Annotated in this window: 82 protein-coding genes and 1 pseudogene; 41 read left to right on the top strand and 42 right to left on the bottom strand. The window is 38.2% G+C overall.

Features of this window, described 5'->3' with window-relative positions:
* Positions 1 to 78: 78 nt before the first annotated feature.
* Positions 79 to 309, top strand: a pseudogene (locus I6F53_RS06295) (IS4 family transposase); the annotation flags it as partial.
* A 50-nt stretch (positions 310 to 359) separates the two neighbouring features.
* Here the strand turns inward: I6F53_RS06295 and glnB are convergent.
* A complete protein-coding gene (gene glnB, locus I6F53_RS06290) occupies positions 360 to 698 on the bottom strand; it encodes a nitrogen regulatory protein P-II (RefSeq protein ID WP_197160066.1) in 339 nt (112 codons plus the stop codon).
* Between the two features lie 160 nt (positions 699 to 858).
* On the opposite strand from glnB, the gene I6F53_RS06285 reads away from it, so the two are divergent.
* Together I6F53_RS06285 and I6F53_RS06280 are read left to right on the top strand one after the other, a co-directional pair.
* Positions 859 to 1434 (top strand): GspH/FimT family pseudopilin, encoded by a 576-nt coding sequence (locus tag I6F53_RS06285; protein WP_197238921.1) that lies wholly within the window; start codon positions 859 to 861, stop codon positions 1432 to 1434.
* A gap of 79 nt (positions 1435 to 1513) precedes the next feature.
* A complete protein-coding gene (locus I6F53_RS06280; protein ID WP_197238919.1) occupies positions 1514 to 2044 on the top strand; it encodes a GspH/FimT family pseudopilin in 531 nt (176 codons plus the stop codon).
* 6 nt (positions 2045 to 2050) lie between these two features.
* On the opposite strand, the gene I6F53_RS06275 is transcribed toward I6F53_RS06280, so the two are convergent.
* The 13 genes from I6F53_RS06275 to murJ all read right to left on the bottom strand — a co-directional run bounded on the left by I6F53_RS06275 (position 2051) and on the right by murJ (position 17055).
* Positions 2051 to 2476 (bottom strand): type IV pilin protein, encoded by a 426-nt coding sequence (locus tag I6F53_RS06275; RefSeq protein WP_231616554.1) that lies wholly within the window; start codon positions 2474 to 2476, stop codon positions 2051 to 2053.
* A gap of 10 nt (positions 2477 to 2486) precedes the next feature.
* Positions 2487 to 5714 carry a PilC/PilY family type IV pilus protein gene (locus I6F53_RS06270; protein ID WP_197238918.1) on the bottom strand — a complete coding sequence of 1076 codons (3228 nt, stop codon included), beginning with the start codon at positions 5712 to 5714 and terminating at the stop codon, positions 2487 to 2489.
* Position 5715: 1 nt separating this feature from the next.
* Entirely contained in the window at positions 5716 to 6246 is a 531-nt protein-coding gene (locus tag I6F53_RS06265) for a pilus assembly PilX family protein (protein WP_039487071.1), read from the bottom strand.
* On the bottom strand, positions 6234 to 7244 hold the full coding sequence (locus I6F53_RS06260; RefSeq protein WP_166420003.1) for a PilW family protein: 1011 nt from the start codon (positions 7242 to 7244) through the stop codon (positions 6234 to 6236). The genes I6F53_RS06265 and I6F53_RS06260 overlap by 13 nt, the downstream gene beginning before the upstream one ends.
* A gap of 1 nt (position 7245) precedes the next feature.
* Complete coding sequence (pilV, locus tag I6F53_RS06255) at positions 7246 to 7809, bottom strand: type IV pilus modification protein PilV (protein WP_197238917.1); 564 nt, start codon at positions 7807 to 7809, stop codon at positions 7246 to 7248.
* 187 nt (positions 7810 to 7996) lie between these two features.
* The gene (locus I6F53_RS06250) at positions 7997 to 8698 is read right to left on the bottom strand and encodes a LytR/AlgR family response regulator transcription factor (RefSeq protein WP_197238916.1); all 702 of its coding nucleotides are present in this window, start codon (positions 8696 to 8698) and stop codon (positions 7997 to 7999) included.
* Positions 8695 to 9729, bottom strand: a complete 1035-nt coding sequence (locus I6F53_RS06245; protein ID WP_197238915.1) for a sensor histidine kinase — start codon at positions 9727 to 9729, stop codon at positions 8695 to 8697. Before I6F53_RS06245 ends, I6F53_RS06250 begins: the two co-directional genes overlap by 4 nt.
* Before the next feature lie 39 nt (positions 9730 to 9768).
* Positions 9769 to 10698 (bottom strand): 4-hydroxy-3-methylbut-2-enyl diphosphate reductase, encoded by a 930-nt coding sequence (ispH, locus tag I6F53_RS06240; RefSeq protein ID WP_197238914.1) that lies wholly within the window; start codon positions 10696 to 10698, stop codon positions 9769 to 9771.
* Entirely contained in the window at positions 10698 to 11138 is a 441-nt protein-coding gene (gene fkpB, locus I6F53_RS06235; protein WP_002958231.1) for an FKBP-type peptidyl-prolyl cis-trans isomerase, read from the bottom strand. Before fkpB ends, ispH begins: the two co-directional genes overlap by 1 nt.
* Positions 11135 to 11635, bottom strand: a complete 501-nt coding sequence (lspA, locus tag I6F53_RS06230) for a signal peptidase II (protein ID WP_149594270.1) — start codon at positions 11633 to 11635, stop codon at positions 11135 to 11137. The genes fkpB and lspA overlap by 4 nt, the downstream gene beginning before the upstream one ends.
* 12 nt (positions 11636 to 11647) lie before the next feature.
* Complete coding sequence (ileS, locus tag I6F53_RS06225) at positions 11648 to 14476, bottom strand: isoleucine--tRNA ligase (protein ID WP_197238912.1); 2829 nt, start codon at positions 14474 to 14476, stop codon at positions 11648 to 11650.
* Between the two features lie 5 nt (positions 14477 to 14481).
* Complete coding sequence (gene ribF, locus I6F53_RS06220; RefSeq protein WP_197238911.1) at positions 14482 to 15432, bottom strand: bifunctional riboflavin kinase/FAD synthetase; 951 nt, start codon at positions 15430 to 15432, stop codon at positions 14482 to 14484.
* 84 nt (positions 15433 to 15516) lie between these two features.
* A complete protein-coding gene (gene murJ, locus I6F53_RS06215; RefSeq protein WP_442960582.1) occupies positions 15517 to 17055 on the bottom strand; it encodes a murein biosynthesis integral membrane protein MurJ in 1539 nt (512 codons plus the stop codon).
* A 295-nt stretch (positions 17056 to 17350) separates the two neighbouring features.
* Between murJ and rpsT the strand changes: the two genes are divergently transcribed.
* Complete coding sequence (rpsT, locus tag I6F53_RS06210; RefSeq protein ID WP_002958225.1) at positions 17351 to 17611, top strand: 30S ribosomal protein S20; 261 nt, start codon at positions 17351 to 17353, stop codon at positions 17609 to 17611.
* An 80-nt stretch (positions 17612 to 17691) separates the two neighbouring features.
* Here the strand turns inward: rpsT and I6F53_RS06205 are convergent, their stop codons facing one another.
* Positions 17692 to 18075, bottom strand: a complete 384-nt coding sequence (locus I6F53_RS06205; RefSeq protein WP_166419995.1) for a response regulator — start codon at positions 18073 to 18075, stop codon at positions 17692 to 17694.
* 113 nt (positions 18076 to 18188) lie between these two features.
* Here I6F53_RS06205 and I6F53_RS06200 point away from each other — a divergent pair, with 113 nt between their 5' ends.
* Together I6F53_RS06200 and I6F53_RS06195 are read left to right on the top strand one after the other, a co-directional pair.
* Positions 18189 to 18632 carry a hypothetical protein gene (locus I6F53_RS06200; protein ID WP_197238910.1) on the top strand — a complete coding sequence of 148 codons (444 nt, stop codon included), beginning with the start codon at positions 18189 to 18191 and terminating at the stop codon, positions 18630 to 18632.
* 106 nt (positions 18633 to 18738) lie between these two features.
* Positions 18739 to 18984 carry a hypothetical protein gene (locus I6F53_RS06195; protein WP_007376914.1) on the top strand — a complete coding sequence of 82 codons (246 nt, stop codon included), beginning with the start codon at positions 18739 to 18741 and terminating at the stop codon, positions 18982 to 18984.
* Between the two features lie 203 nt (positions 18985 to 19187).
* Here the strand turns inward: I6F53_RS06195 and I6F53_RS06190 are convergent, their stop codons facing one another.
* Positions 19188 to 19334 (bottom strand): hypothetical protein, encoded by a 147-nt coding sequence (locus tag I6F53_RS06190; protein WP_166419993.1) that lies wholly within the window; start codon positions 19332 to 19334, stop codon positions 19188 to 19190.
* Between the two features lie 97 nt (positions 19335 to 19431).
* The gene (locus I6F53_RS06185; protein ID WP_197238909.1) at positions 19432 to 20352 is read right to left on the bottom strand and encodes a 2-hydroxyacid dehydrogenase; all 921 of its coding nucleotides are present in this window, start codon (positions 20350 to 20352) and stop codon (positions 19432 to 19434) included.
* A gap of 128 nt (positions 20353 to 20480) precedes the next feature.
* On the opposite strand from I6F53_RS06185, the gene I6F53_RS06180 reads away from it, so the two are divergent.
* Both I6F53_RS06180 and I6F53_RS06175 read left to right on the top strand, forming a co-directional pair.
* Positions 20481 to 22187 carry a lysophospholipid acyltransferase family protein gene (locus tag I6F53_RS06180; protein ID WP_197238908.1) on the top strand — a complete coding sequence of 569 codons (1707 nt, stop codon included), beginning with the start codon at positions 20481 to 20483 and terminating at the stop codon, positions 22185 to 22187.
* A gap of 508 nt (positions 22188 to 22695) precedes the next feature.
* The gene (locus I6F53_RS06175; RefSeq protein WP_166419990.1) at positions 22696 to 23349 is read left to right on the top strand and encodes an OmpW/AlkL family protein; all 654 of its coding nucleotides are present in this window, start codon (positions 22696 to 22698) and stop codon (positions 23347 to 23349) included.
* A gap of 90 nt (positions 23350 to 23439) precedes the next feature.
* Here the strand turns inward: I6F53_RS06175 and I6F53_RS06170 are convergent, their stop codons facing one another.
* The gene (locus tag I6F53_RS06170; RefSeq protein ID WP_165739465.1) at positions 23440 to 23976 is read right to left on the bottom strand and encodes a thioesterase family protein; all 537 of its coding nucleotides are present in this window, start codon (positions 23974 to 23976) and stop codon (positions 23440 to 23442) included.
* A 105-nt stretch (positions 23977 to 24081) separates the two neighbouring features.
* On the opposite strand from I6F53_RS06170, the gene I6F53_RS06165 reads away from it, so the two are divergent.
* Positions 24082 to 24576 carry a hypothetical protein gene (locus I6F53_RS06165; RefSeq protein ID WP_197238907.1) on the top strand — a complete coding sequence of 165 codons (495 nt, stop codon included), beginning with the start codon at positions 24082 to 24084 and terminating at the stop codon, positions 24574 to 24576.
* A 27-nt stretch (positions 24577 to 24603) separates the two neighbouring features.
* Here I6F53_RS06165 and tyrR read toward each other — a convergent pair whose 3' ends face one another.
* The 3 genes from tyrR to bcsE form a co-directional block, all read right to left on the bottom strand.
* Positions 24604 to 26160 carry a transcriptional regulator TyrR gene (gene tyrR, locus I6F53_RS06160; RefSeq protein ID WP_197238906.1) on the bottom strand — a complete coding sequence of 519 codons (1557 nt, stop codon included), beginning with the start codon at positions 26158 to 26160 and terminating at the stop codon, positions 24604 to 24606.
* Between the two features lie 193 nt (positions 26161 to 26353).
* Positions 26354 to 27934: a cellulose biosynthesis protein BcsG gene (gene bcsG / locus I6F53_RS06155; protein ID WP_197238905.1), complete on the bottom strand. Its 1581-nt coding sequence runs from the start codon at positions 27932 to 27934 to the stop codon at positions 26354 to 26356.
* A gap of 169 nt (positions 27935 to 28103) precedes the next feature.
* A complete protein-coding gene (gene bcsE, locus I6F53_RS06150; RefSeq protein WP_197119125.1) occupies positions 28104 to 29726 on the bottom strand; it encodes a cellulose biosynthesis protein BcsE in 1623 nt (540 codons plus the stop codon).
* A gap of 114 nt (positions 29727 to 29840) precedes the next feature.
* Between bcsE and bcsR the strand changes: the two genes are divergently transcribed.
* The 12 genes from bcsR (at position 29841) to I6F53_RS06090 (ending at position 49832) form a co-directional block, all read left to right on the top strand.
* Positions 29841 to 30020, top strand: coding sequence for a BcsR/BcsP family cellulose biosynthesis protein (gene bcsR / locus I6F53_RS06145; RefSeq protein ID WP_166419984.1), 180 nt, complete (start codon positions 29841 to 29843; stop codon positions 30018 to 30020).
* A gap of 32 nt (positions 30021 to 30052) precedes the next feature.
* Positions 30053 to 30769 carry a cellulose biosynthesis protein BcsQ gene (gene bcsQ / locus I6F53_RS06140; RefSeq protein WP_197141090.1) on the top strand — a complete coding sequence of 239 codons (717 nt, stop codon included), beginning with the start codon at positions 30053 to 30055 and terminating at the stop codon, positions 30767 to 30769.
* 1 nt (position 30770) lies between these two features.
* Positions 30771 to 33440 (top strand): UDP-forming cellulose synthase catalytic subunit, encoded by a 2670-nt coding sequence (gene bcsA / locus I6F53_RS06135; protein ID WP_197238904.1) that lies wholly within the window; start codon positions 30771 to 30773, stop codon positions 33438 to 33440.
* A complete protein-coding gene (gene bcsB / locus I6F53_RS06130; protein ID WP_197238902.1) occupies positions 33433 to 35679 on the top strand; it encodes a cellulose biosynthesis cyclic di-GMP-binding regulatory protein BcsB in 2247 nt (748 codons plus the stop codon). The genes bcsA and bcsB overlap by 8 nt, the downstream gene beginning before the upstream one ends.
* Positions 35679 to 36809, top strand: coding sequence for a cellulose synthase complex periplasmic endoglucanase BcsZ (gene bcsZ / locus I6F53_RS06125; protein ID WP_166419980.1), 1131 nt, complete (start codon positions 35679 to 35681; stop codon positions 36807 to 36809). The genes bcsB and bcsZ overlap by 1 nt, the downstream gene beginning before the upstream one ends.
* Positions 36800 to 40618 carry a cellulose synthase subunit BcsC-related outer membrane protein gene (locus I6F53_RS06120; RefSeq protein WP_197238901.1) on the top strand — a complete coding sequence of 1273 codons (3819 nt, stop codon included), beginning with the start codon at positions 36800 to 36802 and terminating at the stop codon, positions 40616 to 40618. The genes bcsZ and I6F53_RS06120 overlap by 10 nt, the downstream gene beginning before the upstream one ends.
* Before the next feature lie 246 nt (positions 40619 to 40864).
* Positions 40865 to 42358: a peptide MFS transporter gene (locus I6F53_RS06115; protein ID WP_165729042.1), complete on the top strand. Its 1494-nt coding sequence runs from the start codon at positions 40865 to 40867 to the stop codon at positions 42356 to 42358.
* Between the two features lie 146 nt (positions 42359 to 42504).
* Positions 42505 to 45252, top strand: coding sequence for a metallophosphoesterase (locus tag I6F53_RS06110; RefSeq protein ID WP_197238899.1), 2748 nt, complete (start codon positions 42505 to 42507; stop codon positions 45250 to 45252).
* Between the two features lie 304 nt (positions 45253 to 45556).
* On the top strand, positions 45557 to 46603 hold the full coding sequence (hppD, locus tag I6F53_RS06105) for a 4-hydroxyphenylpyruvate dioxygenase (RefSeq protein ID WP_024589439.1): 1047 nt from the start codon (positions 45557 to 45559) through the stop codon (positions 46601 to 46603).
* A gap of 136 nt (positions 46604 to 46739) precedes the next feature.
* Complete coding sequence (gene fahA, locus I6F53_RS06100) at positions 46740 to 48053, top strand: fumarylacetoacetase (protein ID WP_165742200.1); 1314 nt, start codon at positions 46740 to 46742, stop codon at positions 48051 to 48053.
* A gap of 143 nt (positions 48054 to 48196) precedes the next feature.
* Positions 48197 to 49360 (top strand): M23 family metallopeptidase, encoded by a 1164-nt coding sequence (locus I6F53_RS06095; protein ID WP_165740503.1) that lies wholly within the window; start codon positions 48197 to 48199, stop codon positions 49358 to 49360.
* Positions 49350 to 49832, top strand: a complete 483-nt coding sequence (locus I6F53_RS06090) for a bactofilin family protein (RefSeq protein WP_007581324.1) — start codon at positions 49350 to 49352, stop codon at positions 49830 to 49832. Before I6F53_RS06095 ends, I6F53_RS06090 begins: the two co-directional genes overlap by 11 nt.
* A gap of 21 nt (positions 49833 to 49853) precedes the next feature.
* Here the strand turns inward: I6F53_RS06090 and I6F53_RS06085 are convergent, their stop codons facing one another.
* Complete coding sequence (locus I6F53_RS06085) at positions 49854 to 50327, bottom strand: hotdog fold domain-containing protein (RefSeq protein ID WP_007581322.1); 474 nt, start codon at positions 50325 to 50327, stop codon at positions 49854 to 49856.
* Between the two features lie 183 nt (positions 50328 to 50510).
* Here I6F53_RS06085 and I6F53_RS06080 point away from each other — a divergent pair, with 183 nt between their 5' ends.
* From I6F53_RS06080 to I6F53_RS06070, 3 genes are read left to right on the top strand one after another with little or no spacing between them, the layout of a single operon-like run.
* On the top strand, positions 50511 to 51710 hold the full coding sequence (locus tag I6F53_RS06080) for a multidrug effflux MFS transporter (protein WP_165729038.1): 1200 nt from the start codon (positions 50511 to 50513) through the stop codon (positions 51708 to 51710).
* Entirely contained in the window at positions 51707 to 52351 is a 645-nt protein-coding gene (locus I6F53_RS06075) for a LysE family translocator (RefSeq protein WP_165729037.1), read from the top strand. The genes I6F53_RS06080 and I6F53_RS06075 overlap by 4 nt, the downstream gene beginning before the upstream one ends.
* A gap of 38 nt (positions 52352 to 52389) precedes the next feature.
* On the top strand, positions 52390 to 52854 hold the full coding sequence (locus tag I6F53_RS06070) for a methylglyoxal synthase (RefSeq protein ID WP_076925439.1): 465 nt from the start codon (positions 52390 to 52392) through the stop codon (positions 52852 to 52854).
* A gap of 19 nt (positions 52855 to 52873) precedes the next feature.
* On the opposite strand, the gene yegD is transcribed toward I6F53_RS06070, so the two are convergent.
* The 6 genes from yegD to I6F53_RS06040 all read right to left on the bottom strand — a co-directional run bounded on the left by yegD (position 52874) and on the right by I6F53_RS06040 (position 60016).
* Entirely contained in the window at positions 52874 to 54238 is a 1365-nt protein-coding gene (yegD, locus tag I6F53_RS06065; RefSeq protein ID WP_197238898.1) for a molecular chaperone, read from the bottom strand.
* Between the two features lie 62 nt (positions 54239 to 54300).
* Positions 54301 to 55143, bottom strand: a complete 843-nt coding sequence (locus I6F53_RS06060) for a DNA ligase (RefSeq protein WP_166419968.1) — start codon at positions 55141 to 55143, stop codon at positions 54301 to 54303.
* Between the two features lie 33 nt (positions 55144 to 55176).
* Positions 55177 to 55833, bottom strand: coding sequence for an HAD family hydrolase (locus I6F53_RS06055; RefSeq protein WP_166419967.1), 657 nt, complete (start codon positions 55831 to 55833; stop codon positions 55177 to 55179).
* Positions 55834 to 56066: 233 nt separating this feature from the next.
* Positions 56067 to 56366, bottom strand: a complete 300-nt coding sequence (locus I6F53_RS06050; protein ID WP_101217785.1) for a hypothetical protein — start codon at positions 56364 to 56366, stop codon at positions 56067 to 56069.
* A 104-nt stretch (positions 56367 to 56470) separates the two neighbouring features.
* Positions 56471 to 58735 carry a TonB-dependent receptor gene (locus I6F53_RS06045; protein WP_165740498.1) on the bottom strand — a complete coding sequence of 755 codons (2265 nt, stop codon included), beginning with the start codon at positions 58733 to 58735 and terminating at the stop codon, positions 56471 to 56473.
* 420 nt (positions 58736 to 59155) lie between these two features.
* On the bottom strand, positions 59156 to 60016 hold the full coding sequence (locus I6F53_RS06040; protein WP_197238896.1) for a mechanosensitive ion channel family protein: 861 nt from the start codon (positions 60014 to 60016) through the stop codon (positions 59156 to 59158).
* Between the two features lie 200 nt (positions 60017 to 60216).
* Between I6F53_RS06040 and I6F53_RS06035 the strand changes: the two genes are divergently transcribed.
* The 5 genes from I6F53_RS06035 (at position 60217) to I6F53_RS06015 (ending at position 65992) form a co-directional block, all read left to right on the top strand.
* Positions 60217 to 60426: a hypothetical protein gene (locus I6F53_RS06035; protein ID WP_197238895.1), complete on the top strand. Its 210-nt coding sequence runs from the start codon at positions 60217 to 60219 to the stop codon at positions 60424 to 60426.
* Positions 60427 to 60635: 209 nt separating this feature from the next.
* Positions 60636 to 62771, top strand: a complete 2136-nt coding sequence (locus I6F53_RS06030; protein ID WP_197119109.1) for a M3 family metallopeptidase — start codon at positions 60636 to 60638, stop codon at positions 62769 to 62771.
* Positions 62772 to 62909: 138 nt separating this feature from the next.
* On the top strand, positions 62910 to 63761 hold the full coding sequence (locus I6F53_RS06025) for a carboxylate/amino acid/amine transporter (protein ID WP_166419964.1): 852 nt from the start codon (positions 62910 to 62912) through the stop codon (positions 63759 to 63761).
* An 84-nt stretch (positions 63762 to 63845) separates the two neighbouring features.
* Complete coding sequence (locus tag I6F53_RS06020; RefSeq protein WP_197238894.1) at positions 63846 to 65177, top strand: glycerophosphodiester phosphodiesterase family protein; 1332 nt, start codon at positions 63846 to 63848, stop codon at positions 65175 to 65177.
* A gap of 80 nt (positions 65178 to 65257) precedes the next feature.
* On the top strand, positions 65258 to 65992 hold the full coding sequence (locus tag I6F53_RS06015) for a dienelactone hydrolase family protein (protein WP_197238893.1): 735 nt from the start codon (positions 65258 to 65260) through the stop codon (positions 65990 to 65992).
* A 13-nt stretch (positions 65993 to 66005) separates the two neighbouring features.
* On the opposite strand, the gene I6F53_RS06010 is transcribed toward I6F53_RS06015, so the two are convergent.
* Entirely contained in the window at positions 66006 to 66929 is a 924-nt protein-coding gene (locus I6F53_RS06010; protein ID WP_166419962.1) for a LysR family transcriptional regulator, read from the bottom strand.
* Positions 66930 to 67086: 157 nt separating this feature from the next.
* Here I6F53_RS06010 and I6F53_RS06005 point away from each other — a divergent pair, with 157 nt between their 5' ends.
* The 5 genes from I6F53_RS06005 to I6F53_RS05985 all read left to right on the top strand — a co-directional run bounded on the left by I6F53_RS06005 (position 67087) and on the right by I6F53_RS05985 (position 73222).
* Positions 67087 to 67770: a type 1 glutamine amidotransferase domain-containing protein gene (locus tag I6F53_RS06005; RefSeq protein ID WP_166419961.1), complete on the top strand. Its 684-nt coding sequence runs from the start codon at positions 67087 to 67089 to the stop codon at positions 67768 to 67770.
* Between the two features lie 115 nt (positions 67771 to 67885).
* Positions 67886 to 68467, top strand: coding sequence for a rhomboid family intramembrane serine protease (locus I6F53_RS06000; RefSeq protein ID WP_166419960.1), 582 nt, complete (start codon positions 67886 to 67888; stop codon positions 68465 to 68467).
* A gap of 81 nt (positions 68468 to 68548) precedes the next feature.
* Entirely contained in the window at positions 68549 to 69394 is an 846-nt protein-coding gene (gene yghU, locus I6F53_RS05995) for a glutathione-dependent disulfide-bond oxidoreductase (RefSeq protein ID WP_007581288.1), read from the top strand.
* Between the two features lie 235 nt (positions 69395 to 69629).
* The gene (locus I6F53_RS05990) at positions 69630 to 71570 is read left to right on the top strand and encodes a putative bifunctional diguanylate cyclase/phosphodiesterase (protein ID WP_166419958.1); all 1941 of its coding nucleotides are present in this window, start codon (positions 69630 to 69632) and stop codon (positions 71568 to 71570) included.
* A gap of 272 nt (positions 71571 to 71842) precedes the next feature.
* Positions 71843 to 73222: an FG-GAP repeat domain-containing protein gene (locus tag I6F53_RS05985; protein ID WP_197238891.1), complete on the top strand. Its 1380-nt coding sequence runs from the start codon at positions 71843 to 71845 to the stop codon at positions 73220 to 73222.
* Positions 73223 to 73310: 88 nt separating this feature from the next.
* Here I6F53_RS05985 and I6F53_RS05980 read toward each other — a convergent pair whose 3' ends face one another.
* Complete coding sequence (locus tag I6F53_RS05980) at positions 73311 to 73766, bottom strand: hypothetical protein (protein ID WP_101217777.1); 456 nt, start codon at positions 73764 to 73766, stop codon at positions 73311 to 73313.
* Positions 73767 to 73778: 12 nt separating this feature from the next.
* A complete protein-coding gene (locus I6F53_RS05975) occupies positions 73779 to 74054 on the bottom strand; it encodes an EF-hand domain-containing protein (protein WP_007581281.1) in 276 nt (91 codons plus the stop codon).
* Between the two features lie 311 nt (positions 74055 to 74365).
* On the opposite strand from I6F53_RS05975, the gene I6F53_RS05970 reads away from it, so the two are divergent.
* Positions 74366 to 75223, top strand: a complete 858-nt coding sequence (locus tag I6F53_RS05970) for a PA4780 family RIO1-like protein kinase (RefSeq protein ID WP_010555357.1) — start codon at positions 74366 to 74368, stop codon at positions 75221 to 75223.
* A gap of 27 nt (positions 75224 to 75250) precedes the next feature.
* Here the strand turns inward: I6F53_RS05970 and I6F53_RS05965 are convergent, their stop codons facing one another.
* The 5 genes from I6F53_RS05965 to I6F53_RS05945 all read right to left on the bottom strand — a co-directional run bounded on the left by I6F53_RS05965 (position 75251) and on the right by I6F53_RS05945 (position 80305).
* A complete protein-coding gene (locus I6F53_RS05965; protein ID WP_007581275.1) occupies positions 75251 to 75925 on the bottom strand; it encodes a response regulator in 675 nt (224 codons plus the stop codon).
* 92 nt (positions 75926 to 76017) lie between these two features.
* Positions 76018 to 77463, bottom strand: a complete 1446-nt coding sequence (locus I6F53_RS05960) for an ATP-binding protein (protein WP_197238890.1) — start codon at positions 77461 to 77463, stop codon at positions 76018 to 76020.
* The gene (locus tag I6F53_RS05955; protein ID WP_197238888.1) at positions 77463 to 77993 is read right to left on the bottom strand and encodes a hypothetical protein; all 531 of its coding nucleotides are present in this window, start codon (positions 77991 to 77993) and stop codon (positions 77463 to 77465) included. The genes I6F53_RS05960 and I6F53_RS05955 overlap by 1 nt, the downstream gene beginning before the upstream one ends.
* 9 nt (positions 77994 to 78002) lie before the next feature.
* Positions 78003 to 79664: a YHYH protein gene (locus tag I6F53_RS05950; RefSeq protein WP_197238887.1), complete on the bottom strand. Its 1662-nt coding sequence runs from the start codon at positions 79662 to 79664 to the stop codon at positions 78003 to 78005.
* Positions 79665 to 79696: 32 nt separating this feature from the next.
* The gene (locus I6F53_RS05945) at positions 79697 to 80305 is read right to left on the bottom strand and encodes a flavin reductase family protein (protein ID WP_165741098.1); all 609 of its coding nucleotides are present in this window, start codon (positions 80303 to 80305) and stop codon (positions 79697 to 79699) included.
* Positions 80306 to 80425: 120 nt separating this feature from the next.
* Between I6F53_RS05945 and I6F53_RS05940 the strand changes: the two genes are divergently transcribed.
* The 3 genes from I6F53_RS05940 to I6F53_RS05930 all read left to right on the top strand — a co-directional run bounded on the left by I6F53_RS05940 (position 80426) and on the right by I6F53_RS05930 (position 82654).
* Positions 80426 to 81949: a cryptochrome/deoxyribodipyrimidine photo-lyase family protein gene (locus tag I6F53_RS05940; protein ID WP_197238886.1), complete on the top strand. Its 1524-nt coding sequence runs from the start codon at positions 80426 to 80428 to the stop codon at positions 81947 to 81949.
* Positions 81950 to 81951: 2 nt separating this feature from the next.
* A complete protein-coding gene (locus tag I6F53_RS05935; RefSeq protein WP_076916399.1) occupies positions 81952 to 82086 on the top strand; it encodes a DUF2256 domain-containing protein in 135 nt (44 codons plus the stop codon).
* Positions 82087 to 82216: 130 nt separating this feature from the next.
* A complete protein-coding gene (locus tag I6F53_RS05930; RefSeq protein WP_166419952.1) occupies positions 82217 to 82654 on the top strand; it encodes an OsmC family protein in 438 nt (145 codons plus the stop codon).
* 70 nt (positions 82655 to 82724) lie between these two features.
* Here I6F53_RS05930 and I6F53_RS05925 read toward each other — a convergent pair whose 3' ends face one another.
* Positions 82725 to 82910, bottom strand: coding sequence for a 2TM domain-containing protein (locus tag I6F53_RS05925; protein ID WP_166419951.1), 186 nt, complete (start codon positions 82908 to 82910; stop codon positions 82725 to 82727).
* A 219-nt stretch (positions 82911 to 83129) separates the two neighbouring features.
* On the opposite strand from I6F53_RS05925, the gene I6F53_RS05920 reads away from it, so the two are divergent.
* Complete coding sequence (locus I6F53_RS05920) at positions 83130 to 83906, top strand: EAL domain-containing protein (RefSeq protein WP_166419950.1); 777 nt, start codon at positions 83130 to 83132, stop codon at positions 83904 to 83906.
* Between the two features lie 47 nt (positions 83907 to 83953).
* On the opposite strand, the gene I6F53_RS05915 is transcribed toward I6F53_RS05920, so the two are convergent.
* On the bottom strand, positions 83954 to 85441 hold the full coding sequence (locus I6F53_RS05915) for a dipeptidase (RefSeq protein WP_166419949.1): 1488 nt from the start codon (positions 85439 to 85441) through the stop codon (positions 83954 to 83956).
* A gap of 138 nt (positions 85442 to 85579) precedes the next feature.
* Between I6F53_RS05915 and I6F53_RS05910 the strand changes: the two genes are divergently transcribed.
* Positions 85580 to 85771 carry a DUF2986 domain-containing protein gene (locus I6F53_RS05910; RefSeq protein WP_197178405.1) on the top strand — a complete coding sequence of 64 codons (192 nt, stop codon included), beginning with the start codon at positions 85580 to 85582 and terminating at the stop codon, positions 85769 to 85771.
* A gap of 2 nt (positions 85772 to 85773) precedes the next feature.
* Here the strand turns inward: I6F53_RS05910 and I6F53_RS05905 are convergent, their stop codons facing one another.
* The 3 genes from I6F53_RS05905 to I6F53_RS05895 form a co-directional block, all read right to left on the bottom strand.
* Positions 85774 to 86736: a TDT family transporter gene (locus tag I6F53_RS05905; RefSeq protein WP_166419948.1), complete on the bottom strand. Its 963-nt coding sequence runs from the start codon at positions 86734 to 86736 to the stop codon at positions 85774 to 85776.
* A 189-nt stretch (positions 86737 to 86925) separates the two neighbouring features.
* The gene (locus tag I6F53_RS05900) at positions 86926 to 89091 is read right to left on the bottom strand and encodes a TonB-dependent receptor (protein WP_197238884.1); all 2166 of its coding nucleotides are present in this window, start codon (positions 89089 to 89091) and stop codon (positions 86926 to 86928) included.
* A gap of 158 nt (positions 89092 to 89249) precedes the next feature.
* Positions 89250 to 90548 carry a methyl-accepting chemotaxis protein gene (locus I6F53_RS05895; RefSeq protein WP_197238883.1) on the bottom strand — a complete coding sequence of 433 codons (1299 nt, stop codon included), beginning with the start codon at positions 90546 to 90548 and terminating at the stop codon, positions 89250 to 89252.
* Positions 90549 to 90921: 373 nt separating this feature from the next.
* Between I6F53_RS05895 and I6F53_RS05890 the strand changes: the two genes are divergently transcribed.
* Positions 90922 to 92127 carry an MFS transporter gene (locus I6F53_RS05890; RefSeq protein WP_197178413.1) on the top strand — a complete coding sequence of 402 codons (1206 nt, stop codon included), beginning with the start codon at positions 90922 to 90924 and terminating at the stop codon, positions 92125 to 92127.
* Positions 92128 to 92183: 56 nt separating this feature from the next.
* Here the strand turns inward: I6F53_RS05890 and I6F53_RS05885 are convergent.
* Positions 92184 to 92692, bottom strand: a 509-nt coding sequence (locus I6F53_RS05885) for a transposase (RefSeq protein WP_197238882.1), incomplete at its 5' end; no start/stop codon positions are given.

The following is a 92692-nucleotide window of genomic DNA, read 5'->3' as shown; positions in this document are numbered from 1 at the left end:
TTAAACCCTGAACAAGAAATCGTCAAAGCGGAGAGTGCATAACGTAGTGATCGCGACAACTAGTTTGACAAACACCGGTTATCTCCCAAAGCATGGAAGTTATTGTGGTTAAAGAGAATAAAAACACCATTGCCTGAAACTGCTCCAAATATGTCATGGGCGTATCAGGAACTGGCAAAGTTAGGAGGCTGGAAAGATACCAAGCGCACAGGGCGTGCATCTGTGAAAGTGTTATGGCAAGGATGGCTTAAGTTACAAGCCATCCTGGAAGGCTACGATTTAGCAAAATCTCTTGAGCCAGACTTGTGATCAAGAGACAGCTTAGTAAGCGCCTTTTTACTGCATGTTAAGAAGTTACATTAAATAGCTTCTTCATCTTCTTCAGCAGTACGAATACGTATAACGCGCTCAACATCAGTGACAAATATTTTACCATCACCGATTTTTCCTGTTTGCGCAGTTTTTACGATAACTTCAATCGCGCGATCAACATCTTCATCGCCTAGCACAATATCAAGCTTAACCTTCGGTAAAAAATCAACCATGTATTCTGCACCACGGTAAAGCTCTGTATGACCTTTTTGGCGTCCGAAGCCTTTAACTTCGCTTACCGTCATACCAGTAATACCCACATCCGACAACGCTTCACGCACATCGTCTAACTTAAAAGGTTTGATAATTGCTTCTATTTTTTTCATATTGATTACTTTTGAAAGCTCCAGTTGCCTCGATTTTAGACAATCATGATGTTCATAGCAAACAAAGCGATTGAATTACGGTGATAAAACAACCGATCATGGTATAATTTATTATATAAAAATAGCTATACTTAAATGACTAGCAGTAAATGAGATTAATATGAAAAACAAACAAAACGGATTCACTCTTTTAGAACTCATGGTAACCGTGGCTATTGTTGGCATTATCGCCTCAATTGCACTTTGGAATAGCAGTAACATGTTAGAAGAAAATAGAGCTGAGAACTTTTTGTTGGAATTAAAAAGAAACATTAGCTACGCCCGTGCTCAAGCAGCGAGTACAGATGAGGTTGTCATTCTATGCCCTGTTCAATTTAATGATTTTAATAATAATAATAAAGCACTGCAATGCAAAAAAGTATGGGATAAGAATAAAATAATTATTGTATTTATAGACAAATTAACAACAAAGAAAAATATAAAAAATAAAAATGCAACATATAAGTCTTCAGAAGATTCCTTACTTCGTGTTATGGAAAAAATAAGCTTAACAGATAAAGTTAAGTATACTGGCGATGAAAAAATACTACGGTTTGACACCAGTGGTAGAATAACAACAAACCCTGGTGATTTTGTGTTTTGTCCTAATAACGGCAGTGAAAATAATAAAGCGTTAACAGTATCTCAATCTGGTACGTCTTTTTATGCTGGTGATACAGATCAAACTTGCGGTTAAAAAACACACAAATCAATCTTGTCATATTTGTATCATTTACTAGACTGAGTTAATCATTTATTAACTCAGGTCTTCAGGGATGAGATTATCAATATTAAAATCTAAGGGGGTAACACTTCTCGAATTAATGGTATCGATGGCCGTTATCAGTATTATCAGTCAACTTTCAATGTGGTTTTATCCAGATTTTTTAGCTAAAAACCGCTTAGATAACCACGTAAACCTCCTACACCGAAATATAAATTACGGCCGACTTTACGCCATTGAAAATGGCACTTACGTCACGCTTTGTGCACTAAAAAACAGTCAATGTACAAAGAATGAGTGGGATGGCCAAATGTCACTGTTTATCGACAAAGATAAATCAACGACTCTAGATGATGACGAGTTACTCTTAAGTACTTTCGAGAATGTTCATGATGCCGATACTTTAGAATACCCTCGTAACGCTATTACTTTTCGCCCGGATGGGTCTTTAAATGGCTTTCAAAATGGGACTTTTATATATTGCCCCAATAGTGATAAAGCCAATCTCGAAGGATTGGCTTTATCTATAAGTCAAACGGGTAGAATTCGTATTAAATCAACTGATAAATGCCAAAAAAAGTAATTTAAATTATCTTCCCCAGCAGTAATCAATATCTGCTCCCTTGTTTGTTTTTGCCCCTAGCGCGCCTTTAGTACCTATATCAGTTATAGATAATGCAGTGCAATCACCATCTCCTTTTACCGGTCCTGCCACGGGTTTTGCAGTGATTGTAAAAGCATTCTTATTCGTCACTTTAATCGTTAATTCAAAATGTTTATTCTCGGTTTTACTTTGTAGACCTAAATCAGTAAATTTCTCTGTATATTCCCTATTATCAACAAAATACTGCTCTTCCTTGTTTGCTGCATCTAATAATGCTGCAACTGCCTCTGCACGTGAGGCACGCTTTACATATTCTGTATAATTAGGCAGCGCAATTGCTGCAAGTATGCCGACGATAGCAACAGCTATCATCAGCTCAATTAAGGTAAACCCACGTTGTTTTTTTATCATTCAAACCTCCTTAATCGTCTTCATTCTGTATGTTTTCATCATTTTCTTCACGCTTATATATATAAGTTTGCTGAGTTTTAAAACCAAACCCTAATGCTTTGTCATTAACAAGTTGTATCTTATCATCTACAACTTTTAATCCTGGGCCTGTAATTTCAAGTGGTTGCAGCGGGTTTTCAGCATTTTCACCTTTAATGCCTGGGCCAATTAAATAAAACTGACTTTTTACTTCCTCATCAGGATCATCATCGCACTTCCCGTTATCGTCGCTATCTGCACATGAAGAACCAAAATAAAGTTGAGGCGTATCTGGTACCTCTGTACTTGTAGCAAATTTCAGATCGTCATAAACTTTAGTACCGTAGTGCAAGTGAAATGCGTAAAGAGAGCCTCCTCCTCCACTTAATGAACATTGATTTTTAATTGATGAATCCAATGTAGGAGTAAAAGATGTATAGTAAGCAACCCCACCAACAACGGTTGCTGCAGCTAACGACTTTTCGCCAGTAGCGAGTTTATAACGCCACCCAACAAACTTATTAGCAAGTTCATCTTCTAATTTTACAAACTCAGTTACACTATCTAATGCACTACCAAATTTATCATCATTCATCCCCATTAACATACTGGGCGTTATAGCTTGAGGCGCAGATTCGAATAATTTAGTAACCGTATTTTCATCTCTAATCATAAATAATTCGTCAGCTGTGCCTCCTCCATTTGGATTTGAACGATTTCCACTACCAATCACAATAGCATCATAAGGTGTATCTAATCGAGTGACTACACCATCTTTAATGGTTACTTTACTAAACATAGTTCTCGCCACTACAGGCTTATAAAAAAAGCGTCTATCTGCATCACTACCAAGATCTGCTAACTGAAAATGACTAAATTCACCTTCATCAGATATATCTATACGCCAAATACCTCCACCAGTATCTGCTGCATATATCCGGTCTGTATAGCCATCATAATTAGAATCCAATAACGTTACATCAGCAGCAATACTATATTTCCCTTTAAATTCGGTATCCTTAGATGCATCTTCCTTAGGTGCTAAAATCCAAACTTTTTTACCTGTTTTTGCATCAACGATATAAATACCGCGGCCAACTTTGTCTTTAGTTTTTATATTAGCTTTATCGGCATCATTCGAATCTTTATTGTCATCATAGCCAGCCCCAAATATTAAAAGGGGAGTATTTCCTTTTGATTTTATATAAGCAACTTGAGGTTTAGACCACGTTTGGCCAAGGTTTTTAAATTCCCCTTCACCGCCTTTAATAGTCCACATTAAACTTGGAGAGTCTGGCTTTGTAATATCTAAACCATAATAATTACGACCGCCTCTGCGCATACCTACAGCAGCCCAGACTTGGTCGCCTTTATTTGCGTTAATAGTTCCATCATTTAAACCTTTATCATTTAGGCTCTTATTGTTGAAATAAACGCTAATAGGCCCATCTATACCGTATTTTTTACTACTCTCTTTTTCTCGAAGCGGCTTAATAATTTTGTATAGTTCCGATGGGATAAATGCCCAACTTTCACTAACTTTATTGTTCGTATCATCATCTTTAAACATATGCAAAAAACCAGCATTAGTACCAATTAGAATACGAATGTCACCGTTACCATAATCTATTGCAACTGGCTTTGAGTGCAGTGGATCACCAAATATATCACCGCGCACTGCTGAAGATGAAAATTCATTATCAACATCAACTCCACGCGCCCAATCTATAGTATTTTTTAAGTCAGATTCATTTACATCAAAAACAACAGCAGCTTTTTTATTAGTGTCATAGGCATTTTTAATCTTATCAAGATTAAAATCTATTAATGCATTAGTATTTGCATTTGTAAGTATATTACGAGTTTTGTCACTGCTTATTAATGCAGCATTGACTCCACCCTCTTTTACAGAACTACCATCGGAAGTTCCATCAGGACTCCAAAATGTATGCGCACTCGTTTTTATAAGGCCATCACTATCAAACGCTTCAATATCATTAGAATCAATAACTTTGTTACCTGATAATTTCAGTTTTTTTAGATTACCACGCCATCTAGTATGCTTTTCAGGGTAAAACATACCTAAGTATATGGCATCTCGACTACGCGTTTGATCTACATTATTACTTGCAACAGAAGGGGCTGTAAAAGTACTATTCTCCTGCCTAATCTCCGCTACGGCATTATTTAAAGCTTCAGAAAGCTTTTCTGGTGTAGTTGCAGGTAAATTTTTACCGCCACCTAATGTTGAGGCTTGTTTTAATAAGTTTTGACCATCTGCAGTCATGCCAGAACCAAAGCCAATAGTATATAGACGCCCTGTTTCATTTATATCAGGAGTAGATGGGTACAAATCGACAACAGTGTCGTCTGTTCCATGAATAATTTTAGCTAATAGATGCAAACGGTTGCTATATACATAATCATCGGTAGTTAAATAACGACCAAAATACTTATTATGCTCAACGCTAATGTCATAATCTCTCCCATTATCACTTCCCGAAGATGGGTCTCCATCTGTCATATAGATAATATTTACTGAATTATCACACCGCTTTGCTTCAGCCACACTATCAGCAAAAGGTGATATATAAGAATAGCTAGAAACAACATCTTCTAAAACAGATGTGCATTCCTCTTTAGTCCCCCAAACCCATTTTCTGTACCATCGACTCCAATATTCATAAGGAACATCTTTGCATTTTCTAACAATTTCTTGCGTAACTATTGGAGTTTCTATCGTTATATCTCTTTTGTTTCTGCTCACATCAAAGGCATAATCCAAATCTTTTCCTGTAATATATAAATAAGCCTCCCACAGTGTTTCAGCTAATGGAGTCCCCCCACTTGCAGGCAGATTATTAATAGATGCTTTTATGGAATCGGGCGAACTACCAATCCCATTTAAAACATAACCACCATCGGTCCCATTAAAGCGCATTAATCCGAAATCAATTGAATCCTTATTATCATCGACTACTTTACCCATAGCCTCTTGAGCAGCTTCAAGCCGACTAACACATGATCCGGAACAGCTGCTCTTTCCTGTACTTGAAGAGTAAGCCATACTCCCTGAGGTATCAAAAATTAATAGTACTCGCGGTTTTTCATCTGAATTAGCATCTTTATTTACGTAAAGCTCAATATCCTCAGCGTATGCATGCATAGTAATTGCTGATGTAAATAATAAAACGAGTGCTATATAAAGCTTAAATTTCATCTTAAATCCCCTTACCCGTACTGGCCATCTCTTGAGCTATACCTGTCACAATAGTTAACTGGTGCTTGCTTTTAGAGCCATATTCTATCGTAGTAGATACTTGAACCATGTTGCATGAAACACCCGCTGTAAAACTATAACTACGAGGGCAATTAAGCTCTAGCGAACCGCGGTTTAAATTCGTCATTATGCTTTTCATTTCGTGTCCAGGCTCTGTAATGTCTTTCTCTGGTATCATTATTTTATTACCATCACTATCAAGCTTACCCGAATCTGTAGCGATCTCATCTGGAGTAAGAAAAAAGTCACTATCAGCACCTTCTTTAGCTTCTGACGCAATCACTCTTTGCACTTCGCCAATCAATTGATTTTCTGCAACTTCTCGCTCTTGTGCTGCATTAGTAATTTTAATATCAATTGTACTACTACTCATAAGAGTAACTGCAATGCCGGTAACAGCTATCACCATAATTAATGCGGTTAAAAGCACCACACCTTGTTGCTTACTTGGTAACAACTTTAAATTTTCCATAGATTACCTCCAACATTACTTAAACGAATAGTTGTTGTAAAAACAGTTCTTCTATAATTATCATTAAAATTTAACTCTCGCTTTTCAGCTCCCTCACCTAAAATATATTTTTGGTTTTTAAGTTTAATCCCTGGATCTGGTTGAAGTGCACGGATTAATAGAAAAACTTGCACCGTTAACATACCTTTGCGATTTTCCCATTCAGCAGCAGTGATTGTGCTGGCGCTTTTATAAGTATCAACTCGACTGTCGCTATTCGTGTCTAATCCAAACAAAAAACGCATATTTTCGACACCTTCCATTATCGTTTCAGAGGTCATTTTTCCATTTACTAATCGTTTTCGTCTTAATGCGGGGACTTTTATATCTTTATTATTTACTAAATATTTTTCTTCTTTAATATAGTAAACATGATGACTATATGGCCAAATAGTTGCATTGATATTTGTTGGGGTATGTTTACCGGTTACAAAACTAGCTTGTTCTTGTTCTGCGATAAAATAATTTATTTTATCGCTAGTAGTATTGGTACCTGCAACAGCATCATATTGAGGATCACCTTGTAAAAACTTCAGCTGAAGAATATCAGTCTCTTTATTATTCGCAGGAATAATGCCATCGTTTATGCAATTTAGGTTGTCTTTACTGGTAGTCGTTTTTGCATAAATAGTACGAAAATTACTGCTACTGGTTAAATCTGGAAAGCTGCCGTTATTAGTCCCCTCTGAGCAATCTCCTGTAATCGTCGTTGCAGAAACGGTTGTATTTACTGCAGTGAACGAGTCATCGTAATAAGTTCCCCAAAAGCCAACTTGCTCTATATCGCGTTGCATAATATTTATAGCTAAACGTCCTGACTCTTGGAGTTCACCGATAGTCATCGTGTCTTTTGTGGTTACTTTCATACTAATAAAAGTAAACATAACGCCGCCAAGAATTAAACCACCAATAAATAATGAAATCATAACTTCTACAAGAGTAAACCCTTTTTGCTTCATGTTAGCTCCTCACATATATATAACTGGTTAAAACCACTAAACGGCGTTTATTGTTAGGTTCATCACCACAGGTAACTTTTCCTGTATCTGTATTTGCTTTAAATTCTTGTCGCCCTTGCCATGATATAATTACTTCAATGTTGAATCCTTTCCCTCCAGTGTCAGCCACTGAGGTTGGATTTATACATATTGTCGCATCATCTAAAGCCCCCGTATTTTCACTAGCTCGAATGGCACGTTTCCATTGTGTTATATCTAATTTTGCTATATCAGAAGGGCTACATATTGCACCAAAGCAACTTGAGTAAGTATTACTATTCGCTGAGCTTTTTATAACGCCTTTGTAATCTTTTATTATATCAATGGTATCGTTAGCGCGAATGCGCTGCAAAATATCATTACCAAGCGCAACGGCTGCTGCACGCTGCATAGAGTCAAAGCTCGCCTGCTTTGCTTTTGCTTGCAAGGCAACTGCACCTAACAAGCCAAAACTAAGAATAATAAATGCAATTAACACTTCAATCAGAGTGAAGCCTCTTTGCATTTTTGTTTGAGATGATTGCATAGTAAAACCAAATAAAAATTATCTGATTATAAGTTTATGCTATTTATTTGAGGAATCAATGAGGACTAAGATAAGCGGTTATATTTGTTGATAAACGGTTAATTAAATTTGTTCATTCAATAAAGCTGTTGATAATTAAGCCTTAAATATACTTAAGTCAGAGTCAACTTAATCACAGTGTAAGCGCCTAAAGCGTATTTTTAACTAATTTAAGCTCGCGGCGACTCACAGGTAATAACTCGCTACACCCTTGCAGCTCAATAATATGGTGCCCATTACCTTTTGAATGCAAGGCTATTACTTTTTGTTTATTCACTAACGTATTGCGGTGAATTCGTAAAACATATGCGGGATATTGCAGTTCTAATTGCTTTAAGCTTTGCTCAAGTAAAGCCTCTCCACCCGAGAATATCATTTTGGTGTATTTTTCTTCTGCACTAAAGTACAAAACATCATTTATATCAACACTACGAAGAGTGCCCGCTAATTGATAAGACACTTTTACATTTTGTTGTTTTTGAATATGTACTTTATTTAAACGTCCGACTTGCTTAAGTACCTTTTGCAATGATTGCTCTGTAATAGGTTTAACTAAATAGCCTGCAGCGCTTAACTGTAAAGCATCGAAGGCATGTTCTGGGTGCGCTGTTATAAACACAATTGCAGGCGGTAAAGTTAAACTATTGAGTTCATTAGCAACTTGTAAACCATTTATACCGGGCATATCAACATCTAAAAAAATCAAATCGGGCGTTTGCTTTTTAGCAAGTGCTAAGGCTTCATTACCATTACTTGCCTCACCTTGCACAACTATACTTTTATCATGTGCTAACAAACGGATTAAGCGAGATCTCGCAAGAGATTCATCATCAACAATGAGCACATTCATACACTGCCCTCAATTAGTTTAGGAATAACAACCTTGACTCTAAACACATCATTTTTAGTAGTAATTGTTAGTTGCGCTTTATTTTTATAGTAAATATTTAATCGCTGACGAATATTTTCAAGCGCCATTCCGTTATTAGGCCTAGTTTGAGTATTAGTAATTGTTATAGGGTTAGAAACAATCATAGTTATATAGCCGGTAGTGATATGTAGCTCTACTTTTATCTCCGCACCATGCTCACTTGTTTCAACGCCATGGCATACCGCATTTTCAATTAATGGCTGCAGGGTTAAGCAAGGAATACTTAGTGCTGGCAGCTCATTGGGGATTTGCCAATCAACTCTTAAGCGATTACCAAAACGCCACGTTTCAAGTGCGATATATTGCTTACTCAGCGTTATTTCATCCTCAAGTAATACGTTTTTTCCTGAGTGCATTGCAGCCTGCGATAAGGCGGCTAATGCTAAAATGGCTTGCTCTGCCGCATCAGCATCATGATGGGTAAGCTCTGCAGCAGTGTTTAAACTATTATATAAAAAATGAGGGCGTATTCTGGCTTGTAAGGCATCAAGTTCTGCACGAGAAAGTGCCTTAGTTTGTTGCTCTTTTTCAAAATGAATTAATAAAAACTGGACAAATAAAGCTGCCAGTAAAGCCACTATAATACAATTACGAAGTGTAAAATAAATTAGGTTATTAGTATCGTCTATATCAAAGGCAAAATGAGAAAATAGAATACTAAAAATGCATGTAGATAATAAAAAAGAGGCAAAAAATAGACTTAACTGAAAAGCTTGAGTACGGTTCTGTAAAAAAAAACGACAAAAATATAAAGAAGAAGTGCCGACTAAAACAATTAAATGTAAAAATAAACTAATGATCCCAAGTCGTAGCCAAATATCTCCTTCTACATTGGGTGCAAAAGCTAAAACAATAGCAATAACTTGAGAAACAATAAGCGTGGCTAATACGCCTCGTTCATTAAAAAGAGCCGAAAAAAGCAAACCATCATTTTTAAGTGACTTGCTCATAACGACTCTCCTTTAATCTAAATGTTTAATATATTTAAATTAACGTAGCTCTACAGGAACAGCAAATACTATATTTTCTGCTTCGCCTGGGTTCTCAACAACCTGTGTACCACCTAGCTCTTTTAATCGGCCTATTACTTGTTGTACAAGTACTTCTGGCGCAGATGCTCCCGCAGTTACACCCACTGATTTAGAGCCTGAAACCCACTGTTCTTGCACATCAGTTGCGTCATCAATTAAATAAGCTACAGTGCCCATTTTATCTGCAAGTTCACGTAAGCGATTAGAGTTAGAGCTGTTTTTAGCGCCTACAACTAATAGCACGTCCACTTTATCAGCTAGGTCACGAACAGCGTCCTGACGATTTTGCGTTGCATAACAAATATCATCTTTGCGAGGTCCGTCAATTGATGGAAACTTGTTGCGCAGTTCATCTATAACATCTGCAGTGTCGTCAACAGAGAGTGTTGTTTGGCTACAGTAAAAAAGATTTTCAGCATTTTTTACATTAAGCGCAACAACATCATCAACGGTTTCAACAAGGTAAATGCCACCGGCTGAGTTATCATATTGTCCCATTGTTCCCTCTACTTCAGGGTGACCATGATGACCAATTAAAATACACTCAATACCTTTACGACTCGCACGTGTAACTTCCATATGTACTTTGGTTACAAGCGGGCACGTTGCATCAAATACTTTTAAATCACGACGTTTAGCTTCACTGCGAACAGCTTGCGAAACACCATGTGCGCTAAAAATAACAATGCTGTCGTCAGGTACTTGATCGAGTTCTTCAACAAAAACCGCACCACGACTTTTTAATCCATCAACCACATAGCGGTTATGTACTACTTCGTGGCGAACATAAATTGGCTTTTCAAAAATATCTAAAGCGCGCTCAACAATACTAATAGCACGGTCAACACCAGCGCAAAAGCCTCGAGGGTTAGCTAGTAATATTTCCATTAACCTTCCACCTCAATAATATCCACTTCAAACGTTAGGCGCTGACCAGATAAAGGATGGTTAAAATCAATCGTTACCGACTCACCTTGCACTTCGCGAACTAAACCAGGAAGCTCAGTGCCGTCAGGTTGAGTAAACGCAATAATTGCACCTACTTTAGCTGGTGTTTCTGGGCCAAATTTACTACGGTCAACGTAGTAAATATTATCTGGATTTGGCTGACCAAACGCATCTTCAGGTTCTAATTCAAACGTTTTACTTTCGCCTGCAGTTAAACCTAATAAACACTTTTCGAAGTTTGCCGTTAAGCTACCATCGCCCATTGTTAATTTAGCAGGCTTATTATGCACCTTGGTAGAATCAGCGGCAGAGCCATCTTCTAATTTAATAGAAAAATGGAAGATAACTTGCGAGTTTTCACCAATTACAGCTTGGCTCATGCTTTATGCTCCTTCGGACTCTCGCCGGTAAAGGCGTCAAATAACAATAATGCTGCGCCAATACAAATAGCGCAATCGGCAATATTGAATACAGGAAAATGTGAGTCTTTATAAAATACGTGAATAAAGTCGATTACATAACCATACGCAATACGATCGTATAAATTACCAATAGCGCCTGCAAGTACCAGTGCATAAGCACCGCACAATACTTTATTTGTTGCAGGTAAGCGCTTTAGCCACCACACAAGTAAAGCACTAATAGCAATGGCTATAAAGCTTAAAAACCAGCGCTGCCAACCCCCCGCTTCGCTTAAAAAGCTATAAGCGGCGCCATAGTTATGCACATAAGTAATACTAAAAACAGGGAGTAAATTTATCGACTCTTGATAAGCCATAGTCCCTACAACAAGTGTTTTACTGGCAAAGTCTATTACTAAAAGTAATAGACTCAACCAAAGCCACACTAAACCACTTTTTTGGGCTAGTTTGCTCACTAAGAATAACTCCTAAGCAAATTGACGCTTTTCGCCTTCGCCGTCAACATTGCTAACACAACGACCACAAATTTCAGGATGAGCAGGGTTAACACCTACATCTTCACTGTAATGCCAACAACGCTCACATTTAGCAGCATCTGTTGCAGCAACACTAATGAACAAACCTTCAATTTCGGTAGCTTGTGTATCAGCAGGCTGACTATCAACTTCAGTAACATTTACAGCTGATGTTAATAATACAAAACGTAGCTCATCACCAAGCGCATTTAATTTAGCGGCAAGCTCTTTACCCGTAAATAAATTAACCGTAGCTTGAAGCGTTGCACCAATAACTTCTTCTTTACGTGCGGCTTCTAATAAACGGTTTACTTCGTCGCGCACTGTTAGAATTTCTAACCAGTCATCGTTGCTAAATTGGCTATTAGTTGGCGCTTGTAAGCCATCGTACCAAACTGATGTAAATACGTAGTCACTACGCTCGCCCGGTAACGCTTCCCAAATTTCTTGTGCGGTAAAGCTCATAATTGGAGCCATCCAGCGCGTCATTGCTTCAGCAATATGATAAAGCGCTGTTTGACAAGAACGACGTGCATGACTGTCGCTCTTAGCTGTGTACTGACGATCTTTAATTACATCTAAGTAGAATGAACCAAGCTCACCCGTACAGAAGTTCATTAGCTTTTGCGTTACTAATAGCATTTGGTAGCTATCGTAAGCGGCTAAAATCTCGTCTTGCAACTGAGCAGCACGACCCACAATCCACTTATCAAGCTCAACCATATCATCAACAGCAACTTGATCTGTTTTTGGATCAAAACCATTTAGGTTAGCTAGTAAGTAACGGCTAGTGTTACGAATTCGGCGGTAACGATCAGCAGAGCGTTTAAATATTTCATCCGATACAGTCATTTCTGCGGTGTAATCGGTAGAAGCAACCCATAAACGAAGAATGTCGGCGCCTAGTTTATTCATCACATTTTGTGGAGAAATAACATTGCCTAACGACTTAGACATTTTGCGACCGTTTTCATCAACAGTAAAACCATGCGTCAATACTTGACGGTATGGTGCATGACCATTAATAGCCACTGACGTCATCATTGATGACATAAACCAACCACGGTGTTGATCAGAACCTTCAAGGTATAAATCAGCTGGACCTACTAAGTCTTCACGTGCGTCTACAACACATGCGTGCGAAACACCTGAGTCAAACCATACATCAAGCGTATCTTGCACTTTCATGTATTGCTTGGCATCTTCTTCACCAAGTAATGTAGCAGGGTCTAAATCGTACCATGCCTGAATACCTGATTTTTCAACAAGCTGTGCAGCTTGCTCGATGAGTTCTTGGGTATTTGGGTGAAGTGCACCGGTATCTTTATCTGCAAACAATGCAATTGGCACACCCCAAGTACGTTGGCGGGATATACACCAATCTGGGCGGCTTTCAACCATGTTAGAAATACGGCTTTCGCCCCACTCTGGCAACCACTGCGTATTTTTAATCTCTTTTAAAGAGTCTTGACGCAAGTTAGCCTGATCCATACTTACAAACCATTGTGGTGTAGCACGGAAAATAATTGGAGTCTTATGGCGCCAACAATGTGGGTAACTATGAGTTATAGCATGATGATGCATTAATGCACCGTGCTCTTTTAATACTTCAATTACGCTCGCATTTGCTTTAAATACATGCTGACCTGCAAAAAGTTCAGTATCTGGTAAATAAACGCCATTAGCGCCAACAGGGTTAGCTACTTCAAGGTTATAGTTTAAACCAGCCACGAAATCTTCTTGACCATGCCCTGGCGCTGTATGTACAACACCGGTACCTGAGTCAGTTGTTACATGCTCTGCAACAATGACAGGTACGCTAAAGTCGTAAAAAGGATGGGCTACTTGTAAATTTTCAAGTGCAGCGCCTTTTACATAACCTAATACATGGAAATGATTAAAGCCAAAACGGTCCATTGCATCTTTAACAAGTTCAGAGCCTAAAATTAAACGTTGCTCTGCGCCTTCATCTTCAACTTGTACTAGTGCATATTCTAAATCAGCGTGTACTGCAACAGCACGGTTTGCTGGAAGCGTCCATGGTGTCGTTGTCCAAATAACAGTACCAACACTGCCTTTACCTTTATGGCCATCAGCCAAATCAAATGCACTCACAACAGCATCTTGATCATCAAAAATAAAACGTACGTCAATGGCTGGAGATTGCTTATCTTGGTATTCAACTTCAGCTTCTGCTAGTGCAGAGCCACAATCTGTACACCAATGCACAGGCTTAGCGCCTTTATGCAAGTGACCTTTTTCAATAATACGACCAAGTACACGAATTGCATTCGCTTCAAAGTCAAAGTTCATTGTTAAGTAAGGCTTATCCCAATCTGCAAATACACCTAAACGTTTAAAATCAACTTTTTGACCTTCAACTTGTTTTTTAGCGTATGCACGGCACTTTTCACGAAACTCGCTCGCAGTTACTTTTACACCCGGCTTGCCTACTTTCTTTTCAACCATTAACTCAATTGGTAAACCATGACAATCCCAACCTGGAACTAATGGTGAATCAAAGTCAGATAATGTTTTAGACTTAACAATAATGTCTTTTAATATTTTATTAACTGAGTGGCCTAAATGGATATCGCCATTTGCATACGGAGGGCCGTCATGCAAAATAAAGGTCTTTTTACCTTTCTTAGCGCTGCGAATTTGACCGTACAGGTCGTCCTCATACCATGCTTTAAGCATTTTTGGTTCACGTTGTGCCAAATTGCCACGCATTGGAAACGGTGTTTCCGGTAAGTTCAAAGTATGTTTATAGTCGCTCATTTATCCTACATTCCGTCTCTATCGGCTACCTGATTTAAACCAAAACACTGCTTAGCGGCAGCAACATCGGTTGCTATTTGCGCCGTTAATTGTGTTAATGTCTCGAATTTTTTCTCATTGCGAAGTTTTTTTATTAACTCCACATGCATAAATTGTCCGTAAATATCCTGTGCAAAATCAAAAAGATGAACTTCTAACAATGCACGAGTTCCATTAAATGTCGGCTTATTACCTACATTTGCAACTCCAAAAATCTGTTTTCCTGCAATCGTTGCTTGCACTGCAAACACTCCGTTAACAGGACACACTTGGCGTTTTAGGGCAATATTTGCCGTTCTAAAACCGAGTTCACGCCCTCTTTTCCAGCCATGTATAACACGCCCAGAAATAGCATAATCGTGACCAAGCATTATTTTAGCACTTGCTAAGTCACCAGATGCCAAAGCATCTCGTATTAAAGTGCTGCTTACTCTAGCATTTAATTGACGAAAACTCGCGGTGCTTTTTACGTCCATGCCCACTTGCTTGCCCATGCTAGCAAGTAAGTCAAAGTTACCTTGGCGCTGCTTTCCAAACTTAAAATCATCGCCAACGGTGAGTGCTTTAACACCTAACTTTTTAATCAAAATCTCATTAACGAATTGCTCAGCATGCATGTTTGCAAATTGCTGATTAAAGCTAATGCAAATAACTCGCTCAATACCTACATCACTTAATAAACGTAACTTATCTCGTAAGCGCGTTAATCGTGCAGGGGCATTATCCTTAGCAAAAAACTCTTGTGGCTGGGGTTCAAACAGCATTACAGTGCTAGGCAAACTATGTGCTTTAGCATCAATAAGTAAACCTTTTAATACTTCTGCGTGGCCTAAATGAACACCGTCAAAATTACCAATAGTTAACACACAACCAAAATGGTGTGGGCGAATATTGTGTATACCTCTAATTAACTCCATGCCACCTAATGCCTTGTTTAGCGAGCTATTAATTACGACTAAAATTTTATTAAAGCCGCAGAGTTGCCGATTATAATCTTTTTTTTAGTTTGATTCAGTAATTGCTACACTTTTTATCGTATTTAGTCTAACACCCATCAAAAATAGCATTGCAAAGTAACTAATACCTGCCAAAGCGACTAATGCTATTAGTAATATTACTTGCTGTGTAAAGGCCCATGTAGCCCAATAGTAGTAACTACTCACAAACCATGTAACAGCTCCCATCACAACACTTGCAACAACACATTTAAGTGTAAAGCGCATGCTCATTGATGAAAACTGGTATACATTTTCTTTTTTAAGCTGCCTGTATAATAAAAACGCATTACAACTAGCCGATAGTGAAGTAGCGAGTGCTAAGCCTAAATAACCTATAAAAGGCGCAAGCATAATGTTAAACACCATATTTAACACTAAGGTAATAATACCAATACGCACAGGCGTTTTTGTATCTTGGCGAGCATAAAAGCCAGGAGCAAGTACTTTAATCAGCATAAAGCTCACAAGGCCTACCGAATATGCAACTACACCTAAACTGACTGCTTTAACATGATCAACACTGTCTTCTTTAAACGCACCGTGGTCAAACAACACGGTAATAATAAGCGGACTGATGATCATTAAACCAATCATCGCCGGCAGACCTAAAAATATTACAAAACGCACCCCCCAATCGAGAGTATGCTGAAAATCGCTACTTTTTTTACTGCTATGTAACCTAGAGAGCGCCGGTAAAATAACTGTCGCAATACCAATACCAAATAAACCCAGCGGAAATTCTATTAAACGGTCTGAATAATAAAGCCATGCGATTGAGCCCGTCATCAATAATGATGCAATCATGGTATCAAGCAACAAATTAATTTGGCTAATAGATACGCCAAACAAAGCAGGAAGCATAAGTTTACGTACTTTTTTTACGTTTTCGTCTTGCCATGCCCAGCGTGGACGCGCCAACATTTTTGCACGGTATAAAAATGGAAGTTGAAACAATAACTGCACAACGCCACCAATAAATACGCCAATTGCGAGTGAATAAGCCCCAACACTAAATTTATCATGTAAAAAAATTGCACACGTAATAATAGAGACATTGAGTAAAACAGGTGTAAATGCAGCAACAGCAAAACGGTTATACACGTTCATTACCGCACCACTAAGTGCCACTAGGCTTACGAAAAACAAATAAGGGAATGTAAATTTAAGCAGTGAACTTGCCAATTCAAATTTTTCGGCATTAGGCCCGCCCTGCCACCAATCTATAAACCAACCTGTACCAAACAACGCTGCAATAACGGGGGAAGCAACAACACCTATTATAGTGACTATCAATAAAATAGTGCCTAATGTACCCGCAGCCTGTGCAACAAAAAGCCTGACTTTGTCGTCACCTTGCTGCTCTTTAATTTCACTCAGTACAGGGACAAATGCTTGCGCGAAGGCACCTTCTGCAAATAAACGACGTAAAAAATTAGGAATACGGTTAGCAAACAAAAAAACATCAGCCGCAGCACTTGCACCTAATAAATTAGCAACAACAGCATCTCGAACGAGCCCTAAAATACGCGATATCATAGTCATACAACTAACAATCATACCGGAGCGAAATAAACCTTTTGACACCTTAAACCTACTCAAAAATCCTCAAGATAAGCGATTATGCCACAGTCTTTTTTATAAATCGCTTTAAAGCACTAGGCTGAGGGTCTGTGCTTTGTTACAATGTCGGTATTAACTGCTAAAGCGGCAAATTGATGCTCGTTATATGGTGCAGTTTTTCTTGGATTGTTAAATTTAAATTGACATCCATGATAGAAACAGGCATATTCCACGGCCTTTAATTTAAGCTTTATTTTAAGATTGTTAGGAGCAAACCTTGGCTAACATCAAGTCTGCAAAAAAACGCGCTATCACAAGCGAAAAAAACCGTCAGCACAACGCAAGCCGTCGTTCAATGATGCGCACTTACTTCAAAAAAGTAATTGTTGCTATTGAAGCGGGCGATAAAGAAGCTGCACAGCAAGCTTTTTCTGTTGCTACACCTATCCTAGACCGTTACGCAACTAAGGGTCTAATTCACAAAAACAAAGCAGCTCGTCATAAGAGCCGTATAGCAGCTAAGATTAAAGCTCTATAATTTGTTTTTGATAGAATATAAAAAACCGGCTTTTGCCGGTTTTTTTTTACTCTAAATTTAATTATATATTTTAAACTCTATTAGACATTTTCTAGATTTGGATAAAATTTCTTAAGCATTGCCGCTATCTTTTTAGGTGTAAATGGCTTTACTACAAACCCCTTAGCGCCTTTATCAATTGCATCCTTAACATTTTCAATACCTGAGTGTGCAGATACCATCACCACGTTTGTTTCTGGACTTAATTCATTGATTTGTGCAATCAAATCTTTACCATCGCCGTCTGGCAATTCAATGTCTAAAAAAATAATATTATAATTTGCAGCTTGGCACTCACTAATACATTGCGAGGCAGTAGATGCTTCCTTTACGTTCTCTATCCCTAAGTGCATGAGCGTTTGACTCAAAAAGCTACGCACTGTGCTAACGTCATCTACAATTAAAATTGATAGCTGCGTATTCATCTTTATTCCTCGTAGGCTGTAAGCTAACTTTAAGTTATCATATTAATTAGCTTAGTATATAAATTTACTCATTTAATTATAGAGACCTACGGAAAAAAGGCCAGATTTGCTTTATGTCTAAAACACCAAATAAACAGTCGTTGCTAGGTAAAACACCCGCAAGAAAAAAAACAGCGCAAAAAAGAAAACCACAGCGCCCTACTCAGCGTCCTGTAGCTACAGAGCTAAATACCAAAACAAAGAATGATACAAACCAAAAATCAAAGTCAAAAAAGGGATTATTTATATCACTCGCTGTCGTTGCTGTAATAATTTTAGCCTTTCCAAAACCAACCTTGCTCACCTATAAAAAATTAGGGATGGTAAGTGAAAGTGTTTACTGGCCTGGACTCTTTGGTAAAGGGGCTACTTTAATTGATTCAAATTTACATCCAACCTATGACTCTAGCCGTAATTCCCTTTATTTATGCAGTGATTTACAAAAACCAGAGAGCTGTCAAAAGTATCAAGTAATTGCTGATAATGGTTTACTTTCAGCAATAGGTAGCTACTTTTAGCATTAAAAAAACTAATCTGAAAATTTAAAATTACTTGGTTGAAAGGTGTGCAAAAGATCAACATAATGGCGCTCCTTTTTTCAACAACTGAACTATTGAAACGACCATGCTAAACGAGCTAGATTGGCTTTTAAACACGATACTACTTGCACTAGGTTTAGGTGCATTCTTTATTAACCAGATAACACTGCTGCGCGTTGCCGCTATTAGTGCATGTGGTTTACTATTCCTATCATTTAGCTTAGATCTTATGTCGTCGAGTGTTATTTCAAATATGAGTTTGGTATTGATCAATACTTTTTACTTGTTTAAAGTTTATACATTTGGGCAATTTAACGTAACCCAAAGTTAACAACTTTTCCCTAGAATTTTTAATAGCCCAGCAATGCTGGGCTTTTTTGTTAATAATTTAAAAATTCTGGAAAGCACTTTGAGCTAGATAACAAGTAGAATTTAAAATAGCACTAAAGCACCACAGCTGGGTTGATGCTATTTATTGACTGTTAAAAATAATAAGAAGAAACAAAAACATCGAGAAATACATAATGAGCGAAGTTAATCCGTTATTGTTAACTCACTTTGGGTTTGTATTTTAGAAGGACTATCTTCAGCGTTAGCCTGATTAAACCAAGCAGAAACACCTAGTACAATAATTGAAATAATAACTAGACTTAATTTAGCGCCACTTTGACTCGATTTCATAACACACTCTTTATATTTTTTATTAGTGAGAATACCATTCACACTAATAAAAATTACAAATGTTAACAAGCTGTTTTTTAAACCAATTAGCTATCAGCTAATAACCTTTAGTTCTATCTACTCGATTATTAAGTACTAAGCCCTTATTTAAGCGTTCAATATTATCGGCTATTTGATCTATAACGCTATTTAAATCAGAAAGTGCCGCGCAATGTGGTGTAAGCGTTATTTTTGGGTTCGTCCAGTAAGAGTGGGTCTGTGGCAATGGTTCCTCATCAAATACATCGAGTGTTGCAGCGCGTAAGCTCTCGTTATTTAATGCATTTAGTAAATCTTGCTCAACAACATGAGCACCGCGTGCCACATTAATAACAACAGCATGTTTAGGTAACTTTGCGAGCATTGAATGATTAATAATGCCTATAGTCGCTTTTGTAAGCGGTAATAGACATACAAGGTAGTCAACCTCAGGAAGCATGCAATTAAGTCCTTCATCACCATAAAAAATATCGACATTAGTGGTATTTTTATTACTTTGCGCCCAGGCACTTACCTTAAAGCCATTATTTATAAGCTTTTGTGCGCATGCCTTACCTAGTTCTCCAAACCCAAGTATTCCAACATGTTTATTACTGTATGCTCGTTTTGGCTTCCATGTTTGCTGCGTTTGTTTAATGTAATACTCTTTTAAACGTAACTTTTGAGCTAACACATGTGTAAGTACATATTCCGCCATATCTTCAGCTAGTTGGTCGTCAACAATACGTACTACTTCAACACTTTCGTCGAGTAATGTTAAATCGATACTATCTACACCAGCACCAAATGACGACACAGCTTTTAAGGTAGGTAGCTGCGGCCACATAGACTCTGGCGCTTTCCATGCAAGTACAAAATCCACATTATTTGCGTTTTTACAATCAGGCCACTGCTCTATCAGTGTATTTGGTAATCGCTCTTGTAACTTCGTTATTAGTTTTGTGTTGTCACGCCCCGTTATAGCCACCAATACCGACATAAATTCTCCTAGCAATAAACAGCTTATAAGTTAGTACTTTAAAAAGTCACACTACTGCAAAGTAACTGTCACACCCTTTTTTTAATCTACATGTATGGCGAATAGGCCAAACGGAATATGAGGTTAATATGATAAGTGTTGATAAAGTAATTGCTGCAAACTTACCACAACTAGATAACTCTCCAAAAGTAAAAGGTTTAGTAAAAAAAGGCCTAGGCTACTTATTGCACGAACGAGAATTTGTTGCCTTTGGTGATGCCTACCCCCATCTACAAGGATTAGAATTTGTTGAACAAGTACTTGATGAACTCAATTTTGATACACGCTATAAACCTAAACAAATAGAACATATTCCTAACGAAGGTAAACTTGTTATCGTTGCTAATCACCCTATTGGATCATTAGATGCTTTAGCACTCATTAAAGTAATTTCAACGGTAAGGCAAGATTTAAAAGTAGTGGCAAACCGCATGTTAATGTCGGTTACCGCAATGCACTCACTTTTACTCCCTGTAGATAACTTATCAGGCATGAGTAAAAAACAAGAGCTTAGTAATATACAAAACCATTTAAAAAATGATGGGGTATTACTTATATTTCCAGCAGGAGAAGTGTCACGATTAGGGCCAATGGGCATTAAAGACTGCAAATGGAATAGTGGCTTTTTACGTATGGCAAAAAAAGCCAATTGCTCTATTTTACCTATTTATATTAAAGCCAAAAACAGTCCGCTTTTTTATGGCACATCAATGATTTATAAGCCGCTAGCAAGTTTACTATTAGTGGCTGAAATGTTTAAGCAGCGCCAAAAATCTTTAGAGTTTGAAATTGGTGCTTCTATCCCTCCTGAGTCTTACTTAATAGAAAACCTTAAAGATAAAGAAGTTGTAAACCTTATACGCAAACAGCTTTATAGGCTTACAACAAAAAAAGCACTGCCGCTAAAAACACAAACACCTATCGCTGTTCCCGAGTGCAGAAAAGAGCTAAAAAGAGCAATTGAGCAATGCCAACTACTTGGTAAAACGCAAGACGGTATGCATATTCATCTATATCAATATACAGGAAGCTCCCCTATTTTTAGAGAGCTTGGCCGCCTTAGAGAAATTGCATTTAGAGCGGTAGGCGAAGGTAGCGGTAAACGCCGTGACATAGATAAGTACGATATGGATTATCAGCATCTTGTATTGTGGGATCCTATGCAACTAGAACTAGTTGGTGCTTACCGATTAGCCTGTGCACAAGACATTATAAAAAAACATGGCCGCGAAGGCTTATATACCGACAGCTTATTTACTTACACCAATGCTATGACGCCCTATCTAAAACAAGGAATTGAGCTTGGTAGAAGCTTTGTACAGCCTAAATACTGGGGGCGTAAGAGCCTAGACTATTTATGGTATGGTATTGGGGCTTTTATAAAAAGCTATCCACAGTACAGATACTTGTTTGGCGCTGTAAGTGTATCAAATGCTTTGCCCGAGCAAGCAAAAGCCATGCTCGTTTATTACTATCAGCATTACTATAAAAGTGGTATTGAATTAGCAACACCTAATAATGAGTTTAAGTTAACTGAGCAACAGCTAACCCAGTGCCATACTCTTTTTAACGGAGATGACGTTAAAGAGGATTTTGTAGAGTTAAAACATGTGTTAGCGAATATGAGTGCTCAAGTGCCTACTTTATTTAAGCAATACACTGAACTTTGTAAACCAGGTGGAGTGCAATTTTTAAGTTTTAGTATTGATCCCGATTTTAATAACTGTATTGATGGATTGGTATTAGTCGATCTTGAAAATATAAAAGAAAACAAAGCTAAACGTTATTTAGAATAACTATTAATAAGTAATGGCCAATTCACCGAGTACTTTCATAACTGATAAAGTACTCGGTTTATATTTAGGGTCTGTTGATATTTGCGGATTAAAATTCGTTCAAATTAGGGGCTATTTAATTCCTAAAATTGATTAGATATTATTGCAGATTGGTATAAACACCTGCTTAATAGCATTTTTAATCTTCTAAAGCTTTTTAAGTATCCATCGCTTTTAGTACTTTTAGTGCTTTTAAAATTCTGATAAAAAATACTTTGTTGTTTATTCAAGAGCCTTTGTTAAAACGCGAGTTTATGATTAAGCAATGCCTGCCTTAATTTATTCGTGAGACTGTTAATCAAATAAATATGTCAATCTTTACAAAAGCAGAACGACACTAAAATTAATCTAAATCAATAAAACACTTCACAAGGTTCAAACATTTTTGAAACTTTGATCTAGAACAGGTTTTCATTTTTATTGCTCGGTAATAATAGCGCCAATCAAACAGTAGTTCTTGGAGAACAACATGAAAACTCAAATTAGCATCGCATTATTAACCTCTTTATTAGCACTCTCTCCAGCTGCACACGCTAACTTTAGCGTAAATGTTGGCGCCATTAACGTAAACCCTGATAACAGTAGCTCAGCTATTAATGAAGCACCTACGCTGGGCCTTAAAGGTGATTCTGATACTCAACTGGGTATCACCGTAGATTATGCATTTAACGATCAATGGGTGCTAGAGTTGATAGCAGCAACACCGTTTTCACACGATGTGAATGGCACAGGCGGTTTAGCCGGCAACAAAATTGCTGATATAAAACAACTTCCTCCTTCATTAGTTGCGCAATACCACTTTTTAGATACAAGTTATGCGCTAAGACCTTTTATAGGCGTAGGCATAAACTACACCGCATTTTTTGATGAGCAACCTTCTCAAGCACTTAAAGCGACGCTAGGTACAGACGATGTAGAAGTAAAATTAGATGATTCGTTTGGCTTTATGGCTCAGGTAGGTGCTAACTATAAGATTGATAAAAATTGGGGCCTACACGCCATGGTATCAATTATGGATATTGATACCGATGCCACTGTTTATGCTAATGGTGCAAAAGCACTTACATCAACTGTTGAGCTTGACCCCGTTGTTGCTATGTTCGGTGTTAGATACAGCTTTTAAAGCATGTAACAAAGCCATGCGTAGTTAACCAATTTATAATGTGTGTTGAAAGGCCGAAAGGCCTTTTTTTCCATTTGTAAAAACTGTAAGTTACTTGGGTAAGTTACTCAACTTTTTCTGCTCTAGCATTTCTTTCCAGTGCATAACTTCACTTGGCAATATAGGTGTTTGGCCATCAAAACCAGCAACATCAAGCATTTCTTCAATACTTATAATACCTTTTTTACTTTTAAATACACCGCGTACATAAGCTATAGCATGTAAGCCACGTTCTGAATGAAACTTTTGCTCTATATAAAAGTATTTATGATCCCAGCCAACTAACTTAGTACTTATTGTATATCGCTGCATAGGTTTAATATCGCGGATATAAGTAATAGCAGTTGCGTTAACAATCGGAAACCAACGACGCTTCATTATTTGCTTTAGTAAGCCAACTCGTTCAGTCATCCACGTGCGAGATAAATCCATCATCGCGAGATAACGTGAATTAGTTAAATGTAGATTAATGTCGCAATCAGTAGGTAAAGCTTTGTAATCAATGTCCACCGTATCAAGTAAATTTTGATATTGCGTGTTTCGTTTGATTTTAAAAAACAGTAATAAAAGTCGAATATATAAGTTCACAAAAAAGGTCTTACCAGTTAAATTTATTCGAGTGTAGCATAGCCCCTTGCGAAGACGAATATTCTACTTTAATCTTAAATCATTATTATAATAAAAAGATAACTCATGAAATCAAAACTAAAAATTATCACTGCGTTAGTTTTATTAATACCTAGTTACAGTGCGTTTGCCGACTTTTCACTACCAGGTAAAGGCTCTGTTACCTACCCTACAGGTGTGGTAAAAGAGTTTAAATTTGGTTTTGAATGGCAACAAAAAGCTGAAAAATTCACTATTGGCTCTAAGAGTTACAACATGGAGCAAATTCCTAGCTCATATTCAGTCGCTATCACCCTTTCAAAAGATGACAACCAAGTATGGGTGCAAGAATTTAACAATGGATTTATTAAAGAGTTTGAATGGCAAATTGGTGGGCATAAAGTCACTTTAAAAAAGCAGCAATTTAGCGACCCCGTAAAAGGCGATTATGTGATTGAGCTTAATGGCCGAAGCTATTTTTTCACTCGTAATAACGCTAGCATTGTAATGAGCTTTAACGAAGAAGGTATCGAGACGATTGCAATTGATGGGGTAACAAAAAATATGGGCACTAAAAATTAGCCCCATATTCTAATTGCTTTATGTTAATTACACTTTTACTGTTTTTCGATTAATACCGTAATCACGTAGCTTGTTAGCTACAGCCGTGTGGCTTAGGCCTAATCGTTTAGCTAACTGGCGTGAGCTTGGATAAGCTGGATAGAGTTTACGAAGTAGAGTCGCTTCAAAACGTTTAACAGCTTGATCTAGTGAGCCTTCAAAATCAGACTCTAAATACCCTAAATCATGGGTAAAAGTGGGTAACTGTAAATGCTCTACGCGAAGTTCACTGTCATCTAATAAGGACACTGCACGGTAAATTGCATTTTCAAGCTGACGAACATTTCCAGGCCACGGATACGCTTGTAAAAAGCTTAAACACTCTTGTGATAAAACAGGAATTGCATGACCATTTTGTTGCGCGTACTTTTGAATAAAGTGCTCAGCCAACGGCCCTACATCTGCTTTTCTATCTCTTAGTGGGGCTATTTCTAAAGTAAGTACGTTTATGCGGTAATATAAATCTTCTCTAAAAACCCCTTCTTGTACCATTGCAGGCAAGTCTTTTTGAGTAGCTGCAACAATACGTACATTTACTTTAACTTCGTTCTCATCGCCTACTTTTCTAAATGTGCCATCTTGTAAGAAGCGCAGTAACTTTGTTTGTAGCTGAGTCGACATTTCGCCAACTTCATCTAAAAACACAGTTCCACCATCGGCTTGCTCTAATACGCCACGTTTTGGTGCTGCATTTTCTTCGTATCCGGCATAACCAAATAACTCAGATTCAGCAACATCATCGGGAAGCGAAGCACACGACAGCGCAATAAAAGGTTTAACAGAACGATTAGATGCGTAATGACACGCACGCGCGAGTAGTTCTTTACCTGTACCAGTTTCACCGGTAATCAAAATAGGGGCTTCTAGCTGCGCCATTTTGCGTGCTTCACGCACCACTCGGCGCATTGCCGTACTAAAGTTATGAATAGTAGCAAAGCTTTCTTGCCCGTAACGTCTAAATGCACTGACTTGCTGCCCTAAGCGGCTTTGCGATTTAATATTAATAACCGCACCCGCAAGCACATCACCTTCACTACCTTGAGGCACTGCAATTGGCAAAATGTCTGCAATAAAATCCTCACCCGCTACTTCAACGCGTGTGGTTTGCCCAAGCACTTCTTTACCCTCTAACCAGCGTGTAAAGTTAAAGCCTTTAAGCAGGTTATTAATATTTGCACCAATCACGTCTTTTTCAATTAGCTGTAAGTCTTTACATGCTGCATCATTACATAAACGTACCCAGCCTTTAGCATCAATAGAGATGACTCCATCAGGCAATGCACGTAGTAAAGTATTTAATTCGTTGTGTTCACGCTCAGAGGGTAAAAATGCAGTAGTACGCACGTCATGTACACCGTCGATTAAACGTATCGATGGCATAATTTTTTGGAATTGTTCAAATTCAATTTCGGGAAAACTAACGTACATTCGACAATTAACGGAATCGACTTCAATTCCTTTTAAATCAACGCTGTAGTTAACTAATATATTAAGGATTTCTTGAGCAATACCAATTCGATCAGCACAGTGAATATCTAGACGCATACATCCTCAAAGAAGGAAAAACTATATTAGCCGAATAATACGCTAAGTCGCTTTGAGAAGGTAGTTTATTGTAAACATTTTTGGACAAAATAGCTTTTAGAGCCAAAGGGTGGGATGTAATTAAACGAAGAAAAACAGCACTAATATTTATATTTAACTATACCAGTGCTGTTTATTAAATCTTATTATGAGACTACTTACCTTGTGGGTAAGCTGACCAATCACCGCTATCTAACTGTATAAATGGTCGTTGATTAACATACATCATTATAGTACCTTCATTTTCAGCCACTTTAGGCGCTATAGGTAAGTTTTCGAGTAAATTAGCAACACTGTTATTGCCACCAAACACATCAGTTTGCAGCGTCTTACTTACTAGCTCCGAAAGCGCAAAGTAACTTGTAGAATTATTAACAACAATTTGCGAGTAATTTTGCACGTCTGGGCCTATAAATTTAATCGCAACAGGTACAGACACAATAGCAGGGCTCGGAATTTCACGTAAACCTGCAAATTGTACTTTATCACCTTTTAAATTAGCGCCGTGTTCAGGCACTATCATCAACATAACGTTGCGACCACGCTTTTCTAATTTTTTTACAAACTGGTTAATATCAGCAAACAAGTTTTTATGCCTGATTGGGTATGTATCTTTACTATTCACCCTTGGTTGATTCTCTAGCTGATTACCGTCATGTAAACTTGTGGTGTTGTAGTACATCGCACACGGCTTACAATCATCAGCTTGCTCTAACCAACCATCCAGCACAGCTTCATCTGAGTAAATAGGGCTATTATCAAATCCTCGAAGTGCCACTGGCATTGAATCAATATTAAATGGTGTGCTATCTAGGCCACCGTACTTATTAATTAAGCCTTTAAACTCATCAAAATGTCCGTCGTGATTCATCACAACATTGTTTTGATAACCTAGTTTTTCTAGGTTTTTAAATAAGTGACATTGTTCAGGTGCCTCTTTAAATAATGCGGTTTGGCTAGTTTGCCCACAACTTGCTCGCAGCAATCTTACCGCAGCAGGCCCGCTGTATGAGGTAGCCGAGTTAAAGTCTGAAAACACCACATCAAAATCTTTATACATGTCAGTAATGCTTACGCCAATGGCATTTAAATCAGCAACAGCCATTGAACATATGTTCAAAATAATCACATCAAACAGTTCACCATTTACTTGAGTCGGAAAGTGACTCATTAATAAACTTTGTTGTTGATAAAAATCAGCTAATTTTTGATCAGGAGATTGTGCTGCCTGAGTGATCACTTGTGTTTGAGGGTTACTTTGACTTTGTGTAGCAGCTACAGGATTAGCCACATTATTAACGAATTGTGATTGAGAGTTATCACCTTGCCATCCTACAACTAAAAGCCCAACAACAGTGACTGTAGTAAAACGTATCCATTGCGATGTGTACCAAAAACATACACTAATTACGAACAAAGCCAATAACATATCAGTATTAATAACACGGGTTAATAACTCAATAAAGTAGCCAAAACTAAAATCTTGGACGTTACCCACTTGTTTAGTCAATCTGTTTATTGGTGGCAACCATGAGTCTTGATAAAGTAATAAGACTGCAACGACCCCACCCAATAGGTGTTTTGCTTTTTCTATTAATGGCTTTTTAAATTTAATCGCAAGCAATGCAGCAAAGGCCGCATTACTAAGTACGTTAAAATCAATTGCACCGTAATAAAACAGAGCAAATTTAACTAAAAAATAAAGGTTCCAAACCCCTAAACCTGATAATTTCACTGCTTATCCTTTTTTACTGTATTTGGTGTATAAGGCTCTAGTACTTCATGTTTAAAAGTAAGCTTATAATAATATTTTGTTATTTGAGATAAAATGTATTTGCCTAGTACACAAAGCACCGCGCCAAGCAGCATTGCAAAAAACACGGTAATTAAGAGCTGATTCATACTCATAAGTTATCTCTTAATTTCATTATAAAGGGCTTAGCATCTGGACGACTTTTGCTAGAGAATTCTGGCGTTTTAATGTTTTCAGTAATGCTGTTTGCTATATCAGGTGCAAATTTATAGCTATCATTCTCAGCAAGTTTTTGTGAGAAATCTACAACACTCTTACCTTTATAAAAACGCCTTAATTGCTTACATTCTTGTTGAATGTAAAAGTGATCAGAAATTACATTTTGCTGCACAAAAAAATCACTCGTTTTTAATTTAAACAAATGCTTAATTGCATTATCAACATCATTCTCTCTACAAGCATGCAGATATAAATAAACTGTATTATCTGCAATACTAAATACATCACCTTCGCGCTTAATATGAAATAAATGCAAAGGGTGAATAGGGTCTATTCTTGGCAGTAGTTCAAGCTTCACTAGCACACCACTCACACCTAGATTAACGGCTGAGTCACTATGAATTTCTACTTGTTTTGTAAACTCAATGAAAGGTAAATACCCCTTTGAAAAGGTATTTTCGGTGTATTTTAACACATCTTCAACAGAGGGAGGTAAAGGTCTTGAAAACTGAAAACCTTGAATAGATTGAACTTGTGAGAGCAACCGAGAAGGCTCTGAAAAACTATATAAAATAAGGTTTACACCCAAGGTTAAAAATAAGCATTCATCTTGATGACGAATTACACCGTCTACATTTTGAATAACAAGTTTTAACCAGCGTCCACAGTTTTTTCTAAGCTCAAAACACTGCTTACCTAATAACGCTAAATCGGTATAACGCGTTACTGCAAAAATTAATGTGGCAGCTTCTACTTTTGGGCCTTTATTAAATAAGTCATTATTATCTTTCACACTTTTATAGTGCATCGGTAGTTTAGTACCTTCGGGCACCGCACCTTGCACTAGCCATACATCATCTTCATCAGAAAAATCTGAACTTTTAGCCGTTTTACTCTCGCTTATTATTCCCTTTTGAACAACAAACTGGTTTTTACTTAGCAATAACTGATAATGTTCACCAGCAATAACGCCGGTACTATGACGCCAGTAGTCATATTCAAGTACTCGCACCGCAGCATCGTTATCAACAAAAACTAGTCCATCAAATACATTGTTTAATCGTCTAACTAAAAAACGATAATTAGCAATATCAGGTCCAGATATTAAGAGTAATAATGTAGCACCCGTCTTTTGAGTGAAATCTCTATACTCTTTCATCATCAGCTCTAAGCTTTTTTCGCTAGCACTGTTTAGCTGTGTTGTACTAAAGTGAACAAAAACAAGTGCCGTGTTTAGACGTTTATAAGCACTGATTTCTTTTATAATAGCTGAATTAATTTTCTCAATTGAATAATGCTGTGTTTGTGGGGCCAACGAAAAAGGGTGAACTCGATTATGTTTATAAGCATAGTTTAACGGTGCAGAAAAAGAAGAATCAAAAAATGACTCAATCTCTTGGGAAACTATATATATATCATTAGCCAAGCTTTGGTTAATTGAATGTAACGCCAATTCGATTGAAAAATTGTCTAAAGGGGCTAAAACAGCGTAACTTGAAGCCCATTTTAACTCTTTTGCAGCAGGCTCTAATCCCGTTATGTTAAAGTTATGCATTTAAAACGCCCTATAAAAAATACTTTTTTACTAGTTTTAACCGTTATTCTATATATAATAGCCAAATATTGTCCACATTTAATCAAAATAATTAACGTAACTGTTAAGGTAAAGATGAACAACTTAACGTATAAAAACTCACAAACGTTAACATCAAGCGACATAGAAAACCTTGCACTGCGTTTTGGTGGTAAAAGTGATGACTACATAGAAATTGTAAACAAGCAGCAAAATAATAATACAATTAATAAGTACGCATTACTTAAAGAAATAAACAACGAACTAAACATGTAAGCTAGTTCAATTAACAATAGGTAAAACATCAGTTGCAAAGAGTTTTCATTAAAGGTGTCAAAGGCGGTTTAGGCAGTACCTCTGTGGTTGCAAACCTAGCGTGCGTACTAAAAAAATCTGACGTTGATGTTATTGCAATCGATCTAGATGCAAAAAGTGACTTAGGTTTACATTTTGGTTTGCCATGGAAATACACCAAAGGCTGGAGTAATGAAGCAAGCTTTGAAGATGCAATTGCGCATTTTCACCAAGATAACGATGGCATTGTATTTTTACCATTTGGTGATAGTGATGACACGAGCACCAATAGCATCACTAAAATGGTCGATAAATGCAAAAACCTAAATTATAGTGACGAAGCTTGGGTGCTTTTTGACTGCCCTTCACATATTAATATTTCTCATTATCCGTTAGAAAAAAAAGATATTGTTATTGAACTGGTAAATTGTGATGCTATTTGTCACAGCTTAATTTATAGGCGCCTACAAACACTCAAAAATTCTGATACCGACTGGAAGCATTACTTTTTAGTTAACCGATATAACTCTGCATCTACGCTAGAATTTGACTTGTTTTCTCTATGGCAATCAACGCTTCCGCTTATGGCTCCTTTTTTTATTAACAGTGACGAAGTTATTAAAGAGTCAACCGCATACAGAAATGTAGCGCTTAACTGCGCGCCATATAGTGTCGCAAATGATGACTTTGAAACGCTAGCTGGTTGGCTAGTTAGTAAAGTAGCCTTATAAAATGAGTATTACATTATTTTATCAGCGCCCTATCCACTGTACTTTATACTTGCTGCTGAGCATTTTATTTACTGATAAGTTAGTTCGGTACATATTATTTAAGTTTCACAGCTACTTTAATCAACATAAAGTAAATGTAATTGAAGCTTTCTTAATGCCTTTTATTACACTTTTAAGCTCGCTATTTATAAACATTAAACAGCATAAAATCAGCTTTGAGTTTACCCTTTATGACTACTACCCTCATTTAAGGTTGCCTTACCGAACCTACATTTACTCAAATATATTACGCTTTATTATACAAAGTGTTTTTTTAGTGTTTTTTAAAAACCAGCTTAAATCTAGTTCAGTAAAAGAAGATGCGGTTAATTATTTTTATGATGGCGTTAGTTACCTTTTAAGGCAATTACGTTGGTTTGATTTAAAGTTAGGTAAACTATTAAAGCGCCTACTATCAAAAAACAAAAAAGGTCCTAAAAAGAGTGCTTTTAAAGCGATGGCTGATGCACGTGTATGGCAAAATAAATTAGTTAAATACGTCATCCTCGCGTTTATTTTATTTTTATTAGCAATATTCATTACAATTCCTTTTAGCTTGGAAGCTCAAGCCGTTTTTATAAGTTTTATTTTATTAGTTGCGTATGCACTTAAGCGAGTAAAAGGCCAAATGGCAACCATTGTCATGATCACCTTGTCAGTAACTACGTCTTCTCGTTATTTATGGTGGCGTTACACTGAAACTTTAAACTGGGATGACCCGCTTGCACTTGCGCTAGGTGGGGGCTTATTACTTGCTGAAACGTATGCCTGGCTTGTGCTTATTTTAGGTTTTTTTCAAACAATTAATCCACTTGAACGAAAACCAGTTCCTTTGCCTAAAGACACTGACTTGTGGCCAACAGTTGATGTATATATTCCAACTTATAACGAGCCGTTAAGCGTTGTAAGGCCTACTACGCTCGCGGCTTTAAGTATCGATTGGCCAGCCGATAAACTAAATGTTTACATATTAGATGATGGTAAGCGCTCAGAGTTTAAAGATTTTGCAGCCGAAATTGGAGTGGGTTATTTAGCGCGTTCGGATAACAATCATGCTAAAGCCGGTAATATGAATAGCGCTATGCGCTATACCGATGGCGAATATATCGCAATTTTTGACTGTGACCACGTTCCTGCTCGCTCATTTTTACAAATGACAATGGGGCAGTTTTTAAAAGACAGTAAAGTGTGTTTAGTGCAAACACCGCATCACTTTTTCTCAGCCGATCCATTTGAGCGAAACCTTAATAACCACAGCCAAATTCCTAACGAAAACATGCTGTTTTATGGACTTATTCAAGACGGTAACGACATGTGGGATGCAACCTTCTTTTGTGGTTCTTGCGCCGTATTAAAACGAGCAGCACTTGATGATATTGGCGGCTTTGCGTTTGAAACAGTAACTGAGGATGCACATACGGCTCTTCGTATGCAACGCGCTGGTTATAAAACAGCTTATATAAACATTCCACAAGCCGCAGGCCTTGCTACCGACAGTTTATCAGCGCATATAGGTCAACGAATTCGTTGGGCGCGTGGTATGGCGCAAATATTTAGGCTTGATAATCCGTTAATGGGTAAAGGTTTAAGTCTTCCTCAACGATTATGTTATATAAACGCAATGCTGCACTTCCTATCGGGTATTCCTCGTATTGTATTTTTAACAGCCCCTTTAGCGTTGATATATTTTAACGCGTACATAATTTATGCCCCTTTTATTGCTATTTTTATCTATGTGGTGCCAACGTTAATTCAGATAAAAGCAACTAACTCACGCATTCAAGGTAAATACCGTTACTCCTTCTGGGGTGAAGTATATGAATCAGTACTTGCTTGGTACATATTAAAACCAACAACCGTTGCTTTATTTAATCCTAATAAGGGTAAATTTAACGTAACAGAAAAAGGCGGTTTAAATGATGAAGAGCATTACGACTGGGGTATTTCTAAACCGTATTTAATTCTCTTACTTATTAATTTACTGGGCATAATAGTAGGTATATTACGTCTATTTTTAGGTGATTCAAGTCAAATCGGCGTACTGATAATAAGTATGGGTTGGGCTTTTTATAATATTATTATTTTAGGCGCTGCGGTTGCGGTTGCTGCCGAAGCACGCCAAGTTAGGCACTCGCATCGTATCAAAGCAAACTTCCCTGCCGGCGTTCGTTTAGCAAATGGTCATACTTTAAAAGTAAAAATAACGGATTATTCAGATAACGGTGTAGGTATAGAGACTGAACACGCACATTTATGCCGCGTTAACGATAAAATTGAATTATTAATGAGTCGCGGTAACAAGCAATTCTCGTTTACAACTTACGTATGTAACACCCGTAAAAAACAAATTGGTCTTACACTTAAAGATTTATCGTTAGAAAAACAAAGAGCTTTTATACAATGTACTTTCTCCAGAGCAGATGCTTGGTTAGATTGGCAAAATAACTTTAGACATGACCGTCCATCGTATAGCTTTAAAGAAGTGCAAAAAACCAGTTTACGGGGCTTTAGTAATTTACTATTTCATGCCCCAAGAGCATTACAACCAATAATTAAGTTTATGACTAATACCGTCATTTACATAAATTCATTTACTCCAAAAAAACCGATAGTGCATAATAATTATGATTAAAAAGTTACTTAATACATTTCTAACATTGTTACTTATTAGTAGCGCATATCAAGTACTCGCTATCGAGCCTATGCACGACAAAACTATGTTTGTAAATGGCTACCCTGAGAGCGCTCAGATATCTAGTTTACGCCTTAGCTTTGAAAAGTTAGGATTCAACGACTATAAACTCGACGGCGTGAATAACAATTCTAGGGTTGATTTCACAAATAGAATTGATAAATTAAGCACTAATTTAAAGCTTAACTTTTCGTATACCAACTCGCCTTCATTACTAGCTAATGTATCGCATTTAAAAGTTTACTTTAACGATAACTTAGTCACTGTTTTACCTATTAATGAAAAACTAAGTGTTGTAAAAAACACAGTAAGTCACAACCTAGACCTAAATGCTAAATACATTCAAGACTACAACCAAATTCGCTTTGAGTTAGTTGGTTACTACGACTTACAATGCCAAGATTATTTTAGCCGTTCAATTTGGACTGAAATAAATAAATCAAGCAACATCACCCTTGATCAAAAACAGTTAGCAATTGATAGCCGCCTTGAGTATTTACCAGAACCATTTTTTGATGCTAAAGATTACAACAAATTAAACCTACCTTTTGTATTTGCAAACACGCCCAATACACAAGCAATAGAAGCAGCTGCCACTTTATCAAGCTGGTTTGGCGCACAAGCTGACTGGCGTGGCGCTAACTTTCCAGTAGTCGTAAATAAAGCACCTGAGCAACATAGCGTGGTGTTTATTACTAATGACTCAAAACCTGATTTTTTAAAAGATTATCCAGATGTTGAAAAGCCAACTGTTGAGCTGATCTCAAGCCCTATTCACAGATACAATAAAATGCTGTTAATTTTGGGGCGTGATGAAAAAGACTTAAAAACAGCGGTCACTGGTCTTGTATTTGGTCATAAAATTATGACTGGCAGAAGTGCGAGCATCGAAGCAATTAATAAGCTACCACTGCGTAAAGCATACGATGCACCGCGATGGCTCAGAAGCGATCGCCCTGTGCACTTTGACGAACTTATTGACTACCCAACTCAGCTACAAGCTGAAGGTCTTAACAACGGGCCTATAAAACTAAACGTTCGTTTTGCTCCTGATTTATTTACTTGGCGTGAAAAAGGGATTCCAATAACCCTGCAATACCGTAATACACCAGATAGCGAAACCTTAAATTCACGTTTGAACATGTTAATAAATCAAGAGTTCATAACTGGTTATTTACTTGATAAAAAAGATACATCTTTAACGACCGCTAAAACATTGTTGCCTTTAATAGCTAATACAGACACAACACAAAGCGCAGAAGATTTTTCATTAGAGGGTATTAACCTTGCCAACCGCAATGAACTAAATTTTGACTTTAGGTTTGCAATATCTATAAAAGGCGACTGCCCAGTTGCCCCTCCTGGTGGCGAGTACGGTGTAATTGATGGAAACTCTAACATTGATGTAAGTGGATTTGACCATTACATGGCTTTGCCTGATTTAAATGTATTTGCAAATAGCGGATTCCCATTTACAAAATATGCAGATTTACAACAAACTTTAGTATTAATAGATGAAGTGCCATCACCTAAAGCGCTTTCTGTACTGCTTAACTTAACCGGTCACTTTGGTGCAATTACTGGTTATCCAGCCCACAGAATAAGCGTTGCTCATTTAAATGAAGATGCCAACTTAGATGATAAAGACATTTTAGTTATCGCAAAACCTAACAGCATTACCAATAACTTAGATGAAGACGCACAAACTAATATTTTGCTTGATAACAATCAGCGCGCTATAAAACAAGCCATATACAATGGTGCTTACGATGAGCAGACAACAGATAAAGTCCAAGTGAGTATAAAAAGTAGCGGTGATATGGCCGTTATTACAGGGTTTCAATCACCGTTTGATTCAGAGCGTTCAATAGTATCGCTTAGTGCAACATCACAAAAAGCCTTTAATCTACTTGATGATGCGTTAATGAGTTCAGAAGCTCTTGCGCAAATTAAAGGCAGTGCGGCGGTCATAAATTCTCAAGGCATTAAAACAATAAAAACTGATGAGCAATATTTTGTTGGTCACATTCCTGTGTATACCCTAATTTGGTTCCATTTGTCAGATCACCCATTTGTGCTAGCGCTATTGTCTATTTTAACACTACTGCTGATCTCATTTATAATATGGCGATTACTGCAAGCATTAACACACAAGCGCTTAGCTGAAGGAGATAAGTAATGAAGTCACTCATTAATGTATTTTTTACCGTGATTGCATTATTTACCTTTAATGTCAGTGCACAAGTAGAGCAGTGTCAGCCATGGGATGCATGGCAAACGTTTAAAAATAACTTTATAAGCCAAGATGGCCGCGTAATTGATTTAGGTAGCGAGCAAAATGTCACAACCTCTGAAGGCCAATCTTATGCCTTATTTTTTGCTGTTGTAGCAAACGATAAAGCAATGTTTGACCTAGTACTTGATTGGACGCAAGAACATTTATCTGAGGGTGATTTAAGCACTCGTTTACCGGCATGGCAATGGGGTGTTAACAATCAAAATATTGGTGGTATTTTAGATTCAAATCCAGCGTCTGATTCTGACCTATGGATAGCGTATAGCTTATCGCAAGCTGCTATTCTTTGGGATGACCGCCGCTACAGCATATTAGCAGCCGTACTTGCACAGCGAATAATGCGTGAAGAAACAGCCTATATTTCGGGCCTAGGCTTATCATTACTACCTGCTCCTACCGGTTTTGAATTTGATAATGAACGTTTTAAGTTAAACCCGAGCTACTCACCATTATTTATTTACCAGCAGTTTAAAAAGCTCTACCCACACTCCCCTTGGCATCAATTGCACGAAGGCTCAGCAAAGCTAATTTTAGATACAGCAAAGCAAGGTGTTAGCCCTGACTGGGTAATGTATGATGCAAATAACGGTTTTTACTACGATAAAAAAACAAGCGATTTAGGAAGCTACAACGCTATTAGAGTTTATTTATGGGCAAGTATGATGGCAGACAACGCACCTTATAAAAAAGAGCTATTAGCGCAATTTAATCCTTTTATAGAAACAATTAATAAACGTGGTTACGTGCCTTTAAATACTTTTGCTAAGTCAGGAAAATCTGAAAAAAGAGGCCCGCTAGGCTTTAACTCAGCTCTATTACCTTTACTAGCGACTAATAACGATAACTCTACAGTTATGGCAATTCAGCAAAAGCTAATGGTTGATAAATCATTTACCCAGACTCGTTACTACGACAGCGTACTTAACTTGTTTGGTGCAAGTGCTTTAAATAAACGTTTTTCAATTACAGCAGATGGGACGCTACAACCGGTATGGAGCACTGAATGCCGTTAAGGTTTGCCCTAGCTTGCACATTAGCGCTTAGCTCTGGATTAAGCGCTAACACAGTCAACGATATTGATACGCAATCTGTTGATTGGTTACTAAGCCAAATAGGTATTGGTGAAGCACAGCAAAATAATAAACTAGTTGAAGATAGCTTACGAAAGTTAGTTGCTATTGCACCTGCCCGCATAGAAACACAGTGCGCGGTAGCGCGTTATGATTTTGCTAATGGCGAATCAGCGAAAGCTAACCAATTACTAAGTAAAATAGATAATGGGCTTATCAAACAGGCTCCGTGCGTTGAAAAGCTAAAAGTACTTTCTCGTACTGAAGGCAAAGACAAATCTTCAATTCAACAAGCTAGATTACTCGCTCGTGCCGGTCGTTATGAACAAGCTCGCGAAATCTATAATCAAATTTTTAAAAACGTTTACCCTACATTAGATTACGAACTTGAGCATTTAAGCTGGTACGGACAAGACAGCGACCAATGGGAAAGTGTTAAGAAAGGCTATGATAAATTAGCTCAAAACTATCCAAGTATTGCGCAGGTAGAAGTTGCTTATGCACGCCACTTACTTAGGCGTAATCTTACAGATAAGAAAGCTATTGATATTTTAAGTAAATATGGCGCTGGCCCTACTTTTATAAATGAAGTTGAATACATTTGGCTTGGGGCTTTGTCGGAAATGCCTTTAACGAATGATACAGTTAAGCAGTATCAGCGTTATTTCACTCTTTATCCTTTTAGTAGTAAAGGTGAGTTACAATATCAAGATTTTCTAAAAGATTATAAAAAACGCCAAACACTGCTTGCTGATCCTGCCTATCAGCTTTGGGTTAGGGGCGATAGATTACTTGAGAAAAATAAACTTGCCGCCGCAGAACCTCTACTTTTAAAAGCTTTAAGAGGCCGCCCGCAAGACGGCGCTATAATGCGAAGCCTTGGCACACTCTATTTACGCCTTGGTGAAAACCAAAAGTCGTATCAATATTTTACTCGTGCACAAAAGTACACAACTGAGTTCGCTGAGCGTGAAACACTACAAGAGCTTGCAAAAACAGCTAAGCTTTGGCTTTATATACGCGAAGCTAAAAATGCTATTAATAATAAAGAGTTTAAAACGGCTAAGCTTAAGCTCGATTTAGCAGCTACCTTAGGACAAGAAACTAATACCGTAGTATATAACAGAGGTTTATTACAATTTGCTCAAGGACAATATTCACAAGCAGCTCTTACTTATCAAATTGTTTTAAAAAGTGATCCACTTAATAGCAGCGCTTTAATAGGCCTACTTGAAATAGCTGAATTAGAGCAAAATGAAAAAGCCCTAACCTCTTTTTATAACAGCTTATCGTTTAATCAAAAGAAACTAATTAAAGAATCTTATTCTGTATCTTTAAGTAGTCAGTACCGCGCAAAGGCAAATACGTTTGCACAGTCGGGAGATTTAGAGCAAGCCGAAAAAGTATTAAAAGACGCTATTGAAATAGCGCCAGAACAGCCTTGGTTATACTACGATTTAGCCTTTATATACCAACAAAAGGGGCTGACAGAAGAGGCCCGCGCTTTATTTAATAATGTGCTGTGGCAATTTCCGTTAAACCCTCAGATTCGTTACAGCCACGCGCTTTTTTTACGATCCCTTGATGATTATCAAGGTGCTATTAAAACATTGCAGTACATTCCATTTAAATCCAGAGATAAAGACATTATTGCGCTTGAACAGCAGCTGCAACTTAATGAGTCTTTAACACAAAGTGAGCGCCACCTTGATGCTAAAGATAAAGCCACTGCAATCTATCATTTAAGCAACCTAGAGGCACAAAATTTAACACCCGCTATGCAGGCAGAGTTATCGCGAAGCTGGTATCGAATTAATGAAAAAAAACACGCTATAAAACTTATAAACAAAGCACTGGAAGCTGAGCCTTCTCTTTCTGCTTATTGGCATACACTTTATGGTGAGTGGCTTTTAGAGCAAGGTGATGAAAATAAAACGAAGCAATGGTTTGAAAAGTACGTATTACCAGAGAGCGCAACTGAAAACGAAACAACTCAATATGTACAACTACAAAATAGCTATATTACTCAGTATTACAATGGTAGTGATTTAATCGCTAAGCTTAACCAGCTGGATCAAAAATATAAAAATACTCCAGCAACAACTACTGCCCTTATTAATGCAAATTTAGCACTTGAACAGCGCGAAGCGGCCGTTATTTTGTATCAGCAAAAAGTGCAAAATAAACAAACCATAGAGCCTCAAGCACTACTCGCTATTGCTAATGCATACATAGAACTTGGGGACGACTTTCAAGCAAAAGAAGTTACGCAAAAAGCGATTACGCAAACCACATCGCAAGAAGGTTATTTGCAACGCCAAATCATGTCATCTCTCAATGAGTTTAATTACTCAGGGGATGCACTTTATTTAGCTAAGCAACTTGTTGAAAAGTCACCCAACGATCAAGAATTACGTTATCTAGGCGCTCAAGTAGCCAGCAAATTCAACGAAACCGAACAAGCACAATCTTGGTACGCGCAAACCCTATTTCCTAATCGTACATTAAATGAAAAAGAGCTTTACGGAGCGCTTTCAAAAATAGACGAAAACGATGAATGGTATGTAAACGGTGCTAAAAGAGAGCTAATAAACGAGCAAAACAAAAACCAAGCATACATTGCTATTGGTGTTAACTTTAGTGGGCAAACAAGCACCGAAAGCGAAGCAACACTTGGTGCGGGCTTAGTCCCGATTGAAGCTTACTTTCCGCTTTGGCAAGGCCAAGGGTTTATTAAAGTAGACCCGACTACTATTAGCGCACAAACAACGCGCTTTGATGAGCAATTTGCTGGCAGCCGCTATGGACAAGGTGCACTGTGTATTTTTACCTGTTCAATCGATGAAGTGACACCTGAGGAAAGTGGTGTAGATGTAGGTATTGGTTGGCAAAACGAAAACTGGCGTGTAGATGTAGGTACAACTCCACTTGGCTTTTTAATTGAAGATATTGTATGGGGTGTAAATTACGCAGACAGTTTTGGCGATTTTGGATACAGCCTAGAACTTGAAAAACGCCCAGTTACAAGTTCGGTACTTTCTTATGCAGGTCTTAAAGATGTAAAAACAGGTGAAGTTTGGGGTGGTGTACGCTCTACAGGCCTAACGGCTAATGTATCACACGACTTAGGCGGAAAATGGGGTTTTTGGTCAAGCGCCGACTTTACCCTATATAAAGGCCAAAATGTAAAAGACAACCAACGCTATCGTATGATGGGCGGTACTTATTACCGTGTAATTAGCAATCAAGAGCGTGAATTTACCGCAGGCGCTAGCTTATTACATTGGGCATACAAGTATAATTTAAGTGAAGAAACATGGGGCCATGGTGGTTATTACAGTCCACAAAACTATGTAGGTTTATCTGTGCCACTCACTTATGATGCGCGTTGGGGCGATGATTTTGTTTATCGATTAAAAACCGGTGTTTCGTACTCGCAAACAAAAACTCAATCTATTGATTTCTTCCCTAATGATGGCGATTTGCAAATAGCTGCATATGATAGAGAGTCAATAACAGGTGTTGATCCTGTATTTGAAGGTGAAACAAGTTCTGGTGTTTCATATAATCTTGAAGGTAGTTTTGAGTATAGAATAACGCCGAATTGGTTCTTTGGTGGTTACTTAGCCATCGATCGTTCTGACTTTTACGAACCAAATTTTGGTCAGCTTTATATACGTTACTACTTTAATCCTGTGTACGGAACACTTGAGTTTCCAGGCACCCCTATTGTTCCTTATGCTGAGTTTTAACTTGGCATAAGGTGATACACCGCGAACACTTCCCCTAGCACTAAGGTATATGTATACTTGAGCGCAATTGTAACTAGGATAAGGGTGTGTCTCTTACCTTGTGGTGTTACTGCCATATAGCAAATCATTATCTTAGCTACAAATAATATACTGATGGTCGAGCATTTTAGTGATTACAAATTCTAAAATAGCTAAAGCAAAAAATTATAAGGCCATCATAACAATACTTAAAGTTAGGAAGTAAATATGAGTTCAGCTCCAGATAGTGGCTGGTTTGGCCACCCTAAAGGACTTTCAACATTGTTCTTCACTGAAATGTGGGAACGAATGAGTTATTACGGTATGCGAGCTATGCTCGTATTATTCATGACAGCAAGCTTACAAGAAGAAGGTTTAGCCTTTACTGTTGCCTCAGCTGCTGCAATTTATGGTTTATACACAGGTGCGGTATACTTTTTAGGTTTACCAGGTGGCTGGCTAGCAGATAGATTGTTTGGTGGTCAAAAAGCAGTATGGTATGGCGGTATAATCATTATGATTGGTCATATCATTTTGGCTATTCCACATGATTATTCTTTCTTCATTGGCTTGATATTTGTAGCGACAGGTACTGGTTTGCTAAAACCAAATATCAGCGCAATGGTAGGCCAACTATACAGTGATGCTGATGAGCGTCGTGATGGCGGTTACGCTATTTACTACATGGGTATTAACTTAGGTTCTTTAATTGGTTACTACGTTTGTGGTTACTTTATGGAAAACGTAGGTTGGCACTGGGCGTTTGGTGCAGCAGCTGTTGGTATGGCTATTGGTTTGGTGCAATATAAGCGCTCACTTAATAACTTACCAGAGCATAGCGCTTTACCAGCAAATCCATTAGGTCCTAAAGGCACTTCTCGCGCATGGGTTGGTATTGCTGCGTTTGTAATTGCAGCGGCTGCAGTTACTACGGCTGCAATGACCGGCGCAATTGTAATCAATCCAACAGTGGTTGCAGGGTACGTAGCTGTTGTATTTACTATTATCTTTTTTGTTTATTTTGGTGTTATTTACTTTACAGGTAAATTAACAGATGCCGAAAAACAAAGAATGTGGGCACTATTTTTAGTCTGTATTGCATCTGCATGTTTTTGGTCTGGCTTTGAACAAGCAGGTTCGTCATTAAACTTATTTGCTCGCGATTATACTGACCGCCTTATTGGTACTTTTGAAATCCCTACAACGTGGTTTCAATCATTAAACTCACTGTTTATTATTGCTTTATCGCCATTTTTTGCAGCGCTTTGGATTAACTTATCTAAAAGCTTAGTATCACCTAGCTATAGCGTTAAGTGTGCAATTGGTTTAATTATCATGGCATCAGGCTTTTTAGTTATGTTTATGGCGGCTCATTACGCAGCTGAAGGCTTAAAAGTAGCGCCTTACTGGCTTGTTACTACGTACTTTTTACATACAGTGGGTGAGCTTTGTTTAAGCCCTGTAGCATTAAGTGCTGTAAGTAAGTTATCGCCTAAACGTTACACCGGTCAAATGATGGGTGTATTTGTATTAACTTACTCGATTGGTAATATTATTGCGGGTTTACTTGCTGGTAATTTCGATCCGAACAATGTTGATGAAATCCCTAACTTATACTTACAAATTGCATTATTTAGCATTGGTGTTGGTGTTGTTTTAGTACTAATGACCTTTAAAGCTAAAGTATGGGAAAAACAAGGGTTAGAAGAGAAAGTCTCTTAATTGTTGTTTATTTTTAATATAACAACATAACCGATACATTCCTCCATAGCGTCTATGGGGGAATTTTTTTATTCAACTTTGCCCCACTCTCGTTAACTGATATTATGTCCTGATTGATTATTGAATAGACTCAGGGACAGCAGTATATGCATTCATTAACATTATTACGTGCCACTCTAATAGCATTTCTCCTTATTTTTTTATCTGCCTGTGGTGGGGCCGAAGATCAAATTACAGTAAATCCAAATGATCCTGTAGAGCCTGAGCCTAGTGGCTTAATTATTACCAATGCTAATGGCTTACAAACGTCATTAGATGAAGGTAACTTTACTATCAATGCCCCTGGGGAAATAGTGGCTAGCGATACTGAAATAACCTACGAAAAATTAGTCCTTGATGAGAATAATCAAGCAAAAAATATCATTTCAGATATACATACGCTTACCCCAGATACACTTCAACTTTCTAGCCCAATGACTGTCACTATAAAAATACCTGACGACTATGTATTAGGCGGCCAATTAACTATTGCGCGTTTGAGCGGCGATTCTTGGTCAAGTATTACTAATTCAACAGTATCGCAAGGCTTTGTTAGCGCACAAGTAGACCAACTAGGTAGCTATGCAATAGAAATGCAACGTACGGTGGCATTTTCTGATATTGGCCCTACATGTGATGCAAATGCAACAGAGCAATCTATACGATTTGTGCACGTTGCCGACATGCATGCTCGTTTTGGGTATCAGGAACAGTATTTTAGTCGTATCAAGGCTTATTATAAAAAAGCGCTAAGCGAATCTCCGCATACATTATTTACCGATGGTGGCGATGATTACGAAAAAGGGACCGTTGCAGAGCAAATATCACAAGGCTTAGCCTCTGATGAAACCGTAAAGCTAATGGCTTTTGATTTACGTGTTTTAGGGAATCATGACTATGCATGGGGTCCTGAAAAGCTACTTGAGTTTTCACAAGACGATAATGCTATTGTACTTGCCAGTAATACCCGATTTGAGGGAGAAAATGGTCAGAATTTTGGTGGTGTCGACTTTGCTAAGGTACAGGTTGGCTGCATAACATTCGGTGTTTTTGGGATGACGTCGGTACCATGGGATGAGCTTGACGAACCAATTGAAAGCGACCCTATTCCTGACTTTATAAAACAATTTAAAATGAGTTGGAAATGGCAACAAATCGCACAAAGTATTGTAAGCCAATACAGTGATGACGTTGATTACATGATTATGCTAAGCCACTTGGGCAAAGGAACTGATGTTGAGATAGCAACTAATGTACCGGGTATAGACTTAGTACTTGGTGGGCATACTCATGGTGGTGAGGACTTTATAGAGCTTGAGAATAACGCTTTAGTCATTCAACCAGATTTTTATGCACGCGGTGTCACCGATTTAAACTTGGTCTTTAATACTGCCAATAAAGCACTAAGTCGCTACAATTACCAACATGTAGATACACGAACATCTATAGAGCCTGACGAAGAAACCAAGCTAGCTATCGATGAAATAATGGGACGTTACGCACCCGATGCTGATACCGAAATTGCCATTTCAGAAAACTATCCGAGTGATTTTGAAGTTGCGGGTATTACTGCACTTGCAGCTAAACATTCAAGCTCAATTAATGCAGCACTGCTTAACCCTGAGCTTGTGCAAAAAAGATGGACGCCAGGTACAGTTACACAAGAAGATTTTCACAAAGCATTTTATGTTGAAAGACAGCCATCAAACACACCAGGCTTTAATTCACTGTATCAAGTAACTGTTACGGGCACTGATTTAAATACAATGATTGCCAGTCAGCCCGATTGGTTTGTACTCAAACCAGAAGATATTCAAGTAACAACAAATTACAATGTCGCTTTATTTAAGGGCGCAGCACTTAACCCTGATTTATTCTTTAGTAGTGTTACTTTTAATGATGTAAAACCAATTGCCGAAGCATGGTGGCTACTTGATCAATACGCACGCTTTAGAACAACTCAATGTCTTCACCTTGATACAGACACACAACTTAATGCTTGCCAAGATGTGGCTAATATAACAACTTGGAACTTTGACGATCCAACAAACCCACTAACTCCAGACTCTGGCCCCTCGGTTTTAAGCTACTTTGATCCAGAAAATGATGGTTGGGGCCCCGAAGATACTCGTTACGAGACAACCACTGATCTTGATATTGCCGATTTAACTGATGGTCCTTCTGGTGTAATGGCCTTTACTCGTCACTCTCCAACAGAAGGCTTATTAATTACGTTAAATACAGCTGCAAATGGAGACTTTAAAAATGACGGATTAGTGTCAGACTACACAATAGTTATGGATATAAACTGGCTATTAGAAACAAACGATATTTACCGCGCGATAATCCAAGCAGATACTGATAATTACGCCACAGATGACGCAGATATATTTGCAAGCCCTGACGGTGGGTACGGTGAAGCAACCAGCAGCAGTGGCTACTTTGGCGATACTGAGCCAGGTGATTGGCATCGTATTGCATTTGTATTTTATGCCGCACCAACAAATGGTGTATTTGAAATATACGTAGATGGTGAACTAGCAGGTGTTAAAGAAGAAGGCGAGATAAACCGTCGATGGGCACTTGATAAAACAGTACTGTTATTTACAGATAATAACTACGAAACCCGACCAGGTTATTTAAATGCATTACTCTATGCTGGCCGTGCGATGACCAGAGATGAAATTAAAAGTATGGGCGCTGCACAACAAAAATTAACCTTTGAACAACCAACGCGAGTGTTAAATCAAACGATTGAACGTCACTACAAAGCAGCTCCAGCAATAAAAACTAACTTATGGATAGAGCAGCGAAACAAGTTCTTTGGTAACGCCTCTCAAAGTGTAAACAATTAAATACAAGTAGGCTTTGCCTTATTCATTGTAAAAGGAGGTTTAACGCAGGTTAAACCTCCTTTTTATTAATTTAAAACAATAAGTTAAAACAGATGAGCCACTACTCAATTTTATAGCATATAACTTCATTTTACATAACTGTATTACAAACACGTAACTTTATAATAACCGTCCTATTAAATTTACACATACCACATTTACTAAATAGTGTTCCCCTCTTCCCCAAATCAAAAATCTGGTTGATTATCTACTGCAATATGACAACAACACATAATCGCAGTGCTTAATTGCGGGAGTAATAATAATGAGTGAAGTAAATAACTATTTAGGTTTAGTCGGTATTGAATTTACCGAATACGCAACACCTGATGCTGATTATATGGATAAAGTATTTACTGATTTTGGCTTCTCTAAGCTTAAAAAATTCAAAGGTAAAGACATTGTTTATTACAACCAAAACGATATTCATTTTTTACTGAATAACGAGCGTGAAGGTTTTTCTGCTGAATTTGCTAAAAGCCATGGCCCTGCTATTTGTTCAATGGGTTGGCGTGTTGAGAATGCGCAAAAAGCATTTGAAACTGCAGTAGAGCGTGGTGCAAAACCAGCCACTGATTCAACACATAAAAACATGCCTTACCCGGCAATTTATGGCATTGGCGACAGCCTAATTTACTTTATTGAAAATTTTGGCGACAAAGGCACTATTTACGAAAGTGATTTTGAAGATTTAGAAACGCAAAACGTTGTAGAAGATAAAGGCTTTATCCGAATCGATCATTTAACTAATAACGTTTATAAAGGCACCATGGAAAAATGGGCTAACTTTTATAAAGACGTATTTGGTTTTACAGAAGTGCGCTACTTTGATATTAAAGGTCAAAAAACAGCGCTTATTTCGTATGCACTTAAGTCCCCTTGTGGCACCTTCTCTATTCCAATAAATGAAGGTAAAGGAAACGATAACAACCAAATTGACGAATACCTTGGCGAATACAACGGCCCTGGTGTTCAGCATTTAGCGTTTTTAACAGATGATTTAGTAAGCTCTCTTGATAAGCTTGATAAATCAACAATCGCTACTTTGGATATTATCCCAGAGTACTACGATACTATTTTTGACCGAGTACCTTGGGTTGCTGAAGACAAAGAAAAAATTCGTCAGCACCAGATACTCGTAGATAGCCAAAGTGAAAATTGTTATTTATTGCAAATTTTCTCTAAAAACTTATTTGGTCCAATCTTTATAGAAATGATCCAACGCGTTGATGATGGTGGCTTTGGTGAAGGTAACTTCCAAGCATTATTTGAATCAATCGAACGCGACCAAGAGCGTCGCGGCGTTTTATAAAATATTTGAGTAAATTAAAAGCAGCGAACTTCGCTGCTTTTTGTCGTTTTAATATTTAAAAAGTATGGCGCCAAGTACAAGTATGATTAAATAAACTATACCTTGTCGCCATACAGTAAAATCCAAAGGAAATGTAATGAGCCTAATTAACGAAACCCACGATATTAATTTAACCAGCTGGGTAGAGTCAGCTAATGTTGATAATTGCGACTTCCCTATTCAAAACTTACCGTTTGCAGAGTTTCGCCGTAAAGGGTCTGATGAGGCCTTTCGTGGTGGTGTTGCAATTGGTGACCAAGTAATTGATTTAGCAAAACTGAGTAAATTAAATGTTTTAACAGGTGACGCTAAAACAGCCGCTGATGCAGCAAGTGAAGCAACTCTAAATACATTTATGGGTTTAGGGGGGCAGTATTGGTCAGCACTTCGTTTAGCGCTTTCAAAAGCACTACGAGCAGGCTCTGAGCACCAACAAGCGCTTAGCGATACGCTTGTAGCACAATCTGATATAGAGTTTTCGCTACCTTGTCGTATCGGTGATTACACCGACTTTTACACCTCTATTTACCATGCAACCGCCGTGGGCAGTTTATTTCGCCCTGATAACCCATTACTACCTAACTATAAATGGGTACCTATTGGTTATCATGGTCGTTCTTCATCTATTGACGTATCAGGTCAAACATTTCATCGCCCTAAAGGTCAAACTAAAGCGCCAGATGCAGAAGTACCGTCATTTGGTCCGTGTAAGCGCCTTGATTACGAGCTAGAAGTAGGTATTTACTTAGGTAAAGGTAATACACTGGGCGATGCTATTGCGATTGAAAATGCAGAAAACCACGTATTTGGCTTTTGTGTATTTAACGATTGGTCGGCACGCGATTTACAAGCATGGGAATACCAACCGCTTGGTCCATTTTTAGCTAAAAACTTTGCCTCAACTGTATCACCTTGGATTGTTACAACCGAAGCGTTAGCACCTTATAGAACAAGCTGGACGCGTGATGAAAACGATCCACAACCAATGGACTATCTAGAATCAAATGCTAACCGTGAACAAGGGGCTTTTGATATTCAAATGGATGTGAAGATTCAAACGCAAAAAATGCGCAGCGAAGGTCATAACCCTACACGCGTATCAACATCTAGCTTTAAGCACTCTTACTGGACTGTGGCACAAATGGTTACTCACCACACAGTAAATGGCTGTAACTTTATGCCTGGTGACATGTTAGGCTCGGGCACTCAGTCTGGTCCAACGCATGAAGAAGCGGGCTCTTTACTTGAGCTTTCTCGTGGCGGCAAAGAAAAAATCACGTTAAGCAATGGCGAACAACGTAGCTTTTTAGAAGATGGCGATAACGTTATTATGCGTGGCTGGTGTAAAAAAGAAGGCTATGTACGTATAGGTTTTGGCTCAGTAGAGAGCACAGTACTGCCTACAAAATAATACATTTCCATAAATTAAATATAAAAGGGTCGCTTGTTAAAAGCAGCCCTTTTTTATTAATTTTTGAACAGTTACAATTTTTTTCTAGCTTTTTTAACTCAAATTGCTATCTTAATTCGGTTAATAGCCAGTGTTTATATGCCATGTCAGTATTTATAAAGTCTTTTTATCATAAATTTTTCCCAGCTCGACAGCTACTTATTCGTCAAAATGGCGAAGTTAAGCATGTTGTTTTAGCCTCTTGGTTTCAACTTCTTGTAGCATTGCTTATTTTAGTCACTTTCACTTGGCTGAGTATTTCTAGCTTTCGTGTTTACACACAAACAAATAAAATTTCTGACATAGAACAAAGTCAAATAAACGAGCAAACACTTTGGCAACAAAAAGTCAGTGAACAGCAAGCTCTTCAAGCAACACAGTTAGAACAACTTGCAGTGCTTGAACAAAAGCAGGCACTACTGCAAAGCATGATAGAATCCCTTCCCGCTTCAATTAGCAAAGATGTCATTAAGCTTGATACAGAACTTGACGTACCAATCAATGAAAACAGCAATGAATTTCACGAACCATTAGTCGATGAAAACCTAAAAGATATACAGGCTCAGTTAATAACTCCAATCACATTCGCAGCAAGAATTGCTAATTTGGATAAACATTATGAGCAAAGCTTTAACTTTTTAGATAACCAAATTAGCGAACGTCACCAAGCTATTTTAGCTATGGTCAAAGGCGCAGGAATTGAGTCTGCGCTTGAGCAACACCTAATATTAAGCGCCCAAACAACCGCACAAGGTGGCCCACTTGATACATTTAACGAAACAAAAATTCCAAGCCACTTTTTAGCCATCGTTGATAAGTTATTAATATTAAATAATTTAGAAAACTTTTTAACTGAGCTACCAAACACCCTGCCTTTAGCTAAAGCTAAATACTATATTTCGAGTAATTTTGGCCTTAGAAAAGATCCTATGAATAGTAATCATGCTTTTCATAAAGGGATTGATTTAGCAGGTTGGCATAAAACCGAGATATTTGCCCCAGCAGACGCTGTAGTGCTTCGTGCCGGTCGTAATGGTGGTTATGGTAACTTTATTGAGCTTGAACATAAAAATGGCTTAGTAACTCGATTTGGACACTTAAATAAAATTAAAGTAAAGAAAGGTCAATCAATCACTAAACATGATGTAATCGGCCTAATGGGCAGTACCGGCAGAAGTACAGGTACTCATTTACACTACGAAGTATTACTTAATGATAAACAAGTCAATCCTCTAAAAATAACAAAGGCGCTTTCTCGTGTTTGGTAGAAAAAAACAAAAAACAGTTAGCTCTAATTTAAAAAGAGTGAATCACACGCCGTCTATTATTTCTGAAGACGTACGCCTTACAGGCACTTTAGTTAGCCAAGGTGAAGTACAGCTTGATGGCCGTATTGATGGCGATATAAAAGTGGAGCATTTAGTTATTGGCTCAACGGGTGTTGTTGAAGGTATTGTTGAAGCTAAAAGCGTTATTGTTAAAGGCAAAGTTATTGGGTCAATTAATGCTAGTGAAGTAAAGGTACAAAGTGGCGCTCATGTTCATGGCGATGTGTTTCACGATACATTGAGTATTGATGCAGGTGCAGTAATTGAAGGCAGTTTAAAGCAACGCTTTGAAAAAGAAGAGCCTGAACTAATTTCGAAAGAGCTTAAACCCGCAAAAGAAGTTAAAGCATTGTTGAAGGAAGATGGCAGCGACTTATCGTTTGTAAATAAACAAGCCGCTGATAAAAACTAAGTAGAATCAGCTTAACGTAAGCTACCTTTTTTCAGTAATATACATTGTAATATCTGCAGTGAAAACAAGCTCATTGCGGGTATTATACAGTTTAACCGGTACTACTAAGTCTTCTTTATCAATCCACTTATGCGGTAAATCAATTTCAGCGACTGCTCTTACATCTGTATCTACTTTAGCCAAATACCTAACTGTCATGCCTTTTGGGATCCAACGATGCGTTTTAACTGGCACTGTTGCATCAACCATTACACCTGCACACAATTCAGCTAAGTTACACTGCGCAATAGCATGAATAGTTCCAATATGATTATGAACGCTGCGACGATTTTTAACCAACGCACTACAATGCCCTTCTCGAAGGTCGAGCACGTAAGGTTTCATTGAACCAAAATATGGCGCTTTAAAGCAAACAGCTTTAGTAAAAAGCCAATTCCCAAAAGGTAGGCGCTTAAATTTATGCCATGTTTGTACAAGTGCAGATTTATTACTCATTATTATTTTCCATCAACAGTTACTTTTTTCAAATTAACACATCAGACCAGTTTTAAAAAGTGCATTTACACTGCCTTTTTAGCTTAATCCAATCAAAAAATAAAAATGACAACCTATGCAGGGGTCATAAGCCCTTTCTTTTTTACGAGTGCCCACCTAAAATACTCGGCAAAAGGAGACTCAATGCAAACACAGCCCGCTAAACCTAATATGACTTTGTTACTTATCCTAGCGTTACTCGTTATATTTTGCCCTATGGCAATCGATATTTACTTACCCGCTTTTCCTACTATTGCAGAACAATTTGCAGTTACAGAACAACAAGTTCAGCAAACCGTTGCTATTTTTATGCTAACAGTAGGTTTAGGCCAATTAATTGCGGGGCCTTTGGCCGATAGGTTTGGCCGAAAGCCAGTGGCTATAGTGGGTATAAGTTTATATGCAGGCTCAGCATTACTTGCCTATTACTCGCCTTCTTTTGAAGTATTGATGATTGCACGTGCCCTTCAAGGTTTTGGAGCCTGTGCCACATTTGTTGTCGCATTTGCGATAGTACGTGACAAATATGGCAGTGAACGAAGTGGACAAATGATCACTTACCTTAACGGAATTGTGTGCTTTATTCCGGCAATGGCACCTATTTTAGGAGCTTGGCTTACCGTACAATTTGGCTGGCGTATGAACTTTATGTTTTTAACCGCGTTTGCCATTGTAGGGCTTGTTGTTACGCTATTCTTTTTTAGAGAAACTCGTCCTGCTGATAGCCATTATCAGGGGCATATTTTAGATTTACGTCGCTTTACACCTATTATAAAAACACCGGTATTTTTGTTTAATAGCCTAATTTGCATGGTCTCAATGTCGGCAATATTAGTTTATGTGACGCTAGCTCCAGGCTGGCTTATTACGCATTTAGGCGGCACTGTAGCCGACTTTACTTTTTGGTTTACGTTAAATGCCGTAATAAGTATTGTCGCTAGTTTTATTTTACCAACGTACATTAAACGAAATAGCCAACGTGCTTTGCGTGTCGGTGTGAGTGTACTGGTTTTTTCAGGCGTTTTAATGCTAGCCCTTAGCAGTATAGAAACGGCATTTGCGCTTATGTTACCTATCTTAATTGCAGCATTAGGCTTTGCTCTAAGTTTAGGCTCAGCTGCAGGTATGGCTCTGTCGAGCTTTCCTAAACAAGCAGGCACAGCCTCGGCATTACTTGGTGCTATGCAAATGAGTGGCGCGAGTATACTCGTTGTTTTAACCCAATATTTAGGGTTAAGTACACCGTGGTTAATTGCTTTTCACTTATTATTGCTAGTTCCGCTTTGGCTTATTTTAATGAGCAAAAAAGCTCATACTTTACACCCAACTAAAAGCGCTCAATGATCAATCCTGATTTTTTAGTCTCGTTTTTATTAGCCAGCTTTTTAATGGCTGTAGCACCTGGGCCATCAAATGCATTTTTGATGGCACAAACATTTGCTAATGGTCGAAGCGCCGGTATGCAAAGTGCTTTTGGTTTTGCATTAGGTGGGGTTATTCATACTCTATTTGCTGTTGTAGGCCTAAGCGCAGTCCTAAAAGCTTCCCCAAGTGCCTATGCCGCAGTGCAATATGCAGGCGCAGCATACTTATGTTATTTGGGGTTTATGATGATTAAAGGCACGCTAAAGCAGCCAGAGCCTATATCTGAAGGCAAGCAAACCGATAAACCGCATATAAGTACCAGTAAAAAAAGTAATGTCATGTTTCAAGCCATGATGACTGAAGTGCTAAACCCTAAAGTGGCGCTGTTTTTTATTGCATTTATTCCGCAATTTGTAGATCCAACGCTTTCATCTGCTACTTTTCAACTCGCTTTTTTTGGCTTGCTTTACCCTATTTTTGCTTTTCCGATTGACTGCACGTATATTTATTTTGGCGACAAAATTGCACAGTTTTTTAGACGTAACCCAAACAGCCAACTTTGGATTGATAGGATCACCGGTATTGTTTTTATTGCCCTTGCTATCAATCTATTATTTTAACTAACCAAAATAGTGGTTAACTAATAAAAAGAATCAGCATGGAACAAAAAACACAATCTCTTCCCGCGCAAAAGAATATTGCATTAGTTGCACACGATGGTAAAAAAGCAGCATTAAAAGTATGGTGTGAAAAGCACAAAGACATATTAAGCAAACACACTTTATATGGCACCGGTACTACGGGGCATTTAATCCAAAAAACCACAGGGCTTGATGTAGTCCAACTTTTAAGTGGCCCAATGGGCGGCGATCAGCAACTTGGCGCTAAAATAGCGGAACATGAAATACATGTTTTGATATTTTTTTGGGACCCATTAGCTTCACAGCCTCATGATCCTGATGTTAAAGCGCTGCTTCGTTTAGCAGCTGTTTGGAATATTCCGGTGGCGTGTAATGAAGTAAGCGCCGATATGTTATTGAGCTCACCGCTTATGGATGTAGAGCTTGAACGTACATTGCCAGATTACGAAAAATACCTCGCAACCCGACAAATAGATCTTTAAACCTCAATTGTAATCTAGGTTATTTATAAAGCATGCTGGCCCATTTAGTCAGGCCAGCAGTTACACTACCAAAGTGGTCCCCGTTAACCATTTTTATATTACCTAAGTGCTCACTTAAAGCCGCTTTAATCAATGGTGACTGTGCACTACCGCCTGTTAAGTAAATAATGTCTGGCGTGGTCGCAGCGTCGCTGATTGCTTGTTTTGCTAAAGTAACTATTTGGCTAATACTACTCTCAACGGCAACAGCTAAATCGCTTACCGATACATTTTTATTCAGCCCACTATCTAAAAAGCTTAAATCACAATCAAACGCACTAGCTGATGAAAGTGCTATTTTAGCCGCTTCACCTTGTTGTACTAACTGATGACCTTGCTTGTTTTGCTGTAAATGTATTAAACGCTTATAAAGATCAGGTGCACTTACATCACGTAATTGTGCATTTAGCTCACGAGTATGACTTTCACTATAAAATTGGCTTTGTAAGTTTACATCGTTAATTTTACACGCTTGCCAAAATGCTTGATTTGGTAATGGTAAGCCCGACTTAAACGTACTGCCTAAACCCAGTAATGGCATTAAACCATGATAGCTCAATGCAATATCTAAATCGTTTCCGCCAACACGTTTACCACTGTGTGATAAAAAATCGCTATCGCGTTGACTACTTCCTCTAAAGCTCGGACCCATTTGTACAAACGAGCAGTCACTTGTACCACCACCAATATCAATAACGAGTACTTTTTGATCGTGTGTTAAATCACTCTCGTAATCGATACCCGCAGCAAGTGGCTCATATAAAAACTCTACGTCTTTAAAGCCTGCGCGTTTAGCTGCGCGTTCTAAAATACCTACCGCTTGTTGGTTTGATTGCTCGCCACCCACAGCCTGAAAGTTAACTGGGCGGCCAATCACTGTTTGTGTGAGGGTTTTACCTAGAGAGAGCTCAGCACGTTGCTTTATTTTTAGAATCATCGCTGTTGCGATATCTTCAAAAAAGTTGATTTGACCTTGTTTAAGGCCAGTTGCGCCAAAAAATGATTTAGGGGACTTAACAAAGTACCCTTCTTCAGGAAACTGTACGTACTCGCTAATTGCTTCACGGCCAATAAACAAGGTTTCATCTGAAGGTTGTAAATCAAGGTCTGATTTAATTCGAGGCAAGGTATTTAATAATGCTTGGCGCTGCGTTAAAAAATCACGCTCATGAGCTGTGCCATGTAAATGCTTAGCAACAAAGTCAACAACCAACGCGCTGTGATGAGTGTAAAGTGTAGATGGTAAGTAATGTTTTCCTTGCTCTAGCGGTACTAATTGAACATTACCCTCGCTCATTACACCCATAGCACAATTAGAACTACCGTAATCAAAACCTACAAACATACTTCACCACACATTACCAAAAAGGCCGCGCAATTTAGCACACTTTGTAAAAATTATAAATGCTATAAACTCTCTCTTACCCGTAAAAAACTAGCAAAACGCGGTAAACCATTTTTTGTTAAACCATGAAATCGATACGTGACAATACTTCCTATGGCTGGTGGGTTTTTACGTTCTTCATCACTAAACCCTGTACCAATAGAAAACACCTGCTCTTGTGCTGTTTTCACCCTTAATGCGCCTAACATACCTTGGTATTTACCCTTGCCTGGTAAGTGCGCAATCACAACTGCTTCCGCATCTAAATAAGGCTTTAATTTTAGTAAGGCATTGCTTCGCCCATCACTGTGTTTAGCGCTTGCTAAATGAAGCATTACGCCCTCGCCTCCCTGCTTAGTTATTTTTTTAAAGTAACCAGTGAGTTGCTCGTTATTAGTAAAACTGTATTGCGCCACAGCGCTAATGTGCGGCGAGTTTAGGCTAGTAATAAGCTCATTATAGTTTTTATAACGAGTGCTAAAAGGCAGATTTTCATCAGGCATATCAAATATTTTATAAGTAATAGTTTGCCAATCATGATTGTTAGGGATTTTAGTTCTGACTATGCCACTAAGCTCAGAAAAGTGCTGACGTTTGGTCCACAACTCACCATCAAGCCATACATTTGGCAATGGCGCTGTAAACCAAGTTGGTGCATTGATAATATTTCCTTTGCGAGTAACAAACTGCGTACCGGTCCATATGGCTCTTACACCATCATATTTCTCGCTGACTAAATACTTACTTACATCGTAATGTTTAGTTTCATCATATACTTTAGCTAATAAAACAGACGGCGGTGCTGCACTTATGCATTGCGTAAAAAGTACTACAGTAATAAAAAGTAGATGTTTGATAGTAAACATTAGCGCATCCAAGCAAGTCAAAGTTGGCTTAAACTATAGTTGAGATTGCACCCATTGCCAAAACTCATCTAAGTTGCTCATTTGATAGGTAGCTTGACTAAAGTCATGCCCTTGAGTATGACTATTGGCAATGGCTACAACACGCAATAAGGCGTTATTGGCAGCCGTAACGCCGGTAAATGTATCCTCAACAGCAATTGCATTGCCTGCCTGTATATTTATCTGCTTAAGTGCCAATAAATATGGGTCTCCTGCAGGTTTAGGATTAGTTACATCGTCTTTTGTCACAACTGCGTCAAACAGCTCATAAAATCCTAAACCTTTAAGTATTGGCATGGCTTCACTTTTAGCACTGCCTGTTACTAGCGCCATTTTTAAGCCACTCGCCTTTACAGCTTTCAACGTTTGCTCTGTAAATGGCATCAGGGGCGGTAAATGTGTTATTACAAATTCGCCAAACAAACGGTATTTTTCATCCGCTAAAAACTGTGCGCTTACTGATAAGTTATGCTCTTGCTTAATCTCTATTGCAGCTTCTAAAGTGGGTCGTCCTGAAAAGCGCTGACAAAAATCATTTTCTAAATAACTAACACCATAAGGCTTAAGTAGTTTACTCCAACATACAAAGTGCATGCTTTCTGAATCAACTAATGTGCCATCCATATCAAATAATACTGCCTGTAATGTCATCCTCACTCCTTATACCAATCTGCTTATATATGGGGTCTATTTAACGTTAAGAAAATTACGCTAGAACTAGGCAAAAATTTTTGTATCTAGTTGTTCTAAATAAAAAATTTTTAACGACGTTATAGTGCAATTTAACTCGTTAAATTGATCAAAGATTTATGCAGGTTGGTATTATTTAACCTAAGCTAAATTTTGACAATAAAAAAGGCGCCTAAGCGCCTTTATTAATACTATTACTGAGTCAAACCTGCTGGTGGCTCACCCGTTGCTTCTTCACCTGTTTCAACATCAACAAGCTCATAACCACGTGTTTTACGCATAACTTTAAGTACTGGTTTTTCAAATGCTGTTTTTAAACGATCTGAGTCATCTTTCAACTCATCAAGTGTTGTACCAAAAGGGGCTGCGCCTGTTTCTGACCAGTTAGTCACTTTACCGTTCAGGTTATATTCTACTTCGTGTATTTGATATTGTGCTGCTTCGTCTTTCGTTGCTTCACAAAAAATTACACGGTAATTCCAAAATCCAGCCATTTTCTTATCTCTTTAAATTAATTAACGCTACTTTACCAGCTTTATAAAAACATAAAAGCCTGCACAAGGCAGGCTTTCAAAATTAATACAATTTAGGTTAACGTTTAGAAAAAGTTAACTTTAAATTCAGCACCAACATAGCGTTCTTCATTAACAATACCCGTATTGTTATTAAAGTCTACTGCACCAATAACTTGTTGCTCATCAAATAAGTTACGAACAAATGCGGCTACTTCGTATTCGTAATCGCCTTCAGACCATGTGTAACCTGTACGCAAACCTGTTTCAATAAGCTCTTTACCTTCAAACTCTACTGATTCGTAAAGGAACATATTGATTTTACTACGGTAAGAAATATCACCGCTAGCAAAGAAGTTACCATCGGCAAGTTCTTTAGTGTAGCGAAGCGTAAAGTTAGAGATCCACTCAGGTGCATGCGGTAAGCTATTGCCGTCAAGCACAGCAAGTCCTGAACCATTAATTGGGTCAGTTACAGTACACTGTGCACAAACAGCCACAGCTAAGTTTTTATCTTTAATTTCAGTTTTGTTATAACTTAAATTAAATGTCGCATTAAACTCATCGCTTAATACCCACTGCGTATCTAACTCAAAACCATAGCCAGTCGTTTTATCAGCATTAACTAAACGGTTAAAGTTAGCACCACCACCTACAGCAGTAAGTTGCTGGTCATCCATTGTGTAGTAAAATACCGTAGCGTTAACACGGCCTTGGCCGTCTAGCACGTCTGATTTAATACCTGTTTCGTACGATGTTACCGTTTCTGACTCAGCTGTAGTTACCTCATCACCAAACAAAATACGGCCTTGTAAACTCGGAGCGCGGAAGCTATTTGCTACACGACCATACCAGTTAACATCATCGTTTACTTTATAATTTGCAGATAAGTCCCAGCTAACATGGTCGTCACTAACATCACGCTCTACTAGTAATGCACCACCGCCAATTGGGCTAAGTGTACGGTCTGCTACAAAATCTTTATCATCGTCAGAATAGCGAAGGCCGGCTGTTACTTTTAAATCATCTGAAAAAGTATAATCTACAGAACCAAATACAGCCCAAGCAGTTGTATCTTGTTGTTGACGTACAAAACCATTTAAAACACCAGCATCGGGGGTTGAGAATGTATCGTAGCTGTAGTTTTCAATAGTTAGCTCTTCATCGAAGTAAAAAACACCTACTTGATAATTTAAATCGCCATCAAAGTTACTAGATAAGCGTAGTTCTTGCGTCAACTGGTCGTGATCTGGAATGCCATCAGCACTTTCTGAAGAGAAAGGGATAAAACCAGGCCCCATATCATCTGTGTATGAAGCGCCGTAACCACCATCGATGTCAGCACGCGAATATATTTCAGCACTTTCCCATGCAGAAATTGAAGTGATTGTGTGGTTTTTAAGTTCCCACTCAAGCTTTAAGCTTGCACCTTCAGATTCTACTTGTTGAGTAGAGCGAGATGCCGCATCTTGATAAACAACATCACTTTCATAGTTGTCTACTAGCTCATTAGTACCTGCTTTAATTACGTTTGCACGAAAAGCAATTGGCGAGCCATCTAAGTCACGTGTGTGATAGTTTAATAAAGCAGTAAAATCATCGCCTTCATATAAAAACTGAACGCGTGCCGCTTTTTCAGTGTAACCACCTTGCTCGTCTTTAGCTTCAAAGCCTGGAGCTTGGTTATCAATGTAATCGTCTTTGTCTTGCCATAATAATGAAACACGAGCAGATAAACGGTCAGTTAAAGCACCACCTACAGCACCACTTGTGTCTACAGCGCCACGGCTACCGTATGAAACAGAGCCATAACCATCAAATTCTTGGCTTGGTTTAACAGAGTCAAACTTAACAAGTCCAGCTGGCGTATTACGCCCAAATAAAGTTCCCTGTGGTCCACGTAATACTTCTACGCGTTCAACATCAAATACTGGGAAGCCTTTTAAAATTGCATTTTCTTGAACTACTTCATCAACAACAAGCGATACGGGTTGCGATGCATTCAAATCGAAATCGGTATTACCTAAACCACGAACGTAAAAGCGTGGGAATGAACGACCAAATGAAGATTCAATAGATAAACTTGGAATTTTCGCATTTAAAAAACGAATGTCCATACCAGCTGAGCTATACGCATCAAGGTTATCACCTTGAAGTGCAGAGACAGCTACAGGTACTTCTTGAGCGTTTTCTACACGTTTACGAGCTGTTACTTGAATAACTTCTAGTTGATTACTTTTTTTAGCTGTTTTTTCTTCAGCAGCTAAAGAAGAAAATGAAGTACCTGCTACTGCAGAGAACAACGTTGCATTGATTAGGGTAGCTAACGTAGATCTTTTCATTGCTTTCATGTTGGGTTTAACCTTTTTTGTGCACTCTTGTTCAACGGTTTTTTGTGTTGCGCAATGTATTCATTGCGGGCTCGTTCAATTTTTCGCGACTTGCGTCATGCGCGCGGACCTTATTACCGAGAGTACAAAAACGATGTTATAAGGCTGAACGAACGATGAAGATTATACCATTGTGTGACAATTTTACTGCATAAATACAGACATAATCAGAAACTTTTTTGCAACATTTAACTACAAAACCACGTGTTTTTACCACTATTTAGATGCAAAACCCCAGCAATGCGGACATATGTCCTTTATTGAATTTAATAAAATGGAGTAGGGAGAAGGAATTGTTTTACATGTTAACCTAAAATAGAAACACCTACTTTTTTATAAAAAGTCGCCCGCGAGCGACTTCCAATAGTGACTGTATTTGGATTATGGGCGCTTAATTGCAATTTCACCGTCGATATGAATATCACGCTGCGGGAAAGCAATAACAACATCATGCTCTTCAAATACAGCGTAAATACTAAATCGAATATCACTGCGCACTTTTCTAAGCATGGTTTCTGACTCGGCGCACACCCAAAAAACAGCATTAAATACCAGTGAGCTATCTGCAAAGTCATCAAACAACACCGACGACTTTGGATTAGCCAAAATAGCCTCATGCTCATCAAGTACTTGCTGAATTAACTTTTTAACCAGCAGCACATCTGAACCATAGGCAACACCAACGCTTACCGACGAGCGTGCATTCCCATCTATTAGCGTCCAATTAGTTACTGTGTTTTCTAAAAGCTGAGAGTTAGGTATAAGCATATGAACGCCATCGTTACGGCGAATACGTGTAGAGCGTGTATTAATCGTCTCTACCACGCCTTTTGCATTGCCCACTTCTAAAAAATCGCCAATACGTATTGGTCTCTCCCACATTAATATCCAGCCACTAATGAAGTTATTAATTATATTTTGCGCACCAAAGCCTACGCCAATAGCTATGGCACCTGACACAAAAGCAAATGCAGTCAGCGGTATGCTTAATACCTCTAAAGATGTAAAAATTAAAATTGCGATACTTAAAATAAAGTAGATACGCGTAAATAAATGCACGGCATCTTGGCTTAACTTTTTTGCCAATAATGTTTTTGTTATTAGCTTGCCAATACGCGTAACAAGAAACCAAATAGCGAATAGTATTAAAGGCACTTGAATAATTTTTGCTACGGTAATGTGTACATCGCTGTAACTAAATACAACAAAGGCAAGAATTTGGTTTATGTGTTCTAAGGTCATTTATTTTCCAAAACAAGCAAAGGAGCGCTTTAAATTTAAATCACTGTAAAGTAAAAGCGGTTCAGTGTTGGGTAAGTTTAGCAGTCATAATATAACTAAAACGCCAAGTTAATAAGTTCAAAATGCTTTTTATGAACAATTTATTAACTCTTTATTGCACCGAGTGCTATATAAATAGTGTACAAGCATTGGAGATCACTATGTCACAACTAACTTTAAATCAAAGGCTGGCAACTTTGCAGCCGCAGGTAGATTTAAAATTGTTTGAGAGCAGCCTAGATTATCGAAATAAAATTTTGTGCCTTCTTGCAGAGCAAGAGCAAACACTGGCATCTATTAACAAAGAGTTTGGCCAACAACAACCAAGCAGTTTTGGCTCTGAGAGAAAATTTGTACTTGGATATAACTAGGCAATTATGAATCTAAGACCTATATAAGTAGCTCAAGTGTTTACTTTTAGAGCTACTTTTACCTCCCTTAAAGCTAAATATTAGCTAATTTGCGTTAAAATCCCCCTTAATACCGATAAACTTTATTGTATAAACCCCAAAATTTGATAAGTTAACTAGGTTTTTCGACTCGCAAAGCCTATTCCGGCTAATCTTTCTATGGAGTTATTATGCGTAAAACCCTGATCGCCACTACTATTGCTAGTGCTTTAATATTATCTGCCTGTTCATCTAACGATACACAAAACATGGCAAAAGAAGGCGCAGCACAAGTGCAAGACATGAACGCAAACAATGTTTTATTTAAGCCTAGCCCATTGCAATATATGGCACCAGAATTTGATAAGTTTGGTACAAAAGATTACGAAGCTGCATTTGATGCAGGTATCGCTCAGCACACAGCACAAGTACAAGCTATTGCTAACAACCCTGCTCCTGCTACATTTGAAAACACATTAGTTAAAATGGAGTTGTCAGGTGAGCTATTAAATCGCGTATCAGCTGCTTTTTATAACTTATCTGGTTTAATTTCAGATGCTGAATACCAGCGTATTGATGAAAAAATGGCGCCTGTATTATCTGCTCACTCAGATGATATTTACTTAAACGGTGAATTATTTAAGCGCGTACAAACAATTTACGACAATCAAGATAAATTAAACGCAGAAGACAAACGCCTAGTTGATTTTTACTACAAGCAGTTTGTAAAAGCAGGTGCTAAATTAAACGACGCTGAAAAAGCTAAAATGCGTGAAATTAACTCAGAGCTAGCTCAGCTGTCTACTGCGTTTTCACAAAACATTTTAAAATCGTTTAAAGAAGACGTTATTGTAGTTACAGATAAAAGTAAATTAGCGGGTCTTTCTGAAGGTGAAATTGCAGGCCTTGCAGCTTCGGCTAAAAAGGCGGGCAAAGACGGCTACATGATCACTTTGGTAAATACAACGCAACAACCAATTTTATCAAGCCTTGAAAACCGTGACCTACGTGAGCGTATTTTTAAAGCCTCTGCAAATCGTGCAGCAAAAACTAACGGCCCTATCATTATTAAAGAAACCAACCTACGCGCTCAAAAAGCAGAGCTTTTAGGCTACAAAGATTGGGCTTCTTATGTAATGACGTCGCGTATGGCACAAACAACTGAAAACGTTTACGGCATCCTTGATGACCTAGCACCAAAAGCAGTTGAAAAAGCTAAAATTGAAGCTGCAGCAATTCAAAAAGTGATTAACGATTCAGGCGAGAGCTTTGAGCTTAAACCGTGGGATTGGACTTTTTATGCTGAAAAAGTACGTGCAGAAAAGTACAACTTAGATCCAGCATTAGTTAAACCATACTTTGAAATGCAATCGGTTATTCACGACGGTCTATTCTTCGCGATGAACAAACTTTACGGTATTACGTTTAAAGAACGTAAAGACCTACCTGTTTATCATGAAGATGTAACAGCGTACGAAGTATTTAACGCTGATGGCAGTGCTATTGGTTTATTTTACTTAGACCCATACGCACGTGAAGGTAAACGTGGCGGTGCATGGATGAGTGCATACGTAAGTCAAAGCGGCTTAAAAGGTACTAAACCGGTTATTTACAACGCGTTAAATATTCCAAAGCCAGCTGCAGGCGAGCCTACATTATTAACATTTGACGAAGTGTCTACAATGTTCCATGAATTTGGTCATGCTGCTCACGGTTTATTCTCAGATGTTAAATACCCAAGTCTAGCGGGTACTGCAACGGCGCGTGACTTTGTTGAATTTCCGTCGCAAGCAAACGAAGACTGGATGATTGAACCAACAGTACTTGCTAACTACGCTAAGCACTACAAAACAGGTGAGCCAATTCCACAAGCTTTACTTGATAAAGTACTTGAATCGCAAAAATTCAACCAAGGTTACGGCACTACTGAATATTTAGCCGCTGCACTACTTGATATGGAATGGCATTCATTTGGCTCTGATAAAAAGATTACTGACGTTCAAAAATTTGAGCAAGACGCGTTAGAAAAACACGGCATTGCTTATTACCCTGTACCACCGCGTTATAAATCAAACTTCTTTAGCCACACATTTGCTGGTGGTTATTCAGCAGGTTACTACGCATACCTTTGGACTGAAGTGTTTGCAGCAGATGCCTTTGCACATATGGAAAATAACGGCGGCTTAACACGTAAAAATGGTGATAAGTTCCGTAAAGAAATCCTATCAAAAGGTAACAGCCGCGACTTAATGCAAAGCTACATTGAGTTTAGAGGTCAAAAACCAACAACCGACGCATTACTTAAGCGCCGTGGTTTGGTTGAATAATTAATAACTTAGTTGAGTAATTAGTAACGTAGTTCATTAATTTTAGACTTTATAAAAGCCCGCTTGCGGGCTTTTATTGTTTATACATCAATTTATAACAGATAAACTGCTGCCATTAATTATTTAAAGACGACAGCTATGCGGTACTTATTTGCAGTAACTTTACTTTGGGCATTTTCATTTAGTTTAATTGGCGTGTATTTAGCCGGCCAAGTTGATGCATGGTTTAGTGTGTTAATTCGCATAGCACTAGCCACTCTGGTATTTTTACCATTTTTAAAACTTAAAACAACGCCTAAACCTTTAGCCTTAAAGCTTATGCTGATTGGCGCTGTACAGCTTGGTATTATGTACAGCTTTTATTACCACTCATTTTTATTTTTAACCGTACCCGAAGTACTGCTATTTACAGTAATGACCCCTATTTACATCACTTTATTAAACGATGCATTGAATAAACAGTTTAACCCACGCTTTTTTATAGTCGCGCTTATTGCCGTAATCGGTGCAATTACCATTCGTTTCGAAAACCTAAATAACAACTTCATAATCGGATTATTGCTTGTTCAAGGTGCTAATATCAGTTTTGCTGTAGGTCAAGTGACCTATAAACGCTTAATGATGAACAATCAGCTTGATGATAAAACCGTATTTGGATGGTTTTTTATAGGCGCACTTATTATTGCCACAATTTGTTATGCATTATTTGGTAATTCAAACAAATTACCAAGCACTTCTACTCAGTGGGGAATACTGATTTATTTAGGAGTTGTTGCATCGGGCCTTGGTTACTTTATGTGGAATAAAGGCGCAACACTCGTCAACGTTGGAGCTTTAGCCGTAATGAATAACTTACTAATCCCAGCTGGTATTATAGTTAATGTCCTTATATGGAATAGAGACGCTGACATTGTTAGGCTAAGTATTGGAGCAGCTATAATGTTAGGTGCATTAATAGTGAATCAAATTATTAATAAAAAAGTAAATTAATAAAAAGTAAATTAATAAACTTGTAGCTAAATTGTCATTAATAATCATTAAGGTAGTACAAATTTTACTTTTTAAGGATAAATAATGAAGCGTATTACCTTACTTACAAGCTGTATATTGTTAGCCACACTTGCAGGCTGCGATGACGATGCAGAAATAGTAGAAAAAGAAGTGGTTGTTACCAACACCGAAGTTGAAGTTGTTGAAGTACCTACGCCTGTTATTGTAGAAGTACCAAATGGTAACGCGCCAGATATTCAACTAGGCACTCGTCCATATTATTTAGTCAATGATATGAGCGACAGCGCTTTAAAAACACAATTAGAGTCATGCAGTGAAGGTCCTTTTTACCGCACTGACTTTTCAATTGGTCATCGCGGTGCATCAATGCAGTATCCTGAGCACACTAAAGAAGCATACATTGCAGCAGCTAGAATGGGCGCAGGTATTGTTGAATGCGATGTTACTTTTACAAACGATAAAGAACTTGTATGCCGCCACTCTCAATGTGACTTACACACCACAACCAATATTTTGGCCATTCCTGAACTTGCAGCTAAATGCAGTGTGCCATTTACACCAGCCGACCCTGCTAATGGTATTGCCGCTTCAGCTAAATGCTGTACCAGCGATATAAGCTTAGCGGAGTTTTTAACCCTTGAAGGTAAAATGGATGGTGCAAACACAAATGCAACTACCGTTGCCGATTACATGGATGGTACTCCCAATTGGCGCACTGACTTATATGCGACCCAAGGGACATTAATGACTCATAAGCAAAGTATTGCATTGTTTTATGAGATGGGCGTAAAAATGACACCAGAGCTTAAATCACCGCAAGTAAGTATGCCATTTAATGGAATGACCCAAGAGCAATACGCGCAAAAAATGCTAGACGAATACACACAAATGGGTGTGCCAGCCTCAAAAGTTTATCCGCAATCGTTTAATCTTAATGACGTAAAATACTGGATTAACACCAATCCTGATTTTGCAGATAAAAGCGTATACTTAGATGGTCGCGACAATGAAGCAGGATTTGATCCAAACAACCCGCAAACATGGCAACCGAGTATGGATGAGCTTGTTGCCGATGGCGTTAAAATTTTAGCACCTCCAATTTGGATGATGCTAACAATAGACAGCGAAAGTAATATTGTGCCATCGCAATACGCAATTGACGCTAAAGCGGCAGGATTAGAGCTTATTGCATGGAGTCTTGAACGCTCAGGACCACTTAATGAAGGCGGTGGCTATTATTATCAATCAATCGCTGATGTGATAGATAACGATGGCGACATGATGACGGTCGTTGATGTACTCGCTAAAGACGTGGGGGTAATGGCTATATTTTCAGATTGGCCGGCCACAGTAAGTTATTACGCTAGTTGTAATAAAATGCCTGCAAGTATTTAAAAACTGACTACAAAAGTCGTTTATTTTATCGCGCTCAGTTACCATATCAGTTATATATTTTTGTTTAACTGAGCGCTTTTATGATAATTCAACTACATAATGCAGACTTGCCAACACCTACAGGTTTAATGCGAACCACTGTTTACCGCCCCCAAGTGCAAGGGCAATTTCCTGCTGTTATTTTTTATTCTGAGATTTTTCAGCAAACTGCACCTATTGCACGCAGCGCAGCTATTTTAGCAAGCCATGGCTTTGTGGTATTAGTACCGGAAGTGTTTCACGAGTTAAATCCTATAGGTACTGTGCTTGCTTACGATGATGCAGGTAAAGATAAAGGCAATGCCGATAAGTGGGCAAAGCCACTTGAACATCATGATAGTGACACGCAAGCCATGATCGATTTTATAAAACAACAAAGCTATTGCACAGGTACAGTAGGCGCAATGGGCGTATGTATTGGTGGGCATTTAGCTTATAGAGCAGCACTAAACCCTGAAGTTAATGCGGCATTTTGTTTATACGCGACTGATATACACAGCAATACATTACCAGCACAAGCTGGCAATAACTCATTTGAGCGCATGGCTGACATACAAGGCGAAATTCACTTTATATGGGGCAAACAAGACCCGCACGTACCGCAAAAAGGTCGTACTAAAATTTATCAGCAATGTGTAGCTACGGGGATAAATTACCAATGGCAAGAAGTTAATGCCCAACATGCTTTTATGCGCGATGAAGGCGAGCGATACGATGCAGCCCTTGCCATTAATATGTACCAACAAGCGGTCGCGCTATTTAGCCGGACTTTATAAAAGCATTATATTATTAAGTGCTTTTCAGCATACCCAAGGCGGTATGCTGTTTTACAAAATAAGCTTTTAAGTAATCAATAAACAATCGTAATTTTTTAGAACCCGCAGCCCCTGGGGGAAATACCCCGTAAAGCTCAATGTCTTTACTTTTATAATCATCTAATATTATTTCAAGCAGCCCAGCTTGTACTTTAGGCCACGCATCGTAAAGCGGAATACGCCCAATACCATGCCCGGCTTCAACAAACGCCGTACGTGCAGCTGCATTATTAGTGCTTAAACCGCCTTGCATTGTAACATCGTATTTTTTGCCATCTTTTGAAAGCGTTAACGTTTTACTTCCTAGCTGATAAACCACCCATTGATGCTCTGCTAATTCTAAAGGCGTTTTAGGTTTGCCAAAATGGGTAAAGTAATCCGGCGCGCCACAAATACAGGTGCTCATTGTAGTCAGCTTAGTTGCTTGCAAATTAGAGTCGCTCAGTGCAACCCCACGGATCGCAAAATCAAATCCATTTTTAATAATATCAACCACATCATCTGTAAGTTGTAAGTCTATTTGAATTTTAGGGTATTGGCGCTTAAAGGTATTTATTGCAGGTACAATTAGCTGCATACCCACATTTACGGGGCAACTAATTTTAAGTAACCCTTGCGGCTCACTTTTTATATTTTCTATTTGTTGATTAGCGGCATTAGCTTGTTCGGTAATTATTCTACAGCGCTCATAGTAAGCAATACCCGCCTCAGTAAGCGCCATGGTGCGCGTTGAGCGATTTAGTAAAGTTACTTCAAGCTGAGTTTCTAACTTTTTTAAATGATAGCTTGCTACGGCTCGCGTAAGTCCTAGCTGTTTAGCCGCGGCAGTTAAACTGCCCTGCTCTACTATTTGGGCAAATACCACCATGCTTTTTAACTGCTCAAATGACACCTTCATACGTGCTCCGTAACGTATTTTAAATTCAACCTTTTCATTGTATCAATTGTTGAACCAATAAAGTTAAATTTATCATCGTTGTTTAAACCGCTGTTAGTGCATATAGTAATTGGTAAGCAAGATTTACTAATTTAAATCATCAGAAGGAATATATTCAATGTCTAAAAAAATACTTATGGTTCTTACATCTCACGCAGAACTTGGTAACACTGGCGAAAAAACAGGTTTTTGGGTAGAAGAATTTGCAGCCCCTTATTATGCATTTGTTGATGCAGGTGTTGAAGTAACATTAGCGTCTCCAGCTGGCGGTCAACCACCGATTGACCCAACAAGCACACTTTCTGATTTTCAAACAGACGCAACTAAACGTTACGACGCCGATAGCGCAGCACAAACACTTATGGCAAATACTAAAGTGTTGAGCGAAGTAAAATCTGGCGATTTTGACGCGGTATTTTATCCAGGCGGTCACGGTCCATTATGGGACTTAGTTGATAACACCGATTCAATTTCACTTATCGAAAGCTTTGTAAAAGAGCAAAAACCTGTTGCAGCGGTATGTCATGCAAGTGCAGCGTTTTTGAATGTTAAAGATGCCGAAGGCAATGCGCTAGTAGCCGGTAAAAAAGTAACTGGCTTTACTAACTCTGAAGAAGCTGCAGTACAACTTACCGATATCGTGCCATTTTTAGTGGAAGACGAGCTAATTAAAAAAGGTGGTGACTATCAAAAAACTGACGACTGGGGTGTATTAGCACTAGTAGATGGTTTAGTTATTACCGGTCAAAACCCAGCAAGCTCTGAACTAGCAGCTAAAAAACTATTAACCAAGTTAGGTTAATAGTGATTAATTAGTAAGAAAGCACAGCGTTTTTGCGCTGTGCTTTTTTAATTGCTTTTCATTAGTAAATACAATTCCTATACTGGCAACTCTTAAAGTCAATTAGGGCGATTATATGGCAACCAAGCCAACCACACAGTCATTACTAACCAGCACACGTTTTGCAATTTTTAGTGTTGTTACTATTTGCTTTGTACTACAAGTGATCAATAGCCTACCTGGTATAAACCTAAATGGTTTAGGTATATATCCACGCAGTATTCAAGGGTTAATTGGTATATTATGTGCGCCATTTTTACATGGTAGCTGGTGGCACTTTGCTAGTAATATGATCCCATTTGTGGTGTTAAGTTGGCTAATTTGTCAGTACAGCGTAAAACGTTTTTATAACGTATTTATTTTTACCGCTCTAGTTGGTGGACTGTTAGTTTGGGCATTTGGGCGCAGTAACATACATGTTGGTTTAAGCGGTGTTATATATGGTTTATGGGGCTTTATTCTATGCTACGGCTTAGTCAGACGCTCATTAAAATCAATTATAATTGCTGTTGTAGTGGCTATACTTTATAGCGGTTTTATATGGGGTGTTTTACCCCAGCGCTATCATGTATCGTTTGAAAGCCATTTATTTGGAGCTTTAAGCGGGTTCTTTTTAGGTTATAGATTAGCAAAAGCCGATAAATTAAAAGGTCGGTAAATTAAATGCTTAGCATTGCCTTTAATTAATTTTTAATGGCCACATTTATTATATATGTATTTTATCTAACAGAGGTTATTTATGAGTGATAAAAACGAATACACGCCACCAAAAGTATGGACGTGGGAAAGTGAAAGTGGCGGTAAGTTTGCCAGCATTAACCGCCCAATTGCAGGCGCGACTCATGACAAAACTCTACCTATTGGTGAGCACGCATTTCAGCTTTATTCTCTTGCGACACCTAATGGCCAAAAAGCTACAATCATGTTTGAAGAGCTTTTACAGCTTGGTTGCACCGATGCAGACTATGACGCATATTTAATAAACATAGGTGATGGCGATCAGTTTGGATCTGACTTTGTTGATATTAATCCAAACTCAAAAATCCCAGCGCTAATGGATCATTCAACCACGCCGCCTACTCGCATCTTTGAATCTGGTTCTATTTTACAGTATTTGGCTGAGAAATTTGATGTACTCATACCTAAAGATTTAAAAGCTAAAACTGAGTGTCGTAACTGGCTATTTTGGCAAATGGGCTCAGCGCCTTACTTAGGTGGCGGATTTGGTCATTTTTATAGCTACGCACCAAGTAAAATGCAATACCCTATTGACCGTTTTACCATGGAAACCAAACGCCAGCTTGACGTGTTAAATCGCCATTTAAGCGAAAATGAATACATGGCAGGTGATGAATACTCAATTGCCGATATTGCAATTTGGCCGTGGTACGGATCGTTAGTGCTTGGAGCTTTATATGATGCAGCAGAGTTTTTAGATGTTGCCTCATACACCCATGTTGTACGCTGGGCTACGCAAATATCAGAGCGCCCCGCAGTAAAGCGTGGTCGTCGCGTAAATCGCACATGGGGCCCTGAAGAAGAGCAAATGGCAGAGCGCCATAACGATAGCGATTTCGAAGGTTAAATCTATAGAACAGCAAGTAAAGTCGTTAACACTTTAACCTGCTTGATAATTTTAAGGCTCAAAATAAATATTTATTTTGGGCCTTTTTACTTTTTAAACTTTTTTTATTTCACTCATAGACTATATTTATTTAGTTGTGTAAAAGTTCGTTAAGCTCTTTGTATTACCAGTGATGTAATTTTCTAAATGGTTTACTTAATTTCCTAGGTGTTGTTTTTGAAAAAGGTATTAATTAGTGCCATATAATAATTTAAGTACTGATGAGCGAAAAGAAGCGCTCAAAATTTTATACTCGAATGCGGTTGCCGGAATTGCCGTTTCTGTATTAGTAAGCGTTGCTTTAGTATTTGCTTTTGATATAAGTAACGAGAATATCAACCACGATAAAATAGTATGGTTTGGCATAATAATGAGTGTGCTTACTTTGCGCACTATTGATGTAGGGCTTTTTTTGAAAACTCAAAAGTCCAATAAACCTTATAATACAAACTCTTACCTAATCCGTTTTGCTGTTGGTTGCGTACTAACAGCGATGTCTTGGTGTGGTTATGCTATTTGGTTTCATAGCACATCATCTACTATAGAAGTTACCACTACCATAGCTATTTTATCAGCGCTTGCTGGTGGCTCTGCCAACATACTATCTGGTAGCCGTTTTACTGCTATTTTATATAGCTTTACTTTATTAGCTCCCTACTCTTTTCTGTTAATGCTTTCAAGCGATCATTACCAGCACATATTAGGGCTATTAGGCTTAACTTTTGCATTTATTATGATTGCTTCATCATACAAATCAGCCACATTTACACATAGCGCAATTCAGCTCAAAAACCAAAATAGAGAACTGCTTAATGAAATGGAAAACAAGGTTGAGCAACGTACTGAAGAGATCTATCGCTTGTCCAATACCGACCCACTCACTAATTTATTAAACCGGACCGCATTTTTAAAAAATGCAAACAAACAAATCACAGATAATCCTAAAGATCCCTTTGCTTTATTATTTGTAGATTTAGATGGGTTTAAACAAATAAACGATTCGCTAGGCCATAAAGTAGGCGATAAAGTATTAAAAGAAATAGCCCTGAGAATTAGCAATGTATGCAACCAGCAGCTTTATAAATGCCGCTGGGGCGGGGATGAGTTTTTAATTTTAGCAACGTATCAAACCCAAGCTGAGCTTTTCGAGTTTGCTAATAAAGTACTTCAGAGTATTGGCGCCGAACGTAAAACATATAAATATCAAAAATGGGTATCTGCCACAATTGGAATTGCTATGTATCCTGAGCACGGAAACGATTTAAATACCTTAATTCGCTCAGCTGATACCGCAATGTATCACCAAAAACGCATGGCTAAAGGTAATATAAATATTTATAGCGATTCTCTCAAGTTAAAACAAGAAAGGGAATATCTTTTAAGCCAACGTTTAGCTAGTGCCGTAGAAGAAAATGGTTTGAGGCTAGTGTTTCAGCCTATTGTTGATAGTAAAACAAACAAGGTTACCTCGTTTGAATCACTTTTACGCTGGCAACTAGACGGTGAAAATATTTTTCCTGATGAGTTTATTACTATTGCTGAGCAATACGGTTTAATTACCGAACTGGGCCTTTGGGTAATCGATCAAGCCTGTATTCAAGCTAAAAAGTTTAGCCATTTACAACCCCAAATTGCTATAAGCGTGAACGTATCGGTTATTCAACTACAAGATCCTGATTTTGTAACTAAGGTATTAAAAATAGTAAATACCCATCAAATAGAACCTAAAAATCTACATATAGAAATTACTGAGTCAGTATTTGCCGAGGATAAACTCACATTTTTAACAGCCGTTAAAGCGCTACAAAAGCAAGGTTTTTGTATTTCAATTGATGATTTTGGTACTGGTTACTCATCACTCTCAAGCATGCTTGATATTGGTGTAGATATAGTAAAAATAGATAGAAGCTTTATTCAAAATATGGATAAAAGAGGATTAAGTATTATTCATGCAATTGTACAAATGGCCTCATCTTTAGACTTTATGGTTGTTGCCGAAGGCGTCGAAACCATTGAGCAAGCAAACACACTCACTAATATTGGTGTATCTCATCTTCAGGGTTATTACTTCTCAAGGCCAATGGAAGTAGATTTTGTAGACGCTTATCTGCATGGGCAAAACAAGCTGTGTAGTTAACAATATCCCTTACAAAAGCAGCAGAGTTTCAATTTATAAGCTCGCGTGCTGGCTTTCAAATTAACTAAACATAATCTTACAATTACTTACACCCAGTACATAGTAATTAGCGTAGGCTAAATATAATCCAACTTACATAAGTATATTACGTTTAAATTTACGCTAATTAGCACAACAGCCAGCACTGAACATAACAAGTTATGCGCTACGTTATTTTAATAAGTGAATAATAAAAACGTGATTAAATAACTAAATATAAAAAAGGAATTTGCATGATAAAATCACTTTGCTATTCACTCATCACTTTACTTACCCCCATGAGCGTTATAGCTCAAACAATGACAATAAAAACAACTGATGAATTAGTATCCACCAATTCAGAAATTTTATTTGCGTATAATAAAGAATCAAAGCAATTAGAAACCATTAATTTACTCACATCACTTAATAGCGAACTTGCTTTACCAAAAAATGCCATCGGGTTTGATGTGGCTACACTTGCTAATGTAGCCGATAAACAAGCGCTCATATTAACGAGTGATGGCGTATACAAAGCACAAACAGGTGAACCAACACTACTGTTTAATTATGAATCGGTTCTAAACCAATTAAAAATAGATAAACTTGAAAAAATAGACTTTGTCTTCGATGCCAACAACGACGGTCTAAGCGATATTTTCATCCCTGGGTTAGCAAGCAGTACTTTATACATTCAAAATAAAGATGGCAGCTTTAAGCCTAACAAATTTAAACAACCCCCTTTGTACGAAGGTAGTTTTTCAAGAAAAGGGCTTTCGCTAGAAGTTAATATTAACAATAAACCGGTCGTTATTGATTTTAACCACGACGGCGTAAACGATTTGGTTTTTTCAAATGACTTTGGAGCCGATGTTTTGCTTGGTACTTCAGAAGGCTTTGTTCAAAAGCTTACCTCAATTGATTTTAACATCGAGTTAGGCGAGCTAAGTAATGGAGAGACTCGCAAAATAAAGCAAATTATTGATATTAATAACGACGGATTTCTAGATTTTACAACTAGACAGTTTAAGCCAACGCAAGGTATGGATTCGTTAGATATAAAAATAGCACATACTTTGTACCTAGGAAGTGCTAAAGGCTTTAGTAATACGCCCATTACCTTATTTGAAACACAAGGCCCTAGTGAGTTATTGCTCAAAACTGATTTTAATAATGATGGCTTAATTGATTTACAAAAAATGGATTTAGATATTGGCTTAGGTACTATTGCGTCTATGGCATTGGGCGGTGGCAGTACTGATGTAGATGTAGAAATGAACATTTATAAGCAGCAACCCGACGGCTCATTTGCCAATAAATCGAGTATCGAACTTGATTTAGAAATGGAAGTAGGAATGAACGGCGATGATTCCGAGCCAGCCCTATATTTAGGTGATATTAACGGCGACAGCTATATTGACGCAGTATACAAATACAGTAAAAAAACGCTGTATATTTATTACGGAGAGCAAGACTCACTGCTAAATGATAAACGTAAAAAATTAAAACTAACGCTGCCTAAAAATAATAAAGATATTCTTCTGGTAGACATAAACCAAGACGGTAAAAAAGATTTTGTATTTAAATTTACCGAAGAAGATGGCACCAGCAAAATAGAAACACGCTTAAATTAAGCCAATAAAAAAGCCCAACAGAGTTAACCGTTGGGCTTTGGACTTAAGACTTTCGAGTAACAGTCAGCTTTACTCTAAGTTATAACACCTAAGCAGTTACATTTAGCAGTGAATCGCCTTCACTTAAACCAAACTTCTCTTGCACTGATGCAAGAATCGATTCTTTATCTTCATCAGACAACTGGCTTGAATACTCAGTTAATAGCTCATCTAAGTAGCTGACTACTTCGTCTGTATCTACTGATTCTAATGAGTTCTGTGGCGGCGGTGGCGGTCTTTGGCCTTCCACTCGTCCTGCATCACCAATGCTTTTAGCATCAAACTCAAGTTCGCTCATTAAATCAGCAAGCTCTTTTGTTGGTTCAATACCTTGCTCTTTAAACGCAGCTTGAATACTTTGCGCGTTTTCTTCGGTTAAGTTTTCAGCGTCAAACTCTGCAAGCGTTTCTTTAACAAAATCGCTTTGCTCTGTTGTTAGTTTTGCAGCCTGACTACTTTGTTGCGGCATAAAATTCGCAGAACTACTGTTAATACTATTAATCATTTTAGTATCCTTTCAGCGTTCACGACGAGGTGGTTTATGATCGCTAAGTTCTTGTTCACTAATTTCGCCATTACCATCGGCATCTATAGAATCAAAAATTGTTTGTGCATCGCCGTGTGGCGGTTTTTTAGCACTGAACTCTTCAAAGCTAATTACGCCATCACCATCAGTATCAATAGTTGAAAAGTCAGGTTTTTCAGGAGGATTGTCACCGCCTCGAGCAGCTACATTAGCTGAAAAAGCAATAGATAATATTGCCACAGTGGCAAGAGTTGAAAAATGCTTCATAGTAATAACCTCGTATTTAAGAATTAAACTAAGCTTACGCTTTAAAAACGCAAACAATGTGCAAATAATGAGGAAGTAATAAATTATTTTAATAAAAAATAGTAATCTAAATACTTATTTAAAAAGTTCTGGTTGATTGCTTTGCAATCAATATATAAGCTAATAAAATAATACGATTAATTACTCTCAGGCAGTAGTGTTACTGCCCTTAATTCTCAAAGCTGATATACTGCTTGAGCCAATTAAACAAACAAATACAGAGCACTTTCATAAATAATGATTAATAACCAACCCTACTTAGCAGGCAATCTGTGAAAATACCTAAACGCCTACAACCCCTTGTTGATGATGGCCTTATTGACGAAGTTATAAGCCGACTAATGAGCGGTAAAGAAGCCGATGTATTTATTGTCCGCTGTGGTGAGCACATTCGCTGTGCGAAAGTGTATAAAGACGCGGTTAAACGTAGCTTTAAAAAAGCGGCACAATACCAAGAAGGCCGAAAAGTACGTGGTGGACGCCAAGCGCGTGCTATGGGTAAACGTTCTAGCTATGGCCGTCAATTAGAAGAAGAGATTTGGCAAAATGCCGAAGTTGATGCGTTATCTCGTTTAGCTGGCGTGGGTGTACGTGTTCCTGATACTTACTTTTGTATTGATGGCGTGCTGCTTATGGAGCTTGTGTCGGACGAGAATGGTAACGTAGCCCCTCAACTTGGACATGTCGTTTTTAGTGAAGAGCAAGCTATTGAGCAACATAAACTCATGATGCATTACATTAAGCTTATGCTTTGCGCAGGTATAATACACGGCGATTTATCTGAATTTAATGTACTTGTAGATAATAACGGCCCTGTAATTATAGATTTACCGCAAGCAGTTAACGCTTCAGCAAATAACAGTGCACAAGCTATGTTTGCACGCGATGTAAATAACATACGCCGCTACTATGGTGAATTTGCGCCAAGCATACTAAAAACTCAATACGCTAAAGAAATGTGGGCATTATTTGAAGAGGCCAATTTAACGCCTAATTCAACGCTTACAGGTGAATTTGAAGACAGTGACGAACTTGCCGATGTAGATTCTATTCTTGATGAAATTCAAGCTGCCGAATACGAAGAGTTTGACCGCTTAGAGCGAATTAAAAATGCTGACGATGATGAATAGCTCATCGTCATAGCTTACTAATACCTCTTACTGCGGGTGCACAAATCGGTAGCCAACCCCATAAACAGACTGAATAACACTTTCAGTTTGTGTCACTTCATCTAGTTTTTTACGCAACTTTTTAATATGGCTATCAATAGTACGATGGCTCACAATACGCTGATCGGCGTACATAGTGTCCATTAAACTATCGCGCGAATAAATACGATTTGGGTTGTTAAACAAAGGTTTAAATAGCTGAAATTCAAAGTTCGTAAGCTCTATGCTGTTTGATTTGTATTTTACGCTGTAGGTACTCTCGTCAAGCTTCATTGTTGACTCTGTAACATCACTTGCGCTACTTAATCGCCTCAAAATAGCTTTAACTCGCGCCACCAGCTCAGCATAACTAAACGGCTTACAAATATAATCATCTGCACCTAACTCAAGTCCAAGCAGCCTATCTATTTCTTCTACTTTTGCCGATACCATAATAATAGGCACATTTGAAAAGCGCCTGATTGCTTTACATAGTTCTATACCACTTTGACCAGGTAGCATTATGTCGAGCAAAATTACGCTCGGCCTGTTAATTTCAAGCCAAGGTAATACTTCATTTCCGTGATGTATTTGATGAGTAACAAAATGATGGCTACTTAAAAAGTCACTCATTAAGTTAGCCAGCTTTACCTCATCTTCCACAATCAGTATTTGTTCGCTCATAGAGTTCTCTGTTATTAGTAATCCAAACTTAGATAAAAATACCATATCAAACAAAGTTCAAGTTACGTATTTTTTATCTGAATCAACTAAAGCTAAATAGTTGGTAGCCTAATAATAATAGCAAGACCGCCTAGAGTGGCTTTTTCAGCAGCTATTTCACCATTATGGCCTTTAACTATATGTTGGCAAATAGATAAGCCCAAGCCCGAACCGCCCTCTTGGCGATTACGAGAGCTATCTACTCGATATAAATACTCAAACAAATGCGATAAATGCGACTGCTCTACACCTACGCCATTATCTTCAATTATAAGCTCTAAGTAGGTTTGCCCTTTAATGCTTATATTATTAGCCGTTAATGAAATAGTGGTGCATTGTGCATAGTGTACCGCGTTCATTAAAATATTATCGAGCAGCTGCAAAAGTCGGGTTTTATCTGCTTGTACAGTTATGTGTTTAGCGCTATTGAGTAAGTAAATTTTTATATTGTGCTGCTCAAGTATAACCTGATATTTTTGCTCAATAGTATTTAATAATAAAGCCATATCAGTAGGTTGCATAGTGTAATGCATACCCCCTAACTCTGCGCTATTGAGCATATGTAAGTCGTCTATTAAGCGTTTTAAATGCAAAGCTTCATCGTTAGCTGAGCTTATATTTTTTGTATTCGGTTCACGTATGCCAAGTAGCATAGCTTCAAGTTCACCGAGTAAAATGCTCATTGGCGTCCTAAGCTCATGAGAAATATTAGCTAGCCAGCGTTTGCGCACTTGCTCGTCTTTAGCGAGTGTAAATGCAAGGATATTAAAATCTTCGCTTAATTGGCCTAATTCGTCTTTTCGCTCAAGCGTAAGTTTGGTCTCGTAATTACCTTGCGTTAAGCGATGCATACCATTAGCAATTTGCTTTACTGGACTAACTAAGTGACGAGACAATAAAAAGGTAACTAGCAATGTAAGCAATACAGCGTCTAAAGCAATAAACCATAAGTAGTTAGTTTGCTGCTGTAAAAAATCAAGCTCATAACCATCAACCAAGCTATCTCTTTTAGATACAGCTAAGTAACCCACTATTTTATCGCCCACTGTAATTGGGGTTGTTATATATTTTAAATCGCTGAGGTATCTACCCACTACTCGCTGCTTATTTTCATCAAGCAAAGCGTAGTGAGCAATATTTTCAGGTGGTAGGCGGCGCTCTCCCCCTAAACGAATATGATCGGGTGGCGGCCGTCGCATCATTCGCCCACGCGGACCAGGACCTTCTTGTGCCCTAGGCAAAAACAGGCTATTTTCTAATTGAGATTCAATAAGTACTCTAAAATTTTCACCATCACCAACAACACGCTTCCACGACGGTGTTTTCTCGTATTGTTTAGATAGTTGCACAACAAGTGGTTCAAGTGCTTTGATCTCTTTTGCATTAACAAAATCAATTACGCCTTGACCAATACTCCATTGTATAATTACCACTAGCCCAGCAATAACACTAAAGGTAAAACTAAATAGTATTAAAAAAAGTTTATTATGAATTTTCATTAGTGTGTGTTTTCAACCTTGCTAGGAAAGCTTTCAAATCGGTATGTTATAAACTCTTTGGTTTGATCGTTAACATACAGCGTAGCCACTATTTTTTTGCCTTGGGCGGTCCAATACATATGACCATGATTATTTAAAGTAACCGATACGGTATTTATACCACTTTTAAATAAGTTAGCAGGTAAATGCAATGCATATCCGTAAATTCGCTGTATTTTAACCCCATTTATATATAAATGAGCATGACCTTGTAAAAAGCCCGTGTCATCGTTTGTAGTAACGCTCATCATTTGCTGCATGTTCATTGCGCCCTCAGGGGGTACAGATAAATCATAGCGCTGAGTATCTAAAATTAAGTTATAACCCGACATACTATCTTTTAATAACTTAAGGCTTAATGCCGGGATTGGCGTATCACTTGGCACTGCTATAGGCATATGGCTATGATCCATCATTTCCTGCTGCGCAAAGAGCTTAAAGCTCAATAGCACAGCAGTAGTTAGGATCAATGCGTATTTAAAATAACGCATAGTTACTCCTTACATTCCCGGTGGTGGACCCATTGTTTCGCCCGTATCACAGCGACCAATTGAATTATCGGCTAATTGACCTTTAAAACGAGGCCCTATTTGATAAGGAAAAGAAGGCTGTAATTTACCATCACTGTCTAACGTTAGTGTTATATGGTAGTGATAACCCTTGCCATCGTTAGTATCGTGGCCGTTATGCTCATCTAATTGAGCACCGGTTACTGTTTTTTGTGCGTAGTAGAAATCTTCAAAGTAATAACCATCGTCGGCATTTAATGTATTACCAGAGAGCGTCGTTACTTCTGCGCCAATAGCAGGACCTGCATCACTTGTTTGTGTGCCTTGGCTAACATCGTATTGATCGACTAAAGTACAGCTTCGCTCACCTTCAGTACCACAACCACCTTCACTTTCTGACGCGCCATAATCACGCATTTCCCAGCCGCTTAATGCAAGTTGACCGTTACTTTCATAAGGACCATAAAGCGGATAGCCATCAGCTGCAAACCCATAAATAGGTGAATGCGCATCGCCATCATCTTCAAGTAAATCAGCTAAGCAACTAGTATAAAAATGGTGATGATATTCACCGTTAGCAGCATGTCCGCCACACACATCTACATCGTATTGCTCAGCAATGGGCGCTAATGTATACCAAATATTATTACCGTAACTCATGCCATCGCCCCAGTTAAATATACTGGTGCCATTAACCATTAAGCCCACTGTACCTAAACCTGTTTCACAGGTTTCAGTGTCCGATAAGTCGGTAGGTGTTATGGGAAAATACGCCTCAACAGTTTGTTCTGTCGGGCAGCCTGGTCCTGGAGGCCAATAGCCTGCGCCGCCTGTGTCATCACAGTTTTCAGTGCTGCTGTTATAGCCAATATCTTCACCAAACGAAATGGTTTGCCCTACTGCTGCTGAGGTTACACCGTTATAAAAATCGGTAGCTGCACGCGGGCGGTTATTTAACGCGTCTACTTGGTCTTGTGTAAGCGTTACGTCATATTTAGGAATGTCAGTTGTTTGCACATACATGTATTCAACGTCAGCATCTTCCTCAGAAACAGTAACAACCTCAACTGATTGAACATCTTCAACCACTGCGCCATTGTTTTGTATATAAGTGGAGGTTGTATCGTTGTTAATTAACCAGCTGGTAAGTTTTGCACTATTATCAACTGCACCAGTATCTGAGTCTGATGAAGCAATAACATTAACTATAACGGTATCTACAACGACATCGTTTGTGCCGTCATCTGCACTGATTTCAAATACAAGTGCTTCATCGGTTAAAACTTCAGGTGCAACAAACTCAGTAGACGTTGCAGTACTTGAAGATAAGCTAACGGTAGTGCCTGATGTTTGTGACCAGCTAACGGATACTTCGCCATCATCTTCAACTGTTGAAATTAAATAAACGGTATCGCCCGCATTAACAGTTTGGTCAATACCGGCGTCAACCGTTGAAGCACTATTACTGACTGCCTCGCCGTCTGTTGTAGTACTTGTAGAATCGCTGTTACATGCGCTTAAAGCGATACAAAGCGCACTTAACGCAAATAACTTAGTTACATTAGAGGCTTTTGTTTTAAAAAGTGTTTTCAATGCTTGAACCTTTACTTTAACGTTTAATAAAACAAAGTTAACAAGTAAAAGTGCAAACATTGTGCACAAACTAAGGAAGAATAAACATAAAACTAGATTTGTGGTCGTTTAAGTATAAATTTGTCTTTAGTGGTTGCATAGTAATCTCCACCCATTCTACCTACCGCATCTAAAAGTGTTGGGTCAATATAACCGTCAACAAACACTTCATCGTCAACACAAATACCCACTATGTCTAACAACATCATTTGTCCGCCGCCAGGCTCGCTTGAAATAGTAATAACTTCACGTAGCTTACACTCATAGCGTACTTTTGAATCAGCAACACTCGGCACTGCGACCATTTGGCTATCAATTTTAGTTATATTTGCAGCATCAAACTCACTAACATCACTAGGATAATTAGCACAGCTTTGATTCATTTTTTCAACCTGCTCATGACTCACAATGTTAATCACACATTCTTTAGTCGCTAATAAGTTAATTAATGTATCTTTGCTTAGTTTATCGCGTGGATTTACTTGCGTCACACTCAATACTGGTGGGTTACAACTCGCTACTGTAAAAAATGAGTAAGGAGCAATATTAGCCACACCGTCGCTACTTAATGTACTTATCCATGCGATAGGCCGAGGGCTGATCCCGCCAACTAAATACGAATAAACATTAAGCTCTTTATTTACAGTTAAATCTAAAAACATACTTTTCCTTTTAATACATTAAAACTAAATCTTAATTCAAGTTAGTTACGTATAGGTTTGGCTGACTCAGTTAAATAACAAGCTAATTTTTATCTCTATTTAAAGCAATAAACAAATTATATGAAAATAAACATCGTGTGGTTTAAACGTGATTTGCGTCTTAGCGATCATCAACCATTAAAAAATGCATTCAGTAATGGCTTACCTACCCTATTACTTTATAACTTTGAGCCATTATTGCTCGAAGATGCACACTACAATGAGCGGCACTGGCGCTTTGTGTATCAATCAATAGTTGAGTTAAATAATCAGCTAGCGCGTTTTAACGCCTGTGTTTATATCTTTAATTTAAATATGAACGATTTACTTGAATCGTTAAAGGCACAGTTTGAAATAGTTAGTATTTTTAGCCATCAAGAAATAGGCTTAAACAACACCTTTGAGCGCGATAAAGCAATAAAAGCATGGTGCCAGCATAACCATATTAATTGGCAAGAGTCGCAAACAGGCGCGGTTATTCGCGGCAAAAAAAATCGTAATAATTGGAACGAACGCTGGCAGCAAACAATGCAAGCACCTATTGCAGTTCCTAATTGGAAGAGTATAAAAACAATTACCCTCAATAACTACCAAACACCTGAGCTACCAAGCGCTTACATGCAAGATCACGACAGCTTTCAACAAGGTGGCCCGCTGCATGCGCGAACTGTAATGCAGAGCTTTTTTGCCGAGCGCGGTAAAGGTTATCAAAAAGGAATATCGAGCCCAAGTTTAAGCCAAACACATTGCTCCCGACTTTCGCCGTACTTAGCGTGGGGGAATATTAGCCTTAGGCAAGTGTATCAAATGGCCATTGATGAATATCATTCAAAACACCCTGATAAAAGAGGCTGGAAACGCCCACTAGCAGCGTTTGTATCGCGCTTGCATTGGCACTGCCATTTTATGCAAAAGTTTGAGAGCGAGTGCTCTATGGAATTTTTAGCCCTTAATCCAGGCTACCATGTATTTCCGTATCGCGATGATGAACATGTGAAAAACGATATTGAACGCTGGGCACAGGGTCAAACAGGTATTCCCATTATTGACGCTTGCATGCGCTGCTTAAAAGCCACCGGTTACATAAACTTTAGAATGCGCGCCATGCTTGTAAGCTTTGTAACGCATCATTTAAATATAAGCTGGCAGCAAGCAAGCTTTCCTCTCGCTAATTACTTTTTAGATTTTGAGCCTGGCATTCACTACCCGCAAATTCAAATGCAAGCCTCGGTAACAGGCATAAACACCATTAGGCACTACAACCCAATTAAACAATCAGAAGATCAAGACCCAACAGGTTCATTTATTAAAAAGTGGTGCCCCGAGCTTGAAAAACTCCCTATTGAATATTTACATCAGCCTTGGGAGCAAACTCCAATGGAAGCACTCTTTAACGACTTTAAGTTAGGGGAGGATTATCCCGAACCCATGCTTGATTTAACAGCGGCCTCAAAAGAAGCACGCGAGCGCTTATGGCAATACCGTGAGCGAGCCGATGTTAAACGCGCCATAGGGAGGATTCTTAAAAAGCACGTTGGGGGTACTCAAAAAGTTACTCGAACAAAAAGTAAAACGGATACTAAAAGTAACAGTAAGGCTGAGTAAGCATGGCGCACAAAAAACTAAACTTACCTCAAAAAATATGCCCTATTTGTAATAAACCTTTTACGTGGCGTAAAAAATGGCAGCGCGACTGGGATAACGTTATTTTCTGTTCAGAGCGCTGCAGGCGTAATAAATAAGAGTAACAATTAACTGGCGTCTATTTTGCAACATCATCAGTAATTAGTGCTTTTAAGGCTTTATATAAGTTTATTTTGTAAATAACGCTTAGCTAACCTGAAAAGCTTACACTCAAGCAAGGAGAAGATGATGACTATTAAAAAAACGGCTAGTTCAACATGGTCTGGCGATATTAAAACAGGCAAAGGTAGCATATCAACTCAAAGTGGCGCGCTTAACAAACAACCTTATGGTTTTAATACCCGCTTTGAAGATGAAGCAGGCTCAAACCCTGAAGAATTAGTAGGTGCAGCGCACAGTGCATGTTTTAGTATGGCGCTTTCGCTTGCATTAGGTGATGCAGGCTTTACCGCAGATAAAATTGATACTAAAGCCACTGTAAACCTTGATGAAGTAGATGACGGTTTTTCAGTAACGCATATTGCTCTTGAGGTAAAAGCGCGTATTGATGATATTCAAAACGAGCAGTTTCAAGCCTTATGTGAGCAAACCAAAAAGAGCTGCCCTATTTCCAAGCTCTTAAATACCGAAATATCACTAGATGCGACACTTCAATCAGCATTTTAAATATTTAGACTTAACTGTTTAGACAGTTCCTTACTAAAAAAGCCAAGTAAGTAATTACTTGGCTTGCTTATTATAAAGAAGTATTTTTAGGTTTATTCCTACTCAAAGTACTCACTACAAGCCCTATTCCCATCCCAATTGCTGGCCATACTACCCATATATAACTAGGCGAAGTTAGTAAATTTATAACGCTTAGCAAAGTTAAAATAAGTAGATATGTTTTAATTTTTTTGCCTAATGTAATTGTGCTGCTCATTTTTATTCTCCAAATAATGTATGCCACTATTATTGTTTTAATAAGCATCGTGCACAGCTGCTAAATGTCATTAAATGGCATGACATTAGTCATTACTCCCTACCTAAAAATATAGTTATTTATCATGCTTCAATGCATAAAACCCAATACTTTAATCTGTTTGTGTTAGGCTCTAATCTCAACTAACCTTAAACAAATAAACATTAAAGGATGAGCTAAATGAGCGAAAAATCAAAAGATTTCGAAAAAGTGACATGTAACAACTGTGCTGACGCTAACGATCTCGAATTTGATTTTTCTATGGCTTTTCAACCGATTATAAACTGTAAAACTAATCTTATTTATGGCTATGAGGCACTAGTTAGGGGTTTAACTGGCGAGTCTGCTTATTCAATTATTTCAAAAGTAAATGCAGACAACCGCTATGCGTTTGATCAGCTTTGTCGTATTAAAGCCATTCAATTAGCCGCAAAGCTGGGCATAACATCAATGCTAAGCATTAACTTTTTACCTAATGCTATTTATAAACCTGAGCGATGTATACGCACCACACTAGAAGCTGCAAAAAAGTATAACTTCCCAATTCAAAATATTATGTTTGAATTTACTGAAGTAGAAAAAATAGAAGACACCGCACACATAAAGCGCGTTGTTGATTACTATCAATCTCTTGGGTTTAAAACCGCGACTGACGACTTTGGCGCAGGTTATTCAGGATTAAATCTACTGGCTGACTTTCAAACCGATATTATTAAGCTTGATATGGCCCTCATACGCGATATAAACAACGATAAAAAGCGTCAATTAATAGTGACTCATTGCTTAAATATGTTTCGCGATTTAAACATAACCCCATTGGCTGAAGGGATTGAAACCGTAGAAGAGTATATATGGCTTAAAAACGCAGGTGTTGAGCTTATGCAGGGGTATTTATTTGCCAAACCAAGCTTTGAAAACTTGCCTGAGGTAAATTTTAAGGACATAGGTGCTGATTAGTACTCAACACCTATTATTAAACCTTATTGAATCTAAGTACGCTTAAGCTACATATTACCCAGCTCTATCATCATCGCTGTGTACATGCGCAAATTTAGCTCTAGTTGCTCAATGGTCATAAATTCATGCTCTGAGTGACCCGTGTAGCGTTTACCTGGCATTGAAGGACCAAACGACACTGCGTTATCAAACAGCTTTGCATTAGTGCCACCACCAATTGATACAAAGTCAGCTTTTTCGTCGCCCGTAAAATGCTTGAAAATATCAAGCAGCTTTTGCGCATGCGGTGCGCCATCAAGTAGCATCGGTGTGCCAATAATTGTTTCTATGTTAGCAAGCGTTACGTTATTAGCAGCCTGCCAATTAGCAAGTGCAACATCAATTTGCTTTTGTAGTACAGCTTCGTCTTTACCCATGGGGCGACGTGCATTTACAGCAAGTGTTAGTGCATTACCATCGCGCTCAATAACAGTTGGTGCCACTGTCATCGGGCCCATAAAGTCGTGCTTGTAAGCTATTTCGCCAAACTGTTTACCATGAATATCTAAACCAATTAACTGATTTACAAAGTCGATTAGCTCGCCGTCACTGTTATTTTCAAGCTCTACGCCTTTAAATAACTCAGCTAAATAGGCAATCGCATTTATACCCGACTCTGGCTCTGATGAATGCGCCGACATACCTTTAACGCTTATTGCTAAACCATTACTTTTTTCACTAAAGTTAAACTCAACTTTATTTAATGTTTTGGCTTTTGCTTTTAATGCATTAATAAGTGCAGCGTCTGCATTGTGAAGTACTAAGCTGGCGTCTTCTGGAATTTGGCTTCTAAACGCACCGCCAGTTACATCCTTTACATACACACCCGTTTGTGGTGATGTTGCTTTAAAGGTAGGAGCAATTAAGCTCCAGCCTTTCTCGGCAACCACTACAGGGTATGATGCATCAATCGTTACTGCATATTTTGGTTGTTCATACGTTTTCATAAATTGAGTAAGCGGGCCCCAATCAGACTCCTCAGCCAGATAAATCATTAACTCAATACGATTATTAAGCGTTATGCCTTTATCTTTAATTGCTTTCATGGCGTAAAGCGCGGTTGCTATTGCGCCTTTATCGTCCTCTGTACCACGACCAACTAATTTACCAGGCTCAGACGTATCAATAATAAACGGGCTTTGTTTCCATTTGCTAGCATTTGCAGGTTGCACATCGCCATGCGTTACTACCGTTACTTTTTCGCTTTGCTCGCCCATACCAATTAATACGGTGTACCCTAAATCTTGGTAGTCAAAACCAAGCTCTGCGGCTTTCATTTTTAACAGGGCTTTAAAGCCAATAAAATCTTGGTTTTGTGGCGTTTTTATATTCGCTTTATTAACCGTAGGAAAGGCAACTAAATTGGTAAGAGTGTGTATTTGAGCATTTTGGTAGGTATCTACTGCGTAATCGGCAACGCTATCAATATTTTTATTTAACTGCGCATGAGCACCAAACGCAAATAAAGCAATACTGGCTAAAGCTAACTTTTTCAAAACAATTCCCATTTAATTAATAACTAAGAGTGGGGAATTATAACGCTATGAGTTACTTACTTATAGCTCTTTACGCCAAACGCGCAGATTACTTAAGGTAAATATTTATATAGCAGCTTTTATGAGGATGACTGTATAATGCGCGACTTAAAATTAACAGGGCATTTAATTGTGAATCGTCGTAAAAAAATCGTCACTAAATTTCAAAAGAAAGATAAACGCACTAACGCTAAACTACACAAAAGCAACAAACCTGGTTATGTGTCAAAAGCTGAGCGCGAAAAGCTAGCTGAGCAAGAAGGTAATGAGCCACAGGTAATTCAAGAGTAACTTTACGTTACCTGTTGCTTTGATATTTTAAAATGGCAAAAGTACCGACCACTTATATAAACGACTACTGCTGTGGCAACTATAAGTTCGAACGTAGCTAAGTAATTAACCGCATCTATGTATGGTATTGCGAGGTCTATACTTTGCATCCAATCTGTCATTTTAAATAATGCTGTTGACCCAATAACCATTGGAAACGTAAAAGCAGCGTAGCTAGGCGTAAAAGGCCTGCGTAATAACTTTATAAATAACACATAAACAATCAGTGTTTTTATTATCGCTAATGTAAATAATACTCCCACTATAGTTAGTGATGGATTGGCCGCTATATGAAAATACCCCGCTAATGTTAAACTGGCAGGTGCGGCTAAAATGGCAAGTGTTGGCTGTATTTCGTAATCACTTTTTAATGCTATTAAAAAACGATAAAACATAATTGGCAGTATAGTACTGTACGCTGATATGCCAATAACCAACGCACTATAGGCTAACCACGCTAATGTAGGATTACCCGAAAAAGTAATGTCTGCAATAATAATACCCACCGGTGGCACAAACCAGCTGGGCGCCATATCTTCAAAGTTAAACTTTTTTGCTCGCTGATATAAAAAGCTCAACAAAAATGTAAAGTGCAGCACAAAAGCTAAAACCCACATAATGTCGCCAGCTAATGGGTCAAATTGCCCCACTGATTTTGAAATAACCAGGTTAGCCATTGCAAATGTCGGGATCACACTTCCTGCAACTGGGTGTGCTAAATCAGCTTTTAATAAATCGGGGTGCAGTAAAAATTTAGCAGCCAAAAGTAGAACTAATACGCCAGCTAATAGCGCTCCCAGATATTGTCCATAATTATTTAAATTAAAAACGTTTTCCCATGTCCACCCCATACTGGCAATACCCAAAGCTAAACCGGCCATAGCTGTTGGCGCACCCATGACTTTATTTTTAAATTGTTTAAACACTGTATTTCCTAACCATTGGGTGATGAACAAGTTATTGCTTTTTCTGCATTCTACTAAAACTAATGTTATAAAATTAATAAAACAGTGCCTAATAGAACGTGTTAAGCATACTAATATTTCATAAAAAAAAGCAAAAGCCATAACATGGTTATGGCTTTCGCTTTATTTGAAATTTGAATATGAGGTTATTTAAAACGCATAGCTAGCACTTATATTAAACGAGCGCCCCTGCCCTGCAAGCTGTTCAAACCCGTTGCTGCTATCTTGTTTAAGCGCTGCAATACTTACACCTCCAAGTGGGAGCTGGTAATATTCATCAAACACATTACTTATTTCAGCGTTTAGCGTTAATGCGTTCCATGTTGCTTTAGAGCTTAAATTTACCAAGCTATAACTGCCTGTCTGGTTTTCAAAACGATTATTGTCTACACGGCTTTTTGTATCTACCCACTGCCAAGACAATACATTTTCAAATCGACCTATTTGCTGGCTAATATCTAGCTGAGTTTGCAATGGCTTAATTTGGTAAAGCGGTTGGTTAGTATCGTCTCGCTTGCCTCTGGTATTAGTAACATTAGCGTGTAACTGCCAATTGCCTAAATTCTTAGATTCATAAATGTTGGCTGTTAAGTCTACCTTTGCACCATACAAAATCGCATCGACATTAGTAAACTGCAAAATGTTACGCGCTGTATTGTCCAAGTCATAACTATTGAAGCTTCTTACACTATCAGCATCAATATAATCGTTCACATCTGTATACCAAACATTGGTGCTTAACCGCCAACGATCATCTTTAGCCGATTTAATATACGTGGCACTTATAGTATGGGCTGTTTCAACATCTAAATCGGGGTTACCAATATAACCGTTACCATCGCCGTACCAGCCAATCATGGTAGTTGCCATAGTACTTACACCCCAACTGTATCGCTCATATAAATTAGGGGCGCGGTTTTTACGGGCAAGGCCAAATTGTAGCTCATCATAATTTGTTATTTGGTAGTTAATTAATAAATTAGCGTCAACTATGGTATCGGTTTTATCTCTGTCGCTGGCATTAAAATTCTCAGCAGCAATAGTGTTATCTGTAGACGTATCGCTCATAAACATACTTTCCATACTGGTCATGCTACTCATATCGTCCATATCCATCATGCTCATACCGTCGTTATAAGATTGAACCTCTCCTACTTGGGTATTAACACTTTCAATACGTACGCCTGCGTTTAACCACAGTTTTGTATTTATTTGGCTCTCGTATTCAGCAAATGCCGCTATGCGCTCTCGTTTGCCGTTATTTATATTTACGTAATCGTCTGGCCCCATCATGGTTGAGCCTTCGATACCTGGCCACCAATCATCAATGCTGTAATTAAAATATTCTTGGCCGAGTAAAATACTGCTGTTTTTATCAAGTGCAATACGCCACTTAAGTTGTGTACTTATATCTTGTGCATCGGTTTTCATTGGCATCATGCCTGTTTTTTCTTCACTGAAAAAACCCATTTCATGCTTTACACTGTGCCAGTTAACCTGCCCTTCAAATTCGCTGTTCTCAAAAGAGCGTTTGTATTGAGCAATCGCACCGTAGCTGGTGTTATCGGTCATATCCATATACTGATTTGCAAACCCCTGATACGGAATTTTTTGATGCGTTAGCTTTATAACTAATTGCTGTTTATCATCGCGCATAGCTGCGGTTAAACTGTGATTTTGTGCACGATACAACGTATCAAGCACTACATCGCCATTACCATCTTCATAACTATCTGCATCGTTAAACGAGCCTTGATAGTTAAAACTAAACGTATCACTTGCTAAACGAGCGCCCACGCCAAGTTTACGCCCGTTATCAACACTGCTGTATTTTGCCGAAACATAACCCGAGTGCCAGTCCAATTCACTGCTATCGCTGTACTGTGGTGAAATAGAGTTAACGCTTATTACACCGGCAATATTATCGCCGCCCGCGCTTACTGGCGACACGCCGGCAACTACTTTGTAAGACGTAATTTGATTAGCTGATATATACGACAGCGGCGGGTTCATATGATTAGCACATGCAGCAGTTACATCCGCGCCATCAATTAACACTTTTACTCTATCGCCCATCAAACCATTTAAAACAGGTAAGTTAGATACGCCGCCCGCCGCCGAAAAATCGACACCTAAATCACTTAATAGCGATTCTGACGAGCCAAGTGCTAAATGTTTATTTTGAGCATGTCCGTGAACTTCTATCACTTCTAAAGGTGTGTCGTCGGCAAATGCTAAAGGAGATAGCACGCTACTAATAAAAAATGCGACAGGGGTAAGTAAATATGTTTTTTGAGTTTTGCTTTTATAAACCATTGTTAATTTATGCCACTGTAATAATTGGCGTAATTATATAATGAGCACTAAAAGCAAAAGCGCGACATATTGTCGCACTTTATCAATTTATAATGTTGCTAGGTGTGTTTAAGCACTTTAATTGGCAGCTTAAAGCGTAAAAATGATTAAAACAGTCGTTAAGTATTTAACTTAGCTACTGTTTGAGAAACAATATCTGCTCCGCGTTCAATCTCTTTAATGACCTCTGACACGTTAGCAATAAGCTCTCGCCCTTGCTCTGAAGAATCTGAAACAGATGTTATTTGCCTGGATATATCGTTAGTAAGCTCTTGGTTATTTTTAACAACACTTGCTATTTCATTAGTAGATCGACTAGTGCTGGCTGCGAGCTGCCTTACTTCATCAGCTACTACAGCAAAACCACGGCCGTACTCTCCAGCGCGTGCAGCTTCTATTGCAGCATTAAGTGCCAGTAAATTAGTTTGATCAGCAATACTGCTGATTGTAGAAACAATGAAACCTATTACAGCTGATTGTTCATTAAGGTTTTTAATTAAATCTACCGATTTAAGTACTTGGCTTACAATGGCATCGGAGTTTGCAACAGAGCTTTGTAGTATTTCAGAGCCTTTTTTAGCTGTTTGCGCAGTAGCTACCGCCGATTCATACGCTATTGCTGCAGCCTCTGTTACTGCACTGTTATTATTAATTCGATCGGTAATATTTGATGCAAACTTAATTATTTTAATTACATTACCTTTGCTATCTAATATTGGATTGTAAGTAGCCTCAAGCCAAATTTCTGAACCATCGGCGGCAATACGTTTAAATTTTCCTGACTTAAACTGCCCCTGCGCTAATTCACTCCAAAAGTACGGATTTTTCTCATAAAACACTTTAGTACAAAACATTTTATGATGCTTGCCAACAATATCTTTTAAGCTATACCCGATTGTTGTTAAAAAGTTTTGGTTTGCGCTTAAAATATTTCCTTCAGGAGTAAACTCTATCGTAGCTAATGCTTTATCAAGTGCACTAGCGATAGCTTCTTGCGCCTTTCGTTGTATGTAAGTTGCGGTAATATCAGAGGCTATTTTAATAACTTTAGTAACTACACCGTGCTCTTCTACCGGGAAATAAGTTGCTTCAAGCCAGAGTTTATCGCCATTTGCTTTATATCTTAGAAACGATCCTGCTTTAGAGTCACCTGCCTTTAATTCTTGCCAAAACTTGCCGTATTCGTTTGAGCTTGCATACTCACTTTCGCAAAACATACGATGATGCTTACCAATTATTTGCTCTTTGCTGTAACCAATAGTTTTTAAAAACAATTGATTTGCGTCTAATATTATTCCTTCAGGTGTAAATTCTATATAAGCAACATGCTTATTAATTGCAGATAAAACAGACTGCTTTTGAATTAATTGAAGCTCCATTTCTTCAATTTTTGCGTTTCTTTTAGAAATACCAAACATATAAAAACCTTAAGGAGTAAATTAGCACTAGGGTTGTTGACCTAAAATTAGCAAATTAAAGTGATACCAATATGTAATTATACTGTAAATATAAGCTTTAAATAGCCTTTCGGTTAATATTTAATACCTTGTAGATATTTGCTTTACAAATAGTTTTTTATTTTATAAATGCTAAGTAGTATTTTATTCTAATTAACATTTTAAAAACCTAACAAAACCACTAATTTATGCATGACTCTGTACTTTTTTTAACTTAAAATAACGCCCTCACAGATTACCCTCTCACACCAAAATTTAAGCATACACATGATATTTCCTATTCAGGATTTATTGTGCAATTTCATTTTTAAAATTAAACCTTAAGGGATCATCTATGACATCAGATGTAGCGTCGGCATCTAGTCAACTTAACAGAACCGCTATTTTACTCGTATTAGCGCTTGGCACATTTATTTTAGGATTATCTGAATTTTCGATGATGCCTATGCTGCCACTAATTAGCGAAACATTTGGCTCAACGCCATCACAAAGTGGCTATGCAATTAGTGCTTACGCCATTGGTGTTGTAGTGGGTGCGCCTATTTTAATGCTTACTACTGCCAATATGAGGAAGCGAAAAGCATTGCTCATATTTATAAGCTTAATGTTTGTCTCAAACGGGTTAAGTGCGATGGCAACGTCGCTTGAGCAGCTGGTAATATTTAGATTTTTAAGTGGCTTACCACACGGTGCTTATTTTGGTGCGGCTATATTGTTAGCGTCGGATATTGCTCCAGAAGGTAAGCGTGCTAGCTTTATGTCAAAGGTGTTTATGGGCTTAACGGTGGCCACCATTGTTGGCGTACCAGTTGTAACACTTGTTGGTCAAAACCTGAGCTGGCGATACTGTTTAGCTGGTGCTGCAGTACTGGCTTTTATTGCTTTTATTTTTGTTTATAAAGTAGTTCCAAATATTGATAATGCTAAACCATCTAACTTATTAAGTGAGTTTGGCGTACTTAAAAACAAACTGGTTTGGTCTATTTTGGGCATTGTAATTATTGGCTTTGGCGGCGTATTTTGTATTTATACCTACATTGCCGATACCATATTAGTAGTAACAAAAACAGCGCCTTATACTATTTCTATTGCTATGGTGATGTTTGGTATTGGTTGTACACTCGGTAACTATGTACTGGGTAAAGCTGCCGATAAATCTGCAATTAAAACCACTGGCCTTGCGCTTGTATGCACCATTGTATTTGCTTTTGCTTATGTAACAGCAAGCCATAATATTTGGATGCTTTATGCTGTTATCTTTTTTATTGGCTGTAGTGTGGGTTTGGCAACGCTTATTCAAACGCTATTAATGGATGTTGCTCCAGAAGGTCACGCTATGATTGGTGCATTAGTACAGTGCGCATTTAACACCGCAAATGCTATAGGCCCGTGGGTCGGCGGAATTGCAATAGCGCAAGGTGCGGCACCTAATCAAACAGGTTACGTAGCAGCTGCATTATTTTTAGGTGGTTTGGGTATGTGGCTACTAAGTTACTTACAACTAAACAAACAGCAACCAACAGCGCAAACCGCTGGTTAATCTATACTTTAAATAGTAAATACAAAAAGAGCCGCTAACTAGCTAACACCATTCAGTTAAGCATGTTTTGACTTAATGGTGTACCGAGTTTTTGAAATTCGAACGGTCCTACTTTTGGGCCGTTTTCTTTTTTCTGGAAGAATATAACGTTTCACTCGTTCTCGCATTGCCCTTAATTTCTTTGGAATTGAACCTGGCGAAGCGATGGCACACCAGAGTATTTCATCCTGTATATCCCGCAAAGCCATGACAAAACTAATTCTCAGCGGGGAGACTTTAGCCTCTTTGGCTATTCGACTTATCTCTACTCGAATTAAATTGTAGGCTAGCAATATACCCCATAGCTCTTGATTGACTCCATCCACAGTCTGACTACGCAAAAGAATACTATCCTCAAGCATCCTGTGTTTTATTTCTCCATAGCTATTTTCAATTTCCCAGCGTTCGAAATAGACATCAAGAATGGCCTGTGCATCAAAAGCCTGTTTATCATCCAAAGAGCACAGCAGACCTTTTATTTTTCCAGGCCCCATTGGCTCAGGATAAAGAACCAGTCTGGCCTGCC

This window comes from Pseudoalteromonas sp. SWN29, assembly GCF_015864465.1.
Taxonomy (GTDB): Bacteria; Pseudomonadota; Gammaproteobacteria; order Enterobacterales; family Alteromonadaceae; genus Pseudoalteromonas.
Note: the sequence above shows the minus strand (reverse complement) of the source record. Positions and strands in the feature narration are given on the sequence as shown.

What these genes read in the sequence shown, in the direction of transcription:
- glnB (WP_197160066.1), bottom strand. Translation starts at nt 698, where the DNA reads ATGAAAAAAATAGAAGCAATTATCAAACCTTTTAAGTTAGACGATGTG.
- I6F53_RS06285 (WP_197238921.1), top strand. Translation starts at nt 859, where the DNA reads ATGAAAAACAAACAAAACGGATTCACTCTTTTAGAACTCATGGTAACC.
- I6F53_RS06280 (WP_197238919.1), top strand. Translation starts at nt 1,514, where the DNA reads ATGAGATTATCAATATTAAAATCTAAGGGGGTAACACTTCTCGAATTA.
- I6F53_RS06275 (WP_231616554.1), bottom strand. Translation starts at nt 2,476, where the DNA reads ATGATAAAAAAACAACGTGGGTTTACCTTAATTGAGCTGATGATAGCT.
- I6F53_RS06270 (WP_197238918.1), bottom strand. Translation starts at nt 5,714, where the DNA reads ATGAAATTTAAGCTTTATATAGCACTCGTTTTATTATTTACATCAGCA.
- I6F53_RS06265 (WP_039487071.1), bottom strand. Translation starts at nt 6,246, where the DNA reads ATGGAAAATTTAAAGTTGTTACCAAGTAAGCAACAAGGTGTGGTGCTT.
- I6F53_RS06260 (WP_166420003.1), bottom strand. Translation starts at nt 7,244, where the DNA reads ATGAAGCAAAAAGGGTTTACTCTTGTAGAAGTTATGATTTCATTATTT.
- pilV (WP_197238917.1), bottom strand. Translation starts at nt 7,809, where the DNA reads ATGCAATCATCTCAAACAAAAATGCAAAGAGGCTTCACTCTGATTGAA.
- I6F53_RS06250 (WP_197238916.1), bottom strand. Translation starts at nt 8,698, where the DNA reads ATGAATGTGCTCATTGTTGATGATGAATCTCTTGCGAGATCTCGCTTA.
- I6F53_RS06245 (WP_197238915.1), bottom strand. Translation starts at nt 9,729, where the DNA reads ATGAGCAAGTCACTTAAAAATGATGGTTTGCTTTTTTCGGCTCTTTTT.
- ispH (WP_197238914.1), bottom strand. Translation starts at nt 10,698, where the DNA reads ATGGAAATATTACTAGCTAACCCTCGAGGCTTTTGCGCTGGTGTTGAC.
- fkpB (WP_002958231.1), bottom strand. Translation starts at nt 11,138, where the DNA reads ATGAGCCAAGCTGTAATTGGTGAAAACTCGCAAGTTATCTTCCATTTT.
- ileS (WP_197238912.1), bottom strand. Translation starts at nt 14,476, where the DNA reads ATGAGCGACTATAAACATACTTTGAACTTACCGGAAACACCGTTTCCA.
- ribF (WP_197238911.1), bottom strand. Translation starts at nt 15,432, where the DNA reads ATGGAGTTAATTAGAGGTATACACAATATTCGCCCACACCATTTTGGT.
- murJ (WP_442960582.1), bottom strand. Translation starts at nt 17,055, where the DNA reads ATGACTATGATATCGCGTATTTTAGGGCTCGTTCGAGATGCTGTTGTT.
- I6F53_RS06205 (WP_166419995.1), bottom strand. Translation starts at nt 18,075, where the DNA reads ATGAATACGCAGCTATCAATTTTAATTGTAGATGACGTTAGCACAGTG.
- I6F53_RS06200 (WP_197238910.1), top strand. Translation starts at nt 18,189, where the DNA reads ATGTCTAAAACACCAAATAAACAGTCGTTGCTAGGTAAAACACCCGCA.
- I6F53_RS06195 (WP_007376914.1), top strand. Translation starts at nt 18,739, where the DNA reads ATGCTAAACGAGCTAGATTGGCTTTTAAACACGATACTACTTGCACTA.
- I6F53_RS06190 (WP_166419993.1), bottom strand. Translation starts at nt 19,334, where the DNA reads ATGAAATCGAGTCAAAGTGGCGCTAAATTAAGTCTAGTTATTATTTCA.
- I6F53_RS06185 (WP_197238909.1), bottom strand. Translation starts at nt 20,352, where the DNA reads ATGTCGGTATTGGTGGCTATAACGGGGCGTGACAACACAAAACTAATA.
- I6F53_RS06180 (WP_197238908.1), top strand. Translation starts at nt 20,481, where the DNA reads ATGATAAGTGTTGATAAAGTAATTGCTGCAAACTTACCACAACTAGAT.
- I6F53_RS06175 (WP_166419990.1), top strand. Translation starts at nt 22,696, where the DNA reads ATGAAAACTCAAATTAGCATCGCATTATTAACCTCTTTATTAGCACTC.
- I6F53_RS06165 (WP_197238907.1), top strand. Translation starts at nt 24,082, where the DNA reads ATGAAATCAAAACTAAAAATTATCACTGCGTTAGTTTTATTAATACCT.
- tyrR (WP_197238906.1), bottom strand. Translation starts at nt 26,160, where the DNA reads ATGCGTCTAGATATTCACTGTGCTGATCGAATTGGTATTGCTCAAGAA.
- bcsE (WP_197119125.1), bottom strand. Translation starts at nt 29,726, where the DNA reads ATGCATAACTTTAACATAACGGGATTAGAGCCTGCTGCAAAAGAGTTA.
- bcsR (WP_166419984.1), top strand. Translation starts at nt 29,841, where the DNA reads ATGAACAACTTAACGTATAAAAACTCACAAACGTTAACATCAAGCGAC.
- bcsA (WP_197238904.1), top strand. Translation starts at nt 30,771, where the DNA reads ATGAGTATTACATTATTTTATCAGCGCCCTATCCACTGTACTTTATAC.
- bcsB (WP_197238902.1), top strand. Translation starts at nt 33,433, where the DNA reads ATGATTAAAAAGTTACTTAATACATTTCTAACATTGTTACTTATTAGT.
- bcsZ (WP_166419980.1), top strand. Translation starts at nt 35,679, where the DNA reads ATGAAGTCACTCATTAATGTATTTTTTACCGTGATTGCATTATTTACC.
- I6F53_RS06120 (WP_197238901.1), top strand. Translation starts at nt 36,800, where the DNA reads ATGCCGTTAAGGTTTGCCCTAGCTTGCACATTAGCGCTTAGCTCTGGA.
- I6F53_RS06115 (WP_165729042.1), top strand. Translation starts at nt 40,865, where the DNA reads ATGAGTTCAGCTCCAGATAGTGGCTGGTTTGGCCACCCTAAAGGACTT.
- I6F53_RS06110 (WP_197238899.1), top strand. Translation starts at nt 42,505, where the DNA reads ATGCATTCATTAACATTATTACGTGCCACTCTAATAGCATTTCTCCTT.
- hppD (WP_024589439.1), top strand. Translation starts at nt 45,557, where the DNA reads ATGAGTGAAGTAAATAACTATTTAGGTTTAGTCGGTATTGAATTTACC.
- fahA (WP_165742200.1), top strand. Translation starts at nt 46,740, where the DNA reads ATGAGCCTAATTAACGAAACCCACGATATTAATTTAACCAGCTGGGTA.
- I6F53_RS06095 (WP_165740503.1), top strand. Translation starts at nt 48,197, where the DNA reads ATGTCAGTATTTATAAAGTCTTTTTATCATAAATTTTTCCCAGCTCGA.
- I6F53_RS06085 (WP_007581322.1), bottom strand. Translation starts at nt 50,327, where the DNA reads ATGAGTAATAAATCTGCACTTGTACAAACATGGCATAAATTTAAGCGC.
- I6F53_RS06080 (WP_165729038.1), top strand. Translation starts at nt 50,511, where the DNA reads ATGCAAACACAGCCCGCTAAACCTAATATGACTTTGTTACTTATCCTA.
- I6F53_RS06075 (WP_165729037.1), top strand. Translation starts at nt 51,707, where the DNA reads ATGATCAATCCTGATTTTTTAGTCTCGTTTTTATTAGCCAGCTTTTTA.
- I6F53_RS06070 (WP_076925439.1), top strand. Translation starts at nt 52,390, where the DNA reads ATGGAACAAAAAACACAATCTCTTCCCGCGCAAAAGAATATTGCATTA.
- yegD (WP_197238898.1), bottom strand. Translation starts at nt 54,238, where the DNA reads ATGTTTGTAGGTTTTGATTACGGTAGTTCTAATTGTGCTATGGGTGTA.
- I6F53_RS06060 (WP_166419968.1), bottom strand. Translation starts at nt 55,143, where the DNA reads ATGTTTACTATCAAACATCTACTTTTTATTACTGTAGTACTTTTTACG.
- I6F53_RS06055 (WP_166419967.1), bottom strand. Translation starts at nt 55,833, where the DNA reads ATGACATTACAGGCAGTATTATTTGATATGGATGGCACATTAGTTGAT.
- I6F53_RS06050 (WP_101217785.1), bottom strand. Translation starts at nt 56,366, where the DNA reads ATGGCTGGATTTTGGAATTACCGTGTAATTTTTTGTGAAGCAACGAAA.
- I6F53_RS06045 (WP_165740498.1), bottom strand. Translation starts at nt 58,735, where the DNA reads ATGAAAGCAATGAAAAGATCTACGTTAGCTACCCTAATCAATGCAACG.
- I6F53_RS06040 (WP_197238896.1), bottom strand. Translation starts at nt 60,016, where the DNA reads ATGACCTTAGAACACATAAACCAAATTCTTGCCTTTGTTGTATTTAGT.
- I6F53_RS06035 (WP_197238895.1), top strand. Translation starts at nt 60,217, where the DNA reads ATGTCACAACTAACTTTAAATCAAAGGCTGGCAACTTTGCAGCCGCAG.
- I6F53_RS06030 (WP_197119109.1), top strand. Translation starts at nt 60,636, where the DNA reads ATGCGTAAAACCCTGATCGCCACTACTATTGCTAGTGCTTTAATATTA.
- I6F53_RS06025 (WP_166419964.1), top strand. Translation starts at nt 62,910, where the DNA reads ATGCGGTACTTATTTGCAGTAACTTTACTTTGGGCATTTTCATTTAGT.
- I6F53_RS06020 (WP_197238894.1), top strand. Translation starts at nt 63,846, where the DNA reads ATGAAGCGTATTACCTTACTTACAAGCTGTATATTGTTAGCCACACTT.
- I6F53_RS06015 (WP_197238893.1), top strand. Translation starts at nt 65,258, where the DNA reads ATGATAATTCAACTACATAATGCAGACTTGCCAACACCTACAGGTTTA.
- I6F53_RS06010 (WP_166419962.1), bottom strand. Translation starts at nt 66,929, where the DNA reads ATGAAGGTGTCATTTGAGCAGTTAAAAAGCATGGTGGTATTTGCCCAA.
- I6F53_RS06005 (WP_166419961.1), top strand. Translation starts at nt 67,087, where the DNA reads ATGTCTAAAAAAATACTTATGGTTCTTACATCTCACGCAGAACTTGGT.
- I6F53_RS06000 (WP_166419960.1), top strand. Translation starts at nt 67,886, where the DNA reads ATGGCAACCAAGCCAACCACACAGTCATTACTAACCAGCACACGTTTT.
- yghU (WP_007581288.1), top strand. Translation starts at nt 68,549, where the DNA reads ATGAGTGATAAAAACGAATACACGCCACCAAAAGTATGGACGTGGGAA.
- I6F53_RS05985 (WP_197238891.1), top strand. Translation starts at nt 71,843, where the DNA reads ATGATAAAATCACTTTGCTATTCACTCATCACTTTACTTACCCCCATG.
- I6F53_RS05980 (WP_101217777.1), bottom strand. Translation starts at nt 73,766, where the DNA reads ATGATTAATAGTATTAACAGTAGTTCTGCGAATTTTATGCCGCAACAA.
- I6F53_RS05975 (WP_007581281.1), bottom strand. Translation starts at nt 74,054, where the DNA reads ATGAAGCATTTTTCAACTCTTGCCACTGTGGCAATATTATCTATTGCT.
- I6F53_RS05965 (WP_007581275.1), bottom strand. Translation starts at nt 75,925, where the DNA reads ATGAGCGAACAAATACTGATTGTGGAAGATGAGGTAAAGCTGGCTAAC.
- I6F53_RS05960 (WP_197238890.1), bottom strand. Translation starts at nt 77,463, where the DNA reads ATGAAAATTCATAATAAACTTTTTTTAATACTATTTAGTTTTACCTTT.
- I6F53_RS05955 (WP_197238888.1), bottom strand. Translation starts at nt 77,993, where the DNA reads ATGCGTTATTTTAAATACGCATTGATCCTAACTACTGCTGTGCTATTG.
- I6F53_RS05950 (WP_197238887.1), bottom strand. Translation starts at nt 79,664, where the DNA reads ATGTTTGCACTTTTACTTGTTAACTTTGTTTTATTAAACGTTAAAGTA.
- I6F53_RS05945 (WP_165741098.1), bottom strand. Translation starts at nt 80,305, where the DNA reads ATGTTTTTAGATTTAACTGTAAATAAAGAGCTTAATGTTTATTCGTAT.
- I6F53_RS05940 (WP_197238886.1), top strand. Translation starts at nt 80,426, where the DNA reads ATGAAAATAAACATCGTGTGGTTTAAACGTGATTTGCGTCTTAGCGAT.
- I6F53_RS05935 (WP_076916399.1), top strand. Translation starts at nt 81,952, where the DNA reads ATGGCGCACAAAAAACTAAACTTACCTCAAAAAATATGCCCTATTTGT.
- I6F53_RS05930 (WP_166419952.1), top strand. Translation starts at nt 82,217, where the DNA reads ATGACTATTAAAAAAACGGCTAGTTCAACATGGTCTGGCGATATTAAA.
- I6F53_RS05925 (WP_166419951.1), bottom strand. Translation starts at nt 82,910, where the DNA reads ATGAGCAGCACAATTACATTAGGCAAAAAAATTAAAACATATCTACTT.
- I6F53_RS05920 (WP_166419950.1), top strand. Translation starts at nt 83,130, where the DNA reads ATGAGCGAAAAATCAAAAGATTTCGAAAAAGTGACATGTAACAACTGT.
- I6F53_RS05910 (WP_197178405.1), top strand. Translation starts at nt 85,580, where the DNA reads ATGCGCGACTTAAAATTAACAGGGCATTTAATTGTGAATCGTCGTAAA.
- I6F53_RS05900 (WP_197238884.1), bottom strand. Translation starts at nt 89,091, where the DNA reads ATGGTTTATAAAAGCAAAACTCAAAAAACATATTTACTTACCCCTGTC.
- I6F53_RS05895 (WP_197238883.1), bottom strand. Translation starts at nt 90,548, where the DNA reads ATGTTTGGTATTTCTAAAAGAAACGCAAAAATTGAAGAAATGGAGCTT.
- I6F53_RS05890 (WP_197178413.1), top strand. Translation starts at nt 90,922, where the DNA reads ATGACATCAGATGTAGCGTCGGCATCTAGTCAACTTAACAGAACCGCT.